The sequence below is a fragment of the Citrobacter sp. wls615 genome (assembly GCF_005281355.1).
In the GTDB taxonomy this organism is placed as follows: domain Bacteria; phylum Pseudomonadota; class Gammaproteobacteria; order Enterobacterales; family Enterobacteriaceae; genus Citrobacter; species Citrobacter werkmanii.
Genome location: NZ_SZXM01000027.1, coordinates 288,358 through 403,700 on the forward strand (window position 1 = coordinate 288,358; position 115,343 = coordinate 403,700).

Consider the following 115,343-nt stretch of genomic DNA (forward strand, 5'->3'; position numbering starts at 1 on the left):
GCTCACCACTGGAATATCTCCGCCGACGGCCTGCGTTGGGATTTCTATATTCGCTCCACCCTGTACTGGCATAACGGCGATGCCGTCAGCAGCACGCAGTTACATCAACAACTGTTGAGGCTACTTGAGCTGCCCGCGCTGAATAAGCTGTTTATCAGCGTAAAGCGCATTGAGGTGACGCATCCCCAGTGTCTGACCTTTATTCTGCATCGTCCCGACTTCTGGCTGGCGCACCGTCTGGCAAGCTACAGCAGTCACCTGGCGCATCCTGAGCACCCGTTTGTGGGTACCGGCCCGTTCCGGTTGACGCTGTTTACCCCTGAGCTGGTGCGTATCGAGAGTCACGATCACTACCACCTGAGTCATCCACTCCTGAAAGCGATTGAATACTGGATAACTCCGCAACTCTTCTCCCAGGATTTGGGCACCAGCTGTCGCCATCCGGTGCAAATTGCGATTGGTAAACCTGAAGAATTGCCCATGCTCAGCCAGGTGAGCAGCGGAATAAGCCTCGGTTTTTGCTATCTCACGCTCAGAAAAAGCGCACGCCTGAATACCCTGCAGGCCCGCCGACTGGTCAATATTATCCACCGTTCTTCCCTGCTACAAACGCTTGAGGTAGATGAAAATCTGATAACCCCGAGCAATGCGCTGCTGCCTGGATGGACGATCCCGCAATGGGATGAACTGGACGAGGTAGCGCTACCGGAAAAACTGACGCTGGCATATCACCTGCCGGTTGAACTACATGCCATGGCTGAACAGCTTCGCCAGGCGCTGGCGCTACTCGGCTGTGAATTAACGCTTATATTTCATAATGCAAAAAACTGGGACGGTAATCATCCTTTAGCGCAGGCCGACCTGATGATGGGTGACAGGCTGATTGGCGAAGCGCCTGAATATACCCTCGAACAGTGGTTACGCTGCGATCAACTCTGGTCACATGTCTTGAATGCCCCTGAATACACACATTTGCAGACCACTCTGGATGCCCTTCAAGTCCAGGCCAATGAAGATGATCGTCACGCAGCGTTACAGCAAGTGTTCGCCACGCTGATGCATGATGCCACGCTGACTCCGCTGTTCAATTATCACTATCGTATTAGTGCGCCACCGGGCGTGAACGGCGTGCGTCTGAATCCTCGCGGCTGGTTTGAGTTCACCGAAGCCTGGTTACCGCCCCCTTCAGCATGAAGAAGCTGGTGGACACCACGTCCAGGCGCTACCATATGGGTTTCGTTATTTGTCAGGAAAAGCCATGAAACGTGCCGTTGTTGTATTCAGTGGAGGTCAGGACTCCACGACCTGTCTGGCGCAAGCGCTACATCAGTATGATGAAGTGCACTGCGTGACCTTTGATTATGGTCAGCGTCATCGCGCTGAGATTGATGTCGCACGTGATCTGGCCTTTAAACTCGGCGCGCGTGCACACAAAGTGCTTGATGTCACGCTACTTAGCGAACTGGCCGTCAGCAGCCTGACCCGCGATAACATTCCGGTGCCGGATTACGAACCGGATGCGAACGGCATTCCCAATACCTTTGTGCCCGGGCGCAATATTCTGTTTTTAACGCTGGCGGCGATTTACGCCTATCAGGTGCAAGCAGAGGCGGTCATTACTGGCGTTTGCGAAACCGACTTCTCTGGATATCCGGACTGTCGCGATGAGTTCGTCAAGGCCCTGAACCATGCCGTGAGCCTGGGGATGGCAAAAGATATCCGCTTTGAAACTCCGTTGATGTGGATCGATAAAGCCGAAACCTGGGCGCTGGCCGATTACTGGGGCAAGCTGGACCTGGTACGCGAAGAAACGCTGACCTGCTATAACGGCATCAAAGGTGACGGTTGTGGTCACTGCGCGGCCTGTAATCTGCGCGCCAACGGTCTGAACCATTATCTGGCGGATAAACCGGCGGTAATGGCGGCGATGAAGCAGAAAACCGGTCTTAAGTAATACGTTAGGTTTTGCCGGATGGCGACGCGGGGGGCTTATCCGGCCTACGGGACTGACCACCATTGTAGGCCCGGTAAGCGCAAGTACCACCGGGCATTTTCCGCTACTTCACCATCAGCTCCAGTTTTTCGCGCAACTCCCCTTCCAGCGGTAGTGCTTTTTGCGTTTTCAAATCAATACAGACGAAGGTTATCAACGCATCTGCCACCACCTGTCCTTCCGGCTCCAGGGTGATAGTCTGGTTCAACACGCCGCTTTTGCCATTTAATTGCTGCACCTGACTGGTAATAGTCAGCAGGTCGCTCAGCACCGCCGGGCGACGATAGTTGATATTAATATTCACAACCACAAAAGCGATGTTGTGAGCGGTCATCCACTGAAAACTGTCGCTGTTTTCCAGTCCATCCCAGCGTGCTTCTTCCAGAAACTCAAGATAACGAGCATTGTTGACGTGCTGATAGACATCAAGATGAAAACCACGAACTTTGATTTGTGTTTGCATAGCGCAGGAACCTTACGTTTTTATAGGAATATATTCAGGGTAGTGAGGCCATAACTGGTATGACCTCTCTAGTGTGGCAAATATTGGCCACTGCGCAAGTTATTAAAGTGTTAAAACTGCCAAATTACGCTCTACCAAAGAACTGCCCATCCCCGGCACCTGCTTTAAATCATCGACCGTTTTAAATGGCCCATACTCCTCACGATAGCTGACAATCGCCTGGGCTTTTTTCAGTCCGACCCCATTCATCACTCGCGCTAAATCCTCCGCAGAAGCGCTATTGATGCTTACCCTGGTGCCTTCATCATCGCTTGCTTTAGCGGGTTGCGTAGCCTTGCTTTGCGCCGCCCCTGAGGCATCCGCTTTGGTTTGAGTCGCGTGGCTTTTGGTAACAGGCTCAGCAGCCAATGCGCTTTGGGCCATACCGGCGCAGGTCAATGAAAGGGTGATAAGCAGGGCTTTGATTCCATGTTTCATACTGTTTTCTCCGTGTTTGTTAACAGTGGAATCACGATAGCGAGGTGCAGAACAGCAGACAAACGGCAAATATCAGAAATGGAAAAGGCCGCGAAAGCGGCCTTTGGTTAATACAACTTTTTGCAATTTTTTGCGAGCTGCCTCGGTTATTGCTGCTGTTCCAGCGCGTCACCGATTTTAATTTTTGCGGCTTTACGCAGATTGCTCATCAGCGCTTCAAAGGTAATTTGCGCGTTGTTCTGAGTAATCCCCTGAACCATCGCTTTCTTCTGCGCTTCAGGCATAGAACCCGCTTTCACTTCGTCCAGCGCAAGCAGAACAACGTTGCCCTGCATATCGTTCGCCACGCCGTAACTCGGTTTGTCTTTTGCTGGCAGGCTCAGACCAAAGGCTGCCTGGCTCAGAGGATCCTGACCCGTGCGGCTCAGTGTTTTCGCCTCACCAAAGCTCAGACCTGCTGCTTTCATCGCTTCATCGCCTTTACCGGCTTTCAGGTCTGCCAGCAGTTTATCGGCATCCAGCTTAGCCTGTTGCTCTGCTTTATTGTGCTTAACAAGCGCAGTAACCTGCTCTTTCACTTCAGCCAGTGGCTTAACGGCTTCGGCTTTGTGCTCTGCAATACGCAGCACAAATGCGCGATCGCCATCCACGGTAATGATGTCCGAGTTACTGCCAGGCGTACCGTTCTCGCCAACCAGACCACCATTGAAAATGATGTCAGCGACCGGTTTGAAGTTCAGCTCTTCCGGCAGGCTGTCACGGCTAAACCAGCCCGTTTCAACCGCTTTCATACCAGCAGCTTGCTCCGCACCCGCCAGAGATTCGTTATCGTTGCTGGCTGCATCGCTCACTTTCTGCTGCAGCGCATAGTACGCATCCAGCGCTTTTTCCTGCTTCACTTTCGCCGCAATGTCGTCACGGGCTTCGCTCAGCGGTTTAACCTGCGCAGGCTGTACGTCATCAAGACGCGCAACGAGGAAACCAACAGAAGATTTAATCACACCGGACAGTTGGCCTTTGTCTTTCAGGCCGGCATTTTTCAGCTCATCCGGAGTGGTGGAATCTTCCAGCCAGCCCATATCGCCACCTTTACGGGCAGAGATGATGTCGGCTGATTTTTCTTTCGCCAGCGCAGCGAAATCAGCGCCTTTGCTCAGCTCATCCAGTACCGCTTTGGCTTCATCTTCCGTTTTAGTCTGAATGATGCTGTAGCGGTTACGCTGTGGCTGAGTGAACTGGTCCTGATGCTGGTCATAGTAAGACTGAATATCAGCATCGCTGGCCGTCTCCTGCAGTGCAGCAGCGTCCAGCTTGATGTAGCTCACGCGGAACTGTTCCGGCGTCATAAAGTTGTTTTTATTCTGCTCGTAGTAGCTGGCAACTTCCTGCTCGGTAACGGATTGCTTCGCGGCAAGCGCGTTAACGTCAATGGTCGCCTCGCGAACGATACGCTGCTGTGCGACCAGCGCCGCCAGCTCGTCGGTTTCGCCTTTCAGCATGAAGTCCGTACCGGCAACGCCGTTGATCAACTGCTGAGTAGTGAGCTGATTACGTAATGCCTGGGCGTACTGGTCGGCGGTCATTCCCATTTGATTCACAATCGCGTTGTAGCGGTTGTTATCAAATTTGCCGTCCACCTGGAAAGCAGGCGTGGCGAAAATAGCCTGTTTAATCTGATCGTCGCTGATATTGAGCTTCAGCTCGCGGGAGTACTGATCCAGCAGCGCTTCGTCTACAAGACGATTCAGCACCTGCTGACGCAGCGTTTTCATATAGCCTTCATTCGCCGCCAGCTCAGAGTATTGATCGCCCAACTGCTGCTGCATGCGGTTACGTTCGCTATTGAACGCATTCTCGAATTGCCCGCGGCTGATCTCCTGGCCATTCACTTTGGCGGCGTAATTGTTGCCCCCGCCAATCAGGTAACCACTCACGCCGGTCAAAATGAACGACACGATAATGATACCGAAAATAATCTTGAGCACGAGACTGTTAGCAGCCGTGCGTAAGCTGTCCATCATGGTGTAACCACACTCCGCTGTAGATGACTATACGCGTTATCCTTCAAGCCGCCTGCGCGTTGTTACAACCACGGCGGCAAGGATGTTGAGTATATATGCTTCACGCAGCATAGCGTTTCCTGAACGCTGCGCACAAAGGTCTATTGTGACAAGAAAATGGGGCAATTGTCAGCCCACAACGCGTAGAAAGTACCGGAATCACAAATAAAAAAGGCACATCAGTTGATGCGCCCTTGTACTTCGTCACATCCCCAAAGGGGAAATCACTTAGTTTACCGCGTCTTTCAGTGCTTTACCTGCACGGAAGCCCGGTACTTTAGCCGCGGCGATGGTGATCTCTTTACCTGTTTGCGGGTTGCGACCAGTACGGGCAGCACGCTCTTTAACGGCAAAAGTACCAAAACCTACCAGCGCTACGTCATCACCTTCCTTCAGGGATTCGGTAACAGAAGCAATAATTGCATCTAACGCACGTCCAGCCGCAGCTTTAGAGATATCAGCCCCTGCAGCAATTTTGTCGATCAGTTGAGATTTATTCACTCTTCTCTTCCTCTTTTATAATTTATATCGCACCTGAATCCTTCAAAGTGCGACCGCGCAGCAGTTATATCAGGCCTGCCATGCCCTTACAACACCCGTTAATGATGGCAAGCCTAATCCGTCATCTAAATTAGCTATACAAAAAAAGGCTGGCAAGTCCGAAATGGTCTGCCAGCCCTGTTTTTATTAGTGCTCTTTGCGCGAGGTCACTATTTTGCGGTCACAACCTGCATTCCAGACGGTTCATTTTGCAACGCAAGAGTCAAAACCTCCTCGATGCGTTTCACCGGATGGATGTCCAGATCGGCAATCACGTTGTCCGGAATCTCTTCCAGGTCACGTTTGTTTTCATCTGGAATTAAGACCGTCTTAATGCCGCCACGGTGCGCCGCCAGCAGTTTTTCTTTCAAACCACCGATTGGCAGAACCTGACCACGCAGGGTGATCTCGCCGGTCATCGCCACATCGGCGCGTACCGGGTTACCGGTCAGACAAGAAACCAGCGCGGTACACATGGCAATACCGGCACTCGGGCCGTCTTTCGGCGTCGCCCCTTCAGGTACGTGAACGTGGATGTCGCGTTTTTCGTAGAAATCCGGGTTGATACCCAGTTTTTCCGCACGCGCACGCACCACGGTCAGCGCCGCCTGAATGGACTCCTGCATCACTTCACCCAATGAACCGGTGTAGGTCAGCTTGCCTTTACCCGGTACGCAGGCGGTTTCGATGGTCAGCAAATCGCCGCCCACTTCCGTCCACGCCAGACCGGTCACCTGACCAACGCGGTTTTCGTTGTCCGCGCGACCATAGTCAAAGCGCTGTACGCCCAGGTAGTCGTGCAGGTTGTCGCCATTGATCACAATATGTTTCAGTGATTTGTCGAGCAGCAACTGCTTCACCGCTTTACGGCACAGCTTGGAGATTTCGCGCTCCAGACTACGCACGCCAGCTTCACGGGTGTAGTAACGAATAATGCCCACAATGGCGCTATCGTCGACCGTCAACTCGCCTTTTTTCAGCGCGTTACGCTCAATCTGTTTCGGCAACAGGTGACGTTTAGCAATGTTCAGCTTCTCGTCTTCGGTGTAACCGGACAGTCGGATCACTTCCATACGATCCAGCAACGGCGCCGGAATATTCATGGAGTTCGAGGTCGCAACAAACATTACGTCGCTGAGATCGTAATCCACTTCCAGGTAGTGATCGCTGAACGCCACGTTCTGCTCTGGATCCAGCACCTCAAGCAGTGCGGAAGCCGGATCGCCTCGCATGTCGGAAGACATTTTGTCGATCTCATCGAGCAGGAACAGCGGGTTTTTAACGCCCACTTTAGCCATTTTCTGGATCAGTTTACCCGGCATAGAACCGATATAGGTCCGGCGGTGACCGCGAATTTCAGCCTCATCACGCACGCCGCCCAGCGCCATACGGATGTATTTACGTCCGGTCGCTTTGGCGATGGACTGCCCCAGAGAAGTTTTACCTACCCCCGGCGGCCCAACCAGACACAGGATTGGCCCCTTGATTTTGTTCACACGGCTTTGAACCGCGAGATACTCAAGGATACGGTCTTTGACGCGTTCCAGACCGTAATGGTCAGTATCGAGGATTTCCTGCGCCTGACGCAGGTCTTTTTTGACCTTGCTACGCGCATTCCACGGTACCTGTACCATCCAGTCGATGTAGCCACGCACTACGGTCGCTTCCGCCGACATCGGAGACATCATTTTCAGCTTCTGCAGTTCTGCTTCCGCTTTCTCTTTTGCCTCTTTCGGCATTTTCGCCGCGTCGATTTTACGTTTCAGCGCTTCGTTTTCGTCCGGCGCGTCGTCCATCTCGCCGAGTTCTTTCTGAATGGCTTTCATCTGCTCGTTCAGATAGTACTCTCGCTGGGATTTTTCCATCTGCTTCTTCACGCGGTTGCGAATGCGTTTCTCAACCTGCAGCAGATCGATTTCGGATTCCATCATCGCCATCAGATATTCCAGACGTTCGTTAACGTCGGACATCTCCAGCACGGACTGCTTGTCAGCCAGCTTCAGCGGCATGTGTGCAGCGATGGTGTCCGCCAGACGCGCAGGATCGTCAATGCTGTTCAGCGACGTCAGCACTTCTGGTGGGATTTTCTTGTTCAGCTTGATATAGCCTTCGAACTGGCTGATAGCGGTACGCACCAGCACTTCCTGTTCGCGCTCATCAATGGCTGGCGAGTCAAGGTACTCCGCTTTCGCAGAGAAATGCTCGCCGTTGTCAGACAGCGCAGAAATACGCGCGCGCTGTAACCCCTCGACCAGCACTTTTACGGTGCCGTCAGGCAGTTTCAGCATCTGCAAAATAGAGGCCACGGTCCCGACGGTGAAAAGATCGTTTACACCCGGCTCATCCGTTGACGCTTCTTTCTGTGCGACCAGCATGATTTTTTTATCATGGTCCATAGCCGCTTCCAGACAACGGATAGATTTTTCCCGCCCTACAAATAAGGGTATGACCATGTGCGGATAAACCACCACATCGCGCAACGGCAATACGGGGATTTCAATGCGTTCAGAACGCTCAGGATTCATAGAGCTCTCTCTTAGTTTAGTGTCCGCCAGGTAATCAGGTGGTACGACTGTGCTTCACACCACCTTTAACATGTATGTCAGTATATGGGGATGTTTCCCACACATTCAACGCCATGTTTACGGAAAAATAAAAGGGGAGATAAAATCCCCCCTTTTTAATTAAATGTCTGTATGAATTGATGAATTATTCGCCAGATGCCTGCTGTGCTTCCGGCTTACCGTAAATCAGCAATGGCTTGCTCTGACCGCCAATCACCGACTCATCGATCACCACTTTTTCGACGTCTTCCATAGAAGGCAGATCGTACATGGTGTCGAGCAGCGCGGCTTCAACGATAGAACGCAGACCACGGGCACCGGTTTTACGCGCCATCGCTTTCTTGGCGATAGCATCCAGCGCTTCCTCACGGAACTCCAGATCGACACCTTCAAGGTTGAACAGCGCCTGGTACTGCTTGGTCAGGGCGTTTTTCGGCTCTTTCAGGATCTGGATCAGCGCTTCTTCACTCAGTTCGCTCAGCGTTGCCACCACCGGCAGACGACCGATGAACTCAGGGATCAGACCAAATTTGATCAGATCTTCCGGCTCCACCTGCGACAGCAACTCACCTTCGCTGGCTTTATCAGACTGCGCTTTTACCGTCGCGCCAAAACCAATGCCTGAGCCGGTTTCAACACGGTTAGCAATCACTTTGTCCAGACCAGCGAACGCGCCGCCGCAGATAAACAGGATCTTAGAGGTATCAACCTGCAAGAACTCCTGCTGCGGATGTTTACGCCCGCCCTGTGGCGGAACGGCCGCCACGGTGCCTTCAATCAGCTTCAGCAGGGCCTGCTGTACGCCTTCGCCGGAAACATCGCGGGTAATGGACGGGTTGTCAGACTTACGAGAAATCTTGTCGATTTCATCGATATAGACGATCCCGCGCTGCGCTTTCTGCACGTCGTAGTCGCACTTCTGCAGCAGCTTCTGAATAATATTTTCAACATCTTCACCCACATAACCGGCTTCGGTCAGCGTGGTGGCATCGGCCATGGTGAACGGAACGTCCAGCAGGCGCGCCAGCGTTTCCGCCAGCAGCGTTTTACCGGAACCCGTCGGGCCAATTAGCAGGATGTTACTTTTGCCCAACTCGACGCCATTGCTGGTGTCGCCGTTGCGCAGACGTTTGTAATGGTTGTATACCGCGACCGCCAACACTTTCTTCGCCTGTTCCTGACCGATAACGTAATCGTCCAGGTGATTGCGAATTTCATGTGGCGTCGGCAGCGCACTGCGTTCACGGTGCGGTGCTACTTCCTTAATCTCTTCGCGAATGATGTCGTTACACAAATCGACACATTCGTCGCAGATATACACGGATGGACCGGCAATCAGCTTCCGCACTTCATGCTGGCTTTTGCCGCAAAAAGAGCAGTACAACAATTTGCCCGAGCCATCTTTGCGTTTATCTGTCATGGGTCAAAACCTCTTCTTTGTTCTTTGTGCCGCACACGACGACGCAAATGCCATTCTCAGGCGCAAGACGCTAGTCAGCGTTGTGCCGCTCCAGGTAATTATAGCGGCACACCTGCGCACTGGGCATTAATTACGATGGGTCAAAATCGAGTCGACCAGACCGTACTCTACCGCTTCAGAAGCGGAGAGGAAGCGATCGCGCTCGGTATCACGTTCAATCTGCTCAAGAGATTGACCCGTATGATGCGCCATAAGTTCGTTCATGCGCCCTTTTACCTTCAGGATTTCGCGGGCATGAATTTCAATATCCGTTGCCTGGCCCTGGTAACCGCCCAGAGGCTGATGGATCATGACGCGAGAGTTAGGCAGGCAAAAACGTTTGCCTTTTGCCCCGGCAGTCAGCAGGAACGCGCCCATTGAGGCCGCCTGGCCCATACAAATGGTGCTAACGTCCGGCTTAATAAACTGCATGGTGTCATAGATAGACATCCCGGCAGTGATCACCCCACCAGGGGAGTTGATGTACAGGTAGATATCTTTTTCCGGGTTTTCTGCTTCCAGGAACAGCATCTGCGCCACAATCAGGTTAGCCATATGATCTTCGACCTGGCCAGTCATAAAAATGACGCGTTCCTTAAGTAGACGAGAATAGATATCAAAAGAGCGCTCACCACGTGAGGTCTGTTCAATGACCATCGGCACCAGCGCCATATGGGGTGCAAAGTTATCTCGTTCGCCGCTGTATGACATTTCCGTCTCCTGGATAAAATTTGAAAAAACCTGCTGTGCTGATTGTAACCTTATGGACGGATTATCAGCTAGTCCCTCAGTAATGGGTACGACATCGCCATAATTCAAGCATAACAATCTTTTGTTGTAACGCTAACACTGAAACGCTGTTTTCGCACTCTTCCCATGCAAAATGCGTGACAAAAAAAAACCCGCCACCAAAAGGTGACGGGCTTGCGTACGAAATTCGTGCTACAAAAGCGACGAATTACGCCTGCTGGTTCATCAGCTCGTTGAAGGAAGTGGCTTTTTCAGTCACTTTCGCTTTCGCCAGAACGGCTTCAACAGCTTGTTCTTCCAGAGCGACGTTACGCATGTTGTCCATCAGCTCTTTGTTTTTGCTGTAGAACTCAACAACTTCTTTCGGATCTTCGTAAGCAGAAGCCATCTCTTCGATCAGGCCTTTAACGCGATCTTCGTCAGCTTTCAGCTCGTTGGTGCGAATAACTTCGCCCAGCAGCAGACCTACAACTACGCGACGCTTAGCCTGTTCTTCGAACAGTTCACGCGGCAGTTCCAGAGCTTGTTTTTCGTTACCGCCAAAACGCTGAGCAGCCTGACGACGCAGAACGTCGATTTCGCTGTCGATCAGAGCAGCCGGTACGTCGATGTCGTTAGCTTTTACCAGACCTTCGATCGCCTGAGACTTAACGCGGTTACGCACTGCGCCTTTCAGCTCGCGTTCCATGTTTTTACGTACTTCAGCGCGCAGACCAGCTACGGAACCATCTTCAACGCCGAAACGCTTGATGAATTCTTCAGTCAGTTCCGGCAGTTCGCGTTCTTCAACTTTCTTCAGGTTGATAACGAACTTAGCAGCTTTACCCTTCAGGTTTTCAGCGTGGTACTCTTCCGGGAAGGTCACGTCGATAGTGAACTCTTCGCCAGCTTTGTGGCCTTTAACGCCTTCTTCAAAGCCCGGGATCATACGACCCTGGCCCATCGCCAGTACGAAGTCAGACGCTTTGCCGCCTTCGAACTCTTCGCCGTCTACAGAACCGGTGAAGTCGATGGTTACACGATCTTCTGCATCAGCAGCGCCGTCTTTGTCTTTCCAGGTAGCCTGCTGCTTACGCAGGGTGTCCAGCATTACATCAACGTCAGCGTCGGTGACTTCAACAACCGGTTTTTCAACTTCGATTGCTTCCAGGCCAGTCAGCTCAACTTCCGGGTAAACTTCGAACTCTACCGCGTAAGTAAAATCTTCACCCAGCTTGTATTCACCCGGAACGTAGTTCGGTGCGCCAGCCGGATTGATTTTTTCTTTGATGATCGCGTCAACGAAGTTGCGGCTCATCAGGTCGCCCAGTACGTCCTGACGCACGGAAGCGCCATAACGCTGAGCAACAACATTCATCGGTACTTTTCCTTTGCGGAAACCGTCAATACGCACTTTCTTCGCTACGTTGACCAGCTCGCTTTTCACAGCGGTCTCGATGCTGTCAGCAGCGATTGTAATCGTTACACGGCGGCCAAGGCCTTGAGTGGTTTCAACTGAAACTTGCATCTTGTTACCTCAAAAAATCACAGTGCTCGGTCAACTCTTCTCCGCAAGCACAGGTTGTTGGCTTCGCGGAACTGGGATGTTCTCATAAGCAATCACATTCCCTGTCGTCAGAATCATCCCGAAGACATTCCGAAAAATAAGACGCGCATTATAGCGGCATCACTTTTATGAGTCGAGAACGGTTATCGCGCGTTGCTGCGGCTTTTTTCACAATTCCCGGCTAATTTTTGTCTGAATACTGTACGACAGCCCCAGAATTCAGACAAAACAAAACGGCCCGCAGGCCGTTTTCACATATTCTGTAGCAACATACTGGAAAAGCGTCGGTTGTTGCAAATCCGTTTTTCTACGCGATGCTCCCGGCTCCACGACAAGGAGGCGACGCAAAGATCGTGTCCTGCAACGCTTCCCACTCCTTAATGGTATAGGTATGCAGGGCTAACGCATGTACGGTAGTGGAGAGTTCCGCCGTTAACGTGCCGTAAATCATCCGATGACGATTAAGAAAACGTTCACCTGTAAAGCGATCGCTAACCAGCACAACCTTAAAGTGGCTTTCAGAACCAGCCGGGACATTGTGACGATAGCTTTCATCCACAACTTCGAGGAATACGGGTTCGAACGCTGCCCTTAATTTTTCTTCTATTTGCTCACGAATCATCATGAAATTTTTCCTCCGACAACGCTGAGATGTCACCCATCCCTTTAAATACTAGCCGCTTTTACCGTTTTCATTACACCTTAGCAACAAAAAATTAGCGCTTATCTGATTTTCTCAGCCAAATGGATGAAGTTCACTAAATCCTCACTTCGATTTATGGCAAAAAGTCCGTTTATGGTCTTCATAAAGTCATAAAACGGACAACACAATGAATTTACATGCGTTACCCACTTCCCCTCATCGTTGGCGATGTTATGATGGCGGGAATTTTCTCTAACCACACAATTTAGATTCGCTGAGAGCCCTGGCATGTTTAAAAAAATCCTCTTCCCGTTAGTTGCAATGTTTATGTTGGCAGGATGCGCAACGCCGCCAACCACCATTGAAGTCTCCCCCAAAATCACCCTGCCGCAGCAGGATCCGAGCCTGATGGGCGTGACCGTGAGTATCAACGGCGCCGACCAGCGTCAGGATCAGGCGCTGGCAAAAGTCACCCGCGACAACCAGCAGGTTACCCTGACCGCTTCTCGCGATCTGCGTTTCCTGCTGCAAGAAGTGCTGGAAAAACAGATGACCGCGCGTGGTTATATGATTGGTCCGAACGGTGCAGTAAACCTGCAAATCATCGTTAGCCAGCTGTATGCGGACGTGTCTCAGGGTAGCGTGCGTTACAACATCGCCACCAAAGCAGACATCGCCATTATCGCGACCGCCGCTAACGGTAATAAGATGACCAAAAACTACCGCGCAAGCTACTCTGTTGAAGGCGCGCTGCAGGCCTCCAACAAAAATATTGCTGATGCCGTTAACAGCGTCCTGACCGACACCATCGCTGATATGTCTCAGGACACCAGCGTTCACGATTTCATCAAGCAGAACGCTCGTTAATTTCTGCCCTTATGGCCCGGCGTTCGTCGGGCCTATAGAAGCCCATGTCCAGTCATTACTTACGTATTTTTCAGCAACCACGTTCAGCTATCCTGCTCATTTTGGGGTTCGCCTCCGGATTACCGCTCGCACTGACATCCGGTACGCTCCAGGCGTGGATGACGGTCGAGAATATCGATCTTAAAACCATCGGTTTCTTTTCTCTGGTTGGCCAGGCCTACGTATTTAAGTTCCTCTGGTCTCCATTGATGGACCGCTATACACCGCCGTTTTTGGGCCGACGTCGCGGTTGGCTACTGGCGACCCAGGTACTGCTATTGATTTCTATCGCCGCGATGGGCTTTCTGGAGCCGGGTACGCAGCTACGCTGGATGGCCGCGCTGGCGGTGGTGATCGCGTTTTGTTCGGCATCGCAGGATATCGTCTTTGACGCCTGGAAAACCGACGTATTGCCCACCGAAGAGCGTGGTGCAGGTGCAGCAATCAGCGTGCTTGGTTACCGTTTAGGGATGCTGGTTTCCGGTGGGCTGGCCCTGTGGATGGCCGACCGCTGGCTCGGCTGGCAGGGAATGTATTGGCTGATGGCGGCGCTGCTGATCCCTTGCATCATCGCGACCCTATTAGCGCCAGAACCGACAGATGCTATTCCGGTGCCTAAATCGCTGGAACAGGCAGTTGCGGCTCCGCTGCGAGACTTTTTTGGCCGGAACAATGCCTGGCTGATTCTGCTCCTGATCGTGCTGTATAAACTCGGTGATGCCTTCGCGATGAGTCTGACCACCACTTTTTTAATCCGCGGAGTTGGATTTGATGCGGGTGAAGTCGGCGTGGTGAATAAAACGCTGGGGCTGCTGGCAACCATCGTTGGCGCGCTGTACGGCGGGATCCTGATGCAGCGTCTCTCGCTGTTCCGCGCATTGTTGATTTTCGGTATTCTGCAAGGGGCATCAAACGCAGGTTACTGGCTGCTGTCCGTCACTGACAAACACATGTTCAGTATGGCCGCCGCCGTTTTCTTTGAAAACCTGTGTGGCGGGATGGGCACCGCGGCGTTTGTCGCCTTATTAATGACGCTATGCAATAAGTCCTTCTCAGCGACTCAGTTCGCCCTGCTCTCCGCGCTTTCAGCGGTTGGCCGCGTGTACGTAGGTCCGGTAGCGGGTTGGTTTGTCGAAGCGCACGGGTGGCCAACGTTTTATCTGTTCTCCGTGTTTGCCGCACTGCCCGGACTCCTGCTGCTGCTGGTTTGCCGTCAGACGCTGGAACATAGCTGGCAAAATGAAAGCTTTATTCCGCGCACGGAATTTCGTGGCGCGTACGGTCTGGCATTAATGACGCTGGTCGCGGGCTGCTGTTTGCTGGCAGTTTGGTTATTGTTGCTGACCCTGAATGCACTGGACTACACCAATTTCTCCTTCCTGCCGGAACTGCTTGAAGTCTCGGTGGTAGTCGCGGTCTGCGGAGTGGTATTCGGCGGATTGCTGGATTATCTGGCATTGCGCAAAACCCGTCTGGCGTGATGTTGCATATTTATGCTCTAAATAATTCGAGTTACGGGAAGGCGGCGACGCAGCAAATCCCCAGGAGCTTACATAAGTAAGTGACTGGGGTGAGCGAGGAAAGCCAACACACCCGTAGCTTGAAGTATGACGAGCATATTTTGCCGTTGTAATCACCCTGCGTAATTATAACGGCTAAATAAACAACAACTGATAAAAATATTATTTGTTATTTTGTGCGCCATAGAATTTGGAAATTATTGACGCTTTTTATACATGCTATTTTCCTTACTCGATTCAGCCATGAAAAATTTATTGTTTGTTCTTAAATTGTCTTTTTATTGATAATTAATTGTTAATTAATTGTTTTATATTCGTATTGGTTATACCAATTGCCCTCTGCATGTCCCTCGCCCGCCTGCTTTCGTTATAACGTGATGTTGCAACAGGTTCTTAAAGCCAACCCGACATATATTGCAACATATGTGACACGCCCGGCAGAACCCAGTAACACAGATCCAATGATGTTTACAGTAATGTAACCTTCCCGTAAAATGACCTCACACTTTAAACGCCACCCGGTCCCGTGGAATTGAGGTCGTTAAATGAGACTCAGGAAATACAATAAAAGTTTGGGATGGTTGTCATTAATTGCAGGCACTGCGTTACTCAGTGGCTGTAATTCTGCGCTGCTTGACCCTAAAGGACAGATTGGACTGGAACAACGTTCATTGATACTGACGGCATTTGGCCTGATGTTGATTGTCGTTATTCCTGCCATCTTGATGGCTGTTGGTTTTGCCTGGAAGTATCGTGCAAGCAATAAAGATGCGAAGTACAGCCCGAACTGGTCACATTCCAATAAAGTGGAAGCTGTGGTCTGGACGGTGCCGATCTTAATCATCATTTTCCTTGCCGTACTGACCTGGAAAACCACCCACGCTCTTGAGCCAAGCAAACCGCTGGCGCATGACGAGAAGCCCATTACCATCGAAGTGGTTTCCATGGACTGGAAATGGTTCTTCATCTATCCGGAACAGGGTATCGCTACCGTGAATGAAATCGCCTTCCCGGCGAATACTCCGGTCGAATTCAAAGTGACGTCCAACTCCGTGATGAACTCCTTCTTTATCCCGCGTCTGGGTAGCCAGATTTATGCCATGGCCGGTATGCAGACTCGACTGCATCTGATCGCCAACGAAGTCGGTACTTATGATGGTATCTCCGCAAGCTATAGCGGACCAGGCTTCTCCGGTATGAAATTCAAGGCTATTGCAACAAAGGACCGCGCCGAATTCGACCAATGGGTTGCTAAAGCTAAACAGTCTCCGAACACCATGAACGACATGGCAGCGTTCGAAAAAGTGGCTGTGCCAAGCGAATACAACCAGGTGGAATACTTCTCCAACGTGAAACCTGATTTGTTTAAAGATGTTATTAACAAATTTATGGCTCACGGTAAGAGCATGGACATGACCCAACCAGAAGGTGAGCACAGCGCACACGAAGGTATGGAAGGCATGGACATGAGCCACGCGGAATCCGCCAACTCAAGGGGTTGAGAAGAATACGATGTTCGGAAAATTGACACTTGATGCAGTTCCGTTCCATGAACCAATCGTCATGGTTACGATCGCTGCCATTATCATCGGTGGTGCGGCCTTACTCGGCCTTATCACTTACTTCGGTAAGTGGACCTACCTGTGGAAAGAGTGGCTGACTTCGGTTGACCACAAACGCCTTGGCATCATGTATGTCATCGTCGCAATCGTGATGTTGATTCGTGGCTTTGCCGATGCCGTCATGATGCGTAGTCAGCAAGCGCTGGCTTCTGCAGGTGAAGCGGGTTTCCTGCCACCTCACCACTACGACCAGATCTTCACGGCTCACGGCGTGATTATGATCTTCTTCGTGGCAATGCCATTTGTTATCGGTCTGATGAACCTCGTGGTTCCACTGCAGATTGGCGCACGTGACGTTGCATTCCCGTTCCTGAACAACCTGAGCTTCTGGTTCACCGTTGTTGGCGTAATCCTGGTTAACCTGTCTCTGGGCGTCGGTGAATTCGCGCAGACCGGTTGGCTGGCGTATCCGCCTCTTTCGGGGATAGAGTACAGTCCAAGCGTCGGGGTCGATTATTGGATATGGGCCGTCCAGTTGTCCGGTATTGGTACAACCCTGACCGGTATCAACTTCTTTGTGACCATCATTAAGATGCGTGCGCCAGGAATGACCATGTTCAAGATGCCGGTATTTAGCTGGGCATCTCTGTGCGCTAACATCCTGATTATCGCTTCGTTCCCAATTCTGACGGTTACCGTCGCGTTGCTGACCCTGGATCGCTATCTGGGCACCCATTTCTTTACCAACGATATGGGCGGCAACATGATGATGTACATCAACCTGATTTGGGCCTGGGGCCATCCGGAAGTGTACATTCTGATCCTGCCAGTATTCGGGGTATTCTCCGAAGTCGCAGCAACCTTCTCGCGTAAGCGTCTGTTTGGTTACACCTCGCTGGTGTGGGCAACCGTGTGTATTACCGTTCTGTCGTTCATTGTTTGGCTGCACCACTTCTTCACCATGGGTGCCGGCGCAAACGTAAACGCCTTCTTCGGTATTACCACCATGATTATCGCCATCCCGACCGGGGTGAAGATCTTCAACTGGCTGTTCACCATGTATCAGGGCCGTATCGTATTCCACTCAGCAATGCTGTGGACGATTGGCTTTATCGTCACCTTCTCAGTCGGCGGCATGACCGGCGTACTGCTGGCGGTGCCGGGTGCGGACTTCGTACTGCACAACAGCCTGTTCCTGATTGCGCACTTCCATAACGTTATCATCGGCGGCGTGGTATTTGGTTGCTTCGCGGGTATGACCTACTGGTGGCCAAAAGCGTTTGGCTTCACGTTGAACGAAACCTGGGGTAAACGCGCATTCTGGTTCTGGATCATCGGCTTCTTCGTGGCATTTATGCCGCTGTACGTGCTGGGCTTTATGGGTATGACCCGTCGCCTCAGCCAGCAGATTGACCCGCAGTTCCATCCGATGCTGGTTGTTGCCGCCTGTGGCGCCGCGCTGATTGCACTGGGTATCCTGTGCCAGTTCATCCAGATGTACGTGTCTATTCGCGACCGCGAGCAGAACCGTGACCTGACCGGTGACCCATGGGGTGGTCGTACGCTGGAGTGGGCAACCTCTTCCCCGCCTCCATTCTATAACTTTGCCGTTGTGCCGCACGTTCACGAGCGTGATGCCTTCTGGGAAATGAAAGAAAAAGGTGAAGCGTACAAGCAGCCTACGCACTATGAAGAGATTCATATGCCGAAGAACAGCGGTGCCGGTATCGTCATTACCGCCTTCGCAACACTGTTTGGTTTCGCCATGATCTGGCATATCTGGTGGCTGGCGATTGCAAGCTTCGCAGGCATGATCATCAGCTGGATTGTGAAAAGCTTTGATGAAGACGTGGATTACTACGTGCCGGTCCCGGAAGTCGAAAAACTGGAAAACCAGCATTTCGATGAGATTACTAAGGCAGGGCTGAAAAATGGCAACTGATACTTTAACGCACGCGACTGCCCACGCGCACGAACACGGGCACCACGATGCAGGCCAGACCAAGATCTTCGGATTCTGGGTCTACCTGATGAGCGACTGCATTCTGTTCTCAATTCTGTTTGCAACCTATGCCGTTCTGGTGAACGGCACCGCAGGTGGCCCGACAGGTAAGGACATTTTTGAACTGCCGTTCGTTCTGGTTGAAACATTCCTGCTGTTATTTAGCTCCATTACTTACGGCATGGCGGCGATCGCCATGTATAAGAACAACAAGAGCCAGGTCATCTCCTGGCTGGCGTTGACTTTCTTGTTCGGTGCCGGATTCATCGGGATGGAACTCTATGAATTCCATCACCTGATTGTTAACGGTATGGGCCCGGATCGCAGCGGCTTCCTGTCTGCGTTCTTCGCGCTGGTCGGCACGCACGGTCTGCACGTCACCTCCGGTCTTATCTGGATGGCGGTGCTGATGGTGCAAGTTGCCCGTCGCGGCCTGACCAGTACTAACCGTACCCGCATCATGTGCCTGAGCCTGTTCTGGCACTTCCTGGATGTGGTGTGGATCTGTGTGTTCACTGTTGTTTATCTGATGGGGGCGATGTAATGAGTCATTCTAACGAGAGCGGCGGCGCATCCCATGGCAGCGTAAAAACCTACATGACAGGTTTTATCCTGTCGATCATCCTGACGGTCATTCCGTTCTGGATGGTAATGACAGGTTCTGCCTCTCCGGCCGTCATTCTGGGAACTATTCTGGCAATGGCAGTGGTACAGATTCTGGTGCACCTGGTGTGCTTCTTGCACATGAATAGCAAATCTGATGAAGGTTGGAACATGACGGCCTTTGTCTTTACTGTGCTAATCATCGCCATTCTGGTTGTGGGCTCCATCTGGATTATGTGGAACCTTAACTACAACATGATGATGCACTAAGAGCGGCGATTATGATGTTTAAGCAATACCTGCAAGTTACGAAACCAGGCATCATCTTTGGCAACCTGATCTCGGTGATTGGGGGGTTCCTGCTGGCCTCGAAAGGCAGCATCGACTATCCCCTGTTTATCTACACGCTGGTTGGGGTGTCACTGGTTGTGGCGTCGGGTTGTGTATTTAACAACTATATCGACAGGGATATCGACAGGAAGATGGAGAGGACCAAAAACCGCGTGCTGGTTAAAGGTCTGATTTCTCCTGCCGTCTCGCTGGTATACGCCACCTTGCTGGGTATTGCTGGCTTTATGCTGCTGTGGTTTGGCGCCAACCCTCTGGCCTGCTGGCTGGGGGTGATGGGCTTCGTGGTATATGTGGGCGTCTATAGCCTGTATATGAAGCGCCATTCCGTTTACGGGACGCTGATTGGCTCACTCTCCGGCGCTGCGCCGCCGGTGATTGGCTACTGCGCCGTAACCGGTGAGTTCGATAGCGGTGCGCTGATTCTGCTGGCTATTTTCAGCCTGTGGCAAATGCCGCACTCTTACGCGATTGCGATTTTCCGCTTTAAGGATTATCAGGCTGCCAATATCCCGGTACTGCCGGTGGTAAAAGGTATTTCGGTCGCGAAGAACCATATCACGCTGTATATCGTGGCATTTGCTATCGCCACACTGATGCTAACCCTGGGCGGCTATGCAGGTTATAAATACCTGATTGTTGCTGCGGCGGTGAGCGTCTGGTGGTTGGGCATGGCGCTGCGCGGTTATAAAGTGGAAGATGACAGAGTCTGGGCGCGCAAGCTGTTCGGCTTCTCCATCATCGCCATTACCGCACTTTCCGTGATGATGTCCGTCGACTTTATGGTGCCAAACTCGCAGAACCTGCTGACTTACGTCTGGTAAGAATCTGCTTATATGAAAAGGGTGCTCTGGCACCCTTTTTTATTTGTTGTTTTGCATTCCCCCTCTTCTCACAATCACAACATTTGTTAATGAAGCGCATATTTACCCGGCCCTCTTCCCGCTTTACACTAGGCGCGAAATTAATACAGAGGTGGGAATGAACGATTACAAAATGACGCCCGGTGAGTTGCGCGCCACCTGGGGTTTAGGGACCGTATTTTCGTTGCGCATGCTTGGCATGTTTATGGTCCTGCCGGTTCTGACCACGTATGGTATGTCACTACAGGGTGCCAGCGAAGCATTGATCGGACTTGCTATCGGTATTTATGGCCTGGCGCAAGCCATCTTCCAGATCCCCTTTGGTCTGCTTTCAGACCGCATCGGCCGTAAGCCGCTTATTGTCGGCGGACTGGCGGTATTTGTTGTCGGTAGCGTGATTGCCGCCCTCTCAGATTCAATCTGGGGAATTATTCTCGGTCGGGCCCTCCAGGGCTCTGGCGCGATTGCCGCCGCCGTAATGGCGCTGCTGTCCGACTTAACCCGCGAGCAAAACCGAACCAAAGCAATGGCGTTTATTGGCGTCAGCTTTGGTATCACCTTCGCCATTGCGATGGTGCTGGGGCCGATCGTTACCCACGCGCTGGGGCTACACGCGCTGTTCTGGATGATCGCGGCCCTTGCGACAACAGGTATCGTGCTGACTATTTGGGTCGTTCCCAATAGCACGACCCACGTACTGAACCGCGAATCAGGCATGGTAAAAGGCAGCTTCAGCAAAGTGCTGGCGGAACCAAAACTGCTGAAGCTTAACTTCGGCATCATGTGTCTGCACATTTTACTGATGTCCACTTTCGTCGCCTTGCCAGGTCAGTTGGCAAAAGCGGGCTTCCCCGCCGCCGAACACTGGAAAATTTATCTGGTGACGATGCTGCTGTCCTTTTTTTCCGTGGTGCCGTTCATCATTTACGCCGAAGTGAAACGCCGAATGAAACGCGTGTTCCTCGCCTGCGTGTTACTGATTCTTGTCGCAGAAATTGTATTGTGGAGCGCAAACATTCGTTTTTGGGGGCTGATTGCGGGCGTGCAGATATTCTTCCTCGCCTTCAACCTGATGGAAGCCCTACTCCCCTCGCTTATCAGTAAAGAATCTCCGGCGGGCTATAAAGGTACGGCGATGGGCGTTTACTCCACCAGCCAGTTTCTTGGCGTGGCAATTGGCGGCTCGCTGGGCGGTTGGGTAGTCGACATGTTTGATGGTCAGGCGGTATTCCTGGCCGGCGCGCTTCTGGCGGCAGTGTGGTTGTTGGTGGCCAGCACAATGAAAGAACCGCCGTACGTTAGCAGCCTGCGCGTGGAAATCCCACCGGAGATTGCCGCGGATGACACCCTGAAGCAGCGTCTTCTGGCTAAAGAAGGGATAAGCGAAGTATTAATTGTGGCGCAAGAGCATTCGGCTTACGTAAAAATCGACAGCAAAGTGACCAATCGATTCGAAGTTGAGCAGGCGATAAGTCAGGCGTGAAGATTGCAGGATGGCGACGTCTTATCCGGCCTACAAATAGCGTGTACTACCTGTAGGCCGGATAAGCGGGCATTACGACTTAATCGCGGAAGTTCTTAAACTGGAACGGCTGGCCGAGGTCGCCCCCACGAACCAACGCCATGACGGATTGCAGATCGTCACGTGCTTTACCGGTTACACGGATTTCTTCACCCTGAATCTGCGCCTGCACCTTCAGTTTGCTGTCTTTAATCAGCTTAACGATTTTCTTTTGCACCGCGGTTTCGATGCCCTGCTTCAGCTTCGCTTCCACAAACCAGGTTTTACCGCTGTGCACGAAGGTTTCCGGTACGTCCAGCGATGTGCCTTCAATACCGCGTTTCAGTAGCTTGGCACGCAAAATATCCAGCAGTTGATTGACCTGGAAATCAGACTCGCTCAGCACCTTAATCGTCTTATTTGACTCATTCAGCTCAAAAGTCGCTTCAACGCCACGAAAATCAAAGCGTGACTCTACTTCGCGGCTGGCGTTATCCACCGCGTTACGGGCTTCCTGAAGATCAACTTCAGAGACAATATCGAAAGATGGCATCTTTTCCTCTCCCTTCATTTTTGATGCGAAGCATAATACCTGCAAAGTTACCCAACAGACAGCGCTATACTAGGCTGTATCCTTTAATTGTACGCGGAACTGTTACCTGCGAACAATAAAGGGGTACGGCCGATATGGATTAACACCTGGTGCTGTTGCAGGTGAGGAGGAAGAATGAAAATTACCGTACTGGGATGTGGAGCGTTAGGACAGCTGTGGCTTACCACGCTGTGCAAACATGGACATGAGGTGCAAGGGTGGCTACGCGTACCACAGCCCTACTGCAGCGTGAACCTGATCGACACGGATGGATCAGTTTTTAATGAATCCCTGACGGCAAACGACCCCGACTTTTTGGCAAAAAGCGACCTGTTACTGGTTACACTTAAAGCCTGGCAGGTTTCTGATGCGGTAAAAGGTCTGGCCGCAATTCTGCCTGAAACTACCCCCATTTTGCTGATTCACAACGGCATGGGGACGATTGAAGAGCTGCAAAACATTAAACAGCCTCTGCTGATGGGCACCACCACCCACGCGGCACGTCGCGACGGAAATGTCATCATTCATGTCGCTCAGGGCACAACGCGCATCGGTCCGGCGCGTGAGCAGGACGGTGATTTCAGCTATCTGGCTGAAACACTGCAAGAAGTACTACCGGATGTCGCCTGGCATAATAATATTCGCGCCGAACTGTGGCGCAAACTGGCCGTAAACTGCGTCATTAATCCGCTGACGGCGCTCTGGGACTGCCCAAACGGCGAACTGCGTCAGCATCCGGAAAAAATAGCGCTAATCTGTGAGGAAGTAGCAGCGGTTATTGAACGCGAAGGCCACCACACATCAGCGGATGATTTACGCTATTATGTCGAGCAAGTCATTGACAGTACGGCAGAAAATATCTCATCAATGCTGCAGGATATTCGTGCCATGCGCCATACAGAGATCGACTATATTACCGGTTACCTGTTAAAACGCGCCCGCGCGCACGGCATCGCCGTCCCGGAAAATGCCCACCTGTTTGAAATGGTAAAGAGAAAGGAAAGTGAGTATGAGCGCTCAAGCACTGGTTTGTCTCGCCCCTGGTAGTGAAGAGACCGAAGCAGTCACCACTATCGATCTGCTGGTTCGCGGCGGAATTAAGGTCACTACAGCAAGCGTCGCCAGCGATGGCGGCCTGACGATTGTGTGCTCACGCGGAGTGAAACTGCTGGCTGACGCACCGTTGGTTGAAGTTGCTGACGGCGATTTCGACATCATCGTATTGCCTGGCGGCATTAAAGGCGCGGAGTGTTTTCGCGACAGCCCTCTGCTTATCGAAACCGTGAAGCAGTTTCATCGTTCCGGACGTATTGTCGCAGCCATTTGCGCCGCTGCCGCCACCGTACTTGTCCCACACGATATCTTCCCCATCGGAAATATGACGGGTTTCCCGGCGTTGAAGGACAAAATCCCCGCAGAACAATGGCAAGACAAGCGTGTCGTGTGGGATCCGCGCGTCAACCTGTTAACCAGCCAGGGTCCGGGAACATCGATTGATTTTGGTTTAAAAATCATTGATCTACTGGTAAGCCGCGAAAAGGCTCATGAAGTGGCGTCACAGCTGGTAATTGCGGCGGGAATTTATAACTACTACGAGTAAGAATGATTGCCGGATGGTTTCAACCATCCGGTAAAATATTTAAAACCAAGGCACTCCGCTCATAACGTTGCTATAAAACAACATTCTTCCCGCCAGTTCCCCCGTCGCCATTAATACGACCCATAACCAACTCTGTTGGCCGTATTTCAGACGCGATATTCCCCACACAGCAACGCAGATACTGGCAAATAGCTGCCACCATAGCAGAGGACTTGACGCATCAGCGCCAGGCACATGATAGCGAAACCACAACCCGCCTGCCGTCAACACGATTCCAATGATGATCCCTGCATTACACACCGTTGAAGAGGATTTATGCCAATAGCCACCCGCCACCGCCACACTCATAAAACCCAGCAATACTGCCGTTGCCAGGAAGCCAAGCGGCGTAGCTATGGTATGCCAAAGCGAGTGCAGCGCCATTTGGTAATACACCTGAGACGTCACAAAAATTGACACCAGGCCAACAAGCGCAGTCACACCACCCAGAAGATTCGCCCCTGGATGCCCAAGCTTGAGCCAACATAACACTAACCAGCAAAATATCACGGCATTCAATACTATAAATGCCACTACTTCCCGACTCAGCCAAGATATTCCCAACCCTGCCATTGAACGGTATGCGCCTGTAGGTGTTCCCAGGTGTGCAAGGGATGCCAAAGAACCCAGCACAGTGATGACCCAAAATAGCAGCGCAAGCCGACGATATTGTTCAGCATTAAATTTCAGCGTGCCAAAATTCTGACACAACGTTAGTGCCAGGACACCGCCAATCCCCCATTGAGCAAAGACCGTAAAAAAGACTAATGGCAATTCATAGTGTTCCATTTCTCTCTCCTCAGTCCCGTGGCGCAATAATTACAATATTGGGCTTACTGATGTTGTGATCGGGTAAGTTGTAGCGCTTCTCTAGCACAGTCCATTGGGTGGTATGCTCTTTGCGGAGATCTTCTATCTCACCAAATCGCAAAACCCCCGCAGGGCAAGATTCAACACAGCGTGGTTGCAAACCTTCATCCAGGCGTTCCGCACACAGATTACATTTACTGGTTTTCCCCTCTTCCGCATCGTAAACCGGCGCGCTCCAGGGGCAAGCCATAATACACATCCGGCAACCGATACAACGTTCGTGATCCTGTACAACAATCCCGTCAGCTCGTTTGGTATAAGTCCCGGCCGGGCACACTTTCATGCACTGAGGATCATCGCAATGGTTACACGACATGCTGATAAACGCTTGAGTATTAGGTTCATCCGTATTGCGCTCGCGCACTCGGCGCCATAACACACCAAGCGGCGTCATATTTTCTGACTTGCAAGCCATGCTGCAGGTTTTACAGCCATAGCAGTTTTGCATATCAATAAGAAATCCATACTGTTTCGTCATGATTATGCCTCCCTTCTCACGTCAACCAACGTGCTGTTACAACAGTGTCCATTACCCAACAGCTCTACCTGATCGTTGGTGACATGGCTGCTACTTCCTCCCTGTTGCTCCCACCAGCCATTATCCAGGCTTACAACTCCCCGTTTTATATGCGTTGTTACGTCGGCAATAGCCCTGTGCTCTCCACGGTGATTGAAGACCACGACCCATTCCCCGGCCTGGATCTGACGATTATGAGCATCTTCAGGGTGGATCATAACGTTTGGACGATTACGCTGAACCTCAAGGATCCATTCATTCATACCGTGGCTCGAATGTACGCTACGTGCCAGTTTGCGCTGTACCGCCATTAACGGATAATGACTTGCCAGTTCAGGTGAACCTTTCACTGACTCTTTCACCTGTTTCCAGGTTACCACCGGCAGGAAGTCTTTTTTTGCCCACTCCTCAATATAGAAATGTGCCTTTCCGGTTGAAGTACAAAACTGCCCATCCTTAAAGGGAATCCAGTCTTCTTTAACGGGGCATACCGGCCCTTTTTTAAGCATCTCACGGGTGATGCCTGACCCCTTGAGGCAAGCATCAATGTAATGTTCAATAGGCTGGTTAAAAACTTCACCAAATCCAAAACGCTCGGCCAGGCGCGCAAAAATCCAGTAATCAGGTTTAGCTTCTCCCGGGGGCTCCACCGCTTTTTCCATCAACTGTACATAATGGCTACGGACCCCCGCCATTAAACTGACATCTTCAAAAATGGTCGTCACGGGAAGTACCAGATCGGCATACAGTGCAGACGAACTCATCAGGTTGTCCGCCACCACCACAAATGGCACTTTTTTAAAGGCTTCTCGGACCTGATTTGTATTCGGCAACTGCGTCATCGCCCCCAGCGTCATGTTCCACCAGAATTTAATCGGATGTGGTTTTTCGTGAACGATCCAGTCTCCAATTTTGGAAATGGGGATCGATGGGATTTTGGCAGCATTTGGCGCGGGGGGGATAATGGGCGAAAATTTCGCCATCTGCCTGACCCCGCCCGCATCACAGACCCCTGCACCAGGCTTACCGATATTGCCGGTTATCAGCGCCAGATAGAATTGGCTGGCGGCAACGTAAGTGCCAAACTCAGTTCTCTGCGCACCAGACATATTCTGAATAATCATCGCAGGTTGCGTGGAAGCATAGTCTCGTGCCAGGCGTAACACCGTTTGCGCTGGCACATCCGTTTCCTGCTCAACTTTCTGTGTCGTCCAGGGCTTCGCCTGCGCCCAAACGTTATCCAGTACGGTAGTAAAATCACTCCCGTTGGGCAGTTCATCATTTAGCAATGCAGGAAGAACGCCCGGCACATCATGTCGCTTCACGCTTTGTGTCAGAGTATCAAACACCAGATAACTGTCTGCATCATGCGGATCGGCTCGCATTAGTTTCTGCTTAGCATCCACCAAATAAACTGCGCCGGTATGTTTTCGCAGAAAATTTGCATCATAGCGCTTCTCCTGCATAATGATGTTGATCATCCCTAGCGCCAGCGCGATATCCGTTCCCGGCACAATAGGCACCCACTCATCCGCTTTTGCTGCGGTTTCGTTAAATCGGGGATCGATTACCACCATTCGCGCTCCGTTACGCTGCGCATTTGAATAATCTTTGAAGTAAGCATGCATCGTAATGGCCGGGTTGTTCCCCCAGCAAAGGATATAGCGACTTTCCTTTATTGTGTCGCGGGTATCAGCATACCGTAAGCCCACCATTGGCATCATCGCAGCAGTGACGGCTGCGCAGCATAACGAACCAACATGTTTTGTCGATCCGCCAAGATAATCAAAAAATGCCTTCCCCATATCATTTTTGATAGAGTCCATATTCCCTGAAGCTGCTGTTAGCAACAGGCCTTTATTGCCATCGGTAGCGATCGTTTCTCTGATTTTCTTTTCAATAAGCTCAAGCGCGGCATCCCAAGAAATCGGCTTAAATTTTCCTTCACCTTTTTCTCCCGTACGCAGCAAGGGTTGCGTCAGTCGTAGCGGGTGATACACCCATTTCGTTCGGCTAATCCCTCGTAAACAACATTTCACGTTAAAGCCTTTTGTCGCTTCAATTTTCATCAAACGATCTTTCCAGACATATGCCGTCAGGTTGCAATGCAAACATTCCATTGCACAGGTCGAACGAAATGTCTGGTAATCCGATTGCTGCAGACGAAACCGAGGCAGCGGTGCGCCATTGACCTGACGCAACCCTAGAAAGGTTGGACCTAATGAAGCCAGCCCCACCACACCTAGCCCTTTTAACAGGGTTCTTCTTTTTAAACGTATATTGCTCAAAGCATCCATGATCTTTCCTCCAATAAAGTTCATCATTAGTGAACTAAAATTCACCAATAATTAACTTGAGGTGAGTCATGATCTAATCATTTAGAGGTAACGATCTTTTTGAACTATGAAAGCAGCACTGCTTTCTGAACTCAATGATATAATCGAGAAGTATTTAATAAGAGAACGCATATGACTGAAACATCACAAGGGATTAATTCGGTTGATATAGCCGTCAGCATTTTGACATTTGTCGCCAGTCAGAATGGTCAAGCGAGGGCAATCGATATCGCTACTGGGTGTGGTTTGTCGAAAAGCCGTTTACATAAATATCTTATCTCACTTTGTCGCACCGGCATGCTATGCCAAAACGAAAAAGGGCTTTACTGCCTGGGAGCAACCACACTACAACTGACTGGAGGCCAAACCGGCGCACGCGACGCAATTGACGAGCTCAATACTATGCTGGTCACTTTTCGCGATACCTTTAACCACTCCACCGGGGTCGTCGTTGCTTCTGAAAATGGATTAATACTCAAACACTACAATCGCAGCTTTCGAAACGTCGATATCGATTTTCTGCCCAATACGCAGGTTCCACTTCATGCCAGTGCTGCTGGGCAAATTTTTATGAGCTTTTCTGATTATCAGGCGAAAAATCTGGCGCAGAAACAGTTGATTAGACAAATAATATCGCAGGGATACGCCGTGCGTTACAACCCAACTCAGGGGATCCCTGGAGCGCAATCTATCGCTTGTCCGCTTCAGAATAGTAAAGGTGAGCTCATTGCAATTGCTGTAACAATGGGTTTTTTTAGTGCCGAAGCCATTCCGCAAATTGCCAACCAACTGGTCAACAGCATAGCATCACTTCAGCCACAAGATTAGCGAAGCCCCGGCGCATAAAGCCGGGGCAGGCCTCAATTACGGGCGGTACACCTTCACGTTTTCAAAGCCCTGCTCGCGCAGATACAGCGCCTGCAGGCGGCTCATCACCCCGCGTTCACACCACAGCAGCCAGGTTTTACTCTGGTCCAAATCACCGAATTTAGTGCTCAGTTTGTAGAACGGCAGAGAAACCACGTCCACACCGTCAACTTTCAGCGGTTTGTCATCCTGTTCATCCACAGAACGGATATCCAGAATCACGTCGTTTGAGCCGAAACCACTCACGGTTTCCACTTCCACCACGGTCTGCTGAGTCTGCTGGGCGATATCGCGAATATCGATATTGTTCGCTTCTTCGACCACTTTATCGAGGATAGAGAAATCGAAGTTTTCTTCTTCGGCCTCAATCTTCGCTTTAATCGCCTTCACCGTTGGGCTTTTTGAAATAACGCCGCAGTATTCCGGCATGGTACGCGCAAAGTCCTCGGTACCAATTTCACGCGCCAGGTTGATGATGTGCTCTTTATCATGGGAGATAAGCGGGCGCAGGATCAGGGTATCCGAAACGTTATCAATCAGGCGCAGGTTGGTCAGCGTCTGGCTGGACACCTGGCCCAACGCTTCACCGGTTACCAGTGCCTGTACGCCGTAGCGCTCAGCGACTTTCGACGCCGCACGTACCATCATACGTTTAAGGACCACGCCCATCTGACCGTCGTCGACTTTCTCCAGGATCTCGCCCACCACCGGCTCAAAGTTGATCGCGACAAAACGCACGCGATGCGAGCTACCGTAGCGGTTCCACAGATAATGCGCCACCTGACGAACGCCGATTTCATGCGCGGCGCCGCCGAGGTTAAAGAAGCAATAGTGTACGCGGCAGCCGCGACGCATCAGCATGTAGCTGGATACGCCGGAGTCGAAACCACCGGAGATCAGCGACAGGACGTCTTCCTGCGTACCAATCGGGAAACCGCCAATACCTTCATAGCGGCCTTTAACCAGCAGCAGACGATCATTTTCGATTTCAAGATTTACCGTAACATCCGGTTTCGTCAGCTTCACGCGCGCGGATTCAATATGCTGGTTCAACCCGCCGCCAACATAACGTTCCACCTCAATGGAGCTAAACTCATGCTTACCGCGACGCTTAACGCGTACGCAGAAGGTTTTTCCTTCCAGTTGATCGCGATACTGCACCAGCGCTTTCTCGAAAATATCGTGCATGTCGGTAAACGGCACGTCTTCTACTTCGAGAATATGGTGGATACCCGGAATACGGGTCAGCGCGTCGCGAATATCCAGGCGCTGGCTTTCATCTTTAGCGCGAACCTCAACGTGATCCCAGTGACGGACAACGGCAAGGTCTTCATCGTAGTGCTTTAAAACGTTACGAATGTTCCCTGTCAGAATTTTTATAAAGCGCAAACGCACAGATTGGCTTTTGATGGTGATTTCTGGGAACAATTTAATGATAAACTTCATGGCGGCAATGGTTCTTTGGCAAGTCTGAATGACTTGTAATGGAAAAAAATACAGCAGCCCATACCCTGCGGCTGCATCCAGGCGCGCAAGTATACCACCATCATGGTCATCCTGTGCACATCGCCTTACCATTGCGCGTTATTTGCTTATCAGTACGAGTCCGTTACCATAGTCTTGTGCTGCCAATACAGAGAGTCAGACATTCATTATGCCGAAGAAAAATGAAGCGCCAGCCAGTTTTGAAACAGCGCTGAGCGAGCTGGAACAGATTGTTACCCGCCTGGAAAGCGGCGACCTGCCGCTGGAAGAAGCGCTGAACGAATTCGAACGTGGCGTACAACTGGCGCGTCAGGGACAGGTCAAATTGCAACAGGCTGAACAGCGCGTACAAATCCTGCTGTCAGACACCGAAGACGCCGCCCTTACGCCTTTTACACCGGATAATGAGTAAATGGATTTTACGCAGCAGCTACAGGCTTGCGTTGAGCAGGCCAACCAGGCACTGAGCCGTTTTATCGCGCCACTGCCCTTTCAGAACACTCCCGTGGTCGAAACCATGCAATATGGCGCATTATTAGGCGGTAAACGTCTGCGCCCATTCCTGGTGTATGCGACCGGTCAGATGTTTGGCGTCAGCCTGAGTACGCTTGATGCTCCCGCTGCCGCCGTCGAGTGCATCCATGCCTATTCGCTGATGCATGATGATTTACCCGCGATGGACGACGATGACCTGCGCCGCGGTCTGCCAACCTGCCACGTAAAATTTGGCGAGGCAAACGCGATCCTGGCCGGAGATGCGCTGCAAACGCTGGCGTTTTCCATTATCAGCGACGCGCCCATGCCAGAAGTCACCGACCGGGACCGCATCGCGATGATCTCTGAACTGGCCCAGGCCAGCGGTATCGCCGGTATGTGCGGTGGCCAGGCGCTGGATCTGGAAGCGGAAGGTCAGCAGGTTGCGCTGGATGCGCTGGAGCGTATTCACCGCCATAAAACCGGGGCGTTGATTCGCGCCGCCGTGCGTCTGGGGGCATTAAGCGCAGGCGATAAAGGGCGAGAATGCCTGCCAATTCTCGACAAATACGCAGAAAGCATCGGTCTGGCCTTCCAGGTTCAGGATGACATACTGGATGTGGTAGGCGATACTGCAACATTGGGTAAACGTCAGGGTGCTGACCAGCAGCTTGGCAAAAGTACCTATCCTGCACTTCTGGGTCTTGAGCAAGCCCGGAATAAAGCCCGGGATTTAATCGAGGATGCCCGCCAGTCGCTAAATTTGCTGGCCGCGCAGTCACTCGATACCTCGGCACTGGAAGCGCTAGCGGACTACATAATCCAGCGTGATAAATAAACCAACATATCCCATGAGCTTGCGATGAGTTTTGATATAGCCAAATACCCGACCCTGGCGCTGGTCGACTCCACCCAGGAGTTACGCCTACTGCCAAAAGAGAGTCTGCCAAAGCTTTGCGACGAACTGCGCCGCTATTTGCTCGACAGCGTGAGCCGTTCCAGCGGGCACTTCGCCTCTGGTCTGGGCACGGTGGAACTTACCGTCGCGCTGCATTACGTCTATAACACCCCGTTTGACCAGTTAATCTGGGATGTGGGACATCAGGCTTATCCGCACAAAATTCTGACCGGACGCCGCGATAAAATCGGCACCATTCGTCAGAAAGGCGGTTTACATCCGTTCCCGTGGCGCGGTGAGAGCGAGTATGACGTACTGAGCGTTGGGCACTCTTCAACGTCTATTAGCGCTGGCATTGGTATTGCGGTTGCCGCCGAGAAAGAAGGCAAAGATCGTCGTACCGTTTGTGTGATTGGCGACGGCGCTATCACCGCCGGGATGGCGTTTGAAGCGATGAACCATGCGGGTGATATTAAGCCCGATATGCTGGTTATCCTCAACGACAACGAAATGTCGATTTCAGAGAACGTCGGCGCGCTGAATAATCACCTGGCGCAACTGCTCTCTGGCAAACTCTACTCCTCGCTGCGCGAAGGCGGGAAGAAAGTCTTCTCCGGCGTACCACCGATTAAAGAACTACTCAAACGTACCGAAGAACACATTAAAGGCATGGTCGTGCCGGGCACGCTGTTTGAAGAGCTGGGCTTTAACTATATCGGCCCGGTGGACGGGCACGACGTGCTGGGACTTATCACCACGCTGAAGAACATGCGCGATCTTAAAGGTCCACAGTTCCTGCACATCATGACCAAAAAAGGTCGTGGCTATGAGCCAGCGGAAAAAGACCCTATCACATTCCACGCCGTACCCAAATTCGATCCATCCAGCGGCTGTCTGCCGAAAAGCAGCGGCGGCCTGCCGAGCTATTCAAAAATCTTCGGTGACTGGTTGTGCGAGACCGCGGCGAAAGACAACAAGCTGATGGCGATCACCCCGGCGATGCGCGAAGGCTCCGGTATGGTGGAATTCTCACGTAAGTTCCCGGACCGCTACTTCGATGTGGCGATTGCCGAGCAGCACGCAGTGACCTTTGCAGCAGGTCTGGCGATTGGCGGCTACAAGCCGGTCGTGGCTATTTACTCTACCTTCCTGCAACGCGCCTACGATCAGGTGCTGCATGATGTGGCCATCCAGAAACTGCCGGTACTGTTCGCCGTTGACCGGGCTGGTATCGTTGGCGCTGATGGGCAAACCCACCAGGGGGCGTTCGATCTCTCCTTCCTGCGCTGCATCCCGGAAATGGTCATCATGACCCCGAGCGATGAGAACGAATGCCGCCAGATGCTGTTTACCGGCTATCACTACAACAATGGGCCATCGGTCGTGCGCTATCCACGCGGTAATGCGGTGGGCGTTGAGCTGACCCCGCTGGAACAGCTGCCAATCGGTAAAGGCATCGTGAAACGTCACGGGGAAAAAGTGGCAATTCTTAACTTTGGTACCCTGATGCCGGAAGCCGCTCAGGTCGCAGAGTCGTTGAACGCCACGCTGGTCGACATGCGCTTTGTGAAACCGCTGGATGAAACGTTGATCCTCGAGATGGCAGCCCAACACGACGTGCTGGTTACCATTGAAGAAAACGCCATTATGGGCGGCGCAGGCAGTGGCGTAAACGAAGTGCTGATGGCCCATCGCAAGCCCGTTCCGGTGCTGAACATTGGCCTGCCTGACTTCTTCATCCCGCAAGGCACTCAGGATGAGGCTCGCGCCGATCTGGGTCTTGATGCCGCTGGCATTGAGGCCAAAATCAAGGCCTGGCTGGCATAATCCCCTCCCCGCTCCTGCTATGCTTAATGAATAACACGCTAAGCAGGAGCGAATATGCAATACAACACTTTAGGAAAAACCGACCTCCGGGTCTCCCGCCTTTGCCTGGGCTGCATGACGTTTGGCGAACCCAATCGCGGTAATCACGCCTGGACGCTGCCTGAAGAGAGCAGCCGCCCGATAATCAAACGCGCCCTTGAGGGCGGCATTAACTTTTTCGATACTGCCAACAGCTACTCCGCTGGCAGCAGCGAAGAGATTGTCGGCCGCGCGCTGCGTGATTTCGCCCGTCGTGATGAGGTGGTGGTGGCGACAAAAGTGTTCCATCAGGTTGACGATCTGCCGGAAGGCTTATCCCGTGCACAAATCCTGCGCTCAATCGACGACAGCCTCAGACGCCTGGGCATGGACTATGTGGACATCCTGCAAATTCACCGTTGGGATTACAACACGCCAATCGAAGAAACGCTGGAAGCCCTCAACGACGTAGTAAAAGCCGGTAAAGCTCGCTATATCGGTGCCTCGTCAATGCACGCTTCGCAGTTTGCTCAGGCGCTGGCCCTACAGAAGCAACACGGCTGGGCGCAGTTCGTCAGCATGCAGGATCACTACAACCTGATCTACCGCGAAGAAGAACGCGAAATGCTGCCGCTCTGCTATCAGGAAGGCGTCGCGGTGATCCCATGGAGTCCGCTGGCACGCGGTCGTCTGACCCGCCCGTGGGGAGAAACAACCGCTCGCCTGGTTTCCGATGAAGTTGGTAAAAATTTATACAGCGAGAGCGACGAAAACGACGCGCAAATTGCCGCACGGCTGGCTGGCGTCAGCGAAGAGCTGGGCGTCACGCGGGCGCAGGTCGCGCTGGCATGGCTGCTGAGCAAACCGGGGGTGGCAGCGCCGATTATCGGCACATCGCGCGAGGAACAGCTGGATGAGTTGCTTAATGCGGTGGATTTAACGCTGAAGCCGGAACAAATTGCCGAACTGGAAACACCGTACAAACAGCATCCGGTGGTGGGGTTTAAATAATCTGCCATTGCCCGATGGCGCTGCGCTTATCGGGCCTACGAAATCGACATATTGTTGGGACGTAGGCCGGATAAGGCGTTTACGCCGCCATCCGGCAAACCCTTTAAATGATGCCTACCGGCCAGTGATGACCGATAAAATATAAAATTCCGGCAGAGAGTATCCCGGCGACAATATCGTCGATCATGATCCCAGTTCCACCATGCACATTGCGATCGAACCAACGGATCGGCCACGGTTTCCACATATCCAGAATACGGAAAATCACAAATCCGGCGGCAACCCACTGCCAGTCGAGGGTCGGTAGCGCCATCAGGGTTATCCACATCCCAACAAACTCGTCCCAGACAATGCTGCCATGATCGTGCACGCCCATGTCTTTCGCCGTTTGATGACACAGGTAAACGCCGATACAGATCGACAGCATGACCACCAGCGAATACAGCTGCCATGGCAGAAACGTCATTAAATACCAAAAAGGGATCGCCGCCAGCGATCCCATGGTGCCAGGAATAATGGGACTCAACCCGCTACCAAAACCGGTGGCTAACAGGTGCCACGGATTGCGCATACTCAGGCGGCTTTTGGCGACATCTTTTTTAAGGCGCGGCAAAATGGTCATATCCTTTCCAGTCGAACGTGACGGGTTTTCCATCGCGCGTAAAATGAACGCCTTCCACATCCGCACTCATCTGCCCGATGCAGGTAAACGAGGTCCCGAGGTGCGCCAGCGCAACGTCCAGCGCGCCACGGTTGATTTCCGGTACGGTAAAGCATAACTCATAATCTTCACCACCCGAGAGCGCCCAGCGCAGCGCCTGTTCCGGCTCAACATGTTGGGCGAACGCCGCGGAATAAGGCAGCGCGTCGACGTTAACCCGTGCGCCGCAGCCGCTGGCATTGACGATATGCCCCAGATCGGAAATCAGGCCGTCGGAGAGATCGATAGCCGCACTGGCCAGATCGCGCAGGGCTTGTCCCTGTAAAATACGCGGGGTTGGGCGCAGGTGGCGTTGCAGCAGATACTCCGCGTCTTTTGGATCAGTCACCTGCAAGCGGTCCTGCAAAATCGCCAGCCCCGCCGCACTGTCGCCCGGCGTGCCGGTCACATAAATCCAGTCGCCCGGTTTTGCCCCGGAACGTTTTAAGGCACGCCCAACGGGAACGTAGCCATGAATACCCAACGTCATCGACAGCGGTCCACGCGTGGTATCACCGCCAATCAGCTGCATATCGTAGTAATTAAGGAGTTCAAACAGGCCATCGCTGAAAGCTTCAAGCCAGGCTTCATCAACGTCAGGTAACGTGAGCGCCAGCGTCAACCACGCAGGATCGGCACCCATCGCCGCCAGATCGCTCAAATTCACCGCCAGGGCTTTCCAGGCCAGATCGGTAGGATCAATGTCGGGGAGGAAGTGATTGCCTGCCACCAGCGTATCGGTACTGATCGCCAATGTCTGTTTTTCAGGGATGTTCAGGAGTGCGCAATCGTCGCCAATACCGGTTTCGACATCAAGACGAGACGTTCTTACGCGATCAAAATAACGGGCAATCAGGGAAAATTCGCCGCATGCCATACGTTATGCCTCAGCAGAAAAAAAGAAAAAGCCGGGGACAGCGGAAACACGTTCCACTCTCCGCCGGCCTCGGGATTACTTTTTGTTGGGGCGAATCACAGGTGCTGCTTTATCCAGTACGCCGTTAACGAATTTATGGCTGTCTTCGGCACCGAAGGTTTTCGCCAGTTCAATCGCTTCGTTGATGGCCACTTTGTACGGCACATCACTACGCTTAGACAGTTCAAACAGCGCAATACGCAGTACGGCTTTTTCTACCTGTCCCAGCTCTTCCAGCAGACGAGACAGGTAAGGCTTCATTAATCCATCCAGGTACGCGCTGTTAGTCGCCACCCCGGACAGCAGTTCACGGAAATACAGAACGTCGACATCTTTAACGTCCTGTTCCGCCAGGAACTGGTATTCAACATCAGCGATGTCGTTCTGGGACAACTGCCAGGAGTAGAGCGCCTGGACGGCACACTCACGGGCGCGGCGACGAGCAGCAGGTTTCACGGATTTCCCCTTACAAAAATCAGGCCTTAATGGCTTTCAATACATTAATCATTTCAAGCGCAGTCAGTGCAGCTTCTGCGCCTTTGTTGCCGGCTTTCGTGCCAGCACGTTCGATGGCTTGTTCAATACTTTCGGTGGTCAGAACACCGAAGGCTACCGGAATGCCACTGTCCTGAGCGACATGCGCCAGGCCATTGCTTGCACCGCCAGCCACATATTCGAAGTGCGCGGTACCACCACGGATCACTGTACCGAGCGCAATCACCGCATCGTATTTACCGGTTTTCGCCAGTGCGTCAGCCGCCAGCGGCAGCTCATATGCGCCTGGAACCCAAACGACGGTAATGTTTTCATCTTTAACCTGGCCAATACGTTTCAGGGCGTCGATCGCACCTTCCAGCAGGCTATCATTGATAAAGTTGTTGAAACGCGCAATGGTGATGGCGACGCGAGCGTCCGGAGTAGCAACGTTAGCTTCAATAATGTTCATATTCTTCCTTCGGGTTCGATTTATGGCCCCGTAAGGGGGGCGGATTTTATCATAATATTCTGGGCGCTGCTTCCTCTAATTCAGAAAGCCTCACGCAGTGGTTAAATGCAGGCAAACGTCCGGGCCCACCTGGCGTATCTCGTTGAATTTGAAATGGGGGGCGTCGGCCAGTTTCTCAAGCCCTGGCAGCACACATAATCCTCGCGCATCACTGCCTAACAGTTTAGGCGCAACATACACGATTAGCTCATCCACCAAACCGGCCTGTAATAACGCGCCCGCAAGCGTTGGGCCAGCTTCCACCCAAATACTGTTAATTTGCTGTTTGCCCAGTTGCATCATCAGCACGACCAAATCCAGATGCCCGTTATGTTCCGGTATCTTAATACTGCGAACTGACTCCGGCCAACTGCGGGTATCGTCTTTCGTTCGGATAATCCAGGTTTCTCCCGGCTGTTGCACAATACGGTGCTCCGGCGTGACCTGATTCTGACTATCAAGGACAATGCGGATCGGCTGGCGCAGGTTTTCCTGCGGGTAACTCGCCTGGGTTGACTCTCCAAGCTCCGACCAACGCACGGTAAGCTGAGGATCGTCGGCCAGTACCGTCGCGCTGCTGGTTAAAATGGCATGGCTTTGCGCGCGCAGCCGTTGCACATCGCGGCGCGCCTGCGGCGAGGTGATCCACTGGCTTTCCCCGCTGGCCATCGCCGTACGACCATCGAGCGATGCGCCAAGCTTAAGCTGCAGATATGGGAAACCTGTACGCATGCGCTTGAGAAAGCCTTTATTAAGCTGCTCAACCTCGCTCATCATCAAGCCGTGGCTAACGTCAATGCCCGCCTGCTGCAAGCGATAGAGGCCACGACCTGCTACCTGAGGATTCGGGTCCTGCATAGCGGCCACCACGCGCGCGACACCCGCGGCAATTAACGCATCGCAGCACGGCGGCGTACGCCCATGATGACTGCAGGGCTCAAGCGTCACGTAGGCGGTTGCCCCTTGCGCTTTTTCTCCGGCCATGCGCAGGGCATGGACTTCGGCATGCGGCTCGCCCGCGCGGTGATGATATCCTTCACCGACGATCTCCCCATCCTTAACAATCACGCAGCCGACGTTGGGATTTGGGTGAGTAGTGAAACGTCCGCGCGCAGCAAGCTTCAGCGCGCGCGCCATGTACAATTCATCCTGCATGGCTTAGTCCTGTAGGCGAGCAATCTCTTCGCCAAATTCTTTGATATCTTCAAAACTGCGGTAAACCGACGCAAAGCGGATGTAAGCGACTTTATCGAGCTTTTTCAGCTGCTCCATTACCAGGTTGCCGATCATCTTACTCGGCACCTCACGCTCGCCAGTCGCTCGCAGTTGTGATTTGATATGGTTTAACGCCATTTCGACGTCATCTGAGCTGACCGGACGTTTCTCCAGCGCTCTGAGCATGCCGCTGCGCAGCTTATCTTCATTAAAGGGTTCACGCACATCGTTGCTCTTCACAACGCGCGGCATGACAAGTTCAGCCACTTCAAAAGTGGTGAAACGTTCGTTACAGACCAGACACTGCCGACGGCGGCGTACTGAGGAGCCCTCGCCTACAAGACGAGAGTCAATTACCTTAGTGTCTACGGCGAAACAGAATGGGCAATGCATACGGCGTCCTGTACCTCAGTGGTTAACAGCAATCTATTTTACCCTGAACTGGCGTGACAACAAAGGCGCAGCGCTTTTGAGACAAAGGATCGATGCCTTCGTGCTCTGTGCACACTACCATTATGCTATCGCGACAATGAAGGAAGTAATCACAATGACAAGACGTTACCTAAGAATTCTCCTGGTGGGAAGCCTCTTTAGTCTTAGCGCCTGCGCGCAGCAAAGCGAAGTACGCCAGATGCATCAAAGCGTAAGCACGCTAAATAAAGAGATGACGCAGCTTAATCAGGAAACGGTAAAAATTACGCAACAAAATATGTTGAATGCTAAGTCGACCAGTGGCGCCTATCTGTTGCCGGGCTCCAAAACCCCGGCCCGGCTGGAGAGCCAGATCGGCACGTTACGTATGTCTTTGGTGAATATTGCGCCGAACGCCGATGGCACACGGTTAACGCTGCGTATTCAGGGCGAGTCCAATACGCCCTTGCCCGCCTTTAGCGCCACCGTAGAGTACGGTCAAATTCAGGGCACCACGGAGAATTATCAGGAAGTGAACGTTCAAAACCAACTGGTCAACGCCCCGGCAAGTATTCTTGCCCCCAGCGATGTAGACATTCCGTTGCAGATAACTGGTCTCTCCCCCGACCAGTTAGGATTTGTTCGCATCCACGACGTCCAGCCTGTTAGCCAATAAACTTTTTTGCGGAACGTTTTGTGCGTTCCGCAACATCACTCCGCTCCATTTTGTTACTCCCCTGACATAACCAATATTTCTGCTAAAACTTGGCAACATTCATGGGAGCCAGTACAATTCGCCGCCTAAAGTACGCAAACGTGAACGCAATCGATTACGCAAATGATAGAACTGTGAAACAAGACATATTTTTGTGAACAATGATTTTTATAATAGACCCCGAAGAATTACGAAATATTTAGAAACGCAATTTGCGCATTTTTCACTCCCGAAAGGGATTTCAAACAGTGGCATACATATGAAAAAAACATTACTTGCAGCCGGTGCAGTGCTGGCGCTCTCCTCGTCTTTTACTGCCAACGCAGCAGAAAATGACAAACCGCAATATCTGTCCGACTGGTGGCACCAAAGCGTCAACGTGGTGGGCAGCTACCACACCCGTTTCTCCCCGAAACTGAACAACGACGTGTATCTGGAATACGAAGCGTTTGCCAAAAAAGACTGGTTCGACTTCTATGGCTACATCGATATTCCGAAAACCTTTGACTGGGGTAACGGCAACGATAAAGGTATCTGGTCTGACGGTTCCCCGCTGTTTATGGAAATCGAACCACGTTTCTCCATCGACAAACTGACCGGTGCTGACCTGAGCTTTGGACCGTTCAAAGAATGGTACTTCGCCAACAACTACATCTACGATATGGGTGACAACAAAGCCAGCCGCCAGAGCACCTGGTATATGGGTCTGGGTACCGATATCGACACCGGTCTGCCGATGGGTCTGTCCCTGAACGTGTATGCTAAATACCAGTGGCAGAACTATGGCGCATCCAACGAAAACGAGTGGGATGGTTACCGTTTCAAAGTGAAATACTTTGTGCCGATCACCCAGGTTTGGGGCGGTCAGTTGACCTACATCGGCTTCACCAACTTCGACTGGGGCTCAGATTTGGGTGATGATCCGAACCGCACCAGCAACTCTATCGCTTCCAGCCACGTGCTGGCGCTGAACTACGATCACTGGCACTACTCCGTAGTCGCGCGTTATTTCCATAACGGCGGCCAGTGGAAAGGTGGGGATACCCTGAACTGGAATGATGGCGACTTCACCGCGAAATCAACCGGTTGGGGTGGTTACCTGGTTGTAGGTTACAACTTCTAATCCCGACATTTATCGCAGACAAGCCAGCTTAACCGCTGGCTTTTTTACGGCTGGTCTTCACAGCGTACTTTACGTAAAAAGTCACTTAGCGAGCGATCCGCCGATTCGCGAAAGTGCCTGTCGAGCGGCGTGATCTTCAGACAGCGATCAACGCGAAAGCAGCGATAATCGTCACGCTTCTCGCACCAGGCAACCAGTAACCAGTGCTCGCCCCAGAAAAATAATCCCAGTGGCTGAACGTCACGCCAGGAGAGATTCCCGGACTCGTCGCGATAATGCAGCGCCAGTACTTGTTGCGCCGAAACCGCGCGATGTATGAGATCGAAGGCACTGCGTGAATGTGGCTGATTACCAAAATCTGGCGCAAAAATCCGCGTTTGCTCGGCCCTGCGGCGACTCTCTGGCGGCAATATCGCCAGCACTTTTTCCTGCGCCGACTCCAGTGCCTGTGAAAGTGAATCCCCGCCCCATGTTTTCAGCAACCGAATCGCGACCATCAATGCTTCTGATTCGTGATGCGTTAACATCAACGGTGGCAGATCAAACCCGGCCATTAAGCGGTATCCGCTGCCCACTTCGCCTTCAATGGGCACACCGGATAAAGAGAGATCGCGGATATCGCGATAAATCGTCCGTTCAGAAACTTCAAGACGTTCTGCCAGCAGCGCCGCCGTTGTCACTCGTCTGCCCCGCAGGATTTGTACGATCTGAAACAAGCGGTCGGCGCGTCGGGTCATTTTAATCCTCAGTCCTGAAAATATTACGCGGGTTGATGTAAACCAACACGATTGCCTTCACTGTCAGTAAATAGCGCAATCGTACCAATGTCCTGCCCCAGTTCGAGCGGGCCAAACACGCATTGACCACCAGCTGTGGCAACACGTTCAAGCGTGGCAGCCAAATTGTCCGTATGCAGATAAATAATAGCGCCCTGCGCTGAAGGCGAAATACCGTCAAATTTAGCCAGCGCCCCGCCGGGAGCAGGATCCTTATGCGGGAATACGGCCAACTCAGCGCTGTCCATATTCTCCCGACGCAAAGAAACCTGCATCACTGGCTCATAAAAAGCGATGGCGCGATCCATTTGTACCACGGGGATTTCAAACCAGTTAATTACGTTGTTCATACTTCCTCCTGCCTGTGTGGGTAATCTCAGAAGGACTATAAGACAGGGCTACTGACAGCATACTGTCAGTAGTGTGACGACAGAAAAAGATAATGGCCTACCGTTAAATCACAGGCAAAAAAAATCCCGACCTTGCGATCGGGATTCCACTATCTTCACTCTTAATGGGTTAAGGCAGAATTGACGGCTGATCCGCCCCTTCTTTCTCGACCTTCTGCTGCAGCATGTGCTCACGCTTCATACCCAGCTTCAGCGCCAGCGCCGATGCTACGTAGATAGAAGACGCAGTACCGATGGAAACACCGATAAGCATGGTCAGCGAGAAGCCTTCCAGTACCGGACCACCGAACAGGAACAGCATCAGAATAACCATCAACGTCGTACCGGAGGTAATCAACGTACGGTGCAGCGTCTGAGTCAATGACACGTTAAAGATTTCGTAAGGCGTACCGCGACGAATTTTGCGGAAGTTTTCACGAATACGGTCAGAGACTACGATACTATCGTTCAGCGAGTAACCGATTACCGACATCAGCGATGCGACGATAGTCAGGTCAATCTCGATATGGAACAACGACAGGATCCCAAGTGTGATGATTACGTCGTGCGCCAGCGCGATAACTACCCCTGCCGCCAGTCGCCACTCAAAGCGGAAACCGACATACACCAGGATGGAGATCAGCGCCGCCATCAGCGCCATCGCACCGGTTTGCGCCAGGTCTGCGCCTACACTCGGCCCCACGAATTCAATTCGCTTCACCGCAGCGTTTTGGTTGGTGGATTCGTTAATCACACTCAACACTTTGCTACCCAGCACCTGACCGCCGTCAGCGCCTTCAGTTGGCGGCATACGCACCATAATGTCGTGGCTGCTGCCGAAGTTCTGCAGCAGCGGGTCAACAAAGCCCGCTTTCTCCAGCGCATCGCGCATCACGTCCATTTCCGCTGGTTTTTCCAGCGTGATTTCAATGACCGTACCACCGGTGAAATCGAGACCCCAGTTAAAGCCGCGCACGCCCATAATCACGATGGCCGCGATCAGCAGAAAACCTGAAATGCCGAAAGCCCAGTAGTCCCAGCGCATAAAGTCCCAGACTTTACGGCCGTGGTTCAATTGTTCAACAGTATATTCCTGTGCCACTTCGCACTCCTCAGATTGACAGCTTTTTGACGCGCTTGCCGCCATACAACAGGTTTACGATGGCACGTGTACCGACAATTGCGGTAAACATCGACGTCGCTACCCCAATACCGGTAGTAATCGCGAACCCTTTAATTGCCCCAGTGCCGACTGCGTACAGGATAATGACCTTAATCAGCGTCGTAATGTTCGCATCGAAGATGGAGCTAAATGCGCCCGCATAACCTTCATTGATGGCCTGCTGCACCGAACGACCGTTACTCAACTCTTCTTTGATACGTTCGTTGATCAGTACGTTAGCATCGACCGCGACGGCAAGGGTTAAGACGATCCCCGCAATCCCCGGCATACTCAGCGTGGCTCCCGGCAACAGTGACATAATGCCGACAATCAGCACCAGGTTAGCGATCAGCGCGCTGGTCGCAATCAGACCGAACTTCTTATAGAAGAAGATCATGAACAGGATAGAAACCACCAGACCGGCCAGACAGGCTTCCAGACCCTGTTTGATGTTCTGCATACCCAGGGTTGGGCCGATGGTACGTTCTTCAACAATCTGAATCGGCGCGATTAGCGCACCGGCACGTAACAGCAGAGAAAGCTGACGCGCTTCGTTCGGGTTGTTGATACCGGTGATACGGAAGCTGTTACCCAGGCGAGACTGGATGTTGGCGATGTTAATCACCTCCTCCTGTTTCACCAGCACGGCGCGACCGTTGGCATCTTTCTTACCGCTGTCTTTGTACTCCACAAACAAGGTCGCCATCGGCTTACCGATGTTGTCCTTGGTGAAGTTGGACATGATGTTACCACCCGCGCTATCCAGCGAGATGTTAACCTGCGGCTGATTGTATTCGTCCTGGCTGGAGGTGGAGTCGGTGATATGGTCACCGGTCAGGATCACGCGTTTGTACAGCACAACCGGCTGACCTTCGCGAGTCTGTTTCACTTCCGAATCACCCGGTACACGCCCGGATGCCGCAGCAGACTGGTCAACGTTGGTGTTTACCAGACGGAATTCCAGCGTCGCGGTTGCGCCCAAAATTTCTTTCGCACGCGCGGTATCCTGGATACCCGGCAGTTCGACGACAATACGGTCAGCGCCCTGACGTTGTACCACCGGCTCAGCAACACCCAACTGGTTCACACGATTACGCAGAATATTGATGTTCTGCTGTACCGCATATTCACGGGCTTCGCTCAGGCGCGCATCGGTCATCACCGCACGCAGAGCATTACTGCCCTGGCTGGAAATAACCAGATCCTGGTGACGCTTGCTCAGATAAGAGATAGCTTCATCACGGGCGCTGCTGTCACGGAAGGTGATGCTCAGGCCGTAGTTATCTTCTTTACGAACGGTAGTATAAGGAATGCCTTTTTCACGCAGATCGCTGCGCAGGCTATCGATATTTTGTTCCTGCAACTTACTCAGCGCGGTGTCCATATCCACTTCCATCAGGAAGTGAACGCCGCCACGCAGGTCAAGACCGAGTTTCATCGGTTCTGCGTGAATGGCTGCCAGCCAGCGCGGTGTTGCCGGAGCAAGGTTAAGCGCCACGACGTATTGATCGCCCAGCACGCCCATCAGTACTTCACGTGCGCGCAGTTGGGTATCAGTGGAGTCGAAGCGCGCAAGAATAGCACCCTCTTCCAGAGCCACAGACTTAGGTGTGATTTTATCTTCTTGTAACGTTTTCTGGACCTGGATCAGCGTTTGCTCACTGGCGGCGGCACCGCGCACGCCAGTGATTTGAACAGCCGGATCCTCACCATACAGGTTGGGAAGTGCGTAAAGCAGGCCGACGACAATGACGACGACCAGCATAATGTACTTCCACAAAGGATAACGGTTTAACACGGCAGTTCCCTTTGGGAAAACAATAAATTACAGCGCCTTCATGGTGCCTTTCGGCAGAACGGCAGCTACGAAATCACGTTTAATAACCACTTCAGTGGTGTCGTTCAGCGCGATAGCGATGTAGCCAGATTCTGCTACTTTGGTCACGCGACCCACCAGACCACCGTTGGTCAGGACTTCATCGCCTTTCGCAATGGAGTTCATCAGGTTCTTGTGTTCTTTGGTACGCTTTTGCTGTGGGCGCAGGATCATGAAGTAGAAAATCAGACCAAACACCACCAGCATCAGAATCAGAGACATCGGGCTGCCCTGCGCCGGAGCACCTGTTGCCGCTACCGCATCAGAAATAAAAAAGCTCATTCAAATTCCCTCATTATTAAAATTAATCAACGTTCACAGGTGGAACTGGTCGACCCTGACGTTGGTAAAAATCGGTCACGAAGCTCTCTAATTTACCCTCTTCAATAGCCTTGCGTAAACCCGCCATCAAACGCTGGTAGTAGCGAAGGTTATGAATCGTGTTGAGACGCGCGCCCAATATTTCGTTGCAACGGTCGAGATGATGCAAGTAAGCGCGCGAATAATTGCGACAGGTGTAGCAATCACACTCAGCATCGAGCGGACTGGTGTCGCTTTTATATTTCGCGTTACGAATTTTTACCACGCCGTCAGTCACAAACAAATGACCATTACGGGCATTTCGCGTTGGCATCACGCAGTCAAACATATCGATACCACGACGCACACCTTCAACCAGATCTTCTGGTTTGCCGACGCCCATCAGGTAACGCGGTTTATCTGCCGGAATCTGTGGGCAAACATGCTCCAGAATGCGGTGCATATCTTCCTTCGGCTCACCGACAGCCAAACCGCCGACAGCGTAGCCATCAAAGCCGATATCTACCAGACCTTTGACGGAGATATCACGTAAATCTTCGTAAACGCTGCCCTGAATGATGCCAAAAAGCGCATTTTTGTTGCCGAGACTGTCAAAACGGTCGCGACTGCGCTTCGCCCAACGCAGAGACATCTCCATTGAGCGTTTAGCATAGTCCCAGTCGGCCGGGTACGGTGTACATTCGTCGAAGATCATCACGATATCGGAACCGAGATCGTATTGAATCTCCATTGACTTCTCAGGATCGAGGAAAATCGGATCGCCGTTGATCGGGTTGCGGAAATGCACGCCCTGCTCGGTAATCTTGCGGATATCGCCCAGACTGAAAACCTGGAAGCCGCCGGAATCGGTAAGGATTGGCCCTTTCCACTGCATGAAATCGTGCAGATCGCCGTGCAGCTTCATGATTTCCTGACCCGGGCGTAGCCACAGGTGGAAAGTGTTGCCGAGGATGATCTGCGCGCCGGTAGCTTCAACTTCTTCCGGCGTCATGCCTTTTACGGTGCCGTAAGTACCGACCGGCATAAATGCAGGCGTTTCCACTACGCCACGATCAAAAACCAGGCGGCCGCGACGCGCGCGACCGTCTGTGGTGTCCAGTTCAAATTTCATCTTAACTCCTGCGTCAGAAAAACAGTCCGACGTTAAATACTCATGCCGGAAATTTATTCCCCGACACGCTCAGAAATAGCCTGCGGATTGTACGTGATAAACATCGCATCTCCGTAACTAAAAAAGCGATATTCCGCTTTTACCGCTTCATGATAGGCGTGCATGGTGTTTTTATAACCAGCAAACGCAGAAACCAGCATGATCAGCGTCGATTCCGGCAGGTGGAAGTTGGTGACCAGGGCATCAATCACCTGGTATTTATAGCCTGGATAAATAAATATCTGCGTATCGCCGAAGAACGGCGCAATGAGATCATTTTTGGCAGCCTGCGCCGCGCTTTCCAGTGAGCGAACGGACGTTGTGCCCACGGCTATCACGCGGTTGCCACGCGCTTTCGCCGCCAGCACCGCGTCCACCACATTCTGCGGCACTTCCGCATATTCAGAGTGCATAATGTGGTCTTCGATGGTGTCTACGCGCACCGGCTGGAAGGTACCCGCGCCGACGTGCAACGTAACGAACGCCATTTCAATGCCTTTATCGCGCAGTTTCGCCAGCAGCGGCTCGTCAAAGTGCAGCCCCGCGGTCGGCGCAGCGACGGCACCCGGTTTTTCACTATACACGGTCTGGTACAGCTCGCGGTCGGCGTCTTCGTCCGGGCGGTCAATATACGGCGGCAACGGCATATGGCCGATGGCGTTGAGGATATCAAGCACGCTGCGTTCGTCGTCAAACGCCACTTCAAACAGCGCGTCGTGACGGGCGACCATCGTCGCTTTGATACTTTCATCGTCGCCCAATAGCAGCTCGGCACCCGGCTTCGGCGCTTTCGAGGCGCGAATATGTGCCAGAATACGTTTATCATCCAGCATGCGTTCGACCAGCACTTCAATCTTGCCGCCACTGGCTTTACGGCCAAACAGACGCGCAGGAATAACGCGGGTATTGTTAAAGACCAGCAAATCGCCAGGGTTGAGCTTATCGAGCAAATCGGTGAAAGTGCCGTGCGTCAGCGCGCCCGTCGGCCCGTCCAAAGACAGCAAGCGGCAGCTACTGCGCTCAGCTTGCGGATAGTGGGCAATCAGGGATTCGGGTAGTTCAAAGGTGAAATCGGTAACGCGCATGACACTGACTCAGACTAAAATAAGAGGCGGGTAGTCTAGTGCCGGGGCGTTCTCCCTGCAACCTTTACCCCTCTGGATAAACGTTTAACTATGAATTTTCTTGCACATTTGCATCTCGCTCATCTTGCCGACAGCTCGCTTTCCGGCAATCTGCTGGCCGATTTTGTCCGGGGTAATCCGGAAACGCTTTTTTCGCCTGAGGTGGTGGAAGGCATCTTCATGCACCGTCGTATCGACGTGATGACCGATAACCTGCCGCAAGTGCGTGAAGCCAAAGAGTGGTTTCGTAGCGAAACGCGCCGCGTCGCGCCAATTACGCTGGACGTGATGTGGGATCACTTTCTGTCGCGCAACTGGTCGGAAATCTCCCCAGATTTCCCATTAGCGGAATTTGTGCGCTATGCCCGCACCCAGGTGACCACGATTTTGCCGGAATCGCCGCCGCGCTTTATTAACTTAAACAACTATATGTGGTCAGAAAAATGGCTTGAGCGCTATCGTGACATGGATTTTATCCAGAACGTCCTGAACGGCATGGCCAGCCGCCGTCCGCGTCTCGATGCCCTGCGCGACTCATGGTATGACCTGGATACGCATTATGATGCGTTAGAAGAGCGTTTCTGGCAGTTTTATCCGCAAATGATGGAACAGGCGCGACATAAAACCCTTTGATGGTAACCCGCATAACGCGCCGGATAAGCAGTAGCGCTCATCCAGCAACAGATTGATAGACAAAACCTGTCTCATTGATTGCCAGCGCCTCTTTGTCTTATTCTCAAACACTCTCTATACTGGCCCGCGTTGCGTTCCAAAAAACCCTTAACATTGCAGGAGAATTATATGGTACTGGTAACTCGTCAGGCTCCGGATTTCACAGCAGCTGCGGTACTGGGTAGCGGTGAGATCGTTGAAAACTTCAACTTCAAACAGCATACCAACGGTAAAACCACCGTTCTGTTCTTCTGGCCGATGGACTTCACCTTCGTTTGCCCGTCTGAACTGATCGCATTCGACAAACGTTACGAAGAATTCCAGAAGCGCGGCGTTGAAGTTGTTGGCGTTTCTTTCGACTCAGAATTTGTCCACAACGCATGGCGTAACACCCCTGTCGACAAAGGCGGCATCGGTGCGGTGAAATACGCAATGGTTGCTGACATCAAACGCGAAATCCAGAAAGCCTACGGCATCGAGCACCCGGAAGCGGGCGTTGCTCTGCGTGGTTCTTTCCTGATCGACGCTAACGGCGTTGTTCGTCACCAGGTGGTTAACGATCTGCCGCTGGGTCGTAACATCGACGAAATGCTGCGTATGGTTGACGCGCTGCAGTTCCACGAAGAGCACGGCGACGTTTGCCCGGCACAGTGGGAAAAAGGAAAAGAAGGTATGAACGCGTCTCCAGACGGCGTGGCAAAATACCTGACCGAGAACGTTTCCAGCCTGTAATTGGCATGAATCGTAAGAGGCCCGCAACGCGGGCCTTTTTTATTGGTTTATGTCGGATTACCCTTTTTCACTTCACGCCAGATTCGCCACGCCATCAGCCCCAGGACGGCGACGCCAAGAATTAACGCCCCCCATACCAACAGCGTTTTCCACTGGCTTTGTTGCTCAGCGACTGAGGTTGCCGTCAGCCGCCCCTCACCGCCCAGAGTAACTGGTTCATCCTCCAAAGCCTGCGGCATTTTGTCAGGATCGTTGTGCTTACGTAACGCCTCCGGGATCAGCATCGCCAGACTGACGCTCGCGGGTTCCGCCGCTTTGTTCCCCCATGCCAGGATAAACGGGCTTTGGCCTTGTGCGTTAAAAATCACTTTATAGCTGTCGCGCTCCCCTCTCAGTACGGGTAAAGTGTCAGGCAAACGCGCCTGAAGCGTCGTCATCCGGACCGCCTCAACTAACTCACCGGAGAGCGGAATATTATCCGAATACTGATTTTCCAGATTGTAGAGAACCGTTCGGGTTAAAGGCTGCCAGGCGTCTTTTTCTGCTTTGCGCCATTCAAGTTCAACCGGCAATACGCCTTCGTTATCCAGTGAAATCTTTAATGAGGTCAACGGTTGCGGCCTGGACCAGCGCCAAATCGCCTGGTTTTCGGCAATTTTCTCCGCTTCAGCATCCATCGAAACAGGCCGGGTAAGCGGAGGCTCCTCACGGGTTATCGCACTCACTCCGGTCAGATTTAACGCAGGACTTTGCGAATCAAGAATCAGCAACAGCCAGGGGATACCATCAGCAGACATGCGCAAATCATCGACGCCTAAGGTGTCCATTTTCAACCGGTCGTCGCTATGCGTCAGATCCATCAGCGGCGCATTTCCTGTCATCAACCTCCAGTCACGCAAATCACGGCTGTAATAGAGCGATGCCGTTCCCTGCCAGTTTTTCGCAGGCGCATCCCAGTTCAAACGCAACTGGGACAGCAATGGCGTCTCTTTGACATCGTCTGGCAAGGCAATTAAATAACTCTGCCCGATAGATTGCAGGTTTTCACTTTCGAAGCGAATTTCAATGCCATTTTTAGCACGAAGCAGGACCGCAGGTCTTTCATCATCGTGCTTTGGCGTCACCGGTTGTGCCGTAGAATCAAACGGAAAAAGGCGCAGAGGAATCGTTCTGGGGGACGTTGCCTGCGCTTTTTCTGCCAGTAGCTTGAAAGGCACCACATCGCCCTGGCGGTTGAACACTCTGATATCACGTAAGTCCGGCCAGACCGCCTCGTGGTATACTTCTAATGGCAGAGGGAGGCTATGCCATTGCTCTGAACCCGGCGTTAAGAGCTTCACGCCCTTCGCGTAGTCTGCTGGCGCATCCGTAGCCGTATTACTGCCCCACGCCGCGCTGGTTGCTCCTAACAGAGCACTCCAGAGAACCGCTTTAATCCATTTCATTTTTCTTCTCCAGCTTTGGGCGGTAAAGGTGAAAAATACCCGATAATCAGCACCAGAATGGCGACGCCGATAAACGCGACCGCGCGCGCCAGGCCGCCGCCTCCCGCGCTGTCCACCAGCATCAGTTTAATTATGACTATCCCCAGCAAAACGGCTCCACACAACCATTCCTGCCGCGAGCGACGCCGGGTTGCCTGCAGCATCACCACCAATGCCGCCAGCATCCAGAACAGAGCAAAACAGGTTTGAATCAGCCGCGAATCCCACAGGGCGTGTACATTCCACGCAACTTCGCCATACCAGGACAATGCGCGCAGTAGCAGGCCATTAAGCCACCAAAAACCGAGCGCCATCAGCGCCACAACCGGCCATGGGCGGCACACCGAAAGCTGCACCGGGAAATAGCGTTCAGACACGCGATAAAACACAACCAACCCTAGCAGGGCAAAAGCTGCGCCCTCTTCCAGCGGGTTGAGCAACGGCAGATATGTCTGACGATAAACCACGCCATCCTGTAAATTCGTCAGCACGAGCAGACCGACCAGTACCAACGCAACAGGAACCATCGCCTGAACAGAATATAAGGCCGGCCAGATACGAAATGGCCAGAGCCTGCGCTGAACAGCTTGATAAACCAGGAAAATCAGCAATCCGCCAGCCGCCATCATCAGGCCGCTTCCCCACGCGTCTCGCCCCCACGGTAGCGCCTGGGCGAACCAGAACAGCTCAACCGCCAGCGCCAGTACAATCATCCAGAAGAACGACAAATGTGCCAGCCGGGAAAGCGTTGGCGGTAATATCGGTGCGTCACGCCAGAGCAGCGCCACTGCAACAAATAGCGCCGCACACCAGGCAAGATTCGGCCAGCCCGCGGCAAAAATCTGCTGCAAAGAGATCTGATACATCAGCATCACCAGCATCGTCGGCCACAACAGCCATTTACTGGCATCCAGCTCCCACCATGCCAGGCGACCAGCAATCGTTCGCCAGCCCCAGACCGATACCGCCATTAATGCCAACACGCCAGAAAGCACCCACCGCTCCTGCTTCAGGATGAGCTGCGAAACTGCAACGAGTGCAATAATCCAGAAAAGCAAACCGCCAGCGAGTAGCCCCCAACTGCCCTGTATCCGAATGTTGCGCCATAGCCATGCGGCAGCCAGCCAACTGAGGCTAAGCACGGCAAATATCAGCATCACTGAGAGCGCAGTTATGCCGTTCGCCAGCGCCCATAGCGCGCTGCCCACGGCCAACACGAGCAGCGCCGTACCGCTATAACTCATGCGTCGTTGCTGCTGTTGGATACCCAGCCAGAGGATCCCAAGTCCCTCCAGCGACCAGGCCATCGCCGTCCAACGGGCTGAAAGCGCCAGCGGGATAGCCAGGGTGGTAAATGCGCCGCCAAGCGCCAGGGCGGACAATACCAGCGGTCTTCCCAGAGAAGATGAGCGCCGCAACGCAAGCGTCGCCAACACCAGATAGAAACCACCGTAGCCCAGCGCGCTGAGCGCCGGACCATATGCCATATGCCGGGTAATGGCATACTGCATGCCAAAACCTACCAGCGGAGGGGCAAACAGCAGCACGCCATCAATAATCTGTTTGCCTTTTTCCTGCGCCCGAAGGGACAGCGCCACGCTCAGCACGCCAAAAATAATGGTGTTGGCGATCAGGAACAGTTGGCAGCTCAGATAATACTCAGGTCGATAGTCCTCCAGCCCCCACAAACCGCCAACGCCAAAGGTAAACAACAGGCCGAGCAGATTCAGCTCCCGCCAGTGCTGCCAGATGCTAATCGCGAGAATACCGACCGAGAGCAGAAGATAGAAAGAGAAGAGCGCGACATGACTGCCGCCGCCGGAGGAAAGCAGCAGCGGCGCGAGATAGCCGCCAAGGCTGGCCAGCATCGCCAGGCTGAGTGCCTTTTGCAAAATAGCCAGACCCACGCTCGCCGCGCAAATCGCCACCAGCAGCGCAAATGCTAGCGTCATTGGCAGCATTTGCCACAGCCGGAACGCGCCAAAGACGGTGAGATAGAGTGCTCCCGTGGCCCCGCCCTGTAAGATCAGCGCATAGACCTGTTGCTTATGCCGCAACCGCCAGCCCAGCGCCAACAGGACAATAGCAAACAGCGCGGTCGCCACCAGGCGCAGCTCAAGCGGCAACAGAGAATGTTCGACGGTGTAACGCAGCAGGAAAGAAAGTCCCAGGAACAGGAGCAATATACCGAGCTTTGCCAACGGATTGCCCTGCATAAACCAGCGCACCAGCGATGACATCACCCCGCCAAAAGCAGAAGGTCGCTCGACGCTGGGCGTGGAAATTACCGCTTTATCCGGCGTCTGCTGTGAAGACCACGGGCTAACGGGTTCAAGGGTCGGCTCAGTGTCTGGTTCCGGCGCCACGTTGCTAATCGCAGCCGTTTTCGCATCGACAGGAACACTCTTTGTTGCAGCCGTTGGCGCATCGGCGATGGCCTGTACCACAGACTCCGGCGCCACCCCGCGCAGCTCAAGTTCCTCTACCCGACGGCGCAAGACCGCCAGCTCAGAACGTACCGCCGCACTGCGTCTGTATGCCACGATAGCGAGACCAGGAACCACTACCAACGCAAAGAATAAAACAATGCAGCCAAGGGTTAGCAGCTCATCCATGTTTCCACCTTCACTGTGTAAAGACAGACCAGAATGACACAAATTGTTGCAGCTGTGCCATATCTGTTAACACTATGACCCGCTTTTCAGAAAATACAATCAGCCCCTGCGTTTGGCCAGGGGCTGTGAGGAGGGATTAAAACGCGAAGCAGGAACACCCCAGCGCGCCCCAGAAAGCCCGATCATCTGACACCGGAATCCCCGACTTACGCGCGATATCATGCTGATGACCGTGTACGCCGCAGCTGCCGCAGCACTGGTGCATCTGTACCATTGCGCCAATTTTCGCCGCAGCAGGCGGCGCTGAGCGATAGTGCCCCGACACCTTCACCACCGGCGACCAGTCGGGCACAACCGGAATGGCAGGCGGTGCCAGCGGGGTGAAATGACCGGCTGCGTACACGACTTTACCATCGACAATAGTCATCACCGACTCGATGCCTTTGATCTCTTCTTCCGGCACGCTGAAATAGTCTTTAGACAGCACCACCAGGTCGGCCAGTTGATCTTTCTCGATGCGCCCTTTCTTTCCCTGCTCGCTGGAGAACCATGCGCTGCCCGCCGTCCACAATTCCAGCGCCACGTCGCGCGGCAGACGATTGTTATCATCGTACATCGCCATTCCGCCAACGGTGCGGCCCGAAACCAGCCAGTAGAGTGCGGTCCACGGGTTATAACTGGCCACGCGGGTGGCGTCAGTCCCCAGCCCTACCGGAACATCAGCCGCCAGCATTTTCGCCACCGGCGGCGTATGTTTGACCGCGTCTTTGCCATAGCGATCGACAAAATATTCGCCCTGGAACGCCATACGGTGCTGAACCGCTATCCCGCCGCCCAGCGCTTTTACGCGCTCAATATTGCGTTCGGTAATCGTTTCGGCGTGATCGAAGAACCAGTGCAGACCATTGAACGGGATATCGCGATTCACCTTCTCGAACACATCCAGCATGCGGCTAATGGATTCATCATAGGTGGCATGCAGACGGAACGGCCAGCGGTGCTCCACCAGGTGGCGAACCACGCGCTCCAGCTCATCTTCCATACCTTCCGGCAGATCCGGGCGTGGTTGCAGGAAGTCTTCAAAATCAGCGGCCGAGAAGACCAGCATTTCCCCAGCCCCATTAGCACGGTAGAAGTCGGTGCCCTGCCCAGGCTTGAGCATATCAGTCCAGCGTTCAAAGTCCTCCAATTCCTGCTTCGGACGCTGAGTAAACAAGTTGTAGGCGATGCGCACCGTCATCTGCTTGTTGGCGTGCAACTGCTCAATGATCTCATAATCTTCCGGGTAGTTCTGGAAGCCGCCGCCCGCATCGATAGCGCTGGTCAGTCCCAGGCGATTCAGCTCACGCATAAACTGGCGGGTCGAATTGACCTGCATTTCCAGCGGCAGCTTTGGCCCTTTCGCCAGCGTCGAATAAAGGATCATAGCGTTGGGTTTGGCGATCAGCATTCCAGTCGGGTTGCCGTTGCTATCACGCACAATCTCACCACCTGCCGGATCCGGCGTCGCTTTGGTGTAGCCCACGGCTTTCAATGCCGCGCGATTCAGCAACGCTCTGTCGTACAGATGCAGAACAAATACCGGCGTATCTGGCGCGGCTTCATTCAGTTCTTCCAGAGTTGGCATGCGCCGTTCGGCAAACTGGAATTCGCTCCAGCCCCCCACCACGCGCACCCATTGCGGCGACGGCGTTCTGTCAGCCTGCTCTTTGAGCATGCGTAGGGCATCCGCCAGCGACGGTACGCCTTCCCAACGCAATTCCAGGTTGTAATTCAGACCACCGCGAATCAGATGCAGGTGTGAATCATTTAAGCCGGGGATCACCGTATGTCCTTGCAGATCGACAATTTGCGTCCCTTCGGCGGCCAAGCTCATGATCCGATCGTGGTTACCGGTCGCCAGGATCTTCCCGTTGGCGATAGCTACCGCCTCGACCTGTGGGCTTTGTCTGTCGAGAGTATGAATTTTTCCGTGAGTGAGAATCAGTGTGGCAGTTTGCGACATAACAATCTCCTGAGAAACCGGTCAGGCTTTTTTCAGCCATCCGGCAAACAGACGGGTTACGATGGGCATCCAGAACCAGACCACCAGCGCAACCACACACGCATCATTGATAAGATGCAGGAGTAACGAGCCCTTCATTGCAGGCAGCACAATGCCGGTCAACCACGGCACCAGGTTAGTGCTGGGAAAAATCACCAGCAGAGTTATCAGGAACTGTTTCCAGCGCCTGGGCTGGCGTACATGGGGTGCGGGCGGCGTAAACCAGAACGCCGCTTCGGTACGAATTTCGGTTTTATCACCTTCCGCCAGCAGCGGAGCTATCTCTTCCACCAGCACACGGCGCGTATCGGACTGGGTCCAGTTGTACAGATGCTCCAGCGTGTCGAAGCGGATAATAATGTTCCACAGATTCTCGCCATCCGCAGGGCGAATCACATTAGCCCCGAGATGACCGGGAAACTCGGCCGCCACCGGCATGATTTTCCCCAGCCATTGCTCATACCGCTGCGCCTGCTCAGGCTGCAGGGTATGGGTAATCACCAACGTCACATGTTTGTTCTGCGCCATGAAGGATTCCTTGCTAAAGGAGAATGGCGGGATAGCCCGCCATCAATATCAATACACGAGATCTATAACGATGCATTCAGGCAGCATGAAGGATGAAGTGTATTCAGGCTTTACGTTCCGGCGCGCCATGCACCATGGTATAAGCATAATCCACGCCCATACCATAGGCGCCGCTATGCTCGCGTACCAAATCCATTACGGCGTCGTAGGTTTCTTTGCGGGACCAGTCACGCTGGTACTCAAGAAGAACCTGTTGCCAGGTTACGGGGACTGCGCCCGCCTGCACCATCCGGTCGATGGAACGCTCGTGGGCATCCACAGACGTGCCGCCGGAAGTATCGGTCACCACATACACTTCATAACCCGCTTCCAGTGCCATCAACGCCGGGAAAGTCAGGCAGACTTCGGTCCACAGCGCGGAGATAATCAATTTCTTGCGTCCGGCCGCTTCCACGGCTTTCACAAACGCCGCATCTTCCCAGGAGTTCATAGACGTGCGTTCAATAGGTTTCACATCAGGGTGAACCGCTAACAATTCCGGCCAGATATAGCCGCTAAAACTTTTTGTTTCCACAGAGGTATATATCACCGGAACATTAAATATCTTGCCGGCTTTCGCTAATGCCACGGTATTATTTTTCAAAGTCTGGCGATCAATATTTGCCACACCAAATGACATTTGCGGCTGATGATCAATAAAAATCAGCGTAGAGTTTTGAGGATCAATCAGTTCCCGAATAGACATAACACACCTTCTTAATCAATAAGTTAAAAGGCAACGGTCTGTATCTGCCGTCAGCAGCAGGATCCTGAATCAGAAAGCTTGTTGAGTATAGCGGGAAATTTCTAACGAGTTATTAAAGAAAACTTACCATCCTGTGAAACTATTAATTCTGTGTTGCGATATATCCTAAACAACATCAAAAAAATGCGCATGACTCATCTAATTTATTCACTGGCATTGTTTTTCTTCATTCGGTACAACAGAAGGGTTTATTTTTCAGGATATTTTCTGCTTATGCGCATCAATCTGGATGTTTTGTTAATCCTCGACGCACTCGACAAACAGGGTTCATTTGCCGCAGCAGCCGAATCGCTGTTTAAAACCCCTGCGGCACTCAGCTATATGATTCAGAAGCTGGAAAGCGATTTGAATATCGAGTTGCTTGACCGCTCCGGGCATCGGGCGAAATTTACCGACACCGGGCTGATGATGCTGGAAAAGGGACGTTTGCTGCTGAGTGCGGCCAAAGATCTCGAAAAGCAGGCGGTACAGCTGAGTTCAGGCTGGGAAAAAGAGCTGGCGATTGCGCTGGACGACTCTTTTCCTTTCGCCGCGCTCCTGCCCATTATTGATGAATTTCACGCGCTGAATAAGCAAACCCGTCTGAGTTTCACCCACCATACGCTGGCGGGATCCTGGGAGGAGCTGACCCATAATGGCGCAGACATCATTCTGGGGGCGATTAATGAACCGCCAACGTCAGCCGCCTGGTCCTACAAAATGCTCGGCACGCTGGATAATGTATTTGTCGTCGCGCCCGAACATCCGCTGGCCGCCGCGCCGGATGGCCTGACAAACGAACAGCTGTGCCTGCATCGGGCCATTGTTATCAGCGACAGCGCCCGCTTTTGCCATCCGCTACAAACCAACCTGATGGAGGAGCAGGCGCAGATTCGTGTGGATGACTTCCACAGTAAAGTGATGTTATTGCGAGCTGGCATGGGCTGCGGGTTTCTCCCCCACCACATTGCCAGCCCGTGGCTTGCCACAGGCGAACTTGTGGAAAAAAGGGTCATCTCATTTCGCCAAAAAGATGTGGCCTATATGGCATGGCGCAACAGCCGCGATGGGCTGGCGCAGCGCTGGTGGCGAGAAACGCTGCTGGCAAGCCCGGAGATTGCGCGCTTGTATCAATGACCCATCCACACCGAGGCGGAGATAGCCGGCAGCGTCAGGATATCGTCAGCGAGCAGGCCGTTACCCTCTTTGTGCAGCCATTGACTGACGCGCAGCAATGGCGAGACTGGCAGGACCACTTCGCAGGCGTGGCCACGGTTAATCGCCACCAGCACGCGCTGGCGGTTGAGTACCCGCACAAACACCACCACGTTATCCTCGGCGTAAATCACCTGACAACCGCCATGGCGTAACGCCTGGCTTTGATGGCGTAATTTAGCCAACCGCTGATACAGCGCCAGCAAGGTAGTGTCCTGTTTTTCAGCTTGCCACGGGAACGGTTTACGACAGAACGGATCGTTATCACCGTCCAGACCCACCTCGTCACCATAATAAATACACGGCACGCCTGGCCAGGTAAACAGCCACACCACCGCCAGCGGTAAACGCGCCACGTCTTTGCCAAGCAACGATTTAAAACGGGCGGTATCGTGGCTGTCGAGTTGATTGAACATCCGCAGTTGCTGCTGATGCGACAGACCCGCGCGGTAGTTATCCATCCACGCCATACAGGTTTGGGCATCAATAGATTGCGGGTCGTAGGAGATATCCGTATTGGCCAGAAATCCCCAGATGGGGAAAGTAAAACCGCGATAGTTCATGGCGGCATCTTCTGCATCCGCCTGCAACCACTGGCGCGCATCACCAAAATGTTCACCCACAACATACGCTTCAGGCTGAGTTTCTTTTGCCGCCTGCGTAATCCCCGCCACATGGTGCAGGTTGTTGCGCGCCCCGCCGCCTTCTCCCAGCATATGCACGACATCAAGACGCCAGCCGTCCATACTCCACGGCGCTTTCAGCCAGTGACGAACGATACTGTCTTCCCCACGATAAATCTCATTGACCAGGCTTTGCGAACAAAAATCCAGCTTGGGTAGGCTGGCATAGCCCAGCCAGTCAAGCGCCAGACCGTCGGCAGAGAAATGATACCAGTCACGCCAGGGGGAATCCGGGTTGTAACACGCCCCATCCGTCCCACGGTTATGCCGATCAAACCAGGGGTGTGAATCGCCGCTATGATTAAAGACACCGTCCAGAATCAGACGCATGCCCTGCTGTTGCGTGTTGTGGCGCAAGCGCAGCAGCGCGTTGTCGCCGCCAAACTGTGGATCAACATGACGGTAATCTTCGGTATCGTATTTATGCACGCTCGGCGCGGTAAACACCGGGTTCAGATACAGCGCCGTAACCCCTAACGTTTTCAGATACGGCAGCTTTTCGCTGATGCCGTCCAAATCGCCGCCATAAAATGTCGATCCTCCGGCCTGAGCGGTCAGCGGTTCATCCCACTCGCGACGCACGATGTCATGCCCGGCTGCGTGGTGATAATAGACGTTTGGAGCCGACTCACGCGACTGGCTGCGGGCAAAGCGGTCCGGGAAAATCTGATAGAAAATCTGGTCAGCTACCCACTGCGGACCGTTATCCGGCACATCAACAGCAAACTGCTCCAGACGCGCAGGCGGAAAACGACTGAATCCCTGCGGGGTAAACCACAGCTGACGATCGGGCCACAATAATTTAAAGCTATAGCGCCGACGAGGTTGGCCGCTGGCAAGATCGATCGCCGCCCGCCACGCGGTTACGCCCGGCTGCGGCTGGCTGCGCAGCTTGTGCATACCCAGCGAAATTTCTTCGTTATCGTTTTCTGCACGTAGCGTCACCCGCTGAGGTGGATTTTCCCCCGCCAGCCATAATGTAATCGTCAGTTGATCTTTGTTTTGCTTAACAAATGGGGCAACCGGAAGGTGCCAGGCGTTCAACATCACGTATCCCCTTTGATGAAAATGAAGCCACCTTGCCATAGCAAAGAGCAGGATCACTCATCATCTTAACGTTTATTAGGGGAGGAGTTCGGGGGAGGAGAAAATTGCCGGGCGACGCAACGCGTTACCCGGCAAAAAATTACTGTACTTCAGCCAGTTGACGCTCGCGGCGGCGTTTAAATACCCAGCCCACCAGCAGCAGGGCAATCCACGCGAAACCAACGTACAGTGAAATGCGGGTATCCGGATGGTAGCCGATAAGCGCGATGATAAAGACGAGGAAAATCAGGCCAACAACGGTCGTTGTCACCCCCCCAGGTACTTTAAATTTCAGCGCCTTGACCTCTTCCGGCGGCAGACGACGGCGGAAGGCAATCTGCGACAGCAGGATCATAATCCACACCCATACCGTGGCGAAGGTCGCCAGTGAGGCGATCACCAGGAAAACGTTTTCCGGCATAATGTAGTTAAGATAAACCGCAAACAGCAGCGCGATAGTCATCACCATCACCGTGACCCACGGCACGCCACGGCGCGAGGTCTTAGCGAACATTTTCGGTGCGCTCCCCTGCTCTGCCATACCGTGCAGCATACGCCCCACGCCGAAGACGTCAGAGTTGATAGCCGACAGCGATGCGGTCAGTACGACAAAGTTGAGGATCCCGGCGGCAAAGGTAATGCCCATATGCTGGAACGTCAGGACGAACGGACTCCCGTCGGTGCCAACCTGGTTCCACGGGTAGATAGACATAATGACAAACAGCGTCCCCACGTAAAACACAAGGATACGCATCGGTACGGAATTGATAGCGCGCGGAATAGATTTTTCCGGGTCTTTCGCTTCTCCTGCGGTAATCCCGATAATCTCAATACCACCGTAGGCGAACATCACCATTTGTAGCGACATCACCATGCCGAGCCAGCCGTTGCTGAAGAAACCGCCGTTGCTCCACAGGTTATGGATACCGGTAGGTTGTCCGCCGTTGCCAATACCCCAAATGATGATGCCGAACCCGGCGACAATCATGATGATAATGGTGGCAACTTTAAAGAACGAGAACCAGAACTCCAGCTCGCCAAACACCTTCACGCTCATCAGGTTGATGGCGCAAATAATCAGCACCACGCTGAGGACCCAAATCCAGTGCGGAACGGCAGGGAACCAGACCCCCATGTAAATGCCGAAGGCAGTGACGTCGGCAATGGCGACAATCAGGATTTCAAAACAGTAGGTCCAGCCGGTTATGTAACCCGCCAACGGCCCGAGGTTTTCCTGCGCGTAGCGCGAGAAAGAGCTGGCAGCCGGGTTATGAACGGACATTTCGCCCAGCGCGCGCATGATGATATATGCCGCAACGCCGCCGATAATATAGGCCAGCAATACGCTCGGCCCCGCCATTTTGATCGCGTCGGCTGAGCCGTAAAACAGCCCGGTACCAATTGCCGAACCTAATGCCATAAAGCGAATGTGCCGGGTGCTCAGCCCACGCTTTAGCTTGTTATTACTTTCCATCGATTCCTAACCTGTTAACACAATAAAAAAACCACGGGGCCATATTAATAGCCCCGTGGTTAAAACTTATTGTCAGTGATTAGTGCGCGCTGGAGGTCACTTGTCGACCCGCGGCGCGATCCCAGATAATTGCCAGGATCACCATCACGACTGTTGGCATCAACCACGCCAGCCCTTGTTCCGCCAGCGGTAAACGCTGGGTCCAGGCCGGTAACACGTCGCCAATTGCAGAAGCTTTAATGCCATCAAGGATACCAAAAATCAGGCTGATAAACATCGCAGGTGCAATGACGCGGGAAGAATTATGCCACCATGAGCGGGTAAAACTTAATACAACCAGTGCGATACATGGCGGATAGATAGCCGTCAGCACCGGAATAGAGATCTGAATCAGATGGCTCAGCCCCAGGTTAGAGACCACCATCGAGAAACCGCCGAGGATAAATACCAGCGTACGATAAGACAGAGGAACGTACTGGGCAAAGAACTCTGCGCACGCACAGGTCAGGCCAACCGCAGTCACCAGACAGGCGATGAAAATCAGCGCCGCCAGCAGGAAGCTTCCTGCGCCACCAAAGGTGTGCTGAACATACGCATGCAGAATCGCCGCGCCGTTAGCTGACTGATCGACCAGAATCGCACTATCGGAACCCAGACGGAACAACGCAAGGTACAGCAGCGTTAAGCCCACACCCGCCATCAAACCTGCCCAAACGGTGTAACGGGTCAGCAGACGCGACTCGGTAACGCCACGCGAGCGGGCGGCGTTAACGATAACAATACCAAACACCATCGCGCCCAGCGTATCCATGGTCAGATAGCCATTTACGAAACCATTCGAAAATGCTGCGGTTTGATAGGCTTCCATCGCATTGCTGATCGGGCCTGCCGGCCAGACAATCGCGGCGACAGACAGTACTACCAGCGCGAGAATTTTCAGCGGAGCAAGGAAGTTGCCGACGGTATCCAGCAGTTTGCCCGGATACAGCGACACCAGAATAACAATCGCAAAATAGACCACGCTGTAGATGAACAGCGGCAGCGCGGAATCACCGGTCAGCGGCGCAATCCCGACTTCGAAAGAGACCGTTGCGGTACGCGGCGTCGCAAACAATGGACCAACCGCCAGATAGCAAACGGTAGCCAGCAGCAACCCAGCAACCTTACCGATAGGCGTACTCAGGCTGTCCACACCGCCACCGACTTTCGCCAGCGCGACAACGGTAAGTACCGGCAAACCAACGGCGGTAATCAAAAAGCCAAAAGCCGCAGTCCAGACGTGTTCGCCTGCCTGCAAACCAACCATTGGGGGGAAGATGATGTTACCTGCACCAACGAACAGTGCAAATGTCATAAATCCCAAAGCGATAATATCGCGCGATTTTAACTGATGGGTCATAAAGTCTTACAGCCTGTGGATGTGGTGTTGAAAACAATAAATTTTTGCCTTTCCCTGGGGGACAATACAGCGGCATTTTTACTCAATTCCAGCGGGAAACACTCCCGACCTGGCGCGGCGAAGAATAGTTTTTCGATTTACCGCGTAAATGCAGTCGGTATGACAGCATCTGGAGCGCAATTTAAACGCTTATAACGTTTTAAAGCAAGGTGGGATCCAAAAACCAGAACAATATAGCGATATGAAAATTCGAGTCAGCACAAAACACCATTTCATGGAAAAAGGTATGGATAATAGTTCGAACAAAAAACAATCAAACGTCGCAAAATTCAGGATGTAACTATTGACCACATAAAAAAACCAGCTCGCGCTGGCTTTTGGAAAGATTATCTTACGAATACGGGTTAATCGTTACTTTTGGTCATTAAACGTTCCGGGATGACGAAACTAAATCGCGTCCCTTTGCCCGGCATACTTTCGATATTCAGGCGGCTATCGTGATGTTGCAAAGCATGTTTCACGATAGCCAGACCCAGTCCACTCCCGCCCGTTTGTCGGGATCGCGCTTTGTCCACACGATAGAAGCGTTCGGTCAAACGAGGAATATGCTCCGCAGCAATACCTGGCCCATTGTCCTCGACGCTAAATTCCGCCCCGGTGGCAATATGCTGCCAGCGCACGGTGATGTGCGTACCCGCGGGGGTATGATTCACCGCGTTATACACAAGATTCGAAATAGCGCTACGCAGTTGATCCTCATTTCCACGCACGCTCAGGCGGCTATCAATATCAAAAGTAAACGTATGATTATTCTGACTCAGCGTTTGCGCCTCGTGTTCAACCACGCGCAGCATCATCGGCACGTCCACCTTCTCATTGAGCAGCAGCGCTGGCGCGGCCTCTATTTTCGACAGCGTCAGCAACTGCTTCACCAGCCCTTCCATGCGGTACGTTTGCTCACGCATGGTATGCAGCGCTTTTTCGCGCGTCGTTCCTTCCAGTGGATGCTCCTGCATCATTTCCAGGTAACCTTGTAGCACCGTCAGCGGCGTACGCAACTCATGGCTGGCGTTGGCAAAAAAGTTACGCCGCGAACCTTCCAGTTGGTGCATCTGGGTAACATCGCGCGCGACCATCAGCAATTGCTTATCGGTATAGGGCATCACGCGAATTTCCAGATGCCGCCCGGTATTGAGCACCAGATTGATTGGCCGACTAAAATCACGCGTTTTCAGATATTGCGTGAATTCCGGGTAGCGCAGCAGGTTAAGAATATTTTGCCCGCTATCGTCCGGCCAGCGCAGTCCCAGAACCTGCTGGGCCAGGCCGTTACACCAGAAAATGCCGCCCTCTTCAGTCGTCAACACCACCGCATCGGGTAGCGATTCCGCCCCACTGCGAAAACGTTTAATCAGATTACCCAGTTCCCGGCGGCGCTTTTTGTTGCGCAGCTGCATTTGGTGCAGCCCGTACAGCAACGGCTCCCAACTTCCGCGCCCCGGCGGCGGCGTCATACTTCTGTCGACCCATAACCACCAGGACAAACGTAATAAATTCCAGAAATGCCAGACAAGCAGGCCCGTTACCGACGCCAGTAAAAACCAGGGCAGGTAACCAAAAAAAGCGCTAAGGATAAATGCCGGTATGCAGCACAGGATCAGCTCCAGTACCAACCTTTTCCATGACAATCGTTCTAGCAAACGTCTTACTCCATAAACGGCCTAATCCATCAGGCCTATATTCATGTCAGTCAGAAGCGGGTCGAAAAACGATATCCCGTCCCACGAACCGTCTGCACCATACGATCGTGTCCACTGTGCTCCAGCGCTTTACGCAAGCGGCGGATATGCACATCCACTGTCCGGTCTTCCACGTACACATTGGTACCCCAGACATGATTGAGTAATTGCTCACGACTATAGACGCGTTCAGGGTGGGTCATAAAGAAGTGCAACAGTTTGAATTCTGTCGGCCCCATATCCAATGGATCCTCGCCGGTCATCACGCGATGCGAGGTTGGGTCAAGGCTCAGCCCCTGCATCTCAATAACCTCTTCCACCGCCATAGGGGAAATACGACGCAGAACCGCTTTAATACGCGCCACCAGCTCCTTGGGAGAAAACGGCTTAGTAATATAATCATCCGCACCCGTTTCCAGACCCCGGACGCGATCTTCCTCTTCTCCCCTTGCCGTCAGCATCATGACGGGAATATCCCGCGTCATCGCTTCGCGCTTGAGATGTTTAATAAACTGTAGGCCCGAGCCGCCGGGTAGCATCCAGTCAAGCAGGACGAGATCCGGCCAGGGTTCATTGAGTTGGTTCACAGCACTGTCATAGTCTTCGGCTTCTACGGGTTGAAAACCGTTTTGCTCGAGCACGAAGCAGACCATTTCACGAATTGGAGCTTCATCTTCTACGACCAGAATACGTCTCGCCATGATTTGCCCTGTTTATAATTAAATCGTTTGCCATCAATACGGTGCCATTATGCGTCAGTTTTATGACAGATTTATGAAAAGATAGTCCAGGTTTAACGCAGCCCCGCGAATTATGACAGCCCTTAAACAAGATATTACCGTCCTTGCAGGGTTATAATCCCCGCCACTGTTTTATCGTCATGGAACTCTTATGCGCATCCTTCACACGTCTGACTGGCATCTGGGCCAAAATTTCTACAGCAAGAGCCGTGCCGCTGAACACCAGGCCTTTCTCGACTGGCTGCTGGAAACGGCACAATCCCAGCAGGTGGATGCCATTATTGTGGCGGGCGATATTTTCGATACCGGCTCACCGCCAAGCTATGCCCGTGAGCTGTATAACCGTTTTGTCGTTAATCTGCAGCAAACCGGCTGTCATCTGGTGGTACTGGCCGGTAACCATGACTCCGTCGCCACGCTCAACGAATCCCGCGATATTCTGGCGTTTCTCAACACCACAGTGATCGCCAGCGCTGGCCATGCGCCGCAGGTGCTGTCGCAACGCGACGGCACGCCGGGTGCGATCCTGTGTCCGGTTCCTTTTTTACGCCCGCGCGACATCATTACCAGCCAGGCAGGGCTGACCGGACAAGAGAAACAGCAGCATTTGCTATCGGCTATCACCGACTATTACCAACAGCAATATCATGACGCCTGTACGCTGCGTGGCAACCAAAATCTACCCATCATTGCGACCGGGCATCTGACCACCGTTGGCGCCAGTAAAAGTGACGCCGTACGTGACATTTATATTGGTACGCTGGACGCCTTTCCGGCGCAAAACTTTCCACCAGCCGATTACATCGCGCTGGGACATATTCACCGGGCGCAGGTTATCGGCGGGACCGAGCATATTCGCTACTGCGGTTCACCAATTGCGCTCAGTTTTGACGAGTGCGGCAAAAGCAAATGCGTCCATCTGGTGAGTTTCGAAAACGGCAAGCTGAGCGCTGTTGAGCACCTCACCGTACCGGTCACCCAGCCGCTGGCGGTGCTGAAAGGTGATTTAGCCGCGATAACCGCCCAACTTGAACAGTGGCGCGGTATGCAGCAGGAACCGCCAGTCTGGTTAGATATCGAAATCACCACCGATGACTATCTGCACAACATGCAGCGTAAGATTCAGGCATTAACCGAAGATTTACCGGTAGAGGTGTTATTGGTGCGCCGTAGCCGGGAACAGCGGGAACGTATTATGGCGAATGAACGACGTGAAACGCTAAGCGAGCTGAGCGTGACGGACGTTTTTGACCGCCGCCTGGCGCTGGAAGAACTCGAAGAACCGCAACGCGAGCGCCTGAATCAGCTGTTTAGCACCACCTTACACACGCTTGCCGGGGAGACCGAAGCATGAAAATTCTCAGCCTGCGTTTGAAAAACCTCAATTCTCTGAAAGGAGAATGGAAAATCGATTTCACGGCTGAGCCCTTTGCCAGCAATGGGCTGTTCGCCATCACGGGTCCAACGGGCGCGGGAAAAACCACCCTGCTGGACGCCATTTGTCTCGCGCTGTATCACGAAACGCCGCGGCTCAATACCGTGTCGCAGTCGCAAAACGATCTGATGACCCGCGACACCGCCGAGTGTCTGGCCGAGGTCGAGTTCGAGGTCCGGGGCGAAGCCTATCGCGCATTCTGGAGCCAGAACCGCGCGCGCAATCAGCCTGAAGGCAATCTACAGGCTCCGCGCGTAGAACTTGCCCGCTGCGCCGACGGTAAAATTCTTGCCGATAAAGTCAAAGACAAGCTGGAAATGACCGCCGAACTTACCGGGCTGGATTACGGTCGTTTCACCCGTTCGATGCTGCTGTCTCAGGGGCAATTTGCCGCATTTCTCAATGCCAAACCGAAAGAGCGTGCCGAACTGCTGGAAGAGCTGACGGGGACTGAGATCTACGGCCAAATTTCCGCCATGGTGTTTGAAAAACATAAAGCAGCGCGTACGGAGCTGGAAAAACTGCAAGCGCAGGCCAGCGGCGTGACTCTGCTCGCTGCGGAGCAGGTGCAGTCCCTGACAGAGAGTTTGCAGGTACTTACTGACGAGGAAAAACAATACCTTGCCAGCCAGCAGACTCAGCAACAGCATCTCAACTGGCTCATGCGGCAAAATGAGCTACAGGCAGAAATCAACCGTCACCAACAGGCGTTACAGGCCGCTAAACAAGCGCAGGAAGACGCACAGCCACAGCTGGCGGCGCTGAGTCTGGCGCAACCGGCCAGAGCGTTACGCCCACACTGGGAGCGAATCCAGGAACAAACGGCTACGATAGCGCGTACGCGGCAGAAGATTCAGGAAGTGAATGCTCGCTTACAAAGCAGCTTAGCGCTGCGCGGGCGCATCCGTCAGCAGGCGCACACGCAATCGACCGCGATACTCGCCGAACAACAGACGTTAATCGACTGGCTGAACGAACATGACCGCTTCCGCTCGTGGGGCAGCGAACTGGCTGGATGGAAGGCCCTGCTGGCGCAACAGTCCGACGCTAACGTCCAGCTACGCCAGTGGCAGCAATTACGGGAAAACGACACGCGTAAACTGGATGCGTTGGCGCTTCCCACGCTGACTCTTTCGCCGCAGGAAGTGACAGAAGCGCTGGCGCAACATGTGCAGCGCCGTCCGTTACGCCAGCGTCTGAGCAATCTGCACGGGCAAATCGCCCCGAAGCAAAAGCAGCTGGCGCAGTTACGCGCCACGCTTGTGCAGCGTCAGCAAGAGCTGGCTCAGCGCAACGCGGTACTTGCCGAAAAACGTCAGCGCTATAAAGATAAAAATCAGCAACTTGCCGATGTGAGGATCATTTGCGAGCAGGAAGTCCGCATCAAAGATCTGGAAAGCCATCGGGCATTACTGGAATCCGGCAAACCTTGTCCGCTTTGTGGCTCTACTACACATCCGGCTATCGAGCGTTACCAGACGCTTGAGCTGAGCGTAAATCAGGCACGACGTGAAGCGCTGGAAAAAGAGGTCAAAACGCTGGCCGATGAGGGTTCAACCCTGCGCGGTCAGCTTGAGGCAATAACCCAGCAACTTCAGCGGGATGAACGCGAAGCACAGACGCTTTCTCAGGAGGAGCAAGCACTTACTCAAGAGTGGCTGACTGTTACCGCCAGCCTCAACGTATCGCTACAACCGCAGGATGACATTGCCCCGTGGCTTGCCGCCCAGGAAGAACACGAACAACAGCTTCACCAGTTAAGCTTGCGTCATACCCTGCAGGCGCAAATCACGGCGCATACCGAGCAGATTACCCAGCTCCAGCAGCAAATTGACCAGCGCCAGGCGGCGTTAACCGCCGAGCTGGCCCGCCATGGACTGTCCCTTCCTGCTGCAGATGACGCTAATTCGTGGCTGAGCGAGCGGGCGAGAGAAGCGCAAATGTGGCAGCAGCGCCAGAACGAACTCACCGAGTTACAGGCGCAGATAGCTCAGCTCACGCCGTTGCTGGAAACGCTGCCTGAGAGCGATACACTTTCTACAGGTACTGAGAGTCTGTCGCTGGAAAACTGGCGACAGGTCCATGACGATTGCCTGTCTTTACAGGGCCAGTGGCAAACCTTGCAACAGCAGGAGACGCAGGACGTACAGCGCGCCGCAGAAATTCAGGCACAGTTTGATGCCGCATTGCAGGCCAGCATCTTTGCCGATCGTGACGCCTTTGTTGCCGCCCTGCTGGATGAAGAGACCTTTAGCCGTCTGGAGCAGTTAAAACAATCGCTGGAAAACCAGCAACAGCAGGCACAAACGCTGCTTAATCAGGCTCAGCAGGCGCTGGCGAGCCATCACCAGCAGTTGCCAACCGGGGCGGAACTCACGCTCACAGCCCAACATCTTCGCGACGCGCTGGCGCAGCTCACCCAGCAGCTACGGGAAAATACCACTCGCCAGGGTGAAATTCGCCAGCAGCTCAAACAGGATGCTGAACATCGTCAGCAGCAACAGGCGCTGATGCAGGAGATTGAAAAGGTCACGCAGCAGGTTGATGACTGGGGCTATCTGAATGCGTTGATCGGCTCGAAAGAGGGAGATAAATTCCGCAAGTTTGCCCAGGGGCTGACGCTGGATAACCTGGTGTGGCTTGCCAACAACCAACTCACTCGTCTGCATGGTCGCTATCTGTTACAGCGTAAGGCCAGCGAAGCGCTGGAGCTGGAAGTGGTTGATACCTGGCAGGCCGATGCCGTGCGCGACACGCGTACGCTTTCCGGCGGCGAGAGTTTCCTCGTGAGTCTGGCGCTGGCGCTGGCGTTATCCGATCTGGTCAGCCACAAAACGCGAATTGACTCTCTTTTCCTCGATGAAGGTTTCGGCACGCTGGACAGCGAAACGCTGGATACCGCGCTGGACGCGCTCGATGCGCTGAACGCCACCGGCAAAACCATTGGAGTGATCAGCCACGTTGAAGCGATGAAAGAACGTATTCCGGTGCAGATCAAGGTTAAAAAAATCAACGGTCTGGGGTACAGCAAACTCGACAAAATATTTGCAGTTGATGCCTGATAGCTTCACAGGCCGGATCGGCGCCATCCGGCACGAATATGTAGCACAATATTGCATACTCAAAGACGGATATGAAATGGCATTCCACTTCGCTTATCCGCAAGCTATCTCTGTTGGCGGCGAACGTTCGCCGCTATGACGCACATCCGGCGTCTTTCTTGTTGGCAGGTGGTATGAAAAAAGTCGTTTTCTCTTTAGCGCTGGGGACATTTGGGCTGGGCATGGCAGAGTTCGGCATCATGGGAGTACTCACCGAGCTGGCGCGGGACGTGGGCATTTCTATCCCGGCCGCGGGTCATATGATTTCGTTTTACGCCTTTGGCGTAGTGCTGGGCGCGCCGATTATTGCGCTCTTTTCCAGCCGCTTTTCGCTAAAACATATTCTGCTGTTTTTGGTCACGCTATGCGTGATTGGCAATGCCATCTTCACCCTCTCCTCCTCGTATTTTATGCTGGCGGTGGGCAGGCTGGTTTCCGGCTTCCCGCACGGCGCATTTTTTGGCGTTGGGGCAATTATTCTGTCGAAACTGGCACGCCCAGGAAAAGTCACCGCCGCCGTCGCGGGCATGGTTTCAGGGATGACCGTTGCCAATCTGATTGGCATTCCCGTCGGTACCTGGCTGAGCCAGGAATTTAGCTGGCGCTATACGTTCCTGTTGATAGCCGTCTTTAATATCGCCGTTATTGTCTCGATAGCTTTTTGGGTGCCCAACATCAGCGATGAAGCGAAAGGGAATCTGCGCGAACAATTTCACTTTTTGAAAAGCCCCGCCCCGTGGCTGATCTTTTCCGCCACCATGTTTGGCAACGCCGGGGTTTTCGCCTGGTTCAGCTACGTTAAGCCGTACATGATGTACATCTCCGGTTTTTCCGAAACGCTGATGACCTTCATCATGATGCTGGTGGGATTGGGGATGGTATTAGGGAATCTGTTGAGCGGTCGGCTATCTGGCCGCTATACGCCGCTGCGCATTGCGGTAATAACCGACTTCATCATTGTGCTGGTTCTGCTGCTGCTTTTTGTCTTTGGCGGTATCAAAGCCGCATCGCTGACCTTCGCCTTTATTTGCTGCGCGGGCCTGTTTGCTCTGTCGGCACCGCTGCAAATTTTGCTGCTGCAAAATGCTAAAGGAGGTGAGCTACTGGGCGCGGCAGGCGGGCAAATTGCCTTTAACCTCGGTAGCGCAATTGGCGCCTGGTGCGGCGGTATGATGCTGACGCTGGGCTTTGCCTACAACTATGTGACGCTGCCGGCTGCGCTGCTGTCTTTCTCCGCCATGTCATCGCTGCTGATTTACGGTTACCTGAAGCGCGGCGTGCAACAAATTGCACCCGCGACGTAAAACAGATTACGCCTGCGGCCACAGCCAGGCCGCACCGCGTACGCCGCTGGAGTCACCGTGTAGCGCCTTGCGTAGGGGCGTTTCGCATTCGCCGCCAAAGACAAACTGCTTCATCAACGTCGGAACGTTTTGATACAGTCGGTCAACATTGCTCATTCCGCCCCCCAGCACAATGACGTCCGGATCGAGAATATTCACCACATGTGCCAGTGATTTCGCCAGACGCAGCTCATAGCGGCTCAATGCCTGCTCCGCCACAGCATCCCGTACGTTAACCAGGTCGATAATATCGCTGCCCTTGAGCGGCTTACCGCTCAGACGCTGGTAGTCGGTGGCAAAACCGGTCCCGGAAATGAAGGTTTCAATGCAGCCTTGTTTACCGCAATAGCAGGGGACTTCCTGGCGATAACGCAGCTCATCTTCGTCCATCCACGGCAGCGGATTATGCCCCCACTCGCCCGCGGTACCGTTGCCACCCGTGTGCGCCCGACCATTCAGCGCTACACCCGCGCCGCATCCGGTGCCAATAATTACCGCAAACACGGTTTGCGCCCCTGCCGCTGCGCCATCCACCGCTTCAGAAACCGCCAGACAATTGGCATCATTCGCCAGGCGCACTTCACGGTTCAAACGCATACTTAAGTCTTTATCAAAGGGTTGCCCGTTAAGCCAGGTCGAGTTGGCATTCTTTACCACCCCGGTGTAAGGCGAGATTGAACCTGGAATGCCCATTCCCACGGTTCCCGTCTGCCCGGTGGCGTTTTCCGCCATCTCCACCAGCGTGGCGATGGTTTCTATCGTTTGCCGATAATCATCACGCGGCGTGGGTAGGCGATGGCGAAAAAGCTGTTCGCCCGCATCGCCAAGCGCAATAACTTCCGTTTTCGTACCGCCCAAATCGATACCTATACGCACTGTTTGCTCCTCTTCCCGATTAACAATGCAAGCATAGCGACAATTCGCTATCATGCCCGCTGGATTTAACGACAAGGCCGTGGAAATTATCATGCTGTGGTTCAAAAATTTAATGGTTTACCGTCTTAGCCGCGATGTTTCTTTGCGTGCCGAAGAGATGGAAAAACAGCTGGCATCAATGACGTTCACTCCCTGCGGTAGCCAGGATATGGCAAAAATGGGCTGGGTTCCGCCGATGGGATCGCACAGCGATGCATTAACGCATACCGCCAATGGCCAAATTATTATCTGTGCCCGCAAAGAAGAAAAAATTCTGCCGTCGCCGGTTATCAAACAGGCGCTGGAAGCCAAAATATTCAAACTGGAAGCTGAGCAAGGTCGTAAGCTTAAGAAGACCGAAAAAGACTCGCTGAAAGATGAAGTTCTGCACTCATTGCTGCCGCGCGCTTTTAGCCGCTTCAGCCAAACGATGATGTGGATCGACACCGTTAACGATCTGATCATGGTTGATTGTGCGAGCGCGAAGAAAGCGGAAGATACGCTGGCGCTGCTGCGTAAGAGCCTCGGCTCGCTGCCGGTCGTTCCGCTGACGATGGAAAACCCGATTGAGCTGACGCTGACCGAATGGGTTCGCTCCGGTACAACGGCACAGGGCTTCCAGTTGCTGGATGAAGCCGAACTGAAAGCGATCCTTGAAGACGGCGGCGTGATCCGCGCGAAAAAACAGGATCTGGTCTGCGACGAAATCGCCGTACATATCGAAGCGGGCAAACTAGTCACCAAGCTGGCGCTCGACTGGCAGCAGCGCATTCAGTTCGTGATGTGCGACGACGGCTCGATTAAGCGTCTGAAGTTTAGCGACGAGTTGCGCGATCAAAACGAAGATATCGACCGCGAGGACTACGCTCAGCGTTTTGATGCCGATTTCATCCTGATGACGGGGGAACTGGCGGCGCTGATTAAAAGTCTGGTGGAAGGATTAGGCGGCGAAGCACAACGTTAAACCGTGTTTACCGAATGGCGGCTCAATGTCGCCATTCGTCATTTTTACGCTTACAGGTAGCGACAAAGATAGGATGTTGGCTCTGCCACCTGCAGATGAAACTCGCTACTGCCTGGTACGTTAAACACGTCCCCTGCGGCATAGACTTTCCACTCAGTTTCCCCCGGCAACAGCACGTTAAGTGCGCCGCTGACGACAGTCATCTCTTCAGGCGCCGCAGTACCAAAGGTGTATTCACCTTCGGCCATCACGCCAACACTGGCACGGCCAGTACTGCTGCTGGTAAAACCGATGGATTTTACTTTGCCGGAAAAGTATTCATTACTTTGAAGCATACAACTGGCCCTATCTTGTGATTAAGTTAACAACCAATATAGGGGGCTGGCGTTCCACCTGTCACGCAAAATTACGCGAGCAATTCCGAAGCCAGTCGGGCGATCAGCACATTGGACAGCAGAACCGGGACATCCAGCGATTTTTGCAGTAAATCGCGATGACGTTGATTAAAGCCCAGACAATCCAGCATGATCACATCTGCACCTTGCTCAAGCAATTCTTTACCGGCATCAATCAGTTGTTGTTCGGAACCGTGAATCGGATTCGCCACGGCATACACTGGCGGCGTTTGCAACACCTGCCATTTTTGCGTCTGGGCTTTGAGCAATTCCGTGACGGGGACAATAACCCCAACCTGATGCCCTTCCACAATCGAGGCGACCAGCGGAGGAATGATACGTAAAGGTTCCAGCAGCATACTCTTGCGGGCGGTCAGGCGGGCAATTGAGGCCGTACTCATCAGCAGGATCACGTCAAAGCCCTGATTGTCGAGCACTTCTACAATACCCTGCAGTGAGCGTTCCACTTTCTGGCGCGAAACATGGGCAAGTTGATGGTCGCAGAGCAGCGTTAAGAGCGGCTCGTCACCGGGAGAGACCCCGTACTCGGCCATCACATCCTCTCGCCGCATCTGTCCCAGCAGACTGTGGTGAGTAATGTGCTGCTCATCAATATATTCCGTCAGGAGCGGTAACACCTCACTCATCGGCACCACGCCAATCGTGAGGATAGCCAACGACGTACCCATTTTTTGCTCCACCGTCTTCTTACTTTGCTGTGAATTCCCGAATCATTGCCGGGCGCTGACCTGTGCTACAAACGCTCAAAAGCGTAGCAGCAGATCGGCGGTCTATTTTGTAAAGATTCCAAATCATTCCAGTACTGTATTGTTATTGTTTAATTTTCGATTTTTACTGTATATGGCGATATTTAAAAAAATGTGATGTACGCCCGTACTGGGCCTTTTCAGACACCTGCCCGGGCGGTATCCGACATCAGGTTTTGTCGGGATCCTCATAGCGCTTTTTAGCATCCATGGCTTCCTGAGCGGAAGGATGCTCACTGATCAACGAATTCGGTTCCGGGTGATCGGCACGAAGTTGATACCAGGTTACCGTCTGGCCTGGCGTCCCCTTTTCAACCGTTACAATGGTCGCCTGACGCGGATAAGGTGGTTTTGTCGGCATAGCTCTTCCTTTTGTCTGAATGAGCTTTAAGTATAGACACCACCCTGTAACCGTGGCGCTGCCTGCGACAGTATCCCAAGAATGTCGTCCACCACCTGCGAAGGCGGATTGGTCGCATCAATAATATAATGCGCGGCCTCACGGTACAGAACATCGCGCTGGGCAAGCACTTCCTCTACTTCTTCGGTCAACGGCTTGCCGGTTAAGGTTGGGCGCAACCCCTCTTCAGGTGTGGCCTCCAGACGATCAACCAGTACCGATACCGGCGCGCTTAAATAGATAACCACACCGTGGCTACGCATATAATGACGATTAAATTCGGTCAGAATGATGCCGCCACCGGTCGCAACAACCGTTGTCGGAGCCGTGACGGCCTGCAGAGCGGTCGTTTCCTGGGCACGAAACCCTTCCCATCCTTCTCTTTCGACGATTTCCGCTACGGTCATCTGCACGTGCGACTGCAACCAGCGATCGGTATCAACGAACTGGTAATCGATGGCCTTCGCCAGCGCCATACCGGTTGTCGTTTTACCACACCCCCGGGGGCCAACAAGAAAAAGAGGTTGCGTCATCACAGAATTTCCCCAGAGAGCCGCCGACGAGCGGGATCTGATGCTATTAAAGATATAATCATATCATCAAACTAGTACGCCGCCAAAACGTAAAGAAAAAATTACAGAAAGAGTAATGGCGTCAATTAAACCCTACTATAACAAGAATTCACAGGGATGAAAGTGTAAAAAATAAATTACAGATGTTATTTTCTGCGCTGAACTTCCAGCCACCACTTATCCAGCTCAGCCGCAAAATGCTGTCGGTCGCGGGGAGAAAGGCTGTCCGGTCCCCCGGTCTGGATGCCGCTGGCGCGTAGCGTATCCATAAAATCACGCATCATCAGACGTTCGCGAATCGTTGCTTCGGTATAACGTTCGCCGCGTGGATTAAGCGCTGCCGCCCCTTTTTCAATGGCTTCAGCAGCCAGGGGAATATCCGCCGTTATCACTAAATCACCGGCGCTACATTGTCGCACAATCTCGTTATCAGCGACGTCAAACCCGGCGGGAACGCGTAATGTGCGGATAAAACGCGAAGACGGGACGCGCAAACTCTGGTTCGCCACCAGAATAAGCGGCATCTGCATACGCTCAGAGGCGCGGTATAAAATTTCTTTAATCACGTTCGGACACGCGTCGGCATCCACCCATATTGTCATAACCTCTCCCCACTCATGTGTAATCGCACATTGTCTCGTGCTTTTACTTGCAGGCAAAGTGCTGTTTCTCCTTCTGCCCATATTCATTCCGCGCTAAGCTTAGCTTTCCCAGGTAAAACAATGAATATCACGCATAGGGAGTGACAAGATGGACAAAAAAATTGGTTTTATCGGCTGCGGTAATATGGGCAAAGCAATTCTTGGCGGCATGATCGCCAGCGGCCAGGTTCTCCCGGGACAAATCTGGGTCTATACCCCTTCCCCCGATAAAGTCGCTGCGTTGCACGACCAGTACGGTATTAATGCGGCGCAGTCTGCGCAAGAAGTCGCCCAAATCGCCGACATTGTTTTTGCGGCCGTCAAACCTGGCATCATGATTAAGGTGCTGAGTGAAATCACCTCCAGCCTGAACAAAGACTCTCTGGTTGTCTCGATTGCCGCTGGCGTTACCCTCGATCAGCTCGCCCGGGCGCTGGGCCATGACCGCAAAATCATTCGCGCAATGCCAAATACCCCGTCACTGGTTAATGCCGGAATGACCTCCGTCACGCCGAACGCCTTAGTAACGCCGGAAGATACGGCCGACGTACTGAATATCTTCCGCTGCTTTGGCGAAGCCGAAGTGATTGCAGAATCGATGATTCACCCGGTCGTCGGCGTCAGCGGTTCTGCACCGGCCTATGTCTTTATGTTTATCGAAGCGATGGCGGATGCTGCTGTTCAGGGGGGGATGCCCCGTGCGCAGGCTTATAAATTCGCAGCGCAAGCGGTAATGGGCTCGGCAAAAATGGTGCTGGAAACGGGTAAACATCCAGGGGAACTGAAGGATATGGTGTGCTCGCCAGGCGGAACCACTATCGAAGCGGTACGCGTCCTGGAAGAACGCGGCTTCCGTTCATCAGTGATTGAAGCGATGGTTAAGTGCATGGAACAGTCAGAAAAACTCAGCCGATCCTGAGTTAATATCACCGGACGTCAGGCCGCCGCTTCAGTGCGGTTACGTCCGGAATTCTTTGCTTTGTAAAGCGCCATATCTGCCGATTTCAACCATTCCCGATAATGCTCAGTTTCAGAAGTCAGCGGCGCTACGCCAACGCTAATACGCAAGGCAACCTGCGGAGCGCAGGATAAACGCAACTGGCTAAGCCGTTCATGCACGCGCGACATGGCCGCAATTGCGCTGGTTGCCGGCGTGCCGCACATAATCACCGCAAACTCATCACCACCAAAGCGCCCGATCACATCGCTGCCGCGTAAAGTCATCTGCAGCTGACGGGTCAGCGCGACAATGGCCTCATCCCCGACGTCATGACCCCAGGTATCATTGATGCTCTTAAAATGGTCGATATCAATAATAAGCAACGTGGCGTCACGCTGGTAGCGGCGGCAATTATCAAATTCATTACGTAGCAACAGCTCCCAGTGACGTCGGTTATAAACGCCGGTCATCCCATCTCGCGTACTCATCACCTGTAAGCGGCGTTTATGTTCCGCCAGCTTGATGACCGTCTGATAGCTGACCCAGGCAAACAGCAGCGGATATATCACCAGTACCGGCAGTGATAACACCACGCTCAGTTGACCGCTGCTAACAGCGACGGGAATATCGGTTAACTGTAACGTCACCAGACATGACACCGCCATCAACACGACGCCCGCGAGGAATACTCGCATTCCCCCAGCGCCCATCAGGTTGATGCAAGTAATCATGAGCAGCACCGTGGACGGCAACAGGTTTGCCCCCATAATTCCCAGCCACATCCCGGCGAGGATGGCATCGGCTTTTAAATTGGTAAATTCACTATGCAGAGGATCGTCTGCTTTACTTGCCAACTGCCAGGCCAGATGTGGCCAGACGAATGCCCATCCCACCAGCAACAGCCACCAGCCTCCGGTAATGGGCTGGGAAACTAATACCGACGCGATAGGGAAAAACATTCCCCCCAATCCCACCGCTCGCGGCAGCCTTATCCGTCGGGCAAATCGCAGACCGGAACGTTGGTGGTCGTTTTGATGAAGTGATATAAACGCTTCATCCGCGACGACCTTCTTTTGGAAAAAGTTTTCATCATTCATCGTATTTGGGAACATTCTGAAACAAATTTCCCAAATTATAGGTAGGGGTCTGCTGGCGGGAGTATGAAATTTCGGGTGAGCGTTTTTACCTGCTCACCCGTAAGTGCTACGCAGCTTTTTTCAGGCAAGCGCTCATAAACTTGTTACGATCATCGCCTTTCAGTGACTGCTCCGTCGCCTTGACGTTGCATTCACGCATCTTCTGCTGCTGTGGGGTTAAACTCTTTTCCTCAGGCGCAGATTTGCTGTTTTTCAGGCAATCACTCATATACGTCTTTCGCGCATCCCCTTTTAAAGCCTGCGCCGTTGCCTGCTGATTGCAGGTGGTCATACGCTGTTGTTGCGGGGTTAACGTCTTCTCGGCAGCACCGACGGTAGTTAAAAAAACCAGTCCAAAGAGCAGCGTCATTAATAATGTAATTTTCATAGCACCATCCTTTTCTGAACGACGACACACAGGTAAGTTTGGCTGCTAACAATAAAAATACCACCCGGCGGCAAAACTATTGTCACCGGGGGGCAGGGTTACTTCAGACCTAACGCCGCTTTCATAGTGTAAAACAGGTCAGTTTGATCGGTCAGGCCGACTACATTCGCCGCATGCGGGCCATAAGCGGCGATGCGCAACTGGCTACCGGTGTGCTCCTGAGATTCCTCTTCAGAATTGCCGTAGCTGATGACCATCACCGCGCCATCTTTGGTGTTCAACGCCTGAGTCAGACCAGGCGCTTTGGTATCAGGTGCGACAATCTGGCTGGCATGTGCGTGGTCAGCGGTTACCACCACCAGGGTGTTGCCATCTTGCTTCGCAAAGGCAAGCGCACGCTGCACCGCTTCGTCCAGATCAACCGTTTCGCCAATCTGTCCACACGGGTTGGCGGCGTGATCCTGTTTATCGATGGATGCTCCTTCCACTTGCAGGAAGAAACCTTTCTCATTTTTGCTTAATAGCTCAATCGCTTTATCCGTCATCTGCGCCAGCGTCGGCACGGTGTCATCACGCTTTGGATTTGGCGTACAGGTCACCACCGGTTTATCCAGATTGCCATGATAGGACGCTTTCGGACCTTCCCAGCGCACCGGCATATTGCCGTCGGAGAACAGACCCAGCAACGGCTTATCCTGGTTAGCTTCGGTAATTGCTGCCAGCGTCTCGGCATCACTTACTATCTGATAACCGCGCGCCTGGGCTTGTTCACGCAACGTTTTACCCTGCCACTCCCCTGCCGCAGCGGTTTCAGCAAACGTTTTTGCCCCACCGCCCAACGTGACGTCAGGTCGGGCATTCAGCAACTGTTCTGTAATTGACCCTTTGCCGCCTTTTTCCAGCGCATTGGTTGGGCATTTTTCATGGGTCACGCCTGGACCATAGCACTTACGTGAAGTCACATGCGCAACCAGCGCCGCTGGGGTAGCATCCTGCAATTCAGCGGTAGAAACGTTGCCCGTCGCCAGACCTGCCGCTTTTGCCATTTCCAAAATTGTTGCATGATCTTTTTCATGGATATCAACGCCCAGGGCACCATTATAAGTTTTAACCCCGGTGGTCCATGCCGTCGCTGAGGCCGCAGAGTCCGTCACATAATCCGGCTTGCCCGTTTTCTTATTTAACGCATAGTGCGTGTATTGCCCGGTCAACGGTAAAGCATCAATACCTTTAAAAAAACCGCCCGCGCCTTCGGCATAATTTCGTGCGGCCGTTATTTCTGAATCACCCATGCCATCGCCAATCAATAAAATTATATTTTTAGCAGGCTTATCGTTCAGAGATTCACGCAGCGCTGCCGTTTGATCGGCTGACAATCGGCGGGCACCGCCTGGCGTGGTGATATCACCCTGAGCGGCACGATTATCCATAACCGCTACGGTAGATGTTTCTGCATTAATAATCGGGGTAAACAGCAAAGGTAACAGGGCAATCGCGAGTGCGCTTTGTTTCACTTTATTTTCTCCATGTATAAATACGGTAAAATTAAAACAAAGCGACTATAAGTATTTGATGTGACACTTTTATGATAATTTGTGGACGCACCCTCGGATTACTCAAAACGCTTTTGGCACGCTCTCGCCAGCGTTATGGAGGGTCGTCATAAACGTTGGCACACGGTTTACGCCTGCCAGAGCACCTTCAATTTGACGCAGCACTATTTGCCGCTCGCTCCACGCCATATTGCGCAGCATTTCGGTGATGACCTGCTCTAACGTTTCGACCTGCGCCGCCAGGTTTTGTGACTCTTCTTCTTTTTGGGCGAGCTTAAGCAACAACTCAGTGACGAGATTTTTCATTTGCGTATTCCCTTAACAAAATATAAGCCACGTTAACATTAAGGCTCACTACTGCCTAGGTGATAAAAGTTTTATTTTTAGAAGAAATTAAACTATTTGCGAAAACAATCACATCACAAAATAAGGGAGAGATGAGCCTTAAAACAAAATCCTTCAATATAAAAATGTAAAATGATGAATAATCACATAGAGATATAATGCAAAATTATAGATAAACAACGCCGACGGGCAGCGTTGTTTATCAGATAGTCAGCGCACGTGACGCCGACGTCGCAATGCGATGGCCAACTGCCAGATGTTAATCAGTACAATACTCGCCGTAGCGATGAAGACCCAGCGGAACCCCGCCATGGCTGATACCGTTGCTCCCATTAATGGCCCAGCGACGTTGCCAAGGTACATAAATGACTGGTTATAACCAAAGATACGCCCGGTTATCTGATCGCTGGAGTATTTCACCAGCAGCGTCTGTACCGCCGGCAACATCGCGCCGTCGGCAAAGCCGAGCAGGAAACGTAATATCCCCAACTGCAATGGCGTGGTGACCCACGACATAGCGAAAAACAGCACGACGGCAAAGATTAACGTCGCCATTAAAATCCGCTCAGTACCAATACGGTCACCTAATTTGCCAAGCCGCGGCGCGGAAATCAGGGCCGAGATGCCAGGTACTGAGGCAATCAACCCGCTGAGAAAGGCAATATTGCTGCTGTCTGGCACCATTGATTTGATAAATAACGCCAGAATAGGACCGATAGAGCCGTTACACAGTTGAATTACCATCGTCGTAAAAAACAGGCTGATCACCAGCGCCGGATAAGGCAAGGAGGCGAAGACGGCCTTCCCGCTCAGGCGTTCGCTTTTTTTGGTCGTCGGGCGCACGCCCTCTTTGATCAAAAACAGCGTGACAAGGAAACTAACCACCAACAAAGCCGCGGTAATACAGAATACCGCCCGTAACCCAACATGGTCGGCAATAAAGCCGCCCATTAACGGTCCGCCAATAACGCCACTAATTTGCGCCGTAGAAAGCGTGCTCAATGCCCATCCGCTGCGTTCACGCGGAACCTGTGACGCTACCAGCGCCATTGCGTTCGGAATATAGCCTGAGGTTAACCCCATCACCCCGCGCAGCAGAAAAAGCTGCCAGACGTTAGTGGCAAATGCCTGCAGTAAAATCGCAATCGCCATCCCCAGCGAGGCTCGTAACAGCATCAGCTTGCGCCCTTTACGATCGGCTAAACTGCCCCACATAGGAGAAACAATGGCTGAAATAAGGAAGGTGACGCTGAACGTTAATCCGGACCACATTGAGAGAGCTTCATGCGAGGTGACGCCCAATTGGGAGATGTAGAGCGGTAAAAAAGGCAGGATTTGGCTAATCGCCAGCCCGGTAAAAAAGCATCCGAACCAGACGGAAATAAGGTTTACTCTCCAGGATTCCATAGGGACTCATAACGATAAGTAGCTGAAAACTGCGAGCAGCTTAACAAATTACTTAGCCAAATAAGGGTCAACAGGTGCGATGTATCACACTTTAGAGTTTTATCTTCCCGCTCATCATATTTGTGATACGCCTCACACCAAACCCACAATACACGCAGGGAATTATGCTTGATGCGAGATCTGCGCGTTTGCGCTTATCTCTTCCCCTGTTGCCCAGCGAAACAATCTGCCAGAAGCCGAGGAAACCTGCGTTTTGTCGTGGTAATGTATGTGCTTTGCATTCAAGGAATGGGTTTTTAAGATGGCAAAGTTGCGGGTAGGAATCGTATTTGGTGGTAAATCAGCGGAACATGAAGTGTCATTGCAATCGGCAAAAAATATTGTCGATGCCATCGACAAGACTCGCTTTGACGTTGTGCTGTTAGGTATTGATAAACAAGGGCTATGGCACGTTAGCGATGCCAGTAACTATCTGCTCAATTCAGACGATCCGGCGCACATTGCGCTGCGTCCTTCCACGACTAGCCTGGCTCAGGTTCCGGGTAAACAAGAGCACCAGTTGATCGATGCGCAAAACGGTCAGCCGCTGCCAACGGTCGATGTTATTTTTCCGATCGTACACGGTACGCTGGGTGAAGATGGCTCTTTGCAGGGTATGCTGCGCGTGGCGAATCTGCCGTTCGTCGGTTCTGATGTCCTGGGATCTGCGGCCTGTATGGATAAAGACGTGACCAAACGTCTGTTGCGCGATGCCGGATTAAATATCGCGCCATTTATTACACTTACTCGCGCCAATCGTAACAACATTAGCTTTGCTGAGGTGGAATCCCGCCTGGGCCTGCCGCTGTTTGTAAAACCCGCCAACCAGGGGTCGTCCGTTGGCGTTAGCAAAGTGACCAGTGAAGCGCAATACAACCAGGCCGTCGCGCTGGCATTTGAATTCGATCATAAAGTCGTGGTGGAGCAAGGGATCAAAGGTCGCGAGATCGAATGTGCAGTACTGGGCAACGATCATCCGCAGGCCAGTACCTGTGGTGAGATCGTGTTGAACAGTGATTTTTACGCTTACGACACTAAATACATTGACGATAACGGTGCCAAAGTCGTTGTTCCAGCAGCGATCGCACCAGAAATTAACGACAAGATCCGCGAGATCGCCATTCAAGCGTACCAGACGTTAGGATGTGCCGGCATGGCGCGCGTAGATGTATTCCTAACCGCAGAAAACGACGTTGTGATCAATGAGATCAACACGCTGCCGGGCTTCACCAACATCAGTATGTATCCAAAACTGTGGCAGGCGAGCGGCTTAGGCTATACCGATTTGATCACTCGCCTGATCGAACTGGCGTTGGAACGCCACGCTGCGGATAGCGCGCTGAAAACCAGTATGTAAACCCGCAAGGATGCCTGATAACTATTGGGCATCCTTCGCTTCATCATCTTCATTTTCCACGCGGCGACGGATAATTAATCCGGCCAGCCAAAAGCTAATTATCCAGGTAACCAGCCCCACCGCATAGGTTTGCCATCCCTGCGCTTCAAAACCTAATAACCCCACCACGCCATTCAGAATAAAGATAAGCCCAATAGCGAAGGCATAGTAGTGCCAGTCTCGGCGGATTTTTACAGGCAGGTTCATAACGGCTCCGGTGGATATACAACATGAAAAAGCATCCTCGCACATTTCCCCGTGGTCGTCTGTGGCATATGCGGAATTTCTGAAATGTAACTTAATTTCACTTAAGGTTAAATAATTGTGACGCGCCACAAATAACCGAAATCCAGGAATAATCTCCACCTGAAATTACCAACATTCTGATATTGACAATCCTAATCACCTGTCAGACTCACAGTCAGTTACAGGCATTACGCCAAAAAGCAGGTTATTTCCGGAGGTCTTTATGGCTGATTTTACGCTCTCAAAATCCCTGTTTAAGGGCAAGCATCGGGATACCTCCTCCCTGCCCGGCAACATTGCGTATGCCGTATTTGTGCTGTTTTGCTTTTGGGCAGGCGCGCAGATTTTAAATCTGCTGGCCCACGCCCCCGGCATCTATGAGCAGTTGATGCAGTTGCAAATGCAAGAGACAGGGCGCCCACGGATTGAAATTGGTTTAGGCGTCGGTACCCTGTTTGGGCTGATCCCCTTCCTGGTCGGGAGCCTCATTCTTGGCGCCGTCGCGATAATTATCCGCTGGCGCCGCCGTCATCATAACGATGGCTGAGCCATACACTTCGCCCAACGATCGTCCACGCGTTTAGCAAACCACGCAGTCGTCAGATTACGCGTGATCTTCGGGCTTTCCAGCTGAATACCAGGCAGCATTTCACGCGGTAGTGATTTACCGCTCTTCGCTTCCGCCAGCTTATAGACCTTCTCGTACAGCGCAGTCTCTTCAAAGGCCAGGCTATCGCCCTTTTGCAGTTGCCGGTGGATCTCACTCTCGCTCATCCCCAGCTTCCCGGCCAGCTTGCGTACCGCCAGCTCCGTTTTGCCCGGCTCGCTGCTGCCGTAGAGAATCAAATCCCCGTCCAGCGCCAGCTTCACTCCACTGGCTTTACTGACTGCATTCTGAAAAGCCGCATTGCGGCTGGCGTACCAGCCGGCATTAAAATCTGCAAAGCGGAAAATTGGCGCACTGTAATTCGCCGGATAATTGAGCAGATGATAAGTGCCAAACCACAGTCCGCCGCGTCGGCTGAACACTTCCTGACGGACCGTCCCTGCCATTTTCCATGGATAGCCGCTGGCGTGCTGCTCGGCAAACGCAATGCTGACCTGCATCGGCCCACCGGTATGCACCGGATTCAGGGAACCAAACAGCGTCTGCCCCATCGGTACCATATTGATGAAATCATCAAAGATGGCGCTAAGCTGTTTTTCCGTCTTCACCGTATCCAGACGCTCACTGTAGCTTTTCCCCGTTGGGGAGTTAATCTTCAGCGCAGTGTGCACCACAAACAGCGGAATATGCATGCGCTCGGCGCGACGGTCGATCTCTTTCCAGGCGATTTTACTTAAGCCTGGAACCGCCGGATCGGCCTGGTAGTTTGACTCCTGTTGCGCGACCGCCAGCACCGAACAGATGTTTTCAACCGTCGGCGCCAGCTTCTGACTTTCAAACGTCTTCGCCAGATCCTGCGCCCACGCATCCCGGTCTTTCACGCTGGCGGGCATTTTCTGGCGCACCACGCTCTCCACATCGACGGCTTTCTCCCCTTTTTTTAACGGCTGCGCGGGTTGGCTACTACATCCCACCAACACCAATGCGGCCAGCCCAGACAAGGGGTAAAGACGGGAAACCGTCGACATAACATCTCCTTTTGTTAACTAAGAGTATGGGTCACTTGCTGAATATCCTGGCCATCAAGCTCGCGTTCAAAGCTGCGCAGACGCTTATAAATAGACATCAGTTCAACTAACGTTGTCCAGGAGTTAATCAGATACTGGAACGAGCCGCGCACCTGGCCAAATACGTTGGTAATTTGCGTCATCAAACCGAGCGTTATCGTACCGGCAACAATCGACGGAAACAGCAGGAACAAACCGAAAACGTTATCAACCTGCAGGTACAGAATACGGGCGATGTTAAAATACATATAGTGGAAATAGAGACGGAAATAGTTTTGCCGTACCGCATGGAACAGTTCACGCACCGTCGGCGGCGTCGCACGACTGGCATCATCTTCACCGTATACCAGTTCCTTACGGTAAGCCGCCTCCACGCGCTGGTTTTTAAATTCCAGGCCCGGAAGTTTGATCCCGACTACCGCCAGCAAGCCGGTTCCCATCAGCGACCAGACAATCGCGGCAATCACCAGCCCATAAGGGACATGTCCGATAATCGGCAGATCAGGAACATGCGCCGACAGCGTAACCAGCACCGGTAAGAAGGCAATCAGCGTCATAATCGCGTTGATAAAGCTAACGCCCATATTCTCCAGCGTGGAGGCAAAACGCATGGTGTCTTCCTGCACACGCTGTGCTGCGCCTTCGATATGTCGCAGATGCTGCCAGTGCGCCATATAGTGTTCGTTCATCGCTGTGCGCCAGCGGAACACATAGTGGCTGACGAAGAAATTGTTCATCACGCCAATGACCACGGCAATCAGCGCAATGCCGAGAAAGATACCCACTTCATTATAGAACTGCTCAATTTTCACCTTATGCGGTGCGCTGAGCGCGGTTTGAATGAGATCGTAGAATGGCGCATACCAGGCGTTGACGGCAACGCCAACCTCAACCAGAAACCAGGTTACAAAAATTATCAGTGAGGTACCCAGAATGGACCAATACTGCCAACGGTGCGGGCTGTAGAGAAACCAGAATAGCGCGAACATCCCGACACAAAGAATGTAGTAAGCATAAAAAATCAGGTAATCCAGCGACCAGAAACGCGCTGCGCTAATCGGTACATCCCCCGACGCGCCGGTAATGCGTGCAACCCAGGCTCCCCCACCTGCTTGCCAGAATACAACAGCGACCAGTGCCCAAATAAATGCCGAAATAAAGAATGGTCCCGGCTTTGGGAAAAAAGACTTAAACATAGTGCTCTCCTGCTAACTTCTTATCGTTATGACGACTGCTGTGCATTTGCCTCCGTGAAGTGCGGTGGCGAGACGGCTTACGCCCAAAAACACAAGCTGAAACCGACAATTGTGACCAGAACCGCGGCACATAGTTCGCCCCCCGGTGATGAAGAATTGTTTCTGTGGTTTTCACACTCGATAACGTTCCAGCATGTGCAGATTATCACAGCGTGAGATCACAAAAGCGAACATCCACAATCAGGGAAACGCTCACGTTTACTCATCGTTACGTTTTTCACACTATCATTGGCTGATAAGCGCTTTGCAATACGCCGTTGAGTAGTATAAATACGCATACGCACGACATCCTTTTTCACTTTTTCTAACTCATGGACACCACCGTTGAAACGTAGTCTGCTTTTTTCTGCCGCGCTGTGTGCGGCGTCATTGACATCTGTCCAGGCGGCACAGCCTATAACCGATCCGGTCTTCGCCTCTGATATCGTCGATCGTTATGCCGACCATATATTTTACGGCAGTGGTGCTACGGGGATGGCGCTCGTGGTGATTGATGGTAATCAACGCGTATTTCGCAGCTTCGGCGAAACGCGCCCCGGCAATAATGTTCATCCACAACTGGATTCCGTTATTCGCATTGCCTCTATCACCAAATTAATGACCAGCGAAGTGCTGGTGAAATTACTCGATCAGGGCACAGTTAAACTCAACGATCCATTGAGTAAATATGCACCACCTGGCGCACGCGTGCCGACTTATCAGGGAACGCCAATCACGCTGGTGAATCTGGCGACGCATACCAGCGCGCTGCCGCGCGAACAGCCTGGCGGCGCGGCAAAGCGCCCGGTGTTTGTCTGGCCAACCCGCGAGCAGCGCTGGAACTATCTCTCAACCGCTACGCTTAAAGCAGCTCCAGGATCGCAGGCTTCTTATTCAAATCTGGCATTCGACCTGTTGGCCGACGCGCTGGGAGCTGCTGCCGGTAAGCCTTATCCGCAACTCTTTGAAGAAAAAATTACCCGACCGCTGGGGATGAAAGACACCACCTTTACCCCATCCCCCGATCAGTGCAGACGCCTGATGGTCGCGGAAAAAGGCGCCAGCCCTTGTAACAATACCCTGGCGGCGATGGGCAGCGGCGGCGTCTATTCAACGCCTGGCGATATGATGCGCTGGATGCAACAGTATCTCTCTTCTGATTTTTATCATCGTAGCCAGCAAGCCGACCGTATGCAGACGCTGATTTATCAGCGTACACAGTTAACCAAAGTGATAGGGATGGACGTTCCGGGCAAAGCCGATGCGCTTGGTTTGGGCTGGGTGTATATGGCACCGAAGAATGGTCGTCCGGGAATTATTCAAAAAACCGGTGGTGGTGGCGGTTTCATTACCTATATGGCGATGATCCCGCAGCAAAATGTCGGGGCGTTTGTCGTGGTGACCCGTTCTCCGCTGACCCGCTTTACCAATATGAGCGACGGTATCAACGATCTGGTCGCAGAGTTGAGCGGGAACAAACCGCAGGTTATTCCCGCATCCTGATTCAATACTCAAAAGGCAAACGGTTAATGCTCACCAGTTTGCCTTTATTCATTTTAATGTAACCACTGGACTGCCCCCCGGTAGACGATCCTGCCCTATAGTTGGAGTGGCCCATAGGTCCTCATCAACCCCACATAACGCCAACTTTCGTAAACCACCCGCCCTCAGGTTCAGGTATACTGCGACCTTCGATTCCACAAACATCAGGCATACCATGACAGACCTAATCCATCGCCCTCGCCGCCTGCGCAAATCTCCTGCGCTACGCGCTATGTTTGAAGAGACAACACTCAGCTTAAATGACCTGGTGTTGCCGATCTTTGTTGAAGAAGAACTTGACGATTACAAAGCTATCGACGCCATGCCAGGCGTGATGCGCATTCCAGAGAAACACCTGGCCCGCGAGATTGAACGCATTGCCAATGCAGGTATCCGTTCGGTCATGACCTTCGGTATTTCCCACCACACCGACGACACCGGCAGCGATGCCTGGAAAGAAGATGGTCTGGTGGCGCGCATGTCGCGTATCTGTAAGCAGACCGTACCGGAAATGATCGTCATGTCCGATACTTGCTTCTGTGAATACACCTCGCATGGTCACTGCGGTGTGTTGTGCGATCATGGCGTTGATAATGATTTAACCCTTGCCAACCTCGGCAAACAGGCAGTCGTTGCTGCCGCTGCGGGTGCAGATTTTATCGCGCCTTCCGCCGCAATGGACGGTCAGGTGCAGGCGATTCGCCAGGCGCTGGATGCAGCGGGCTTCACCGATACCGCGATCATGTCTTACTCCACTAAGTTTGCCTCTTCTTTCTATGGCCCGTTCCGTGAAGCCGCAGGTACGGCGCTGAAGGGCGATCGTAAAACCTATCAGATGAACCCGATGAACCGCCGCGAGGCGATTCGCGAATCACTGCTGGATGAAGCCCAGGGCGCAGACTGCCTGATGGTGAAACCGGCCGGCGCGTACCTCGATATTCTGCGCGATATCCGCGAACGCACCGAACTGCCAATTGGCGCTTATCAGGTCAGCGGTGAATACGCGATGATCAAGTTCGCAGCGATGGCGGGTGCAATAGATGAAGAGAAAGTGGTGCTTGAAAGCTTAGGGTCGATCAAACGCGCAGGCGCGGATCTGATCTTCAGCTACTTTGCGCTGGATCTGGCTGAGAAAAAAATTCTGCGTTAATTTACCTTGTGCCGGATGGCGGCTTCGCCTTATCGGGCCTGCTCTACTGTAGGTCCGGTCAGCGAAGCGCCAGCGCCATTTATCCCGCCCGATAAAAAGGTTTGTCCCCCAGAATCGTCGCCCGGTGCATAATGCGCCTCTGCGGCAGATAATCCGCATTGGCGTAGTGCTGCGTCACGCGATTATCCCAAATCGCCACATCGTTAGGCTGCCAGCGCCAGCGCACCTGGAACTCCGGTTTGGTGATGTGTGCAAACAGGAATCCCAGCAGCGCCTCGCTCTCTTTTTCCGTTACATCAACAATTCGTGTGGTAAATCCTTCATTCACAAACAGCGCCTGCTTACCCGTTACCGGATGGGTGCGCACCACCGGATGCAGCAACGGTGGATGTTTGGCGACAGCCTCCAGCCAGCGCTGATGCTCCTCTGGCGTCTGGCGATATTTATATTCCTGAAACGATTTACAAAAATCATGCTCTGCCCGCAGGCCACTCAGCAGCTGGCGAAACGGCTGTGAGAGAGCATCATAAGCGGCAATCCCGCTGGTCCACAGCGTATCTCCCCCGGTCGATGGCAACTCTTTTGCCGCCAGAATCGCGCCCGCTGGCGGCGTGTCGATAAACGTCACATCAGTGTGCCAGTTGTCGTTATCGGGCGGATTATCGTTGTGCGTATCCAGCACGATTATTTCGTCCACCCCTTCGGCGTGTGGGTAGACCGGATGAATATGCAGGTCGCCAAAACGTAGCGCCAGCGCGCGCTGCTGCTGTGGCGTAATAATCTGCTCACGCAGGAACACCACCTGGTGGCGCAATACAGCATGATAAAGCTGTTCAAACTGGTTATCGCTTAATGGACGCGTTAAATCCGCGCCGGTAATTTGTGCACCAATGTACGGCCCCAGCGGGGTAATGCTCAAACGTTCACTCATTGTACTTCTCCATGCCAGGGTGTCAGACGGCGCTGAAGCGCGCGCAGACCCAGCTCTAAAATAAACGCGATAACAGCAATTACCGCGATCCCTGCCAGCACCACATCCGTTGCCAGAAACTCACCGGCTGATTGCACCATAAATCCTAAACCTCTCGTCGCGGCAATCAGCTCCGCCGCCACCAGGGTTGACCACCCCACGCCCAGCCCAATACGCAGTCCGGTCAAAATCTCCGGCAAGGCACCCGGTAAAATCACAAACCACAGTACCTGCGCACGGCTGGCCCCCAGCGACTGCGCGGCCCTGACTCTCACCTGCTGCGCGCTTTTTACGCCCGCCAGCGCCGACATCGCCACAGGGGCGAAAATCGCCAGATAGATCAGCAGGATCTTGGAGGTTTCACCAATACCAAACCAGATAACCATCAGCGGCAAATAGGCCAATGGCGGTACCGGACGGTACAGTTCAATGATGGGATCGAGTATGCCGCGAATCGTCGGGCTCAGTCCCATGGCGATACCAACCGGAATACCCAGTAGCACCGCCGCCAGCAACGCGATAACAATACGCGTCAAACTGGCCGCCAGATGCTGCCACAGCGTGGCATCCATAAACCCCTGCGGTCCGGCAATACTGATTAGTTTCTGCAAAACCTGGCCCGGCGGCGGCAGAAACAATGGGCTGATTAACTGTAGCGCCGCCACCGTCCACCACAGCGCCAAAATGACTGCCAGCGTACCGAGGCTTAAAGTCATCTGGCGCGAGAATGGCCAACGCCAGTTCAGCGCCCGCGGGCGTCGAGGTTTATCATTAATCACCACGCTCATGAGAAGGCCTCCCGTTGTTCAAAGACACGACTTAACACATACTCACGCATGGCGATAAACTGCGGATCGGACTTAATGCTACGACTCGCCTCTCCAGCCACAAAACGCCGGGCAAAATTAAGCGGCAGTCGTTCCAGCACCCGACCAGGACCTGGCGACAGCAATACCAGTTCAGTGGCCATAAACACCGCTTCTTCGATATCATGGGTAATCAACAACACCTGTTTCCCGGTCTCATACCACAGCTTCAACAGCAGGGTTTGCATCTGCTCGCGGGTAAAGGCGTCGAGTGCACCAAACGGCTCATCCAGTAGCAACAACTGCGGGTTGGCCGCCAGCGCCCGGGCAATGCCGACGCGCTGACGCTGCCCCCCAGAAAGCTGCCAGATAAAGCGTTTTTCCGCGCCCTCCAGCCCCACTTTCTGCAACATTTCCTGAGCAATTCGCTGACGCTGAGGCTTCTGCATGCCCGCCAGTTGCAGACCGAAGGTGACGTTGTCCTGCACGTTGCGCCAGGGCAACAGACCTTCATTCTGAAACACCACTCCACGTTCTGCGCCATGTCCTTCGACCTTACTGCCCGCCAGCATAATGCTGCCGTGTTGATACGGCACAAATCCGGCAATCAGATTTAACAATGTGGTTTTCCCACAGCCGGAAGGTCCCAGCACCACCAGCAGTTCACCGCTATCGAGCGTCAGGTTGATATCTTCAAGTACCGGTTTGCCGCCGTAACTGGCATTAAGATGAGAGATTTGCAGCATCAGCGTCCCCTTTATTGCACGAAACGATCGGTCACGTACTGGCTGTAATCCGTCGCGACGGCGGGCACTTTGCCCTGCTCTTTGAGAAACTGCGCGGTGTCGATAATCGCTTTGTTCACCGGCCCGGTTAGCTCAGCAGTTTGCTGTTGTGGTGTCAGGTAAGTGTTACCTTTCACCAGGCCCGGAATATCCGCCTCTGGCACGCCGCTTAAGCGCGACAGTTTGCTGATATTTTCTGGCTGCTTAAGCCATTCATCAGGATTAGCGATATAGGGCTGCTGCGCATCGATGGCGCTTTTCGCAAATGCTTTCACTACTTCAGGGTATTTCTCGGCAAAATCTTTGCGTACTACCCAGACGTCAAGCGTTGGCGCCCCCCATTCGCCGACTTTTTCCGAGTCAGTCAGTACCTTGCCGTCTTTTTCCAGCGTATTGACCGCCGGAGCCCAGACGTACGCGCCATCAATGTCTCCGCGCTGCCAGGCGGCAATAATCGCCGGTGGCTGAAGGTTCACAATCTCTACCTGGCCGGGTTTAATCCCCCAATGTTTCAGCGCTGCCAGCAGGCTGTAATGAGTGGTGGAAATAAACGGCACGGCAATGCGCTTACCAATCAAATCTTCCGGTTTACTGATGTTTTTCTTCACCACCAGCGCTTCAGAATTGCCAAGCTTTGACGCCAGCAGGAAAACCTCAATCGGCACCTGCTGGCTGGCCGCTACCGCCAGCGGACTGGAGCCGAGGTTACCTATTTGTACGTCGCCGGATGCTAACGCGCGGACGATGCTCGCGCCGCTGTCAAACTTGCGCCAGTCAACGGTGGCTCCGCTCTCTTTAGCAAAAGTGTTATCTGCCTGCGCCACTTTGGCAGGTTCGGCGGAAGTTTGATACGCAACGGTGACGTTCACTGCCTGCGCCTGAAAGGTGATGAATGCCAGTGCGGCAAGAAGTGCGTTACGCGATGAAATAGCCATGATTGTCTGCTCCCCAGTCTTGTTATGGGGGCAGTATTTCGTTGCGGCACACTTTGATAAAGGAATTAAAAATTCTGGCTAAGAACAAAGCGTTTTTAGAAAAAAAGTGGCAATAGTTAGCTCAAAAATGCATGTAATCGTAGGCCGGATAAGGCGCTTGCGCCGCCATCCGGCAACGAATGCCTGATGCGCTGCGCTTATCAGGCCTACACCCGCTGTAAATTATTGCGATTTTGTTACATTCATTGCATAACTGCGCCTGGATTATTGCCAGCGCTCCGCTGGCAGGCATCATAGACGCTATTGTCAGGCAAGAGAGCAATATCATGATTCATGTTGTGCTGGTGGATGACCATGTGGTGGTGCGTTCCGGCTTTGCGCAATTACTCAGTCTCGAAGATGATCTCAACGTCATCGGCCAGTTCAGCAGCGCGGCCCAGGCCTGGCCTGCATTACTGCATGACGACGTCAGCGTTGCAGTGCTGGACATCGCCATGCCGGATGAAAATGGCCTGAGCCTGCTAAAACGACTGCGGGCGCAGAAGCCCGGTTTTCGCGCCATTATTCTTAGCATTTATGACTCGCCAACGTTTGTACAAAGCGCACTGGATGCTGGCGCCAGCGGCTATCTGACCAAGCGCTGCGGACCGGAAGAACTGGTGCAGGCGGTACGTTCGGTAGGTATGGGCGGGCATTATCTGTGCGCCGATGCGCTGCGAGCCTTACGCGGCGGCGAACAGCCCGCGCAGGTCCTGGAGGTACTGACCCCGCGCGAGCGCGAAGTGTTTGATCTATTGGTCAAAGGCGACAGCGTGAAAGAAATTGCCTTTAAGCTCGACCTTAGCCACAAAACAGTACACGTCCACCGCGCGAACGTGCTGGGCAAACTGCAATGCCACAGCACTATCGATCTGGTGCATTTTGCCCTCGACCACCAGCTACTGACGGGGCATTAATGTCGCGTAACCTTCGTCATTGGGTAATCTCCCTGTTTATTCTGCTGGCCTGGGGATCGGGCTGGCTGATGCTGTGGACGCTGGGATTTTACCTGACCCACAACGGTCAACAGGCGGCATTATTCCTGCCACACGGGGTCTATCTTGCACTGTTGATTCTGCTTTCCCGCCGCTACTGGCCCGCGTTGGTGCTGCCGCCGGTACTGATGCTGTTCTGGCTGCATAGCGAGCAATTACTGAATGGCTATATCCTGCTTGTGGCCCCATTCATTAGCCTTCTTCCGGCGAGCATCGGCCAGTCATACTGGCACCGCTTCCCCCTGTACTGGCAGCGCTTGACGCTGTTGCTGACCGCCGTCACCGTCACGTCATTGCTTAATACCGCCCTGCTGTCACCGTTTATCGCAAGCCCGGCAACGTTAATTGGCCTGGCGTCGTTTACCGGCGGCGTGCTGCTGACGCCGTTTGTCTATCTGATCTATGAATTTCTGCGCCAGCAGCACCGTTATCATTTGCTCGGGTTGGATACCACCAATCCCCCACTGCGCACCTCGCTTATCATCTGGTGCAGCCTGTTTTTTATTATTGGCATTGGCACACAGATGGTGCTGTCGCCGGATATCGAGCGCCTGCTGCTGATCGTGGTGTTTTTACCGAACGTGGTAATGGCATGGAAATTTGGCTGGCAGGGCGGCGTGTTGTCCGGATTGCTCGGCAGTATGATGATCACCATCGCCCGGCAGATAGGCGTGGGGTTCAGCAATCTGCTTGAACTGGAGATTTTCCTCGCCACCCAGGCGCTACTGGGTATAGGGCTGGGGATCGCCATCAGCCGCCAGCAACATCTGGCGCAAAACTTGCACCATTATCGCCAGCGTCTGGAAGCCGAACTGACGGCACGCCGTGCGCTGACCGAACAACTGATTCGTACCGAGGAAGACACGCGAAAAAGTTTAGCGCGCGAACTACATGACGAAATAGGCCAGAACATCACCGCCATCCAGATTCAGACGCAACTGGTCAAACGCGCGCCAGGTCGCGAGCAAACGCTTGAGGCGGCGAATCAGATCAACGATCTTGCCCGGCGCATTCACCACTCCACCCGTCAGCTTCTGCGTCAGCTGCGCCCGCCCGCGCTCGATGAACTGTCTTTCAAAGATGCGCTGCATCATCTGGTGAATGAATTTGCCTTTGCCGAACGAGGAATCCGCTGCCGATTTAATTACCATCTGGAAAATACGCCAGAAAATGAAACGGTGCGCTTCACGCTGTACCGCCTGATGCAGGAACTGCTCAATAACGTCTGTAAGCATGCCGATGCCAGCGAGGTATCGATTACGCTACGCCAGCGGGAACACCGCCTGTCTCTGGAAGTCGAGGACAACGGCGTGGGTATCCTCCAGGAAAAAATTCCCGGTTTCGGTATCCAGGGGATGCGTGAGCGGGTAAGCGCCCTCGGTGGCGAACTCACGCTGGAATCGAACCACGGCACGCGGGTAATTGTTAACCTGCCCACAAATTTGCAACAAACCAGCCGCTAACCAGGAAAAAGTCTTAGTCACTGCGGACTTTCTCTCATCCCCTTTTGCTTTCACTTTCCTATAGTCAGTACAAACGGAGACCGCCATGCACGCACGCGAAACAGACCAACAATACCGGACGCTACGTCCCCGCCTGCTGATGTGTATGGTGATTGGCTACGCCGCGTTTTATCTGACGCGCAAAAGCGTCAACTATGTACTCCCGGCGCTGCAAACAGATCTGGGGCTGGATAAAGGCGATATCGGTCTGCTGGGATCGCTGTTTTATCTGACCTATGGCCTGTCGAAATTCGCCGCCGGATTGTGGCACGACAGCCATGGGCAGCGTGCATTCATGGGGATCGGCCTGTTTGCTACGGGTGTTTTGAACGTGGTGTTCGCCTTTGGTGAATCGCTGACGCTGCTGCTGGCGGTCTGGACGCTGAACGGATTTTTTCAGGGCTGGGGCTGGCCGCCCTGCGCCCGCCTGCTGACCCACTGGTACTCGCGCAACGAACGCGGCTTCTGGTGGGGCTGCTGGAATATGTCGATCAACATCGGCGGGGCCATCATCCCGCTGATTAGCGCCTTTGCCGCCCTCTGGTGGGGCTGGCAGGCAGCGATGCTGGCACCAGGGATAATCAGCATGGCGTTAGGCATCTGGCTCACCCTACAACTGAAAGGCACGCCCCAGGAAGAGGGATTACCGACGGTTGGAGAGTGGCGGCACGATCCGCTGGAGCTACGTCAGGAGCAGCAAAGCCCGCCGATGGGGCTGTGGCAAATGTTACGCACCACCATGCTGAAGAACCCGATGATCTGGCTGCTTGGCGTGTCGTATGTACTGGTCTATTTGATCCGCATTGCGCTCAACGACTGGGGCAACATCTGGCTGACGGAAAGCCACGGCGTGAATCTGCTCAGCGCCAATGCCACGGTGATGTTGTTTGAAGTCGGCGGCTTGCTCGGCGCGCTGTTTGCCGGATGGGGCTCGGATCTGCTGTTCAGCGGTCAGCGCGCGCCAATGATACTGCTGTTCACGCTGGGGCTGATGGTTTCCGTCGCCGCGCTGTGGCTGGCCCCGGTGCACCACTATGCGCTGCTGGCAGTCTGTTTCTTTACCGTGGGCTTTTTTGTGTTTGGCCCGCAGATGTTGATTGGTCTGGCTGCTGTCGAATGCGGACACAAAGCTGCGGCAGGTTCAATCACCGGTTTTCTCGGGCTGTTCGCCTATCTGGGGGCCGCGCTGGCGGGTTGGCCGCTGTCGCTGGTCATAGAACACTACGGCTGGTCGGGAATGTTCAGTTTGCTCTCGGTTGCCGCTGTTTTTATGGGTTTATTGCTGATGCCATTGCTCATTGCGGGCATTACCCCTTCTCTCAGTCAAAGGATAAAACAATGAAACTGACGCTTACCTCTACCCTGATTGCCTCTGCTCTGACGCTGGCGGCCTTCAGCAATGCGGCACAAGCCCAGGGTCGTCTGGTGGTGTATTGCAGCGCCACCAACGAGATGTGCGAAACCGAAACCAAAGCCTTCGGCGACAAATATGATGTGAAAACCTCATTTATTCGTAACGGCTCCGGCAGCACGCTGGCGAAGGTCGATGCCGAGAAGAAAAACCCGCAGGCGGATGTGTGGTACGGCGGTACGCTGGATCCACAATCCCAGGCCGGTGAAATGGGCCTGCTGCAGCCGTACAAATCGCCTAACCTCGCGCAGATCATGGAGAAGTTCCGCGATCCGGCGAAAGTAAAAGGTAACCTCTCCTCGGCGGTGTATGTCGGTATTCTGGGCTTTGGCGTTAATACTCAGCGCCTGAAAGAGAAAAACCTGCCAGTGCCGAAATGCTGGAAGGATCTGACCAAACCAGAATACAAAGGGGAAATCCAGATTGCTGACCCACAGAGTTCAGGCACCGCCTACACTGCGCTGGCGACCTTCGCCCAGCTGTGGGGTGAGGATCAGGCTTTTGATTACCTGAAACAGCTCAACGCCAACGTCTCCCAGTACACCAAATCCGGCATTGCTCCGGCGCGTAATGCCGCCCGTGGCGAAACGGCGATCGGCATTGGCTTCCTGCACGACTATTCGCTGGAAAAAGAACAGGGCGCACCGCTGGAGCTGATCTCCCCGTGCGAAGGCACCGGCTATGAAATTGGCGGCGTCAGCATCCTGAAAGGCGCGCGTAACCTCGACAACGCCAAACTGTTCGTTGACTGGGTGCTGTCGAAAGACGCCCAGGAGCTGGCATGGAAGAAAGGTAAATCCTATCAGATCCTGACCAACGCCACCGCCGAGACCTCCCCTAACTCGCTGAAGCTCGACGACCTGAAGCTTATCAATTACGACATGGATAAGTACGGCTCGACCGACGTACGTAAGGCCCTGATCAATAAGTGGGTTAGCGAAGTGAAGATGGGTAAATAAGCCCACGTTGCGTTCATTTGCCGGGCGGGCGCGGCGTAAGCGCCCGCCCGGCCTGAAATACCGGAACCGCTATGTCACACACACTTGCACTCCATCCCGTGAAAAAACGGGATGCGATATTTCTTTGGGTTTTGCTCGGCTGGCTGGCGTTTGCCCTGCTGCCAAGCTGGAGCCTGGACTACGGTCTGCTGGAGTCGACGGGCGAAGAAATTCTCGCCGCCTACGGCTGGTCGCAATTCAATATCAGTTGGTTATGGTATCTGCTACCGAGCCTGCTGCTGGTGCGCCCGTTCCATGAAGCCAGACGCGAACAGCGCGGCCGCCATTATCTTGACGCAGGCTGGGCATTCTTCTGCATGGCCTTTATCGTCGCCAGCGCCACACTTGAAGGTCGCGGCTTAGGCTATGCCACCATCGTGCTTTTTGTGGCGCTGGGCGCAATTATGACCCTGGCGCTTACCCGTCTGGAATGGCTGGGTGGCGACCGTTTCGTCATCGGCTCGCTGACCGCCATTGTCGCGCTGATCGGTATTTTTATCGTCTGGCCGAGCATCGCTATTTTCATTCCGATGTTCACCAACGACGCCGGGGAATTTGCGCCACTGGCGTTTATGAATGTGCTGTCGCAGGCGCATATCATTCAGGTGATCCTCAACTCGATTATGCTGTCGATTGCCGTCGGCGTCGGCTGTACCTTCTTCGGCCTGGTACTGGCTATCTACACGACCCGTATCGCCAGACGTAGCGCCATCATCGGACGTATCTTCTCGATTCTGCCGATCGTCACCCCGCCGTTTGTCGTCGGTTTAGGCGTTACGCTGATGATGGGTCGCTCCGGTTACATCACCGAATTTATGGTCGACTGGTTCGGCTTAACCAACACCAACTGGCTGTATGGTTTTACCGGCATCTGGCTGGCGCAGGTGCTGGCCTTTACGCCGATGGCGTTTATGATCCTCGACGGGGCGATCAAGACCATTCATCCATCTTTGGAAGAAGCGTCATACACCCTGCGCGCCAGCCGCTGGCAGACCTTTAACGGCGTGTTTGTCCCGCTACTGAAACCGGCGCTGGCGAACGCCTTTTTGATTGTGGTGGTACAGTCGCTGGCCGACTTCAGTAACCCGCTGGTGCTCGGCGGTAACTTCGACGTGCTGGCAACGCAAATTTACTTCTACATCACCGGCTCGCAGCTCGATTATCAGGCCGCCAGCACGCTGGGCGCGTTCCTGCTGTTGTTCTCGCTACTGGTATTCTGTGTGCAGTACATGTGGATCGGCAAGCGCTCCTACGTGACTGTCTCCGGTAAATCCTACCGGGGCGACGTCCAGCCGCTGCCAGTGACGCTGGTGTGGAGCGTGGTTGCGCTGCTGGCGGTGTGGATTGCCTTTAACGCCCTGCTCTACGGCAGCATTTTCTACGGCAGTTTCACCGTTAACTGGGGCGTGGACTACACCCTGACGCTGGCGAACTTTACCAAACTGTTCGGCCAGGGGATGAGCGACGGCGCGTGGCCTTCACTGCTCGACACTCTGCTCTACGCCGGGATTGCCGCGCCGATCACCGCGATCTTTGGTCTGCTGATCGCGTGGATTGTGGTGCGCCAGCAGTTTAAAGGTAAAAAAACCATCGAGTTCACCACCATGCTGTGCTTTGCCGTTCCTGGCACCGTGGCGGGCGTGTCGTACATTCTGGCCTTTAACAGCGCCCCGGTGTACCTCACCGGCACCGCCGCCATCGTCATTATCTCCATGGTGATGCGTAACGTACCGGTCGGAATTCGGGCGGGCATCGCGGGCTTAGGCCAAATCGATAAATCGCTGGATGAAGCCTCGCTTAGCCTGCGTGCCGGTTCCCTGCGGACCATTACGCATATCCTGCTACCGCTGCTGCGCCCGGCGATCCTCTCGGCGCTGATCTATAGCTTTGTGCGCGCCATTACCACCGTCAGCGCCATTGTGTTCCTTGTGACGCCGGATACCCGCGTGGCGACGGCCTACATCCTCAACCGCGTGGAAGACGGTGAGTACGGGGTGGCGATTGCCTACGGTTCGATTCTGATCGTGGTGATGCTGGCGATTATTTTCATCTTTGACTGGCTGATCGGCGAATCACGTACCTCCCGTTCAAAAGCTAAAAACCAGGCGTAATGGAGCGCACTATGACTCAGAAAAATTTCGTTGAACTGCGCAACGTCACTAAACGATTTGGCAGCAACACAGTTATCGACAACATCAACCTCACCATTCCGCAGGGGCAAATGGTGACGCTGCTCGGCCCCTCCGGCTGTGGCAAAACCACCATTTTGCGCCTGGTCGCCGGGCTGGAAAAACCGAGTGAAGGCCAGATTTTTATTGATGGCGAAGACGTCACCCATCGTTCCATTCAGCAGCGCGATATCTGCATGGTGTTTCAGTCGTATGCTCTGTTTCCGCACATGTCGCTGGGGGAGAACGTCGGCTATGGCCTGAAGATGCTCGGCGTGTCGCGCAGCGAAGTGAAGGCACGGGTGAAAGAAGCGCTGGCGATGGTGGATCTGGAGGGTTTCGAAGATCGCTATGTCGATCAGATCTCCGGCGGTCAGCAGCAGCGCGTGGCGCTGGCCCGCGCGCTGATCCTCAAGCCGAAGGTGCTGCTGTTTGATGAGCCGCTGAGTAACCTGGACGCCAACCTGCGTCGCAGCATGCGCGACAAGATCCGCGAGCTACAAAAGCAGTTTGATATCACCTCGCTGTACGTTACCCACGATCAGAGCGAAGCCTTTGCGGTTTCCGATACTGTCCTGGTGATGAATAAAGGACACATCATGCAGATCGGTACGCCGCAGGATCTTTATCGTCAGCCGGCCTCACGTTTTATGGCGAGCTTTATGGGCGATGCCAACCTGTTCCCTGCCACCTTCAGCGCAGGATACGTTGATATCTACGGCTATCGTTTGCCGCGCCCGCCGCACTTTAACGATCACGGGGAAGGGATGGTCGGCGTGCGCCCGGAAGCGATCACGCTCAGCGATCGCGGCGAGGAGAGCCAGCGCTGCGCGATCCGCCACGTCGCCTATATGGGCCCTCAATATGAGGTCACGGTGGAGTGGCATGGACAGGAGATCTTGTTGCAGGTCAACGCCACGCGCCTGCAGCCGGACGTCGGCGAGCAGTATTATCTCGAAATCCATCCGTACGGCATGTTTGTTCTGGCGGATGCGGCATAACGTTTTGTGGCTTTGTAGGCCGGATAAGGCGCTTGTGCCGCCATCCGGCAATGCCTGATGCGCTGAGCTTATCAGGCCTACAGTGAACGATGTAGGCCCGATAAACTCTCAGCGCTGCGCGTTCAGCTCAGCAATATCCTTCGGCGTGGTGCGACAGCACCCGCCGATCAACCGTGCGCCAGCGGCCTGCCACTGCGGCAAATAATCCGCCAACTGCGCACAATGCTCACCGTGATGATGCCAGGTTTTGCTTGCCGCATCATAATGCTCGCCTGAGTTTGGATACACCACCAGCGGCAGCGCCGTTAAGCCGTGCAGATGCTGCAATGCGGCAGTGGTCTTTTCCAGCGCAATACAGTTAATGCCTAACGCCACTACCTGCGGATAACCCACCAGCAACGCCACCACGTCGCGTAGCGGGGTACCGTCGCTCAGGTGCTCGCTGTCGCGCAGGGTAAATGAGAACCACGCCCGAGCACGCGGATACGCGGTCAACAGCTCAGCCAGCGCACCAATCTCGGTAAAATTCGGCAGGGTTTCACAGGCCAGCAGATCGGCCCCGGCATCCAGCAACGCTTCCACGCGCGGACGGTGAAATGCCTGAAATTCCTCAACGCTACGTTGGTAATCGCCACGATACTCTGATCCATCCGCCAGATACGCGCCATAAGGCCCGACGGATCCTGCCACCAACAGCGTCCCCGCCTGCGGGTTCTCAGCCAGCCAGGCTTCACGCGCTTTACGTGCCAACTCCACGCTTTTGCCAATCAGCGCTTTCGACTGCGCTTCATCCAGGCCGCGCGCGGCAAAACCTGCTGGCGTGGCCTGATAGCTGGCGGTGATCGCGCATTGCGCCCCCGCCCGGTAATAATCAAGATGTACTTCACGGATAAGCTGCGGGTTTTCGACCAGCACTTTGGCTGACCACAGGCTGTCAGCTAAATCACAACCGCGCGCTTCCAGCTCCGTCGCCATCGCACCATCCAGTAACAGGAAATCCTGTTTGTCGAGGATGGCGCTTAACGGATTATTCTGCGACATGTTCTGGCTCCTGTTTTGACGGAAATAAGCCCTCACACTATCACAGACATACCCGCAAGGCTCCGCGCTCACCCGCAATTATGGCGATGTGTCTACCCTGCTCCAGACGCAGATGCCCGCGTCGGGCACTCCACTCCGGACGATCGCTTAAGCACCGTTAGCCGGGATCGGCATCTGCGATTTACGGCTCATCAGAATAAATACCGCCAGGCCCGCCAGCAAAATCCCCGGCGCAGACGCCGCCATCACGCCCACCGTTCCGGTGCCCAGCGCTAACATTTTCCCGGCCAGCAGCGGGCCGCTCATCGCTCCCAAACGTCCGACGGCGACGGCGGTGCCCACGCCGGTGGCGCGGATCTGCGTGTTGTAAAATAACGGCGCCAGCGCATACAGCACGCTTTGCCCACCGGTGGCAAACATCCCCGCGACAAATCCCGCCATCAGCATACCGCTCAATGACGACACCGTCCCCAGCGCCAGTAGCGAAGCCAACATCCCGGTGTAGATCAGCAGCGACATCACCACCGGACGCAGTTTGTCCATCAACGCCCCGAGAATTAACGTCCCGCTGGCCGCGCCGATTTGCAGAGCAAACATCACGCCTGCTGCCTGCGAGGGCTGAAACCCCTGCTCCACCAGCAGCATCGGTAGCCAGTTGATCAGCATATACACCACCAGCAGGGTGAAGAAATAGCACAGCCACAGCAGCAGCGTAGCGCTCGCCGTCGCTGGCGCAAACAGGGCGCGCAACGGCGCGGCAGCCACCTGCGTTTGTTGGGTATAAACCTGCGATTCCGGCAGCCAGCGCATCAACAACGGAACCAGCAGCAGCGGGATCACCCCACCAACCCAGAACACCGTTTGCCAGGCGGAGGCGAGCCCGCTAAACCCAAGCGCCGCCGCCAGCGCCGCGCCAATCGGTACGCCGCAATACATCAGGCTCACCGCCGTGCCGCGAAAACGTGGACCCGCCGCTTCGGAGGTCAGCGCAATCAGATTCGGCAATGCCGCGCCCAGCCCGACGCCGGTCATCAGACGGGCAACGACCAGCGACGAGAAATCCCAGGAAATCGCCGTCGCCAGCGAGAACAGGCCGAACAGCGCCACGGAGGCAATGAGAATACGCTTGCGGCCATAGCGATCGGCCAGTATACCGCCGACCAACGCGCCGGGCAGCAGGCCGAGAATGCCCGCGCTGAAGATCCAGCCCATCTGCATTTTATCCAGCGCAAACGCATGAGCGATACCGACGGCAGCGATCCCGGCGGCCTGGAGATCCAGCCCTTCCATCAGCGCGACTAAAAAACACAGCCCGACGGTCAACGTCAGGCGCCAGGATGCGGGGGTACGGGTAGTCATAAGATGTACCTCTGAGGTCACGATGCAGGTGAATCGCGGCTGATACATTGCCAGCCGCGTAATCATTTTTATTTGCTGTTACGCAGATCCAGCGCCACGTCGACGATCATATCTTCCTGGCCGCCCACCATTCGGCGCTTGCCCAGTTCAACCAGAATATCGACCGCGCTCAGGCCATAACGCGCCGCCGCCACTTCGCAATGACGCAGGAAGCTGGAGTACACCCCGGCGTAGCCCAGCGCCAGCGTTTCGCGATCCACCCGCACCGGGCGGTCCTGCAGCGGACGCACCAGATCGTCGGCAGCATCCATCAGCGCATACAGATCGGTGCCGTGCTGCCAACCGAGCTTATCCGCAGCAGCGATAAACACTTCCAGCGGCGCATTGCCCGCGCCTGCGCCCATCCCCGCCAGGCTGGCGTCGATACGATCGCAGCCCTCTTCCACCGCAGCAATCGAGTTCGCCACACCGAGACTGAGGTTGTGGTGCGCATGCATTCCGGTTTCCGTCTCCGGCTTCAGTACCGCTTTCAGGGCGCGGAAGCGGGCGCGAATATCGCTCATGTTCATCGCCCCGCCGGAATCGACCACGTAGATACAAGTCGCGCCGTAGTTTTCCATCAGCTTCGCCTGCTGCGCCAGATTTTCCGGCGTGGTCATGTGGCTCATCATCAGAAAGCCGACGGTATCCATACCCAATTCGCGTGCATATTGAATATGCTGGGCCGACACGTCCGCTTCGGTGCAGTGGGTCGCCACGCGTACCACCCGCGCCCCGGCCTGATACGCATTTTTCAGGTCGTGAATAGTACCGATCCCCGGCAGCAACAGCGTGGCGATCTTAGCGTGCTGCACCACGTCCGCCGCCGCTTCAATCCACTCGAGATCGCTGTGCGCGCCAAAGCCGTAGTTAAAGCTGGAACCTTGTAAACCATCACCATGCGCCACTTCAATAGAATCGACCCGCGCATCATCCAGCGCTTTCGCAATCTGGCGCACGTTTTCCAGCGAATACTGGTGACGAATGGCGTGCATACCGTCACGCAGGGTCACGTCAGAGATATAGAGTTTTTTACCGTTCATGCTGCTTCTCCTGCCTGACGGGTGAGTGACTGCGCCATCTTCTCAGCGGTCGCCAGCGCGCTGGAGGTCATAATGTCGAGGTTGCCCGCATAAGCTGGCAGGTAGTGCGCCGCACCTTCGACTTCCAGATACACCGCGGTTTTCAGCCCGGAGAACTGGCCGATACCCGGCAGATTCACCGGTTTATCCTGTGGAATGACTTCAAACTGCACGCGCTGTTTCAGGCGATAACCCGGCACATAGGCCTGTACCGCCGCCGCCATCTCGTTGATAGACGCCTCAACTTCAATCTCGGAGGCCGCTTCACTCAGTACATACACCGTGTCGCGCATCATCAGCGGCGGTTCGGCCGGGTTAAGCACAATGATGGCTTTACCTTTTTCGGCGCCGCCGACGACTTCAATCGCCTTTGAGGTGGTTTCGGTGAACTCATCAATATTGGCGCGAGTGCCCGGCCCCGCAGATTTACTGGCGATCGAGGCAATAATTTCGGCGTAATGGACTTTTGCCACGCGCGAGACTGCCGCCACCATCGGGATAGTCGCCTGCCCGCCGCAGGTCACCATATTGACGTTCTGCTGGACAACGTTAGCCTCCAGATTCACCACCGGCACGCAGTACGGACCGATCGCCGCAGGTGTCAGGTCGATCAGGCGGATCCCCGGTTTAACGGCGCGCAGCGCAGCATCGTTCTTCACATGTGCCCCCGCGCTGGTGGCGTCAAACACGATGTCGATATCGGCAAATTCCGGCATGGCGATAAGCCCGGTCACCCCTTCATGGGTGGTGGCAACGCCCATGCGTCGAGCGCGCGCCAGACCATCGGATTGCGGGTCAATCCCCACCATCACCGCCATCTCCAGATGCACGCCGTGGCGCAGAATTTTAATCATCAAATCGGTGCCGATGTTGCCGGAGCCGATAATGGCGACTTTACGCTTACTCATGACTGACTTCCTTTTGTAACCGCCGCTGAAAAAGTGGCGGCAACTGAACCAATACCGTCGATATGGGCTTCAAAACGATCGCCCGCATTCACTGATACCATCGGGCCTAACGCCCCGGTGAGAATGATGTCCCCCGCACGCAGCGGCTCGCCGAGGCTGGCCATTTTGCGCGCCAGCCATACGGCGGCGTTGATCGGATGCCCCAGACATTCGCTGCCGCGCCCGCTGGAGACCTCTTCGTGATTGCGCGTCATTTTCATCGCGCAGTTTTTCAGATCTAACCCTGCCGGACGCTGCGCCGGGCCGCCGACCACATACACGCCGCAGGAGGCGTTATCCGCCACGGTATCGACAAACTTTATTGACCAGTCGCGGATACGGCTGCCAACCACTTCCAGCGCGGGCAGCACCCACTCGATGGCGTTATACAGCTCATCAAAAGTGGTGTCGGCATTGGGCAGATCGCGGTTCAGCACCAGCGCAATTTCCGCTTCAATACGCGGTTGCAGTACACGCGAAAACGGAATGGTGTCGTTATCGCCGTAGCACATGTCGGCAAACAGCGTGCCGAAATCCGGCTGATCGACGCCCAGCTGTTGTTGCACTTTCGGGTGCGTCAGCCCCACTTTGCGCCCAACCACGCGCCGCCCGCGCGCCACGCTGTCCTGCACGTTGATGCGCTGAATGGCATAGGCCGCGTCGGCATTGTCCACGCCAATCAATTCGCGCAGCGGGGCGATAGCTTCCCCTTTTTCCTCTGCCTGGCGTAAATCAGCAGCTAACTGCTCAAGATTAAGATTCGTCATGTCAGTTCCTTAAGGGCGTGCGAGGAAGTTCAGCACCAGTTGGTTAAATGCATCCGCATGTTCCCATTGCGCCCAGTGCCCGCAGTCGCGGTAGATGTGCAGTTCAGAACCGGCAATCCCGGAGAGCAGGCGCAGACCGGCGTCCATCGGCACGAACCGGTCGTTGCGGCCCCAGACAATCAGGGTCTGCGCCTTGATTTCACCCAACCGCGGACTGAAATCCGGGAACTGTTTCGGGTTGGCTTCCAGGCTCTGGACAAAGTTTTCCAGGTGATCGCGGCGCGACAGCATGTTATTCAGACGCGCCTCAAACAGCGCTTCAGTCAGGTCACTGGTGTCGAAGACAAAGATCTCCATCATCAGCTTGAGGTTTTCGATGGTCGGCTCACGATACAGCTGATTCAGACGCTTGATGCCTTCGGTCGGCATCGGGGTAAACAGGCTCATGCCGCCCGTTCCACCGCCCATCAGTACCAGCTTGCCCACGCGCTCCGGCCAGGTGAGAGTAAACGCCACTGCACTGTGTCCGCCCATTGAGTTACCCAGCAGGTGGATTTTCTGAATATCCAGCTGATCGACCACGCTTTTCAGAATGCGGGCGTTGAGATCGGATCGCGAACCGCGGTTAACGATCCCATCGCTTTTCCCCCAGCCAGGGCAATCCAGCAGGATCACCCGGTATCCGGCCTCAACCAGCGGATCGATGTTGCGGCTAAAGTTCGCCCAGCCCGTCGCGCCAGGACCTGAGCCGTGCAGTAGCACCACGGTCTCTTCGCCCTGCCCACAGTCATTGAAATGTACGCGCAGGGTTTCGCCTGCCTCCTGCACCTCCAGAAAACGGCTGGTGGCGGCTTCGGTTTGCGGTTGGTAAGTCATGATTTTCTCCTGCATATTCAGTTCTGTTTCAGTTCTGTGTGGTGGCGCTCAGGGAGCCGAATCCGGCGATCCACTCCGGGATCGGGCGATAGTAACGACCTTCGCTGCGCCAGTTGCCAAAGGCAGAAATGGCAGCGAAAGCGGCAACCCAGGTTTTCACTTCGTGCGTTGATTTGCCCGCCATCGCGGATAGCTCTTCATTGCTGACCGTGTCCAGTTCCTGCAAACGTCCCTGCTCAAGCAGGGTCATAAAGCGGTTATCCCAGACGGGGTTAAGCGGATGCAGTGTGTGCTGGTCTTGCACAAATTTTTCGGCGGCGCTGATTACTCGCTGCTGGCGCAATTCACGCTCGTTCTCGGGTAACTGTTTGCCGCTGCCGAGCAGACGGTCGCGCATATGGGCATCGGCCTTCGCCAGCTCCGGCACCGGTGGCTGATGCGACAGTCCACCAGAACCTAAAAACAGCACGCGTTTATTCAGCGAACTGGCGAAACGACCAATGGCTTCACCGAGCATGCGGGTACGCTGAAAGCCCGGCAGCGGCGTGGCGACGCCGTTAATAAACACCGGTAACACCGGCACCTTATCCAGACCGCCGAGCAAAAACTCCAGTGGCTGCGCAAAGCCGTGATCGACCTGCATGTTGTAGGACACGGCAAGATCGATACCGCTTTTCATCACCGCATGGGCGCAGGCCTCAGCGAGATCGGTGGGCACCGGCAGTTCCCCAGCGGCGCTGCCGAAATCGCCAATTGCGGTGGCTCCTACGCCTAAACAGAACGGCGGCATCACATCGTAGAAAAAACCGTTGTAGTGATCGGGGGCAAACAGCACCACCAGCTCAGGGTCGAACGCCGCAATACGTGCGCGGGCGCTGGCGATCACGCCGTTAACTTCATCAAGCACGGCCTGCGCCGGGTCGACATAGCCCACCAGCGGCGAGTGGGAAAGACAGTGAAGATAAGCGTGCATATCAGGCTACCTTTTCAACAGGAAGATCGGTATTTACGCGGGTGAGCGTCATCACCGACGCCAGTTTATTCAGGGTGTTGCCCAGGGTTTGCGGAATAGCGATGGCCGCCACAAAGCGGTCCGGGCGCATCACCACCAGTGCGGCATTGTGTTGGGCAAACCACGCGCGCAGACGGTTTTGCGTATCGCCAATGCGGATAACGCCGTCATGGTTATCCTGATCGGTATGTATCTGCGTATCCGGCACCACCTGGATAAACCGCGTCCCCAGCGCCTGCCACTGTTGGATCTGCACTTCACTCATGCCCCACAGCGGATTACAGCCCCAGCCAATCACCGCGAAATTCGGGCCGATGACGTTGTCGAGCAACGTCACTTCGCCGGTTTCCAGCGTGACCTTCGGCTGGATAAACATCTTGCCGACTGGCGAGGTTTTCACGTCACCTTCACGCACCAACGCCCCAATGTGGTACTGCGGCATCGGCTTAAAACGCATTTCCAGGAAGTAACGTTTGACCGGTGGGATGTAGTTCAGCAGCCAGGAAACTCCGTCGCGTACCGCGCCGTGCCAGCGTTTTGGCGGCGCCAGCACGTTGCCTGCGGTAACCGACAAATCAATCATCGCTTTGGCGTGATCGCGGCGCTCCTGCTGGTAGGTATCCAGCAGCGCATCACCGGCTTTGCCATTAATCACCAGCGCCAGTTTCCACGCCAGATTGAAGGCATCGCGCATACCGCTGTTGTACCCCTGCCCCTGCCAGACCGGCATAATGTGCGCCGCGTCGCCCGCCAGCAGCACACGGTCAATACGAAAGCGTTCGGCCAGCCGGGCGTTATGGGTGTACACGCGCTGGCGGATCAGCTCGACGTTATCCGGGTTCGGCAGCACTTTGCTCAAGAGTTGGCGCATATTCTGCGGCTCGCTAAGCTGGGCTTCGGTTTCTCCCGGCATCACCATAAATTCAAAGCGGCGCACCGCATGCGGCAGCGCCGCAGAAACATACGGGCGCACCGGATCGCAGCACAGGTACACATGCGGCGTACTCAGCGGATCGTTGGCGATATCCACTACAATCCACTGATTCGGTGCGGTTTTACCTTCAAATGGCACATTCAGCGAGCGCCTGACGTTGCTGGCGCCACCGTCGCAGGCCACCAGCCACTGGGCCTTCACCGTTTCCCGCTGGCCGTCCGGCGCTTTCAGGTTCAGCGTCACTTCGCCATTTTGCTGGCTGAAGGCTTCCAGTTCGCGAGAAAACAGGCAACGCACGTTGGGGAAACGTGACAGCCCTTCCAGCATCACCGCATCTACCTGCGGCTGAATGAACGCATTGCGGCGCGACCAGCCAAATTCGTCGGTCATCGGCTGGATATCGGCAAAGCAGCGGCCTTTCGGGGTAAGAAAGCGCATCGCGTGCCACGGCGTGGTGTGTGGCAAAACGTTCTCGACCAGACCAACGGACTGCATGGTACGCAGCGCTTCATCGTCAATACCGATGGCGCGGGGATAGTCGATCAGCGTGTCGAGCTTCTCTACCACCAGTACCTCAATACCCATCTGACCAAGATAATTCGCCATCATCAGCCCTACCGGGCCGGCTCCAGCAATCGCTACCTGCACGGTGTGCTGCACTGCGGGTTGGATATCAGGATTTATAGTTGTCATTTCAGAACCTCACTACTCGGACAAAACGCAATTGCAGGCCCTGGTGAGGCGCAATTTGTTTTGTTAAAAATATGTGAATAATTTTTATTGTGCGGTCAGTATAGAAGTGAGTTTTTGCGCTACAATCAAAACATGCCTGGATGTGCACTAAGTGCACAACGTTGTTTTATCTGTAGATTTGTCAATGAATATGAAAAGTGACGACGGTACTGAATACAAAACCGTGCGCGGATTAACGCGCGGGTTAATGTTATTAAATATGTTAAATCGGCTTGACGGTGGGGCCAGCGTTGCCCTGCTTGCCGAGCTAAGCGGCCTGCACCGCACCACGGTCAGACGTCTGCTGGAAACGTTGCAGGATGAGGGGTACGTCCGGCGCAGCCTGTCCGATGACAGCTTTCGCTTAACCATTAAAGTCCGTCAGCTCAGCGAGGGATTTCGTGACGAGCAGTGGATTTCTGCGCTCGCCGCTCCGCTGTTGGGGGATTTGCTGCGCGAAGTCATCTGGCCGACCGACGTGTCCACACTGGACGTTGACGCGATGGTAGTACGTGAAACCACCCACCGCTTCAGCCGTCTGTCATTTCACCGGGCGATGGTCGGACGTCGTTTACCGCTGCTGAAAACCGCCTCCGGCCTGACCTGGCTGGCATTTTGCCCGGAGAATGAACGTCAGGAACTGATTGAAATACTGGCCTCAAGACCGGGAGAAGAGTTCCAGTTAGCCCGCGAACCGCTGAAGCTCGACGCTATTCTGGCCCGCGCACGTAAAGACGGCTTTGGACAGAACTATCGCGGGTGGGATCAGGAAGAAAAAATCGCCTCCATCGCCGTTCCCATCCGCAGTGAACAGCGGGTTATCGGTTGTCTGAACCTGGTGTATATAGCCAGCGCCATGAGCATCGAGCAGGCAGCGGAAAAGCATCTTCCGGCCTTACAAAAAGTGGCGAAACAGATAGAGGACGGCGTGGAGTCACAGGAGATTTTGGTTGCCGGGAGGTGAAGTAAATCACATTTGTTAGGTATAGGAGCGTCAGGCTTAAGGATGGCTGGGGCAAATAGCGACGTCATGTCATTTAGGTTAGTTTACACTATATTGTCACATATAAATGGCAATCATCGATTAAGCAATCGATGATTGCCAACAGGATTGAAATCAAAATGGCATATTACACTGGCTGATTAAACTCAACATAAACTGTATAGTTCTCATCTTGCTCTCGATTGAGATCCACGCTTGCGCCTATTGAACTTTTGAACGCATTCATGCCAAATCCTAAACGTCCCTCTTTAGTCGATGAGAATACGCTCTTCTTTTTTAGTTCCAGTTCTGCACTAAGGCAACCACCCTTTTCCCTTGCAAATACAATGCTTTCCCATGATGGTTCATACGGTAACCAGCTAAATGCTGATCTATCAAGTTCCTTACCTTTTTTCCATTCACAACCAGCTAAAGTAATAACTCGTTTAGCGCTACCGATATCCGTGGTCGCTGAATTTAATTTTATGTTAGTCTCAGCTGAACTAACAGGTAATGCAGCATCAATTTCTACTTTAGCATCACTTAATAAATTCGATTTATTTTCCTTGCGAAATTCTATTTTCGTCGCACCCAGACTTACAAATACTCTTATCATCTCAGCCTCTCGTTCCTGAAGCAGGATATCATCCAAGCTGTCACTGAGGATATAAAGATCTTTTTTAGACTCATTATCCTCTGACAGAGGGTGTTTAATGTAAGCTTGATTTATCTGAGGATGACCAGGTTGAAAACGGTAATTTTCCTTTAAGGCCATATCGATAGTCATACTTATACGTTTTAAATATTTATCGAAAGAACTTGCAGATTGTCTCAAGCTGGCAACGGAAACATCTTCTTCATCTTTTTTTGAAAACAATTGATATAAAGAATAAGCGGCAGGTGCTGCGTTCACAAGAACGGCGACAGGTAATGGTAACAATCTCGCAGCCATTTCAAGCGCAATATTGGCCACTAAAGGATTTATCATTTTACGATCACTATTTTCTGTCTCGCAATTCCCTTTAGAAGCGGTAAATGGCTTTCCTTTTTTCACTGTATTTTCGAGAGGTATTTCTTCGCCATCAGAAATTAGCGTCGTAATTATTTCCTCGGTCGAGGGTTCATCTTGAAGATCTTCATCCACAATAAATATTAAATTTTTCATCTTACCTCCAGGCTTAAAATATTCCTATTTTTCGTTGTCACTTTATACATACACATAATATATAGCCAACAAAAACTCTGTGTGATAAACACCAAATTTTTCTCACAAAAAAAATAAAAGCAAAAAATAATCAATTATTAATATATTTTTTACATTCTTCCGTTTTTGCAAAGACATCATCATCTCGACAAGCGATTTTTACTGCATCGACAAAATTGCTATTGCTTATAGGAGTCCAGAAATTATTAACAATTAAATATTTTTGACGTTTAACACCATCTCTAAGCTTTAGATTTATTAACGCAGATTCAAGCTTTGCCATGTATTTATTATTTGACTTCGTCCTATATTCAGCAAATACTACAACATACTCCGGCTCTACATAATTCCTCGCCACCAAAGGTGGGACAAAGAAATTCACATCAGACTTCGCAGCTAATACGTAGCCATTCATTTCTTTATACTCATACGCAGGCATAAAGGATATATTCCCCCCAGGAATTGAAACACCATTCTTAGTAAAAACACCGGTGATATCTTTAGTTATTTTATATATTACCTTTTGTTCAAAATCAGGAATTATTCTGAAAGACTCAATAACCTGGTCGGTAGAACTTTTATTCGTTAAGTTAAATTCATAACTTCTTCCAGAAGATTTAACGTACTTGACCTCTACATCTCCAGTCAAAAAATCGAAAACATAGGTAACAGCAAATGTAAGCCCACCAGTAGCTGAGAGCCATAAAATAAAACCACTTAATTTTTTGAGAAAAGATTTAGGTACACTCTTATCCTTTTGCTTTTTTTTTGACGGATTAGATTGCGGAGCCTTTCGTTTATTATTTCTTCCCATTTTTATTTATTCATCTCGAGATTATAATTTTGATGGATGAATGTTTGTATTTTTCCACTATAGAGTAACAGACATAATCATCCACTTTGATTAGTCATATGTTACTTTACAATTATTTTTTTACAACCGTTTACTGTATCGAAGTGGCTGTAGATGGCTACTAAATATGGTTAATATCTGGAGTTATTTGGAATCATTTGACGATTAACGAAGCGCATTTACATAATATAACTACACATTCTGTAAAATTAACAGGATTATCCTGATTATTAGATTTTAGATAGATTATCAATAGCTCAGGAACGTGGTTTATCGACATCTCGGAGATATCGTTGGATGAGGCGAATGTGCAGAAAGCGCTTGAGGTCTATGAAGCTCTGAGAGGAAAGCTTAAATAGCCTTACGTTATTCACGGTCTCCTTTAACGAGGCCGGGATACAGAACAAAAAAATCGCCAGATTTGGTAGTTAAAGCTACATTGAATTCAGAACTCACTGGTATGACCACAAAGATAAGGCTCAACGAATGAATTCAATAATAATACCCGTAAATGAAGGCGGATTTCTGTCTGCCAAGATCTGGGAAAGAAGTGATGCCAAAGCGATCGTTATTCTTCACCCAGCCACGGCGGTGGTACAGGCTTTTTATAAGGGATTTGCAGAGTACCTTTTTAATCAGGGATTCAGTGTCATCACTTACGATTACCGTGGAACGGGCCGCTCAAAATCCGGGAAGCTCCGTAGCTACAGCATCTCAATGTCAGACTGGATCGAGCAGGACGTGGGCTGCATTACTACCTGGGCTAAAACGCGTTTCCCCGGACTTAACCTGCTGGCGGTAGGACACAGTGTCGGCGGACATGCTGTTCTGCTTTCCACGGCCACCTCCGCCCTGCACGCGGCCGTCATTGTGGCCTCCCATGCCGGGGTGACGAGCACAATAAAACAAACGGCAGAGAAGGTGCGGGTCTGGTGCTTGCTGCGTATTCTGGCCCCGGTTCTTTGCCGTATCTTCGGGTATATGCCTGCCAGGCGCCTTGGACTGGGCGAAGATTTGCCTGCTCCCGTGATGCTTCAGTGGGGACGCTGGAGCGCAATGCCGGGTTATTTCTACGACGATCCAGACTGGGATGCACGCCAACGGGCAAGTGAGATAACCTTACCTTTACTGGTGATGGGTTTTGATGACGATCCGTGGGCTAACCCTGAAGCCATTGCATCCCTGATGGAGCCAGTGCAAAACGCAAAAATCGAACATCGCGAAATTCGGCACGCAGATTTTGGTCTTTCTTCCGTTGGACACATGGGCTTTTTTCAGACGCGGAGTGCAGAGAAATTATGGCCTATCGTCGGTCAGTGGCTGGCGAGACAGAGCCAAAATTGAGCCAGCAGATATTTACTTTTTCTGCCGTACTGTCTGGCCAGATATACTTTTTATAACAAATCTATTCGTTAAAAAAATCTGCCACAATGACAGATTTCTTTAATTTAGAATTAGAGATTTGCAACGTTATGATATACTTTTTGAACATCATCGTCATCTTCAAGGGCATCAACAAGCCCTGCAAAGATTTCTAAATCTTCTGGTGAAAGTTCAATTTCTGATTGAGCAATCATTTCTAATTCTGTTGTTGAGAACTCTGTAATTCCCGCTGCTTTTAACGCTGCAATACCTTTATGAAGGTCGGTAGACTCAGTATAAATAACGATATTGCCTTCATCTTCGGTGACATCACGAACATCAACTTCAGCTTCAAGCAAAATTTCAAAAATATGGTCAGGGTCAGTGCCTTTAAATACAATGACTCCGGTATTATCAAACATATAGCTGACAGAACCCGTCGCACCGATATTTCCGCCTTTTTTATTGAAGATTGAGCGAATATTAGCAATCGTGCGGTTAACGTTTGAAGTCAATGTTTCAGCGATAACCATTGAACCACTTGGACCAAAGCCTTCATAACGCCCTTGCATGAACGTTTCGTCGCTGCCACCTTTAGCTTTATCAATCGCTTTATCAATAACGTGCTTGGGAACCTGGGCTTGTTTCGCACGTTCAATAACGAATTTTAAAGCAGTGTTTAATTCTGGGTCTGGATCACCTTGTTTAGCAGCAGCATAGATTTCCACACCGAATTTTGAATATACTTTAGACGTTGCACCGTCTTTAGCCGTTTTTTTACCAACAATATTGGCCCATTTACGTCCCACTGGAATGCACTCCCCGAAAATTTATTTACATTACGCGCAGATTAATAAACCGCGAGTTTTCTCCACCATATTATATCATGATGTGTAAATTCTCGTCTATGAGAAATAAAAATACCCCAACTTCATGAGATGCTACTTTTATTTAATCAATAATTAACATTATGAATAGATTATTACCAGACTCCGTCCTGATTCTTTTGTTTTTATTCTAACTAATTGGACCACAGCAATAAAAAGGACGCGGAGCCAGCAACGGCTTCAGCAATTGAATAACGTTTTCTGCTCTGAGCGAGCGGTTTCTAACATCCTCAGCGCTCAGAGCAACAACATCCGCATGGGGCAATGGATAGCAGAGTTGCGGCACTTATCAGTCTGAAGAGCTTCAGACCTTAAGCAGTTTCACTGTCGCCTCGATGTCGATTTCATCTTCGGAGAAGATCAGCGTCGTGCCCTGGAAAGTGGTGATAGCCAGTTTTTTCAGCTTACGCATTTCACCTGGCTTCACCTCTGATTTCGGCCGGATGCTGTTCATCAGCACGCCGACAGACAGCACCGCGTTTTCTTTATCAATACGGGTCTCAACAGGGACTTCTTCGCTGTATACCAGGTACGACTTGATCGCCGTGAGCTTCAGACGTTCGCCAGCGATATAGATGTATTTACTGTCTGGTATGACCTTCACCGCATAGGCAGACAGACCTTTGTTGTTGGTGGTCGGTTCAAAGGTTACCGCCGCGTCTTTCTTGATCAGCTCAGGATTAGCAACCTTAATCACATGAAAATAGCGGTTATCGCCATTTTCATCTTTGATAAATCCAAAGCCTTTATCTTTAAACCACGTTGTGATTGTTCCGTTCATTGCTGTTTCCACCTGATTAAATCTAATACTCGCAAAGTATATCTACTGAATTTGCGCGCAGTGTAAAACACAGACCACGTCTTTGGCTACTCGTTACCCCAGCGATTGAGGAACTCTGCGATATCGTCGATACGCTGCGCGTCGACACCGGCCACGGTTGCCATCTCCTGCTGCGCTTCTTCGCTAATCTCTTCATTGTTCATTAAACGGGTGATCAGTTGCTGGAAGTAGTGCGCCAGCGCGTCGCGTTCGGCATCGCTTACCGGCTTTGCGGCTTCGGTCGCGTACTCGTCGGCGATATCATAATATTTTAGCGGAATGTCGTTGTTCATGAGGTGCTCCGGGGTGAATGCCTGTGCCAGCAGTTGTCTGCCGCGTCTGATGTGAATCATAGCATTCTTATTTCATAGTTCGCGATCTGTTTTATTGGCTGCAATATATTGCATTTAACCAATATACTTTCTGAAGCCGCTTCGCATTTATTTTATTCAGTTCGGTATAATAACTTTAGTGAAATAAAAGTGTAATAAAGAAAGTTTTTTATTTTAATCGCAGCGCGAAGATACCTTAATAAACATAAAGTGACCCTATAGTTAAAAACCTTTCCTGGTGTGCTACATGATTTAGGCGATTTACCGCTAATTTAACGCAAGCAAATAAAGATTCACCCCGTAGGCCTGATAAGCGCAGCGCATCAGGCAGTGACACGCCGCAGTCCCCTTTCGAATAAAGGCTAACCAAACTCCCCGCTGCATTCCAGCCTACCGTTCATGCACTAAGCCAACAATGACTACGCTTGCTGGATCTATTGTGCCATCCGCCAGGTAGCCAATTCCTGCATTTGCCCCGCGCCCAGTCCCCACATCGCCTGGGCACTGCCAGGAAGCAGAGCCACTGCA

107 protein-coding genes and 1 pseudogene (2 of these 108 only partly in view) are annotated in these 115,343 nt (G+C 53.1%); 39 read left to right on the forward strand and 69 right to left on the reverse strand.

The genetic code is table 11. From position 1 onward, the window contains the following. On the forward strand, positions 1-1,194 hold the 3' portion of the coding sequence (locus FDX04_RS11050; protein WP_137370923.1) for an SgrR family transcriptional regulator. 507 nt of this gene lie to the left of the window's left edge; the window shows 1,194 of its 1,701 coding nt (coding positions 508-1,701); its start codon lies beyond the left edge, outside the window; the stop codon is at positions 1,192-1,194. A 64-nt stretch (positions 1,195-1,258) separates the two neighbouring features. Further along, on the forward strand, positions 1,259-1,954 hold the full coding sequence (gene queC / locus FDX04_RS11055; protein WP_137360413.1) for a 7-cyano-7-deazaguanine synthase QueC: 696 nt from the start codon (positions 1,259-1,261) through the stop codon (positions 1,952-1,954). 103 nt (positions 1,955-2,057) lie between these two features. Here queC and fadM read toward each other — a convergent pair whose 3' ends face one another. From fadM to bolA, 9 genes are all read right to left on the reverse strand, one after another. After that, on the reverse strand, positions 2,058-2,456 hold the full coding sequence (gene fadM, locus FDX04_RS11060) for a long-chain acyl-CoA thioesterase FadM (protein ID WP_042310094.1): 399 nt from the start codon (positions 2,454-2,456) through the stop codon (positions 2,058-2,060). 102 nt (positions 2,457-2,558) lie between these two features. Then, entirely contained in the window at positions 2,559-2,933 is a 375-nt protein-coding gene (locus FDX04_RS11065; RefSeq protein ID WP_137360412.1) for a helix-hairpin-helix domain-containing protein, read from the reverse strand. Between the two features lie 146 nt (positions 2,934-3,079). Further along, positions 3,080-4,954 carry a peptidylprolyl isomerase gene (gene ppiD / locus FDX04_RS11070; protein ID WP_137348996.1) on the reverse strand — a complete coding sequence of 625 codons (1,875 nt, stop codon included), beginning with the start codon at positions 4,952-4,954 and terminating at the stop codon, positions 3,080-3,082. A 267-nt stretch (positions 4,955-5,221) separates the two neighbouring features. Continuing rightward, on the reverse strand, positions 5,222-5,494 hold the full coding sequence (gene hupB / locus FDX04_RS11075; RefSeq protein WP_003021629.1) for a nucleoid-associated protein HU-beta: 273 nt from the start codon (positions 5,492-5,494) through the stop codon (positions 5,222-5,224). Positions 5,495-5,703: 209 nt separating this feature from the next. After that, positions 5,704-8,058 (reverse strand): endopeptidase La, encoded by a 2,355-nt coding sequence (lon, locus tag FDX04_RS11080; RefSeq protein WP_038638272.1) that lies wholly within the window; start codon positions 8,056-8,058, stop codon positions 5,704-5,706. 184 nt (positions 8,059-8,242) lie between these two features. Then, complete coding sequence (clpX, locus tag FDX04_RS11085) at positions 8,243-9,517, reverse strand: ATP-dependent protease ATP-binding subunit ClpX (RefSeq protein ID WP_003831013.1); 1,275 nt, start codon at positions 9,515-9,517, stop codon at positions 8,243-8,245. Between the two features lie 126 nt (positions 9,518-9,643). Then, positions 9,644-10,267 (reverse strand): ATP-dependent Clp endopeptidase proteolytic subunit ClpP, encoded by a 624-nt coding sequence (gene clpP / locus FDX04_RS11090; RefSeq protein WP_032939995.1) that lies wholly within the window; start codon positions 10,265-10,267, stop codon positions 9,644-9,646. Between the two features lie 247 nt (positions 10,268-10,514). Then, entirely contained in the window at positions 10,515-11,813 is a 1,299-nt protein-coding gene (tig, locus tag FDX04_RS11095; protein WP_003021622.1) for a trigger factor, read from the reverse strand. Between the two features lie 346 nt (positions 11,814-12,159). Continuing rightward, a complete protein-coding gene (gene bolA, locus FDX04_RS11105) occupies positions 12,160-12,477 on the reverse strand; it encodes a transcriptional regulator BolA (protein WP_042310099.1) in 318 nt (105 codons plus the stop codon). Positions 12,478-12,783: 306 nt separating this feature from the next. Between bolA and FDX04_RS11110 the strand changes: the two genes are divergently transcribed. The 8 genes from FDX04_RS11110 to FDX04_RS11145 all read left to right on the forward strand — a co-directional run bounded on the left by FDX04_RS11110 (position 12,784) and on the right by FDX04_RS11145 (position 21,782). Further along, positions 12,784-13,362 carry a lipoprotein gene (locus tag FDX04_RS11110; RefSeq protein ID WP_137360411.1) on the forward strand — a complete coding sequence of 193 codons (579 nt, stop codon included), beginning with the start codon at positions 12,784-12,786 and terminating at the stop codon, positions 13,360-13,362. A 44-nt stretch (positions 13,363-13,406) separates the two neighbouring features. Next, the gene (ampG, locus tag FDX04_RS11115) at positions 13,407-14,882 is read left to right on the forward strand and encodes a muropeptide MFS transporter AmpG (RefSeq protein WP_137360410.1); all 1,476 of its coding nucleotides are present in this window, start codon (positions 13,407-13,409) and stop codon (positions 14,880-14,882) included. A gap of 584 nt (positions 14,883-15,466) precedes the next feature. After that, a complete protein-coding gene (gene cyoA, locus FDX04_RS11120) occupies positions 15,467-16,423 on the forward strand; it encodes a cytochrome o ubiquinol oxidase subunit II (protein ID WP_042310101.1) in 957 nt (318 codons plus the stop codon). A gap of 10 nt (positions 16,424-16,433) precedes the next feature. Further along, a complete protein-coding gene (gene cyoB, locus FDX04_RS11125) occupies positions 16,434-18,425 on the forward strand; it encodes a cytochrome o ubiquinol oxidase subunit I (RefSeq protein WP_038638255.1) in 1,992 nt (663 codons plus the stop codon). Then, positions 18,415-19,029: a cytochrome o ubiquinol oxidase subunit III gene (locus FDX04_RS11130; RefSeq protein WP_003831007.1), complete on the forward strand. Its 615-nt coding sequence runs from the start codon at positions 18,415-18,417 to the stop codon at positions 19,027-19,029. Before cyoB ends, FDX04_RS11130 begins: the two co-directional genes overlap by 11 nt. Next, positions 19,029-19,358 carry a cytochrome o ubiquinol oxidase subunit IV gene (locus FDX04_RS11135; protein WP_003831006.1) on the forward strand — a complete coding sequence of 110 codons (330 nt, stop codon included), beginning with the start codon at positions 19,029-19,031 and terminating at the stop codon, positions 19,356-19,358. Before FDX04_RS11130 ends, FDX04_RS11135 begins: the two co-directional genes overlap by 1 nt. Before the next feature lie 11 nt (positions 19,359-19,369). Next, on the forward strand, positions 19,370-20,260 hold the full coding sequence (gene cyoE, locus FDX04_RS11140) for a heme o synthase (protein WP_003831005.1): 891 nt from the start codon (positions 19,370-19,372) through the stop codon (positions 20,258-20,260). A 157-nt stretch (positions 20,261-20,417) separates the two neighbouring features. Then, the gene (locus FDX04_RS11145; RefSeq protein ID WP_137360409.1) at positions 20,418-21,782 is read left to right on the forward strand and encodes an MFS transporter; all 1,365 of its coding nucleotides are present in this window, start codon (positions 20,418-20,420) and stop codon (positions 21,780-21,782) included. A gap of 79 nt (positions 21,783-21,861) precedes the next feature. Here the strand turns inward: FDX04_RS11145 and FDX04_RS11150 are convergent, their stop codons facing one another. Beyond that, positions 21,862-22,353 carry a YajQ family cyclic di-GMP-binding protein gene (locus FDX04_RS11150; protein ID WP_137360408.1) on the reverse strand — a complete coding sequence of 164 codons (492 nt, stop codon included), beginning with the start codon at positions 22,351-22,353 and terminating at the stop codon, positions 21,862-21,864. A 174-nt stretch (positions 22,354-22,527) separates the two neighbouring features. Here FDX04_RS11150 and panE point away from each other — a divergent pair, with 174 nt between their 5' ends. Then, positions 22,528-23,439, forward strand: coding sequence for a 2-dehydropantoate 2-reductase (gene panE, locus FDX04_RS11155; protein ID WP_038638233.1), 912 nt, complete (start codon positions 22,528-22,530; stop codon positions 23,437-23,439). After that, positions 23,402-23,992: a protein deglycase YajL gene (gene yajL / locus FDX04_RS11160; protein ID WP_079225226.1), complete on the forward strand. Its 591-nt coding sequence runs from the start codon at positions 23,402-23,404 to the stop codon at positions 23,990-23,992. Before panE ends, yajL begins: the two co-directional genes overlap by 38 nt. Before the next feature lie 39 nt (positions 23,993-24,031). Here yajL and FDX04_RS11165 read toward each other — a convergent pair whose 3' ends face one another. From FDX04_RS11165 to FDX04_RS11175, 3 genes are read right to left on the reverse strand one after another with little or no spacing between them, the layout of a single operon-like run. Then, complete coding sequence (locus FDX04_RS11165) at positions 24,032-24,820, reverse strand: DmsC/YnfH family molybdoenzyme membrane anchor subunit (protein WP_137360407.1); 789 nt, start codon at positions 24,818-24,820, stop codon at positions 24,032-24,034. Positions 24,821-24,830: 10 nt separating this feature from the next. Then, positions 24,831-25,379 (reverse strand): 4Fe-4S dicluster domain-containing protein, encoded by a 549-nt coding sequence (locus FDX04_RS11170; protein WP_170972905.1) that lies wholly within the window; start codon positions 25,377-25,379, stop codon positions 24,831-24,833. A 2-nt stretch (positions 25,380-25,381) separates the two neighbouring features. Then, a complete protein-coding gene (locus tag FDX04_RS11175; protein WP_137360406.1) occupies positions 25,382-27,715 on the reverse strand; it encodes a molybdopterin-dependent oxidoreductase in 2,334 nt (777 codons plus the stop codon). A gap of 171 nt (positions 27,716-27,886) precedes the next feature. On the opposite strand from FDX04_RS11175, the gene FDX04_RS11180 reads away from it, so the two are divergent. Further along, the gene (locus tag FDX04_RS11180) at positions 27,887-28,582 is read left to right on the forward strand and encodes a helix-turn-helix domain-containing protein (protein WP_137360405.1); all 696 of its coding nucleotides are present in this window, start codon (positions 27,887-27,889) and stop codon (positions 28,580-28,582) included. 36 nt (positions 28,583-28,618) lie between these two features. Here the strand turns inward: FDX04_RS11180 and thiI are convergent, their stop codons facing one another. Further along, positions 28,619-30,067 carry a tRNA uracil 4-sulfurtransferase ThiI gene (thiI, locus tag FDX04_RS11185; protein ID WP_137370924.1) on the reverse strand — a complete coding sequence of 483 codons (1,449 nt, stop codon included), beginning with the start codon at positions 30,065-30,067 and terminating at the stop codon, positions 28,619-28,621. A 208-nt stretch (positions 30,068-30,275) separates the two neighbouring features. Here thiI and xseB point away from each other — a divergent pair, with 208 nt between their 5' ends. From xseB to yajO, 4 genes are read left to right on the forward strand one after another with little or no spacing between them, the layout of a single operon-like run. Beyond that, the gene (gene xseB, locus FDX04_RS11190; RefSeq protein WP_038638224.1) at positions 30,276-30,518 is read left to right on the forward strand and encodes an exodeoxyribonuclease VII small subunit; all 243 of its coding nucleotides are present in this window, start codon (positions 30,276-30,278) and stop codon (positions 30,516-30,518) included. Next, positions 30,519-31,418 (forward strand): (2E,6E)-farnesyl diphosphate synthase, encoded by a 900-nt coding sequence (gene ispA / locus FDX04_RS11195; RefSeq protein ID WP_137349000.1) that lies wholly within the window; start codon positions 30,519-30,521, stop codon positions 31,416-31,418. It abuts the gene before it with no gap. 24 nt (positions 31,419-31,442) lie between these two features. Further along, positions 31,443-33,305, forward strand: coding sequence for a 1-deoxy-D-xylulose-5-phosphate synthase (dxs, locus tag FDX04_RS11200; protein ID WP_137349001.1), 1,863 nt, complete (start codon positions 31,443-31,445; stop codon positions 33,303-33,305). 54 nt (positions 33,306-33,359) lie between these two features. Beyond that, positions 33,360-34,334 carry a 1-deoxyxylulose-5-phosphate synthase YajO gene (gene yajO / locus FDX04_RS11205; protein ID WP_137370925.1) on the forward strand — a complete coding sequence of 325 codons (975 nt, stop codon included), beginning with the start codon at positions 33,360-33,362 and terminating at the stop codon, positions 34,332-34,334. A gap of 103 nt (positions 34,335-34,437) precedes the next feature. Here the strand turns inward: yajO and pgpA are convergent, their stop codons facing one another. The 6 genes from pgpA to nrdR form a co-directional block, all read right to left on the reverse strand. Beyond that, positions 34,438-34,956: a phosphatidylglycerophosphatase A gene (gene pgpA / locus FDX04_RS11210; protein ID WP_006685732.1), complete on the reverse strand. Its 519-nt coding sequence runs from the start codon at positions 34,954-34,956 to the stop codon at positions 34,438-34,440. Next, positions 34,934-35,911: a thiamine-phosphate kinase gene (gene thiL / locus FDX04_RS11215; RefSeq protein WP_137360401.1), complete on the reverse strand. Its 978-nt coding sequence runs from the start codon at positions 35,909-35,911 to the stop codon at positions 34,934-34,936. Before thiL ends, pgpA begins: the two co-directional genes overlap by 23 nt. 75 nt (positions 35,912-35,986) lie before the next feature. Continuing rightward, positions 35,987-36,406 carry a transcription antitermination factor NusB gene (gene nusB / locus FDX04_RS11220; protein ID WP_000801129.1) on the reverse strand — a complete coding sequence of 140 codons (420 nt, stop codon included), beginning with the start codon at positions 36,404-36,406 and terminating at the stop codon, positions 35,987-35,989. Positions 36,407-36,425: 19 nt separating this feature from the next. After that, positions 36,426-36,896, reverse strand: coding sequence for a 6,7-dimethyl-8-ribityllumazine synthase (gene ribE / locus FDX04_RS11225; RefSeq protein WP_003021575.1), 471 nt, complete (start codon positions 36,894-36,896; stop codon positions 36,426-36,428). Between the two features lie 90 nt (positions 36,897-36,986). Next, the gene (ribD, locus tag FDX04_RS11230; protein ID WP_137360400.1) at positions 36,987-38,090 is read right to left on the reverse strand and encodes a bifunctional diaminohydroxyphosphoribosylaminopyrimidine deaminase/5-amino-6-(5-phosphoribosylamino)uracil reductase RibD; all 1,104 of its coding nucleotides are present in this window, start codon (positions 38,088-38,090) and stop codon (positions 36,987-36,989) included. Between the two features lie 3 nt (positions 38,091-38,093). Further along, positions 38,094-38,543 (reverse strand): transcriptional regulator NrdR, encoded by a 450-nt coding sequence (nrdR, locus tag FDX04_RS11235; RefSeq protein WP_016152032.1) that lies wholly within the window; start codon positions 38,541-38,543, stop codon positions 38,094-38,096. Between the two features lie 154 nt (positions 38,544-38,697). On the opposite strand from nrdR, the gene FDX04_RS11240 reads away from it, so the two are divergent. Both FDX04_RS11240 and FDX04_RS11245 read left to right on the forward strand, forming a co-directional pair. Then, positions 38,698-39,237, forward strand: a complete 540-nt coding sequence (locus FDX04_RS11240; protein ID WP_042310122.1) for a DUF3251 domain-containing protein — start codon at positions 38,698-38,700, stop codon at positions 39,235-39,237. Positions 39,238-39,535: 298 nt separating this feature from the next. Further along, a complete protein-coding gene (locus tag FDX04_RS11245) occupies positions 39,536-40,399 on the forward strand; it encodes a nucleoside-specific channel-forming protein Tsx (protein WP_137360399.1) in 864 nt (287 codons plus the stop codon). Between the two features lie 44 nt (positions 40,400-40,443). On the opposite strand, the gene FDX04_RS11250 is transcribed toward FDX04_RS11245, so the two are convergent. From FDX04_RS11250 to queA, 7 genes are all read right to left on the reverse strand, one after another. Then, the gene (locus FDX04_RS11250; protein WP_061381554.1) at positions 40,444-41,136 is read right to left on the reverse strand and encodes a YafY family protein; all 693 of its coding nucleotides are present in this window, start codon (positions 41,134-41,136) and stop codon (positions 40,444-40,446) included. Positions 41,137-41,159: 23 nt separating this feature from the next. Further along, entirely contained in the window at positions 41,160-41,525 is a 366-nt protein-coding gene (locus FDX04_RS11255; RefSeq protein WP_137360397.1) for a VOC family protein, read from the reverse strand. A gap of 169 nt (positions 41,526-41,694) precedes the next feature. Next, positions 41,695-42,666, reverse strand: coding sequence for a protein translocase subunit SecF (secF, locus tag FDX04_RS11260; RefSeq protein WP_038638190.1), 972 nt, complete (start codon positions 42,664-42,666; stop codon positions 41,695-41,697). 10 nt (positions 42,667-42,676) lie between these two features. After that, positions 42,677-44,524 carry a protein translocase subunit SecD gene (gene secD / locus FDX04_RS11265; RefSeq protein WP_137360396.1) on the reverse strand — a complete coding sequence of 616 codons (1,848 nt, stop codon included), beginning with the start codon at positions 44,522-44,524 and terminating at the stop codon, positions 42,677-42,679. A gap of 27 nt (positions 44,525-44,551) precedes the next feature. After that, complete coding sequence (yajC, locus tag FDX04_RS11270) at positions 44,552-44,884, reverse strand: preprotein translocase subunit YajC (protein WP_003021544.1); 333 nt, start codon at positions 44,882-44,884, stop codon at positions 44,552-44,554. Between the two features lie 22 nt (positions 44,885-44,906). After that, positions 44,907-46,034: a tRNA guanosine(34) transglycosylase Tgt gene (gene tgt, locus FDX04_RS11275; protein WP_137360395.1), complete on the reverse strand. Its 1,128-nt coding sequence runs from the start codon at positions 46,032-46,034 to the stop codon at positions 44,907-44,909. Between the two features lie 53 nt (positions 46,035-46,087). Then, the gene (gene queA / locus FDX04_RS11280) at positions 46,088-47,158 is read right to left on the reverse strand and encodes a tRNA preQ1(34) S-adenosylmethionine ribosyltransferase-isomerase QueA (protein WP_137360394.1); all 1,071 of its coding nucleotides are present in this window, start codon (positions 47,156-47,158) and stop codon (positions 46,088-46,090) included. Between the two features lie 90 nt (positions 47,159-47,248). Between queA and acpH the strand changes: the two genes are divergently transcribed. Next, entirely contained in the window at positions 47,249-47,830 is a 582-nt protein-coding gene (acpH, locus tag FDX04_RS11285; protein WP_137360393.1) for an ACP phosphodiesterase, read from the forward strand. A 168-nt stretch (positions 47,831-47,998) separates the two neighbouring features. Further along, a complete protein-coding gene (locus FDX04_RS11290; RefSeq protein ID WP_003021524.1) occupies positions 47,999-48,601 on the forward strand; it encodes a peroxiredoxin in 603 nt (200 codons plus the stop codon). A 47-nt stretch (positions 48,602-48,648) separates the two neighbouring features. Here FDX04_RS11290 and FDX04_RS11295 read toward each other — a convergent pair whose 3' ends face one another. From FDX04_RS11295 to FDX04_RS11315, 5 genes are all read right to left on the reverse strand, one after another. After that, entirely contained in the window at positions 48,649-50,046 is a 1,398-nt protein-coding gene (locus tag FDX04_RS11295; protein WP_137370926.1) for a DUF3999 domain-containing protein, read from the reverse strand. Continuing rightward, the gene (locus FDX04_RS11300; RefSeq protein ID WP_137370927.1) at positions 50,043-52,700 is read right to left on the reverse strand and encodes a DUF2339 domain-containing protein; all 2,658 of its coding nucleotides are present in this window, start codon (positions 52,698-52,700) and stop codon (positions 50,043-50,045) included. The genes FDX04_RS11295 and FDX04_RS11300 overlap by 4 nt, the downstream gene beginning before the upstream one ends. Before the next feature lie 136 nt (positions 52,701-52,836). After that, positions 52,837-54,705, reverse strand: coding sequence for an amidohydrolase (locus FDX04_RS11305; RefSeq protein ID WP_137370928.1), 1,869 nt, complete (start codon positions 54,703-54,705; stop codon positions 52,837-52,839). A 21-nt stretch (positions 54,706-54,726) separates the two neighbouring features. Then, entirely contained in the window at positions 54,727-55,272 is a 546-nt protein-coding gene (locus FDX04_RS11310) for an antibiotic biosynthesis monooxygenase (RefSeq protein ID WP_079225253.1), read from the reverse strand. Between the two features lie 103 nt (positions 55,273-55,375). After that, positions 55,376-56,017 (reverse strand): hydrolase, encoded by a 642-nt coding sequence (locus FDX04_RS11315; protein WP_042310138.1) that lies wholly within the window; start codon positions 56,015-56,017, stop codon positions 55,376-55,378. A 273-nt stretch (positions 56,018-56,290) separates the two neighbouring features. Here FDX04_RS11315 and FDX04_RS11320 point away from each other — a divergent pair, with 273 nt between their 5' ends. Then, positions 56,291-57,193: a LysR family transcriptional regulator gene (locus FDX04_RS11320; protein WP_137370929.1), complete on the forward strand. Its 903-nt coding sequence runs from the start codon at positions 56,291-56,293 to the stop codon at positions 57,191-57,193. On the opposite strand, the gene malZ is transcribed toward FDX04_RS11320, so the two are convergent. The 5 genes from malZ to phoB all read right to left on the reverse strand — a co-directional run bounded on the left by malZ (position 57,187) and on the right by phoB (position 64,353). Next, positions 57,187-59,001, reverse strand: coding sequence for a maltodextrin glucosidase (gene malZ, locus FDX04_RS11325; protein WP_137370930.1), 1,815 nt, complete (start codon positions 58,999-59,001; stop codon positions 57,187-57,189). The two genes, FDX04_RS11320 and malZ, sit on opposite strands and share 7 nt — an antisense overlap. Before the next feature lie 139 nt (positions 59,002-59,140). Next, a complete protein-coding gene (proY, locus tag FDX04_RS11330) occupies positions 59,141-60,514 on the reverse strand; it encodes a proline-specific permease ProY (protein ID WP_137360386.1) in 1,374 nt (457 codons plus the stop codon). A 79-nt stretch (positions 60,515-60,593) separates the two neighbouring features. After that, on the reverse strand, positions 60,594-61,913 hold the full coding sequence (gene brnQ / locus FDX04_RS11335) for a branched-chain amino acid transporter carrier protein BrnQ (RefSeq protein ID WP_038638153.1): 1,320 nt from the start codon (positions 61,911-61,913) through the stop codon (positions 60,594-60,596). 404 nt (positions 61,914-62,317) lie between these two features. Next, positions 62,318-63,613: a phosphate regulon sensor histidine kinase PhoR gene (gene phoR / locus FDX04_RS11345; RefSeq protein WP_137360384.1), complete on the reverse strand. Its 1,296-nt coding sequence runs from the start codon at positions 63,611-63,613 to the stop codon at positions 62,318-62,320. A 50-nt stretch (positions 63,614-63,663) separates the two neighbouring features. After that, positions 63,664-64,353, reverse strand: a complete 690-nt coding sequence (gene phoB, locus FDX04_RS11350; RefSeq protein WP_003021496.1) for a phosphate response regulator transcription factor PhoB — start codon at positions 64,351-64,353, stop codon at positions 63,664-63,666. A 190-nt stretch (positions 64,354-64,543) separates the two neighbouring features. Here phoB and sbcD point away from each other — a divergent pair, with 190 nt between their 5' ends. The 3 genes from sbcD (at position 64,544) to araJ (ending at position 70,232) form a co-directional block, all read left to right on the forward strand. After that, on the forward strand, positions 64,544-65,746 hold the full coding sequence (gene sbcD / locus FDX04_RS11355) for an exonuclease subunit SbcD (RefSeq protein ID WP_137360383.1): 1,203 nt from the start codon (positions 64,544-64,546) through the stop codon (positions 65,744-65,746). Further along, positions 65,743-68,889, forward strand: a complete 3,147-nt coding sequence (sbcC, locus tag FDX04_RS11360; protein WP_137360382.1) for an exonuclease subunit SbcC — start codon at positions 65,743-65,745, stop codon at positions 68,887-68,889. The genes sbcD and sbcC overlap by 4 nt, the downstream gene beginning before the upstream one ends. A 173-nt stretch (positions 68,890-69,062) precedes the next feature. Then, positions 69,063-70,232 carry an MFS transporter AraJ gene (gene araJ, locus FDX04_RS11365; RefSeq protein ID WP_137360535.1) on the forward strand — a complete coding sequence of 390 codons (1,170 nt, stop codon included), beginning with the start codon at positions 69,063-69,065 and terminating at the stop codon, positions 70,230-70,232. A 6-nt stretch (positions 70,233-70,238) separates the two neighbouring features. Here the strand turns inward: araJ and mak are convergent, their stop codons facing one another. After that, the gene (mak, locus tag FDX04_RS11370; RefSeq protein ID WP_137360381.1) at positions 70,239-71,147 is read right to left on the reverse strand and encodes a fructokinase; all 909 of its coding nucleotides are present in this window, start codon (positions 71,145-71,147) and stop codon (positions 70,239-70,241) included. A gap of 91 nt (positions 71,148-71,238) precedes the next feature. Between mak and rdgC the strand changes: the two genes are divergently transcribed. After that, on the forward strand, positions 71,239-72,150 hold the full coding sequence (gene rdgC / locus FDX04_RS11375) for a recombination-associated protein RdgC (protein ID WP_003021479.1): 912 nt from the start codon (positions 71,239-71,241) through the stop codon (positions 72,148-72,150). A 50-nt stretch (positions 72,151-72,200) separates the two neighbouring features. Here the strand turns inward: rdgC and ppnP are convergent, their stop codons facing one another. The 5 genes from ppnP to FDX04_RS11400 all read right to left on the reverse strand — a co-directional run bounded on the left by ppnP (position 72,201) and on the right by FDX04_RS11400 (position 74,886). Beyond that, the gene (gene ppnP / locus FDX04_RS11380) at positions 72,201-72,485 is read right to left on the reverse strand and encodes a pyrimidine/purine nucleoside phosphorylase (RefSeq protein ID WP_038638136.1); all 285 of its coding nucleotides are present in this window, start codon (positions 72,483-72,485) and stop codon (positions 72,201-72,203) included. 71 nt (positions 72,486-72,556) lie between these two features. Continuing rightward, positions 72,557-73,234, reverse strand: a complete 678-nt coding sequence (locus tag FDX04_RS11385; protein ID WP_061381539.1) for an AroM family protein — start codon at positions 73,232-73,234, stop codon at positions 72,557-72,559. 247 nt (positions 73,235-73,481) lie between these two features. Continuing rightward, positions 73,482-73,673: a protein YaiA gene (yaiA, locus tag FDX04_RS11390; protein WP_042310190.1), complete on the reverse strand. Its 192-nt coding sequence runs from the start codon at positions 73,671-73,673 to the stop codon at positions 73,482-73,484. A gap of 26 nt (positions 73,674-73,699) precedes the next feature. After that, the gene (aroL, locus tag FDX04_RS11395; protein WP_137360380.1) at positions 73,700-74,245 is read right to left on the reverse strand and encodes a shikimate kinase AroL; all 546 of its coding nucleotides are present in this window, start codon (positions 74,243-74,245) and stop codon (positions 73,700-73,702) included. Between the two features lie 185 nt (positions 74,246-74,430). Further along, positions 74,431-74,886, reverse strand: coding sequence for a YaiI/YqxD family protein (locus FDX04_RS11400; protein ID WP_042310194.1), 456 nt, complete (start codon positions 74,884-74,886; stop codon positions 74,431-74,433). A 148-nt stretch (positions 74,887-75,034) separates the two neighbouring features. Between FDX04_RS11400 and proC the strand changes: the two genes are divergently transcribed. Continuing rightward, entirely contained in the window at positions 75,035-75,844 is an 810-nt protein-coding gene (gene proC, locus FDX04_RS11405; RefSeq protein ID WP_137360379.1) for a pyrroline-5-carboxylate reductase, read from the forward strand. Between the two features lie 17 nt (positions 75,845-75,861). Here proC and adrA read toward each other — a convergent pair whose 3' ends face one another. The 5 genes from adrA to FDX04_RS11430 all read right to left on the reverse strand — a co-directional run bounded on the left by adrA (position 75,862) and on the right by FDX04_RS11430 (position 80,694). Then, positions 75,862-76,977 carry a diguanylate cyclase AdrA gene (adrA, locus tag FDX04_RS11410; protein WP_137360378.1) on the reverse strand — a complete coding sequence of 372 codons (1,116 nt, stop codon included), beginning with the start codon at positions 76,975-76,977 and terminating at the stop codon, positions 75,862-75,864. A 91-nt stretch (positions 76,978-77,068) separates the two neighbouring features. After that, entirely contained in the window at positions 77,069-77,389 is a 321-nt protein-coding gene (gene psiF / locus FDX04_RS11415; RefSeq protein WP_038638114.1) for a phosphate starvation-inducible protein PsiF, read from the reverse strand. Between the two features lie 98 nt (positions 77,390-77,487). After that, positions 77,488-78,903 carry an alkaline phosphatase gene (gene phoA / locus FDX04_RS11420; protein ID WP_137370931.1) on the reverse strand — a complete coding sequence of 472 codons (1,416 nt, stop codon included), beginning with the start codon at positions 78,901-78,903 and terminating at the stop codon, positions 77,488-77,490. A 102-nt stretch (positions 78,904-79,005) separates the two neighbouring features. After that, positions 79,006-79,248, reverse strand: a complete 243-nt coding sequence (locus FDX04_RS11425) for a sigma-S stabilization anti-adapter protein IraP (RefSeq protein WP_137360376.1) — start codon at positions 79,246-79,248, stop codon at positions 79,006-79,008. Positions 79,249-79,497: 249 nt separating this feature from the next. After that, a complete protein-coding gene (locus FDX04_RS11430; RefSeq protein ID WP_137370932.1) occupies positions 79,498-80,694 on the reverse strand; it encodes a multidrug efflux MFS transporter in 1,197 nt (398 codons plus the stop codon). Between the two features lie 301 nt (positions 80,695-80,995). On the opposite strand from FDX04_RS11430, the gene ddlA reads away from it, so the two are divergent. Beyond that, entirely contained in the window at positions 80,996-82,090 is a 1,095-nt protein-coding gene (ddlA, locus tag FDX04_RS11435) for a D-alanine--D-alanine ligase (protein WP_137360374.1), read from the forward strand. 21 nt (positions 82,091-82,111) lie between these two features. On the opposite strand, the gene FDX04_RS11440 is transcribed toward ddlA, so the two are convergent. Further along, the gene (locus FDX04_RS11440) at positions 82,112-82,336 is read right to left on the reverse strand and encodes a DUF2754 domain-containing protein (RefSeq protein ID WP_038638102.1); all 225 of its coding nucleotides are present in this window, start codon (positions 82,334-82,336) and stop codon (positions 82,112-82,114) included. A 262-nt stretch (positions 82,337-82,598) separates the two neighbouring features. On the opposite strand from FDX04_RS11440, the gene FDX04_RS11445 reads away from it, so the two are divergent. Then, on the forward strand, positions 82,599-82,922 hold the full coding sequence (locus FDX04_RS11445) for a DUF2755 family protein (RefSeq protein ID WP_137360373.1): 324 nt from the start codon (positions 82,599-82,601) through the stop codon (positions 82,920-82,922). Here FDX04_RS11445 and FDX04_RS11450 read toward each other — a convergent pair. Together FDX04_RS11450 and sbmA are read right to left on the reverse strand one after the other, a co-directional pair. Further along, entirely contained in the window at positions 82,907-84,010 is a 1,104-nt protein-coding gene (locus tag FDX04_RS11450) for a DUF1615 domain-containing protein (protein ID WP_137370933.1), read from the reverse strand. The two genes, FDX04_RS11445 and FDX04_RS11450, sit on opposite strands and share 16 nt — an antisense overlap. A gap of 14 nt (positions 84,011-84,024) precedes the next feature. Further along, the gene (gene sbmA / locus FDX04_RS11455) at positions 84,025-85,245 is read right to left on the reverse strand and encodes a peptide antibiotic transporter SbmA (protein WP_042310208.1); all 1,221 of its coding nucleotides are present in this window, start codon (positions 85,243-85,245) and stop codon (positions 84,025-84,027) included. A 384-nt stretch (positions 85,246-85,629) separates the two neighbouring features. On the opposite strand from sbmA, the gene ampH reads away from it, so the two are divergent. Together ampH and hemB are read left to right on the forward strand one after the other, a co-directional pair. Further along, positions 85,630-86,787 (forward strand): D-alanyl-D-alanine-carboxypeptidase/endopeptidase AmpH, encoded by a 1,158-nt coding sequence (gene ampH, locus FDX04_RS11460; protein ID WP_042310210.1) that lies wholly within the window; start codon positions 85,630-85,632, stop codon positions 86,785-86,787. Between the two features lie 214 nt (positions 86,788-87,001). Continuing rightward, complete coding sequence (gene hemB, locus FDX04_RS11465) at positions 87,002-87,976, forward strand: porphobilinogen synthase (protein ID WP_085047660.1); 975 nt, start codon at positions 87,002-87,004, stop codon at positions 87,974-87,976. Between the two features lie 79 nt (positions 87,977-88,055). Here hemB and tauD read toward each other — a convergent pair whose 3' ends face one another. The 4 genes from tauD to tauA are packed head-to-tail and all read right to left on the reverse strand — an operon-like array spanning position 88,056 to position 91,472. Next, the gene (tauD, locus tag FDX04_RS11470) at positions 88,056-88,907 is read right to left on the reverse strand and encodes a taurine dioxygenase (protein ID WP_137370934.1); all 852 of its coding nucleotides are present in this window, start codon (positions 88,905-88,907) and stop codon (positions 88,056-88,058) included. Beyond that, positions 88,904-89,734, reverse strand: coding sequence for a taurine ABC transporter permease TauC (gene tauC / locus FDX04_RS11475; protein WP_137370935.1), 831 nt, complete (start codon positions 89,732-89,734; stop codon positions 88,904-88,906). Before tauC ends, tauD begins: the two co-directional genes overlap by 4 nt. Then, a complete protein-coding gene (gene tauB / locus FDX04_RS11480) occupies positions 89,731-90,498 on the reverse strand; it encodes a taurine ABC transporter ATP-binding subunit (protein ID WP_137370936.1) in 768 nt (255 codons plus the stop codon). The genes tauC and tauB overlap by 4 nt, the downstream gene beginning before the upstream one ends. A gap of 11 nt (positions 90,499-90,509) precedes the next feature. Next, complete coding sequence (gene tauA, locus FDX04_RS11485) at positions 90,510-91,472, reverse strand: taurine ABC transporter substrate-binding protein (protein WP_137360369.1); 963 nt, start codon at positions 91,470-91,472, stop codon at positions 90,510-90,512. A gap of 326 nt (positions 91,473-91,798) precedes the next feature. On the opposite strand from tauA, the gene FDX04_RS11495 reads away from it, so the two are divergent. The 6 genes from FDX04_RS11495 (at position 91,799) to fbpC (ending at position 99,586) form a co-directional block, all read left to right on the forward strand. Next, positions 91,799-92,428, forward strand: coding sequence for a response regulator transcription factor (locus tag FDX04_RS11495; protein WP_137360367.1), 630 nt, complete (start codon positions 91,799-91,801; stop codon positions 92,426-92,428). Continuing rightward, positions 92,428-93,969 (forward strand): MASE1 domain-containing protein, encoded by a 1,542-nt coding sequence (locus FDX04_RS11500; protein WP_137360366.1) that lies wholly within the window; start codon positions 92,428-92,430, stop codon positions 93,967-93,969. The genes FDX04_RS11495 and FDX04_RS11500 overlap by 1 nt, the downstream gene beginning before the upstream one ends. 85 nt (positions 93,970-94,054) lie before the next feature. Next, positions 94,055-95,350 carry an MFS transporter family glucose-6-phosphate receptor UhpC gene (uhpC, locus tag FDX04_RS11505; protein WP_042310226.1) on the forward strand — a complete coding sequence of 432 codons (1,296 nt, stop codon included), beginning with the start codon at positions 94,055-94,057 and terminating at the stop codon, positions 95,348-95,350. Next, a complete protein-coding gene (locus tag FDX04_RS11510) occupies positions 95,347-96,378 on the forward strand; it encodes an ABC transporter substrate-binding protein (RefSeq protein ID WP_137370937.1) in 1,032 nt (343 codons plus the stop codon). Before uhpC ends, FDX04_RS11510 begins: the two co-directional genes overlap by 4 nt. Positions 96,379-96,449: 71 nt before the next feature. Beyond that, positions 96,450-98,528 (forward strand): iron ABC transporter permease, encoded by a 2,079-nt coding sequence (locus FDX04_RS11515; protein ID WP_038638053.1) that lies wholly within the window; start codon positions 96,450-96,452, stop codon positions 98,526-98,528. Positions 98,529-98,539: 11 nt separating this feature from the next. Beyond that, positions 98,540-99,586: a ferric ABC transporter ATP-binding protein gene (fbpC, locus tag FDX04_RS11520; protein WP_137370938.1), complete on the forward strand. Its 1,047-nt coding sequence runs from the start codon at positions 98,540-98,542 to the stop codon at positions 99,584-99,586. A gap of 108 nt (positions 99,587-99,694) precedes the next feature. Here the strand turns inward: fbpC and mmuM are convergent, their stop codons facing one another. From mmuM to FDX04_RS11560, 8 genes are all read right to left on the reverse strand, one after another. Further along, positions 99,695-100,627, reverse strand: a complete 933-nt coding sequence (gene mmuM / locus FDX04_RS11525) for a homocysteine S-methyltransferase (RefSeq protein WP_137370939.1) — start codon at positions 100,625-100,627, stop codon at positions 99,695-99,697. A gap of 147 nt (positions 100,628-100,774) precedes the next feature. Beyond that, positions 100,775-101,986 carry a 3-(3-hydroxy-phenyl)propionate transporter MhpT gene (gene mhpT / locus FDX04_RS11530; RefSeq protein WP_137360362.1) on the reverse strand — a complete coding sequence of 404 codons (1,212 nt, stop codon included), beginning with the start codon at positions 101,984-101,986 and terminating at the stop codon, positions 100,775-100,777. Between the two features lie 68 nt (positions 101,987-102,054). Next, positions 102,055-103,068, reverse strand: a complete 1,014-nt coding sequence (mhpE, locus tag FDX04_RS11535) for a 4-hydroxy-2-oxovalerate aldolase (protein WP_038638043.1) — start codon at positions 103,066-103,068, stop codon at positions 102,055-102,057. Continuing rightward, the gene (mhpF, locus tag FDX04_RS11540; RefSeq protein WP_137370940.1) at positions 103,065-104,015 is read right to left on the reverse strand and encodes an acetaldehyde dehydrogenase; all 951 of its coding nucleotides are present in this window, start codon (positions 104,013-104,015) and stop codon (positions 103,065-103,067) included. The genes mhpE and mhpF overlap by 4 nt, the downstream gene beginning before the upstream one ends. Beyond that, positions 104,012-104,821: a 2-keto-4-pentenoate hydratase gene (gene mhpD / locus FDX04_RS11545; RefSeq protein WP_042310238.1), complete on the reverse strand. Its 810-nt coding sequence runs from the start codon at positions 104,819-104,821 to the stop codon at positions 104,012-104,014. Before mhpD ends, mhpF begins: the two co-directional genes overlap by 4 nt. Before the next feature lie 9 nt (positions 104,822-104,830). After that, entirely contained in the window at positions 104,831-105,697 is an 867-nt protein-coding gene (gene mhpC, locus FDX04_RS11550; protein WP_079225288.1) for a 2-hydroxy-6-oxonona-2,4-dienedioate hydrolase, read from the reverse strand. Positions 105,698-105,725: 28 nt separating this feature from the next. Beyond that, positions 105,726-106,670 carry a 2,3-dihydroxyphenylpropionate/2,3-dihydroxicinnamic acid 1,2-dioxygenase gene (gene mhpB / locus FDX04_RS11555; protein ID WP_079225290.1) on the reverse strand — a complete coding sequence of 315 codons (945 nt, stop codon included), beginning with the start codon at positions 106,668-106,670 and terminating at the stop codon, positions 105,726-105,728. 1 nt (position 106,671) lies between these two features. Next, positions 106,672-108,336, reverse strand: a complete 1,665-nt coding sequence (locus tag FDX04_RS11560) for a bifunctional 3-(3-hydroxy-phenyl)propionate/3-hydroxycinnamic acid hydroxylase (RefSeq protein WP_137360359.1) — start codon at positions 108,334-108,336, stop codon at positions 106,672-106,674. A 190-nt stretch (positions 108,337-108,526) separates the two neighbouring features. Here FDX04_RS11560 and FDX04_RS11565 point away from each other — a divergent pair, with 190 nt between their 5' ends. After that, complete coding sequence (locus FDX04_RS11565) at positions 108,527-109,339, forward strand: DNA-binding transcriptional regulator (RefSeq protein WP_137360534.1); 813 nt, start codon at positions 108,527-108,529, stop codon at positions 109,337-109,339. A gap of 166 nt (positions 109,340-109,505) precedes the next feature. Here the strand turns inward: FDX04_RS11565 and FDX04_RS11570 are convergent, their stop codons facing one another. Both FDX04_RS11570 and FDX04_RS11575 read right to left on the reverse strand, forming a co-directional pair. Continuing rightward, positions 109,506-110,522 carry a hypothetical protein gene (locus FDX04_RS11570; RefSeq protein WP_137360358.1) on the reverse strand — a complete coding sequence of 339 codons (1,017 nt, stop codon included), beginning with the start codon at positions 110,520-110,522 and terminating at the stop codon, positions 109,506-109,508. 130 nt (positions 110,523-110,652) lie between these two features. Beyond that, positions 110,653-111,375: a hypothetical protein gene (locus FDX04_RS11575; RefSeq protein ID WP_137360357.1), complete on the reverse strand. Its 723-nt coding sequence runs from the start codon at positions 111,373-111,375 to the stop codon at positions 110,653-110,655. 525 nt (positions 111,376-111,900) lie between these two features. Between FDX04_RS11575 and FDX04_RS11580 the strand changes: the two genes are divergently transcribed. Continuing rightward, positions 111,901-112,758 carry an alpha/beta fold hydrolase gene (locus FDX04_RS11580; RefSeq protein ID WP_137370941.1) on the forward strand — a complete coding sequence of 286 codons (858 nt, stop codon included), beginning with the start codon at positions 111,901-111,903 and terminating at the stop codon, positions 112,756-112,758. A gap of 110 nt (positions 112,759-112,868) precedes the next feature. On the opposite strand, the gene FDX04_RS11585 is transcribed toward FDX04_RS11580, so the two are convergent. The 4 genes and pseudogenes from FDX04_RS11585 to FDX04_RS11600 form a co-directional block, all read right to left on the reverse strand. After that, the gene (locus FDX04_RS11585) at positions 112,869-113,585 is read right to left on the reverse strand and encodes a YebC/PmpR family DNA-binding transcriptional regulator (RefSeq protein WP_137360355.1); all 717 of its coding nucleotides are present in this window, start codon (positions 113,583-113,585) and stop codon (positions 112,869-112,871) included. Positions 113,586-113,967: 382 nt separating this feature from the next. Then, positions 113,968-114,444 carry a cold-shock protein gene (locus tag FDX04_RS11590; RefSeq protein WP_061383007.1) on the reverse strand — a complete coding sequence of 159 codons (477 nt, stop codon included), beginning with the start codon at positions 114,442-114,444 and terminating at the stop codon, positions 113,968-113,970. An 86-nt stretch (positions 114,445-114,530) separates the two neighbouring features. Continuing rightward, positions 114,531-114,776: a YmjA family protein gene (locus FDX04_RS11595; protein WP_042310259.1), complete on the reverse strand. Its 246-nt coding sequence runs from the start codon at positions 114,774-114,776 to the stop codon at positions 114,531-114,533. 412 nt (positions 114,777-115,188) lie between these two features. Next, positions 115,189-115,343: pseudogene (locus FDX04_RS11600) on the reverse strand (hypothetical protein) (its annotated part continues 141 nt past the right edge of the window); the annotation flags it as partial.

Bases quoted from the DNA above. Each gene is read 5' to 3' on its own strand.
- FDX04_RS11310 (WP_079225253.1), bottom strand. From the start codon at position 55,272: ATGGCGCAGAACAAACATGTGACGTTGGTGATTACCCATACCCTGCAG.
- fbpC (WP_137370938.1), top strand. From the start codon at position 98,540: ATGACTCAGAAAAATTTCGTTGAACTGCGCAACGTCACTAAACGATTT.
- mhpT (WP_137360362.1), bottom strand. From the start codon at position 101,986: ATGACTACCCGTACCCCCGCATCCTGGCGCCTGACGTTGACCGTCGGG.
- FDX04_RS11450 (WP_137370933.1), bottom strand. From the start codon at position 84,010: ATGTCGACGGTTTCCCGTCTTTACCCCTTGTCTGGGCTGGCCGCATTG.
- panE (WP_038638233.1), top strand. From the start codon at position 22,528: ATGAAAATTACCGTACTGGGATGTGGAGCGTTAGGACAGCTGTGGCTT.
- ispA (WP_137349000.1), top strand. From the start codon at position 30,519: ATGGATTTTACGCAGCAGCTACAGGCTTGCGTTGAGCAGGCCAACCAG.
- FDX04_RS11135 (WP_003831006.1), top strand. From the start codon at position 19,029: ATGAGTCATTCTAACGAGAGCGGCGGCGCATCCCATGGCAGCGTAAAA.
- FDX04_RS11500 (WP_137360366.1), top strand. From the start codon at position 92,428: ATGTCGCGTAACCTTCGTCATTGGGTAATCTCCCTGTTTATTCTGCTG.
- FDX04_RS11515 (WP_038638053.1), top strand. From the start codon at position 96,450: ATGTCACACACACTTGCACTCCATCCCGTGAAAAAACGGGATGCGATA.
- cyoE (WP_003831005.1), top strand. From the start codon at position 19,370: ATGATGTTTAAGCAATACCTGCAAGTTACGAAACCAGGCATCATCTTT.
- mhpB (WP_079225290.1), bottom strand. From the start codon at position 106,670: ATGCACGCTTATCTTCACTGTCTTTCCCACTCGCCGCTGGTGGGCTAT.
- dxs (WP_137349001.1), top strand. From the start codon at position 31,443: ATGAGTTTTGATATAGCCAAATACCCGACCCTGGCGCTGGTCGACTCC.
- FDX04_RS11575 (WP_137360357.1), bottom strand. From the start codon at position 111,375: ATGGGAAGAAATAATAAACGAAAGGCTCCGCAATCTAATCCGTCAAAA.
- FDX04_RS11300 (WP_137370927.1), bottom strand. From the start codon at position 52,700: ATGGATGAGCTGCTAACCCTTGGCTGCATTGTTTTATTCTTTGCGTTG.
- clpX (WP_003831013.1), bottom strand. From the start codon at position 9,517: ATGACAGATAAACGCAAAGATGGCTCGGGCAAATTGTTGTACTGCTCT.
- ribE (WP_003021575.1), bottom strand. From the start codon at position 36,896: ATGAACATTATTGAAGCTAACGTTGCTACTCCGGACGCTCGCGTCGCC.
- FDX04_RS11305 (WP_137370928.1), bottom strand. From the start codon at position 54,705: ATGTCGCAAACTGCCACACTGATTCTCACTCACGGAAAAATTCATACT.
- FDX04_RS11430 (WP_137370932.1), bottom strand. From the start codon at position 80,694: ATGGAATCCTGGAGAGTAAACCTTATTTCCGTCTGGTTCGGATGCTTT.
- ppiD (WP_137348996.1), bottom strand. From the start codon at position 4,954: ATGATGGACAGCTTACGCACGGCTGCTAACAGTCTCGTGCTCAAGATT.
- FDX04_RS11245 (WP_137360399.1), top strand. From the start codon at position 39,536: ATGAAAAAAACATTACTTGCAGCCGGTGCAGTGCTGGCGCTCTCCTCG.
- tauA (WP_137360369.1), bottom strand. From the start codon at position 91,472: ATGGCTATTTCATCGCGTAACGCACTTCTTGCCGCACTGGCATTCATC.
- yaiA (WP_042310190.1), bottom strand. From the start codon at position 73,673: ATGCCGACAAAACCACCTTATCCGCGTCAGGCGACCATTGTAACGGTT.
- yajO (WP_137370925.1), top strand. From the start codon at position 33,360: ATGCAATACAACACTTTAGGAAAAACCGACCTCCGGGTCTCCCGCCTT.
- phoB (WP_003021496.1), bottom strand. From the start codon at position 64,353: ATGGCGAGACGTATTCTGGTCGTAGAAGATGAAGCTCCAATTCGTGAA.
- mhpF (WP_137370940.1), bottom strand. From the start codon at position 104,015: ATGAGTAAGCGTAAAGTCGCCATTATCGGCTCCGGCAACATCGGCACC.
- FDX04_RS11315 (WP_042310138.1), bottom strand. From the start codon at position 56,017: ATGTCTATTCGGGAACTGATTGATCCTCAAAACTCTACGCTGATTTTT.
- tig (WP_003021622.1), bottom strand. From the start codon at position 11,813: ATGCAAGTTTCAGTTGAAACCACTCAAGGCCTTGGCCGCCGTGTAACG.
- proY (WP_137360386.1), bottom strand. From the start codon at position 60,514: ATGGAAAGTAATAACAAGCTAAAGCGTGGGCTGAGCACCCGGCACATT.
- rdgC (WP_003021479.1), top strand. From the start codon at position 71,239: ATGCTGTGGTTCAAAAATTTAATGGTTTACCGTCTTAGCCGCGATGTT.
- araJ (WP_137360535.1), top strand. From the start codon at position 69,063: ATGAAAAAAGTCGTTTTCTCTTTAGCGCTGGGGACATTTGGGCTGGGC.
- thiI (WP_137370924.1), bottom strand. From the start codon at position 30,067: ATGAAGTTTATCATTAAATTGTTCCCAGAAATCACCATCAAAAGCCAA.
- clpP (WP_032939995.1), bottom strand. From the start codon at position 10,267: ATGTCATACAGCGGCGAACGAGATAACTTTGCACCCCATATGGCGCTG.
- bolA (WP_042310099.1), bottom strand. From the start codon at position 12,477: ATGATGATTCGTGAGCAAATAGAAGAAAAATTAAGGGCAGCGTTCGAA.
- uhpC (WP_042310226.1), top strand. From the start codon at position 94,055: ATGCACGCACGCGAAACAGACCAACAATACCGGACGCTACGTCCCCGC.
- yajC (WP_003021544.1), bottom strand. From the start codon at position 44,884: ATGAGCTTTTTTATTTCTGATGCGGTAGCGGCAACAGGTGCTCCGGCG.
- FDX04_RS11065 (WP_137360412.1), bottom strand. From the start codon at position 2,933: ATGAAACATGGAATCAAAGCCCTGCTTATCACCCTTTCATTGACCTGC.
- mhpD (WP_042310238.1), bottom strand. From the start codon at position 104,821: ATGACGAATCTTAATCTTGAGCAGTTAGCTGCTGATTTACGCCAGGCA.
- ddlA (WP_137360374.1), top strand. From the start codon at position 80,996: ATGGCAAAGTTGCGGGTAGGAATCGTATTTGGTGGTAAATCAGCGGAA.
- FDX04_RS11290 (WP_003021524.1), top strand. From the start codon at position 47,999: ATGGTACTGGTAACTCGTCAGGCTCCGGATTTCACAGCAGCTGCGGTA.
- queA (WP_137360394.1), bottom strand. From the start codon at position 47,158: ATGCGCGTTACCGATTTCACCTTTGAACTACCCGAATCCCTGATTGCC.
- FDX04_RS11570 (WP_137360358.1), bottom strand. From the start codon at position 110,522: ATGAAAAATTTAATATTTATTGTGGATGAAGATCTTCAAGATGAACCC.
- yajL (WP_079225226.1), top strand. From the start codon at position 23,402: ATGAGCGCTCAAGCACTGGTTTGTCTCGCCCCTGGTAGTGAAGAGACC.
- ribD (WP_137360400.1), bottom strand. From the start codon at position 38,090: ATGCAGGATGAATTGTACATGGCGCGCGCGCTGAAGCTTGCTGCGCGC.
- tauC (WP_137370935.1), bottom strand. From the start codon at position 89,734: ATGAGCGTGGTGATTAATGATAAACCTCGACGCCCGCGGGCGCTGAAC.
- FDX04_RS11150 (WP_137360408.1), bottom strand. From the start codon at position 22,353: ATGCCATCTTTCGATATTGTCTCTGAAGTTGATCTTCAGGAAGCCCGT.
- FDX04_RS11320 (WP_137370929.1), top strand. From the start codon at position 56,291: ATGCGCATCAATCTGGATGTTTTGTTAATCCTCGACGCACTCGACAAA.
- FDX04_RS11295 (WP_137370926.1), bottom strand. From the start codon at position 50,046: ATGAAATGGATTAAAGCGGTTCTCTGGAGTGCTCTGTTAGGAGCAACC.
- tgt (WP_137360395.1), bottom strand. From the start codon at position 46,034: ATGAAATTTGAACTGGACACCACAGACGGTCGCGCGCGTCGCGGCCGC.
- FDX04_RS11495 (WP_137360367.1), top strand. From the start codon at position 91,799: ATGATTCATGTTGTGCTGGTGGATGACCATGTGGTGGTGCGTTCCGGC.
- queC (WP_137360413.1), top strand. From the start codon at position 1,259: ATGAAACGTGCCGTTGTTGTATTCAGTGGAGGTCAGGACTCCACGACC.
- FDX04_RS11175 (WP_137360406.1), bottom strand. From the start codon at position 27,715: ATGGATGCTTTGAGCAATATACGTTTAAAAAGAAGAACCCTGTTAAAA.
- FDX04_RS11510 (WP_137370937.1), top strand. From the start codon at position 95,347: ATGAAACTGACGCTTACCTCTACCCTGATTGCCTCTGCTCTGACGCTG.
- xseB (WP_038638224.1), top strand. From the start codon at position 30,276: ATGCCGAAGAAAAATGAAGCGCCAGCCAGTTTTGAAACAGCGCTGAGC.
- hemB (WP_085047660.1), top strand. From the start codon at position 87,002: ATGACAGACCTAATCCATCGCCCTCGCCGCCTGCGCAAATCTCCTGCG.
- sbmA (WP_042310208.1), bottom strand. From the start codon at position 85,245: ATGTTTAAGTCTTTTTTCCCAAAGCCGGGACCATTCTTTATTTCGGCA.
- FDX04_RS11145 (WP_137360409.1), top strand. From the start codon at position 20,418: ATGAACGATTACAAAATGACGCCCGGTGAGTTGCGCGCCACCTGGGGT.
- FDX04_RS11165 (WP_137360407.1), bottom strand. From the start codon at position 24,820: ATGGAACACTATGAATTGCCATTAGTCTTTTTTACGGTCTTTGCTCAA.
- brnQ (WP_038638153.1), bottom strand. From the start codon at position 61,913: ATGACCCATCAGTTAAAATCGCGCGATATTATCGCTTTGGGATTTATG.
- proC (WP_137360379.1), top strand. From the start codon at position 75,035: ATGGACAAAAAAATTGGTTTTATCGGCTGCGGTAATATGGGCAAAGCA.
- FDX04_RS11580 (WP_137370941.1), top strand. From the start codon at position 111,901: ATGAATTCAATAATAATACCCGTAAATGAAGGCGGATTTCTGTCTGCC.
- FDX04_RS11595 (WP_042310259.1), bottom strand. From the start codon at position 114,776: ATGAACAACGACATTCCGCTAAAATATTATGATATCGCCGACGAGTAC.
- nrdR (WP_016152032.1), bottom strand. From the start codon at position 38,543: ATGCATTGCCCATTCTGTTTCGCCGTAGACACTAAGGTAATTGACTCT.
- ppnP (WP_038638136.1), bottom strand. From the start codon at position 72,485: ATGCTTCAAAGTAATGAATACTTTTCCGGCAAAGTAAAATCCATCGGT.
- FDX04_RS11440 (WP_038638102.1), bottom strand. From the start codon at position 82,336: ATGAACCTGCCTGTAAAAATCCGCCGAGACTGGCACTACTATGCCTTC.
- adrA (WP_137360378.1), bottom strand. From the start codon at position 76,977: ATGTTCCCAAATACGATGAATGATGAAAACTTTTTCCAAAAGAAGGTC.
- mhpE (WP_038638043.1), bottom strand. From the start codon at position 103,068: ATGAACGGTAAAAAACTCTATATCTCTGACGTGACCCTGCGTGACGGT.
- thiL (WP_137360401.1), bottom strand. From the start codon at position 35,911: ATGGCATGCGGCGAATTTTCCCTGATTGCCCGTTATTTTGATCGCGTA.
- ampG (WP_137360410.1), top strand. From the start codon at position 13,407: ATGTCCAGTCATTACTTACGTATTTTTCAGCAACCACGTTCAGCTATC.
- FDX04_RS11130 (WP_003831007.1), top strand. From the start codon at position 18,415: ATGGCAACTGATACTTTAACGCACGCGACTGCCCACGCGCACGAACAC.
- FDX04_RS11445 (WP_137360373.1), top strand. From the start codon at position 82,599: ATGGCTGATTTTACGCTCTCAAAATCCCTGTTTAAGGGCAAGCATCGG.
- tauB (WP_137370936.1), bottom strand. From the start codon at position 90,498: ATGCTGCAAATCTCTCATCTTAATGCCAGTTACGGCGGCAAACCGGTA.
- mhpC (WP_079225288.1), bottom strand. From the start codon at position 105,697: ATGACTTACCAACCGCAAACCGAAGCCGCCACCAGCCGTTTTCTGGAG.
- sbcD (WP_137360383.1), top strand. From the start codon at position 64,544: ATGCGCATCCTTCACACGTCTGACTGGCATCTGGGCCAAAATTTCTAC.
- FDX04_RS11240 (WP_042310122.1), top strand. From the start codon at position 38,698: ATGACAAGACGTTACCTAAGAATTCTCCTGGTGGGAAGCCTCTTTAGT.
- pgpA (WP_006685732.1), bottom strand. From the start codon at position 34,956: ATGACCATTTTGCCGCGCCTTAAAAAAGATGTCGCCAAAAGCCGCCTG.
- mmuM (WP_137370939.1), bottom strand. From the start codon at position 100,627: ATGTCGCAGAATAATCCGTTAAGCGCCATCCTCGACAAACAGGATTTC.
- sbcC (WP_137360382.1), top strand. From the start codon at position 65,743: ATGAAAATTCTCAGCCTGCGTTTGAAAAACCTCAATTCTCTGAAAGGA.
- FDX04_RS11560 (WP_137360359.1), bottom strand. From the start codon at position 108,336: ATGACAACTATAAATCCTGATATCCAACCCGCAGTGCAGCACACCGTG.
- FDX04_RS11590 (WP_061383007.1), bottom strand. From the start codon at position 114,444: ATGAACGGAACAATCACAACGTGGTTTAAAGATAAAGGCTTTGGATTT.
- aroL (WP_137360380.1), bottom strand. From the start codon at position 74,245: ATGACGCAACCTCTTTTTCTTGTTGGCCCCCGGGGGTGTGGTAAAACG.
- FDX04_RS11110 (WP_137360411.1), top strand. From the start codon at position 12,784: ATGTTTAAAAAAATCCTCTTCCCGTTAGTTGCAATGTTTATGTTGGCA.
- acpH (WP_137360393.1), top strand. From the start codon at position 47,249: ATGAATTTTCTTGCACATTTGCATCTCGCTCATCTTGCCGACAGCTCG.
- FDX04_RS11565 (WP_137360534.1), top strand. From the start codon at position 108,527: ATGAAAAGTGACGACGGTACTGAATACAAAACCGTGCGCGGATTAACG.
- tauD (WP_137370934.1), bottom strand. From the start codon at position 88,907: ATGAGTGAACGTTTGAGCATTACCCCGCTGGGGCCGTACATTGGTGCA.
- psiF (WP_038638114.1), bottom strand. From the start codon at position 77,389: ATGAAAATTACATTATTAATGACGCTGCTCTTTGGACTGGTTTTTTTA.
- FDX04_RS11385 (WP_061381539.1), bottom strand. From the start codon at position 73,234: ATGGGTACGTCGTTGGCTATCCTCACGATTGGCGTGGTGCCGATGAGT.
- fadM (WP_042310094.1), bottom strand. From the start codon at position 2,456: ATGCAAACACAAATCAAAGTTCGTGGTTTTCATCTTGATGTCTATCAG.
- FDX04_RS11170 (WP_170972905.1), bottom strand. From the start codon at position 25,379: ATGACGAAACAGTATGGATTTCTTATTGATATGCAAAACTGCTATGGC.
- FDX04_RS11250 (WP_061381554.1), bottom strand. From the start codon at position 41,136: ATGACCCGACGCGCCGACCGCTTGTTTCAGATCGTACAAATCCTGCGG.
- FDX04_RS11425 (WP_137360376.1), bottom strand. From the start codon at position 79,248: ATGAAAAATCTCGTCACTGAGTTGTTGCTTAAGCTCGCCCAAAAAGAA.
- FDX04_RS11180 (WP_137360405.1), top strand. From the start codon at position 27,887: ATGACTGAAACATCACAAGGGATTAATTCGGTTGATATAGCCGTCAGC.
- FDX04_RS11255 (WP_137360397.1), bottom strand. From the start codon at position 41,525: ATGAACAACGTAATTAACTGGTTTGAAATCCCCGTGGTACAAATGGAT.
- malZ (WP_137370930.1), bottom strand. From the start codon at position 59,001: ATGTTGAACGCCTGGCACCTTCCGGTTGCCCCATTTGTTAAGCAAAAC.
- cyoB (WP_038638255.1), top strand. From the start codon at position 16,434: ATGTTCGGAAAATTGACACTTGATGCAGTTCCGTTCCATGAACCAATC.
- FDX04_RS11400 (WP_042310194.1), bottom strand. From the start codon at position 74,886: ATGACAATATGGGTGGATGCCGACGCGTGTCCGAACGTGATTAAAGAA.
- cyoA (WP_042310101.1), top strand. From the start codon at position 15,467: ATGAGACTCAGGAAATACAATAAAAGTTTGGGATGGTTGTCATTAATT.
- lon (WP_038638272.1), bottom strand. From the start codon at position 8,058: ATGAATCCTGAGCGTTCTGAACGCATTGAAATCCCCGTATTGCCGTTG.